The organism is Pseudomonas sp. S2_F07 (genome assembly GCF_054668325.1).
Window position 1 is genome coordinate 1,656,650 of the sequence record NZ_CP162758.1, and the last position, 115,343, is coordinate 1,771,992.

Consider the following 115,343-nt stretch of genomic DNA (forward strand, 5'->3'; position numbering starts at 1 on the left):
CCATCGGTGCCGATGACGCGCAGTTCTGCCTGTCGGAAGTGCGCATCGGCCTGGCGCCGGCGGTGATCAGCCCGTTCGTGGTGCAAGCCATTGGCGAGCGCGCGACCCGTCGCTATGCCTTGACCGCCGAGCGCTTCGGCGGGCAACGGGCCCGGGAAATCGGCTTGTTGTCAGAGAGCTATGCAAGTGCCGAGCTGGAACAGAAAGTCGAACAGTGGATCGACAACCTGCTGCTCAACAGTCCGGCCGCAATGCGCGCCAGCAAGGACCTGTTGCGTGAAGTCGGCGACGGCTCACTGACCCCGGCGTTGCGCCGCTACACCGAAAACGCCATCGCCCGCATCCGCGTCAGCCCCGAAGGCCAGGAAGGCCTGCGCGCCTTCCTGCAAAAACGTCCGCCGAGCTGGCAAGCCGAAACCACCAAGGAGCCCCGTTGATGAGCGCACCTGTCCTCACCACCCTGCTGGTGGCCAACCGTGGCGAAATCGCTTGCCGGGTAATGCGTACCGCCAAGGCCCTGGGCCTGACTACCGTGGCCGTGCACAGCGCAACCGACCGTGACGCCCGGCACAGCCGCGAAGCCGACATTCGGGTCGACCTGGGTGGCAGCAAAGCCGCCGACAGTTATCTGCAGATCGACAAACTGATCGCCGCCGCCAAGGCCAGCGGTGCCCAGGCGATTCACCCCGGCTACGGTTTTTTGTCGGAGAACGCCGGGTTCGCCCGCGCCATCGAAAACGCCGGCCTGATATTCCTCGGCCCGCCCGCCTCGGCCATCGACGCCATGGGCAGCAAGTCTGCCGCCAAAGCCTTGATGGAAACCGCTGGCGTGCCACTGGTGCCCGGTTATCACGGTGAAGCCCAGGACCTGGAAACCTTCCGCGCCGCCTGCGAGCGCATCGGCTACCCGGTGCTGCTCAAGGCCACCGCGGGTGGCGGTGGCAAAGGCATGAAAGTGGTCGAGGACGTCAGCCAACTGGCCGAAGCCCTGGCCTCGGCCCAGCGTGAGGCGCAATCGTCGTTCGGCGATTCGCGGATGCTGGTGGAGAAATACCTGCTCAAGCCGCGTCACGTGGAAATACAGGTGTTCGCCGACCAGCACGGCCACTGCCTGTACCTCAACGAACGTGACTGCTCGATTCAGCGCCGCCACCAGAAAGTCGTCGAAGAAGCCCCGGCGCCAGGCCTGAGCCCGGAGTTGCGCCGGGCCATGGGTGAAGCCGCCGTGCGTTCGGCGCAAGCCATCGGTTATGTCGGTGCCGGCACCGTGGAGTTTTTGCTGGATGCGCGCGGCGAGTTCTTCTTCATGGAGATGAACACCCGCCTGCAAGTCGAACACCCGGTCACCGAAGCCATCACCGGCCTCGATCTGGTGGCCTGGCAGATTCGCGTGGCACGGGGCGAAGCCTTGCCGATGACTCAGGATCAGGTGCCGCTGGTGGGCCACGCGATCGAAGTGCGGCTGTATGCCGAAGACCCCGGCAATGATTTCCTGCCGGCGACCGGTCGCCTGGAACTGTATCGCGAATCAGCCCAGGGGCCGGGGCGCCGAGTGGACAGCGGTGTTGAAGAAGGCGACGAGATCTCGCCGTTCTACGACCCGATGCTCGGCAAGTTGATTGCCTGGGGCGAAGACCGTGAACAGGCACGTTTGCGCCTGCTTGGCATGCTCGATGAATTCGCCATCGGCGGGCTGAAGACCAACATCAATTTCCTGCGGCGCATCATCGGTCACCCGGCATTTGCTGCTGCCGAACTGGATACCGGCTTCATTCCGCGCTATCAGGAGCAGTTGCTGCCGGCCCCTGCGGAACTCAGCGACGATTTCTGGCAGGCCGCCGCCCAGGCGTTTGCCCAGAGCCAGCCGCCTGCCACCCGCGCCGACGACCCGAGTTCGCCATGGGCGGCGGGTAACGGCCTGCGGGCTGGTTTGCCGCGAGAAATCACCCTTCACCTGAGCTGTGAAGGCCAGGACCGGGCCCTGACGCTGGGCGACATCAATGCCCACAACGCTCTGCTCAAGGGCGAGCATCTGCTGACCGAGCAGGCGGGTGTGCGACGTCAACACCGCGCAATACGCCGTGGCGAACAGGTGTATTTGCAGTGGGATGGCGAATTGCGTCGCATCGAGGCTTACGACCCGATCAGCGCCGTCGAGGCCAGCCACAGCCATCAGGGCGGGCTGACCGCCCCCATGAACGGCAGCATCGTCCGTGTCTTGGTGGAGGCCGGGCAATCGGTCGAGGCCGGGGCGCAACTGGTGGTACTGGAAGCGATGAAGATGGAGCACAGCATCCGCGCGCCCCACGCCGGGGTGATCAAGGCGCTGTATTGCCAGGAAGGCGAAATGGTCAGCGAAGGCAGTGCACTGGTCGAACTGGAAGAAGCATGAAATGAAGATCGGTCCTACGCACCGCGAGGACCGATCTGATCAGAACCTGGCTGTTGCCTGAACCACTACGCCGATGATTCGACATTCTTCGGTGTACAAGGCTTTCGGATACGTCGGATTGAGCGGGACCAGATAACGCTGCCCGCCCTCTTCGATGAGCTTGCGGAACGTGGCTTCGGTGCTGTCCGGCCACTGGGCAATGACCAGTTTGCCAGGCTCGGCTTCCACGGCCGGGTCCACCAGGATCAGCATGCCTTCCGGGATGCTCATGCCATTGGGTGCGGTCATCGCATCGCCTGCCACTCTCAACCAGAATGCCGGCCCCCGGGCGTGGTAATCGGACAGTTCAAAGTGTCCTTTTCCGTACGCCGGGACCTCGCCGTCGCGCACTACGGCAGGTTCTCGCCAGTCACTGACCGGGTAGCGAAAGTACGGATTGTACTTCTGTGTCAGGGGAATTTCGTCGTCCGTTGACGCCTGCGGCTCCCGGATCACCAGCGCCACCTCGAGAAACTCAAGGCCCAGCGCCCGCAGCACACGGTTCATGTCGTCGATGCCGGGTTCACGACGTTTATTGAGCCAGTGGCCGATACCGCCCTGGGACATCCCGAGGCGCTCGGCGAGTATCTCTTGAGTGATTTTGAGTTCACTCATCTTGGCCTTGACCAATTCAATCCATTTATCCATGTGCGGCACGATACGTGGGCGACTCCAGCCATCAAAACACAAAATGTAGTATTTAAATTGTCGTCACAAATACAGTTCGTATTAGGATCGATCCACGGATCTGAATCTAACACGGAGCTTGCCATCGCCATGAACCAACCCACCAATGACCGCCCGGACATGCAAATCGACAATACCTTCACCTCGCCCCTGGACTCTGCGGCGGCACAACGCGCGCTGGACTATTACTTGAAACCAGCTATTTCGGAGGAAGTGACCGAGCCGCGCTTTTTTGATGTGAATCGCAATATCAGCGGCGAAGAGGCGCTGGTCCATGCCCTGGACCTGTTGCGCTGTGCTGCCGCCACCGCGTACGAGTCCGCCAGTCACCTGCAAGGTGCAAGCCGCGACCTGGCGTTTTCGACGGTGCACATGATCGACATGGCCAAGGCGATGGTCGATCGATCGCTGGAGAAGTATGAAAACGGTTGAGGCGAGAAGGCGAATCGAGAGGACAGGAAAGAATTTTCCTGTCGCGCAGGTGAAAACGCTTGACCTGCAAACGAGAATGATTATTATTGCATCAACTGATCGCGAGATCAGTCGATGGACCAGGTGACCTTAGGTCGGTCTCCTGGACTATCTCCTCATCAGGCTAATCACGGTTTTTGACCCGGCTTTTTGCCGGGTCTTTTTTTGCCAGTTTTTCCTGGCTTTGGCTTCAGGCTAATGAAGTCTTTGGGTACCGCAAATTCGATGGCGCGGATGATATCAAAAGAATTCCAGTTGGCAAGAGAAGCCCGGCATCATTGGTTCAAACCAGCGACAGATAGCACTTGAGAATCAGTCGCACAGTCTCTAAGCTGCGGCGGCGTCAAGGAGGACGCCCCCACCCTCACACCCCGCAATTCCCCTCGGTTTCACCCCACTCTTGCGTGTAAAGTAGCCACCATAAAAATCATATTCAGGACCCGATTATGGCCGTGGCTAAATCCTCTTTCGACATCAGTGCCAACTTCGACAGCGGCAACATCCAGGTGATCGACGTCAGCGATCCACTCAGGCCCCTGCTGGCGATCCGCCCCGATACCAAAAGCAACCATTTCCAATGGTTCCACTTCAAGGCCAGCGGCCTGCATGTCGGCCAGGAGCACTGGTTTCGCCTGAACAATGCCAGCCAATCCTCCTACAACAAGGCCTGGACCGGCTATCAAGCGGTGGCGTCCTACGATCACATCAACTGGTTCCGCATACCCACCATCTTCGAAGGCGACTGCCTGCGCTTCAGCCTCGAAGCCGAGCAGACCCATGCCTGGTTCGCCTACTTCGAACCCTACAGCCGTGGTCGCCACGACTGGCTGATCGAGCAGGCGCTGACCAAGGCCGGTACCGAACTGCTGGCCACCGGCAAGAGTGTCGAAGGTCGCGACATCCAGTTACTGCGCAAAGGCACCGGCGCCGAAGGCCAGCGCAAAGTGTGGATCATCGCCCAGCAACATCCGGGCGAACACATGGCCGAGTGGTTCATGGAAGGCGTGATTGAACGCCTGGAAAAGCACGACGACCCGGTGCTGAACAAGCTGCTGGCCAGCGCCGACCTGTACCTGGTGCCAAACATGAACCCGGATGGTGCTTTCCACGGTCACCTGCGCACCAACGCCATGGGCCAGGACCTGAACCGCGCCTGGCAGAACGCCAGCCAGGAAATCAGCCCGGAAGTCTTTTTCGTACAGCAGCAGATGGAAAAGTATGGCGTCGATATGTTCCTCGACGTGCACGGTGACGAGGAAATCCCTCACGTGTTCACCGCCGCTTGCGAAGGCAATCCGGGTTACACACCCCGGATCGAAAAACTCGAAGAACACTTCCGCAACCATTTGAAGCACACCACCAAGGACTTCCAGACCAGGCACGGCTACATCCGCGACGAACCGGGCCAGGCCAACATGACACTGGCCTGCAACAGTGTGGGGCAGAAGTACGACTGCCTGTCATTGACCCTGGAAATGCCGTTCAAGGACCACGACGATCATCCGAATCCGTTGACGGGCTGGTCGGGCAAGCGCTCGAAGCAGCTGGGCAAGGATGTACTCACCACCATTGCGGATATGGTCGACACCTTGCGTTGATTGCCCTTTAAGATGAAAAGATCGCAGCCTGCGGCAGCTCCTACATTGGAATGCGTTTCCCTGTAGGAGCTGCCGCAGGCTGCGATCTTTTTTTCCCGGCTATTATCCGCGATCCTTGCCCCGCAACATGCTGTCCAGCACCTCATCACGACGCACCCAGCCGTGAAACAGCGCGGCCGCCAGATGCAGCAACACCGTCAGAAACAACAGATACGCCAGATACCCATGGGCCTTGCGCAAGAACGCAAACACCTGTGCATTGGCCGGCACAATCGATGGCAGCTGCAACGAGCTGCTGAGCATCACTGGCTCGCCCGATGCCGAAATCATCGCCCAGCCCAGCAGCGGCAAGATCAGCATCAACGCATACAACAAGACATGCGAAGCCTTGGCCGCGAGTACTTGCACACCCGGCAGATCCGCCGGCAATGGTGGTTGCGTGGTGGAGAAGCGCACCACCAGCCGCACGATCACCAGCAGCAAGATCGCGACGCCCAGGGGTTTGTGCAGATGAATCAGCCATTCATGCCGCTCGGAGACCGAGGCAACCATGCCCGCGCCGATAAACAGCATGGCGATAATCATCAGCGCCATCAGCCAGTGCAGCAGACGTGCCAATGGAGCGAAGTGGTTGGATTGAGTGCTCATTGCTGGGCCTCCTGTTTGGCGGCGGGCAACTGGCTGACTTCGCTGGTGCGACGCAGGTAGGAATTGGCGTAACCGGCTGAGCGAGCGGCGAGCAATGGGTCGTCGGACCCTTCGATGCCAGCGGGCAATACCAATGGGTCGTAGTTGATGTCTCGGCATTCGCCATTGAGTTGCGGCTGGGTTTTTTCCAGCACCAGGGTGCCCGCGTTCAGCACCTTGCGCCCTTCGGGCCAGGCTTTGCTCGCATCGTTCACTGGATCGCCGGGATTGGCCAGGATGATGTTCAACTGCCAACGCAACGGTCCTGCGGCTATACGCTGAACCAGGTCTTTCTCCAGGAAGTCACTCCCCTGCGGCGCCGTAGCCCCCGGCGCATCTTGAGCCACCGGCACCATGCTCCAGCGCACGGCCTGGCGTTGTCCGGTGGCGCTCACCAGATAAAACGCGTTGACGCTGTTATAGGTCTCCGTGACGTAACTGGCTGACGGCTTGGCGGTCTTGATCCAGGCCAAGAACGGTGCGGCTTCCGGATGCGCACCGAAAAACGCGGGAACCGCGGTCGGGTTCGGCTTGCCGGTAGCCGGGTCCGGCGACTGCGCCTGCTGCAATTGATAGAACGCCTCGGGCGTGCCCACCGGGAACACCGGCATGCTGTTCATCCCGGTGCGCCACTGCTGGCCGTTGGCCTGGGTGAAGCGCAAGGCCATGCTGCGGATCGGCACGGCACTGTCCGGCGCGTAAGGGTTGCCGGCCGGCAAAGCGAAACGCCCGACCACCGGCGTCCGCGCTTCGTTGAACACCTGGGCAGTGGAAAAGCTGCGGGCCTCGCCGCTACTCTCGAAATACCCGATCACGCACACGCCCTTGGAATGGTTGCGACGGAAACCCGGATGCACGCCATTGTTGGTTTCCAGCACGTTGATCAGTTTCTTCGGGGTCAGGCGCTGTGGGTCAAAGGTGCCGTTGACGTAGGCGAAAGCCCCAGCCACGGCGGCAACGACCACGGCAATGCCGGCCAGACGCATCGTCAGGCTCGCCGCACTCAAGGGTGGCCGGATTGGCGGTGATGATCGATCTACCATGAAAGACTCCAGGGCCATCGGCCACAAGTAAGAAGAATCAAGCAGACGAACCCCGCGCAGGTTTATTCCCACGCGCGGTTTTTATTTTTTCTGACGTGGAATAACCTCGAATGCCGGGCGTCTTCCTGGTCCACAGTCCAGCGTAGTGACTAGCCAGAACTTCATGAACGATATCGACGAACAACTCAGAGAAATCATTCCCGGAATGCGGCGGTTTGCCGTGTCATTGACACGCAACACCAGCAGCGCTGACGACCTGGTGCAGGCGAGCCTGGAGCGGGCGCTGTCGAGTTGGGCTGGCAAACGCGCCGAGGGCGACTTGCGCGCCTGGCTGTTCTCGATTCTCTATCGACAGTTTCTCGATGCGCACCGCCGCTCCCGGCGCTATGCGCGCATGCTCGATTTCTTCACCGGGCGTGACGATGCCCAGCCCTCGGTGGAGCGCACCGTGATTGCCCAATCGACCCTCAACGCCTTCGACCGACTGCCCACCGAGCAACGCGCGCTGCTGCTCTGGGTATCGGTGGAAGGCTTGAGTTACAAAGAGGTCGCCGAGATTCTCGACGTCCCCACCGGCACCGTGATGTCCCGCCTGTCTCGGGCTCGCCAGGCCCTGCGCCAACTCAGCGATGGCGAAATCAACCGCCCTTCCCTGCGGAGACTCAAATGATCAGCTTGCCCCCCAGCGAACGAGACCTGCACGCCTACGTCGACCACCAACTGAGCGACGTCGACCGACGCCTGGTGGAGGCTTTTCTGGCCACTGACCCGCAGGTGGCCGCGCAAGTGCGCGCCTGGCAACAGGATGCCCAGACACTGCGCGCAGCCCTGAGCGGTACCTTGCAACAACCCTCGAACCCGGACCTGGATCCGGCGGTGATTCGCCAGCGCCTCAAACGCCAATCCCGTCGGAACCTGGCCAGTGCCGCGCTGTTGCTCATCGCCGTCAGCGTCGGTGGTTTCAGCGGTTGGCAAGCGCGGGAGATGACGCTCGCGAATCCCCAGCTGCCAATGACCGATGCCCTGCAGGCCTATCGCCTGATTGCCCAGCAAGGCCTCCTGCCGGCGGATTACAAAGTCGGCGACGACGGCGACATGCAGGGGTGGCTCGACCGCTACTTCACCCAGGCCAATCGCCTGCCCGACCTCTCTGGTGCCGGGTTCAAGCCGGCCAGCGGACGCTTGCTGAGTACCGAGCAAGGCCCTGCGGCGATGGTGGTCTACGAGAACCAGGACGGGCAGAAAATCAGTTTCTATGTGCGCCCGCCAGGGCCGAAAAACTTCCTGCTGCCCAGGGGCAGTCGCAGTGATGGCGAATTGCAGGCCGAGTACTGGTCGGGAAGTGGCTACAACTATGCGATGGTCAGCCCGGCGGATACGGCGGCGGCGCGGTTGCTCAACCAGACCGCTCAATTCTGATCACACCACCGCTCCCACAGGGTTTGCGGCGTTCCTTTGGAACCCCGTGACGGTGGCCCACCAATGCCGACACCGCTGGAAGCAGATTCCCTGCTCTGGTTACACTATGGCGCCGCAACACAAAGAGCCTGCCCGCACACCAGAGGTGATATCCCAGTGGCCGTTCGCCCGCCCAACCGTTCGCCAATCAAATCGCGCTGGCAAACGTTGCGTCGCCTTCTCGGCAAGGTACCGGCTGCCGGCAGCGGCGCGGCAGGCCAAGTCATCCACGACTACTTTCGCCATCAGGCCCATGCCCAGGGCTACACCCTCAGTCACAGCCAACAGCGGGTGATCGACTGCATGGCCCGGCATGCCTGCCTGCTGATGGGCACTGCGGCCAAACCCCTTCCGGGCCTTTACCTGCATGGTGCCGTGGGGCGCGGCAAAAGCTGGTTGCTCGACGGGTTTTTCCGGGCCATTCCCCTTGCGCGGAAACAACGCCTGCACTTCCATCAGTTTTTCGCTCAACTGCACCAGGGCATGTTCAAGCACCGCGAACAGGCCGACGCCCTGGCGATCACCCTCGATGAACTGCTCAGCAATTGCCAGGTGCTGTGTTTCGACGAGTTCCATGTGCATGACATCGGCGATGCGATGCTCATCACCCGGTTGTTCAAGGCACTGTTCCAGCGCGGCATCCTGTTGCTGGTCACCTCCAATTACCCACCCGAAGGCCTGCTGCCCAATCCGCTGTACCACGCACGCTTCAAACCGGTGATCGACCTGATCAATGCGCGCATGCAGGTGATGGAAGTCGGCGGGCCCCACGACTATCGCAGCCAGGCCCGACACCATGCGCATCAATTGTTCACTCAAGGTCACTACGTCTGGCCGGCGAGCGTGGCGCAACGACAATCGCTGAACCTGCCCATGCGCAATGCCCCGCCTGTTTCGTTGCCGGTGGGTACCCGGCATTTGCGAGCGCATTTGTGCGAAGGGCGCGGCATCGGTTTTACCTTCACCGAGTTGTGCGATCAGCCCACGGCGGTGATGGATTATCTGGAACTGTGCCGCCAGTTCGACCGCTGGATCATCGATGAACTGCCACTGCTGGGCGATTGCACGATTGCCGCCCAGCAGCGGTTTATCAATCTCATCGACGTGCTGTACGACCAGGACAAGCACCTGACGTTGCTCGGGCAGCACTCATTGCGCGAAAGCCTGGGTGGCGATGCCATTGATCTGGCACGCACCCGCAGCCGATTGGGGCAACTGGTCGAAGTCAGCGAACCGGTCTGATCGATGTTTTTTTGTTGCATTGACTGCCCCTTTCGCGAGCGGGCTCGCTCCCATATCTTTCCCGGTATCATGTCGCCCATTTCCAGGGCCCCGCGCCCTCCCTTTGGTTAATGGCGAATCTGTTCATGCACACCCTTGCTCAATTGCGCGCCGGCGAGTTGTCGGGCATCACGCGGCTGGATCTGGCCGAAGGCCTGACCGAGTTTCCCCGGGAGATCTTCGATCTGGCGGATTCGCTGGAAGTGCTCAACCTCAGCGGCAATGCCCTGAGCGCGCTGCCAGAGGATTTGCATCGCCTGACCCGTTTGCGCGTGCTGTTCTGCTCCGATAACCGTTTCACCGAGTTGCCGGCCTGTATTGGCCAATGCGCCGCACTGACGATGATCGGCTTCAAGGCCAACCGCATCGCCCACGTGCCCGCAGCGGCACTGCCACCGCTGCTGCGCTGGCTGATCCTGACCGACAACTGCATCGAGACGCTGCCGAGCGAGTTGGGAGAGCGGCCATACCTGCAAAAACTCATGCTTGCCGGTAACCGCCTGCGGGGGTTGCCGGAGTCGATGCACAATTGTCATCGGCTGGAGCTGATCCGCATAGCCGCCAACCAGTTCACCGACTTGCCACAATGGCTACTGACGCTGCCGAGCCTGACCTGGCTGGCCTATGCCGGTAACCCGCTGGAAACCGAAGCCGATGCCGCCGCCCTCGACGCCACACCGCGCATTGACTGGTCGGCATTGCACCTGGAAAAAAAGCTCGGCGAAGGGGCGTCCGGGGTGATCCATCAGGCCGTCTGGCAACCGGCCGACCAACCGTCCACGCCAGTTGCGGTGAAGCTCTACAAGGGCGAAATGACCAGCGATGGCTCGCCCCTGCACGAGATGAACGCCTGCATCACCGCCGGGTTGCATTCGAACCTGATTCGCGTCGAAGGGCGGATTGTCGATCACCCGCAACAAACCGCCGGGTTGGTCATGCAGTTGATCCCGCCGAGTTTTCGCAACCTCGCCAGCCTGCCGAGCCTGGCGTCGTGCAGCCGCGACATCTACCCCGACGACCTGCGCTTGAGTGCCGCGGTGGCGCTGCGCATTGCCTCGGGCATTGCCTCGGTGGCCGAACACCTGCACGGCCATGGCATCACCCACGGCGATCTCTACGGGCACAATATCCTGTGGAATGAGCAGGGTGACTGCTTGCTGGGGGACTTTGGCGCGGCGTCGTTCCACGAAATTTCCGACAGTCTGGAAAGCCGTGCCTTGCAACGGATCGAAGTGCGGGCGTTCGGGGTGTTGCTGGGGGAATTGCTCGCGCGAATCGACTCGGGGTTGAGCGATGAACTGCGTGGAGTGCTGGAGGATCTGGAGCGGCGTTGCTGTCAGCCGCAAGTGCTGACGCGGCCGGGGTTCAGCGAAGTCGTGCGGCAATTGGAAAGTCTGTGACCGCTGCGCGGTCAATCGCGAGCAAGCCCGCTCCCACAGTTGATCGAGTTGCCCGGCCAGGCGCGATCTAATGTGGGAGCGGGCTTGCTCGCGAAGACGGTGTCACTGGCAAATCAGGTCAACCCGCCAACCCGACAAACATATCCTGCACGTCGTCATGGTTATCGAGGCCTTCGAGGAACGCTTCGACTTCCGCCATCTGCTCATCGCTCAGGCCGGTGACCGGGTTTTTCGGCTGGTAGCCCAGTTTGGCCGACAGCACGGTAAAGCCTTGTTCCGGCAGGGCTTTCTGTACCGCGTCGAGGTCGGTTGGCTCGGTCAGGAACAGGGTTGCACCCTCTTCACCCGGCTCGAAATCCTGTGCACCGGCTTCGATGGCGGCCATCTCCGGATCGGCGTCCGGGGTGTCCGGCGACGCTTCGATCATGCCGACATGGTTGAAGTCCCAGGCCACCGAACCGGAAGCCCCCAGTTGGCCCTTGCGGAACGCCACGCGGATCTCGGCGACGGTGCGGTTGATGTTGTCGGTCACGCACTCAACGATCAACGGTACCTGATGCGGGGCGAACCCTTCATAGGTCACGCGATGGTACTGCACGGTTTCGCCCAGCAGGCCCGCGCCTTTCTTGATGGCGCGATCCAGTGTTTCCTTGGGCATCGAAGCTTTCTTGGCCTGTTCAACCACCAGGCGCAAGTGCGCGTTGGTAGCAATATCAGCGCCGTTACGCGCAGCAATGGTGATTTCCTTTACCAGTTTGCCGAAGATCTTGCCCTTGGCATTAGCTGCCGCTTCTTTGTGTTTAACCTTCCACTGTGCGCCCATTTCTCACTCTCTTATCTGTGGCATCTGTGGCGCCGAGACATCTAATGGCCGACGCTTTGCGCAAGTTTATACGGCCTAAAGTTGGCAATCGACCAAAAAATCCCGACTTGCATCGACATCTTCACCAGCGGTTGTAGGGCGATTCGGAAATGTCGCTTTATCGTGCCCGCAATGCGCCGGGGTTTCGTACGCTTTGCACCCTACTCCACGGCGGTAGCGCGTTCGATGCACAACGACAAGGAAAGTCCCACTACCCTCACGCTTCTCGACGACGACCTGAGCTTCCAGGTGGTCCGGTTCAGTGGTCATGAAGCACTCAACCAACCCTATCGATTCGACATCGAGGTGATCGGGCTGGCACCGGCCCTGAACCTTGAACGATTACTGCACCAACCGGCGTTCCTCGAGTTCGGCCACGATCAAGGCATTCATGGTCTGCTGTACAGCGTCAGTTGTGAATATCGAAGCGGGCAGCGGGTCGCTTACAAACTGGTGCTGGTGCCAAGTGTCCAGGCGCTGGATCAGCAACGGCGCCGACGTATTTTCCAGCGCGCCAGCGTACCCATGATCCTGCGCCAGTTGCTCGATGAACATGGGCTGCCTGCCGGCAGCTATCACTTTGAACTGGCAACCGGACACTATCCCCTGCGACCTTTTTGCATTCAGTACGAAGAAACCGACCTGGCGTTTCTGCAACGGCTGTGCGAAGAAGAAGGCATCCACTATCACTTCGAGCATCAACGCGACGGCCACGTGCTGGTTCTGGCCGATGACAGCCTGAGTTTCCCCCAGGCCCCCCTGCTCATGTCGATGAGCCGCGACGCCCTCGACGAACACCAGGAACCCGTGATCAGCGAACTGTTCCAACGCCATGACGCCCCGCTCTCCCCTGTGCGTCCAGGCGCCAGGAATCCGGGTGCAGCGGACATCAGCGAAGGCGCAGCCAATCACTCGTTCGTCACGGCACGGCATTGTCCCGCTGGCGAACAACAACATCGCGACCAGCTCAGCCGTCGACAACTGGAACGCCTGCGCTGCCGACACCTGCAGGTCCACGGTCAAAGTAACCAGAGGGCATTACGCAGTGGCCGGATCCTGCAGGTGGCCGAGCATCCGCTGGCGAATTTCAATGATCAATGGCTGGTTATCGAAATCCGCCATCAGGGTCGTCATTCATCCATTCTGCTCGATGACACACCCGACATGGCCCCGGGTTACCGCAATCAATTCAGCGCCATCCCCTGGTCGACGGTGTTCAGGCCCGCACTCAAACAACCCAGGCCGAATATCCCCGGGTATCAGCCTGGCCAGGTGTGCGGCCCGATCGGGCGACCGGCGACAGTGGACGAGGATGGCAGGGTTCAGGTGAACCTCTGGCCCGCCACACCATCAGCCGCAGAGGGGTCCGACGGCCTGTGGCTACCACTGGCGCTGACCACCGCCGAGGAATGGATCGATCCGGCCCGTTTGCCCGTGGCTGGCAGCGAAGTACTGGTGGTTTTTCTCGACAGTGACCCGGATCGCCCAGTGCTTTGTACGGCCATGGGCCCTCGGCCACAACCTCACCGCCCTCGCCCGCGCGAGCCTCGTGGCGATACCCGCCTGCTGTTCGACTGGCTGCTCTCCCGCTCGGATCTTGCGCCCTGATGCTCAGCCCTTGTCAGCCTTGCCGGCGGCGGCGGCGAACTTCGCCAGGCGCACGTCCAGATGCCGTGGTCGACGCCCGTGATCCTCCGCGCGTTCCTTGCGGCGGATGGCGTTGCGCACCATCAGCGAGCCGATGTAGCGAATCGGCTCCGGCGGGAAAAACCCCAACGGTCCGTTGACCAGCGGCGAACGGGTCCAGGGGTTGTCCAGGCCCTGGACCATCGACGCCAGAATCTGCCCACCCATATGGCAGGGTCCGACACCGCTGCCGGAATAGCCGAAACCGTAGAACACGTTGCCACTGGCGCTCATCTGCCCGAAAAACGGCAGCCCGGTCACCGAGCGGTCCGACGGACCATTCCAGGTCGCTTCGACCTTGACCTCGGCAAACGCCGGGAAGAAATCCGCCAGGCTGTTCTGCAGCAAACCGGCGTAAGGCGAAGGCTGGTCGAACACTGGCAGCATGCGTCCGCCATAAGCGAAGGTATTGCCGCCCTTGCCCAGCATGATCCGGCCGTCCGGGGTGTTGTGGTAGTAGTGCACGAAGATCCGCGAATCGAGCACCGTGACGCCGCTGGTCAAGCCGATTTCGTCGAGCAAATCCGGCCGTGGTTCGGTGATCAGCATGTCGCTGGAAACGATCGCCACGCTGCGTTCGAACTGCGGGAACGCCCGGGCCATCCAGGCGTTCATCGCCAGCACCACGCGGTCGGCGCGAACAGTGCCACCAGGGGTTTGAATGCCCGCCGGCCTACCTTCCTCCAGCCCGGTCATCGCGGTGTTTTCATGAATCTTCACCCCGAGTTGCAGGGCTACCCGGCGCAAGCCACGCACCAGTTTGCCCGGCTGCACACTGGCCGCTGCCGGAGAAAACCAGCCTTCCAGGTGTTTGATGGAGCCCGCCATGCGCTGCACATCGGCCACCGGCCGCTGGCTGAATGAGTTGATGCCGTTGCGCTCCAGCGCCGCGATCACAGCGTCAGTCGAGCCAATTTGAGCGCGGTTGGTCGCGGTGTAGAGCGTACCGTCGAGACGGTAATCGGCGTCCACCCGATACTGTTCGCAGAAGGCGCCAATGGCATGGATGCTGCGCTCGGACTCCTTGACCAGACGTACGGCTTCTTCAACGCCAAACAAACGCTCAAGGGTGAAATACTTGGCCGACCACGACAACGCACAACCGCCATTGCGTCCACTGGCCCCGGCACCGCAGATGTCCGCTTCGATCAGCAACACGTCCAGCTCGGGGTTCTGCTCCTTGAGCATGATCGCGGTCCACAACCCGGTGTAACCACCGCCGACGATACAGACATCGGCGCGGGTGTCGCCTTCCAGTGGCGGACAGGTTTCGGATGCATCAGCCTTCAAGGCCTGGTCCAGCCAAAAGGGTCTCATGGGGTCAATCTCCGGTCAGTGGCCCACACGCCGGCCTGCCGCAGGTGCAGCAGGCGACGAGGGACAGGATTCAGGTACGCAGGGGTTTGATGGTGATCGCCTGGTTGGGCACGTAGGCGAAATGAGTGCCCAGGCCACCGGGGCGGCTGTTCCAGTGCGGGATCAACACCAGCGCCGAGAACATGGCGCAGCCGGCGAAAACGATGAACACGGTAACGGTGTCGAAGTAGCCCGGCAGCAGCCCGCCGAGAATCGCCCCGACCGAGCCGCAGCCGTTGACGAATCCGGCTGCCGTGGCGCCGGCCTTGGCAGTGCCGAAGTCGATAGCGGCCGCGCCGCTGATCATCGAGTCCGGCCCGTAGAGGGTCAGGCCCATGACGAACAGCAGTGCCACCACCAGCAGCACGCTGCCGGTATGCAGGGCGCCCATGAAAAACGCCAGGGACACCGTCAGCGCCAACAGGCTGATCACGCAGGCCGGCATGCGCCGGGCGCCGAACAGTTTGTCCGAGGCCAGGCCAATCAGGATCGGCCCGAGCAACCCGGCCAGTTCAAACGCGGTCGGTATGATCGCCGCGCCGACCTTGCCCACTGAAGGCATCTGTTCGAAGACGATCACCGGCCCCCACAGCAGAATCGCGTAGCGCGCCGGCTTGAGCATGAAGTACGCCAACCCCAACACCAGCACTGTGCGGTTGCGCAGGATTTCCTTCAAAGGCTCCCACATGCTGATTTTACTTTGCGCGTCAGCCTCTTCGGCGGTCAGCTCGGGTTCCGGCTCCACCGCCGGCAAGCCGACGTCTTCCGGTTTGTTGCGTTGGAAAATAAAAAACAGCACGGCGACCAGCCCAACCACCGCCGCACTGGAAATGAACGCCGCATGCCAGCTGCCGATGAGCGTGTACGCCCACCAACCGGCAAACGGCGAGGCTACCAGACCACCAAAGGCGTAGCAGGAACTCCATAGGCCCAATACCCGTCCGCGTTGCTCGGAGGGAAAGAAGCTGCCGAGGTTCTTGCACAGCCCCGACCAACCGGTGGACTGCGCCAGGCCTTGTATCAGCATGCAGGTAGCGAAAATCGGTAGCGTTGCAAAGTTGCCCATCACCAGCGCCGCAGCGGCGGAAATCACCAACCCGCCGAGCACCACCACCCGCGGCCCGAAGCGGTCGGCCAGGATGCCCCAGGTGAATTGGCCGAAGGCGTAGGCCGTCAGGTAGATGGCGTCGAGGTTGGCCATGGCCATTTTGTCGAGCATGAAGGTCGGGTCTTCGCCAATACCGAGCTTGGCGACCGAGAAGGCTTTGCGGGTGAAGTAGAAGGCGGCGTAGGCGAGCCAGGTGATCGCGAAGATCTGCACGCGCCAACGCTTGATGGTGCCGATGTGCTTGTTCATTGTGGTTCTGACCTCAGGGTGTGAGTGTGCCGGCAGAATTGGAAGAAAACGCCTGTGTTTTTATTGTTGAGCACTGCGATATCGCCCTGTCCCTACGGCGGATACCGGTCAGATGAGTCCTGTAGTTGCACGCACAGGCTCATGGCTCCCGCTGCTGTTCGACTGACCAGTCACCGGGGCTGAGGTGGATAAAAACAATTACTGATTAATAAGTGAAATCGATTTATCGTATTTCAAATATAAGGTCAGCTTGTTACTGGAGATTCCCATGTCGGTGTCCCACGCCCAGCTCAAAGCTTTCCACGCCGTGGCGGTGCATGGAAGCTTCACCAAGGCCGCCGAGCGCTTGTTTCTGACGCAACCGGCGATTTCCGACCAAGTGCGCAAACTCGAAGAGCGCTACGGGGTTTTGCTGTTTCACCGCAACAAGCGCTCGGTGCGCCTGACCGATCTGGGCGAGCGGCTGCTGAGCGTTACCCAGCGGCTTTTCGTGATTGAGGCGGAAGCCCAGGAACTGCTCCAGGACTCCCAGGCCTTGCAGACCGGCAGCCTGATTCTGGCGGTGGATGCACCGGTCCACGTGCTGCCGCAGATCGCCCGATTCTGCGAACGCTACCCCGGGATCAGCGTGAAGATCGAAACCGGCAACACCGATGAGTCGCTGTTCCGACTGTTCAACTATCAGGCCGACCTGGCGTTGCTGGGCCGTGACGTCAGCGATGAACGCCTGATCTCCCTGCCCCTGCGTAACGACCCGATGGTGGCGTTCGTGTCGCGCAATCATCCGTGGGCCGAGCGCGAATCCATCACCCTTGCCGACCTCGACGACACACCGCTGGTGTTGCGGGAAGTCGGTTCGGTGACCCGGCAGACGCTGGAGGAGGAAATGGCCGGTGCCGGGTTCCGCATCCGCCCGGCAATTCAGGTTGAAGGTCGCGAGGCAGCGCGGGAGGCGGTGGTTGTGGGGATTGGGGTGGGGGTGGTGTCGGCTGCCGAGTTTGGCGCGGATTCGCGGGTGTGTGCGTTGCCGATTATCGATTGCAAACGACGGTTGACTGAAACCCTGGTGTGTTTGCGCGAACAGAGTTCGCGGCGGGTGGTGGCGACTTTTCTGGAGATGGTGCGGGAGAGCCTTAACTGACCGCATCCCCCCGTAGGAGCTGCCGAAGGCTGCGATCTTTTGATCTTGTTTTTAAAAGCGAAGATCAAAAGATCGCAGCCTTCGGCAGCTCCTACACCGGTGCCAACCCAAAAAACGCCTGTATCAGTCGCAAATCCCGCCGCCGCTCCATACACCCCATCATGTGCCGATTCACCAGCCCCTCGCCGATGATCGGTACCGCCGCCACCCGTGGATCGTGACTGACCTCCACCGACGACACCACCCCCACACCCAGTTCGGCGGCCACCGCCTCGGTCACCGCTTCGCGACTGTCCAGTTCCAGCAGCACCCGTGGATTGACCTTGGCCTGGGCGCATGCCTCATCGAAGGTGCGCCGGGTAATCGAACTCGGTTCGCGCAGCACCATGATCACCTGATCCAGTTCCTTGAGCTGCACGCCTTTGGTCTTCTGCGCCCAAGGATGCCCATCGGGCACCAGCGCGCAAATCCGTGATTCATTCAGCGCCTGCAGATGCAGGCCCTTGCGCGGCTCGACCTCGGTCAGCACCGCCACGTCGGCATGTTCGGACAGCAGCGCCGCCAGGGTTTCCTGGGCGTTGCCCAGGCGCAGGTTCACCGTGATCCCCGGATAGCGTGCACGCAGGCTGGCGAGCATCGGCATGACCATGTGCGGGCCGTCCGCCGCCACTTCCAGGCGCCCGGTCAGCAATTGCCGGTTGGCTTCGAGCATTACCTGCGCCTCTTCGGCCAAGCCGAACATCGCCCGGGTGATTGCCGCCAGTTTGGTGCCCTCCTCCGTCAGTTCCACGCGGCGGGCGGTGCGGCGCAGCAGGGTGATCTGGTAGTGCTCCTCCAGGGCCTTGATGTGCCCGGTGACGGCCGGCTGGCTGATGAACAGCCGCGCCGCCGCCCGGGTAAAGCTGCCTTCCCGGGCCACGGCATCGAAGGCGCGGAGCTGGAACAGGTTCATGAATAACCCTCACTGATGGTTGGCATAACAACAAACAATTTGATTGATAACACGGCAAATTGCAATTTAGGCACCAACGCTTCATCCCATCGATTGCGAGGACACGAGAATGAGTACTGCCGAACCCATCCTGCTCACCCCCGGCCCGTTGACCACGTCGGCCCGCACCCGTCAGGCAATGATGGTTGACTGGGGATCATGGGATGACCGCTTCAATCAACTGACCGCCAGCCTCTGCGAGCAACTGCTGGCCATCATCAACGGCGCCGCCACCCACCACTGCGTGCCCCTGCAAGGCAGCGGCACCTTCGCGGTCGAGGCGGCGATCGGCACGCTGGTGCCTCGGGACGGCAAGATTCTGGTATTGATCAACGGCGCCTACGGCAAGCGCCTGGCGAAAATCTGCGAAGTGCTGGGGCGCTCGTTCAGCACTTTCGAAACCGCCGAGGACGAACCGACCACCGCCACCGACGTCGACCGCCTGCTTCGTGCCGATCAAGACATTACCCATGTCGCCCTGATTCACTGCGAAACCAGCACCGGCATCCTCAATCCGCTGCCAGAGATCGCCCAGGTCATTGCGCAACACGGTAAGCGCCTGATCATCGACGCCATGAGCTCCTTCGGCGCCCTGCCAGTGGATGCGCAACAAGTGCCGTTCGACGCACTGATCGCCGCCTCGGGCAAATGCCTGGAAGGCGTGCCGGGCATGGGTTTTGTCTTCGCTCGCAAAGAGTCCCTGGCCAACGCCGTCGGTAACTCGCATTCGCTGGCGATGGACCTGCAGGACCAGCACGCCTACATGGCCAAGACCGGCCAGTGGCGCTTTACCCCGCCGACCCATGTGGTCGCGGCGCTGCACGAAGCCCTTCTGCAATACAACGAAGAAGGCGGCTTGCCGGCGCGGCACGAACGCTACGCCGCCAACTGCCAGGCATTGATGGAAGAGATGGGCAGACTGGGGCTGCGCAGCTTCCTGCCGGCGGCTATCCAGGCGCCGATCATCGCCACCTTCCACGCCCCGAAAGATCCACGCTACGCATTCAAGGAGTTCTACGAGCGGGTCAAGGCCAAGGGTTACATCCTCTACCCCGGCAAACTGACCCAGGTCGAAACCTTCCGCGTCGGCTGCATCGGCCATGTCCAGCCAGCCGAAATGCGCGAAGCCGTGGCGGCGATTGCTGAAGTGTTGCGCGAGATGGAAGTGTTAGAGATCTAACCCACACCACATTCCCCTGTGGGAGCGAGCTTGCTCGCGATGGGGCCCGATCAGTCAGCACCTTGGTTGAATGGAAGACCGCCATCGCGAGCAAGCTCGCTCCCACAGTAAAAGCGGCTCTCCAATCGTCAGTTTTCTACAGGAAATTAATTGCCATGAACTACTCCAACCCAAGCAAACTGCAAGCCGCCATCCTCGACTGGGCCGGCACCGTGGTCGACTTCGGCTCCTTCGCCCCGACGCAGATTTTCGTCGAAGCCTTCGCCGAATTCGACGTCCAGGTGTCCATCGAAGAGGCCCGTGGCCCGATGGGCATGGGCAAGTGGGACCACATCCGCACCCTGTGCGATCTGCCGGAGGTTGCCGAGCGCTATCGCAAAGTGTTCGGCCGCACGCCGACCGACGATGACGTGACCGCCATCTACCAACGCTTCATGCCGCTGCAGATCGAAAAAATCGCCGAACACTCGGCGCTGATTCCCGGAGCGCTGGAGACCATCGCCAACCTGCGCCAGCAAGGGATCAAGATCGGCTCCTGCTCCGGCTACCCGAAACAGGTCATGGACAAAGTGGTTGAACTGGCTGCCACCAACGGCTACGTGGCCGATCACGTGGTTGCCACCGATGAAGTCCCGAATGGTCGTCCATGGCCCGCCCAGGCGCTGGCCAACGTCATTGCCCTGGGCATCGACGATGTCGCCGCGTGCGTGAAGATCGATGACACGGTGCCGGGCATTCTCGAGGGGCGCCGCGCCGGCATGTGGACCGTGGCGCTGATCTGCTCGGGCAACGCCCTGGGCCTGGACTACGAAGGTTATCGCGCCTTGGGCTGCGACCAACTGGACGGCGAGCGCAAGCGCATCCACGCAATGTTCGAAGGCTCGCGTCCGCACTACATGATCGATACCATCACCGATCTGCCGCAAGTGATCGCCGACATCAACAAGCGCCTGGCCAACGGCGAAATGCCTCAGTCGAGCTGATAAGTCCCCGCATTGCCCCTGTGGGAGCGAGCCTGCTCCCACAGGTTTCTTCTGTGCATTACCCAAACCAGAGCATCCAGCGACCAATCGCCTCAGGCAAACCCGGTGAAACAGGATTACAGTTAGAGCACACCGTCGGATAAGAGCGGTGGCTTTAAACCGGACCTCTGAGGAACACCGTATGCCGTGGAAAAACTCCGAATCGCGCTACAGCACCGTATCGATCGCGCTGCATTGGTTGATGCTGGTCCTGCTGGTGCTGGTTTACGCCTGTATCGAGTTTCGCGGGCTCTTTCCCAAGGGCAGTGGCGGGCGCACGCTGATCGTCGAAACACACTTCATGCTCGGCCTGACCGTATTCGTTCTGGTCTGGGTGCGATTGTTCGCACGCAGCCTCGGCCCGGCGCCGCAGATCTTCCCGGCCTCGGCGCACTGGCAAACGACGCTGGCCAGGCTGATGCACTGGGCGCTGTACATTTTCATGATCGTCACGCCGATTCTCGGCTGGCTGGTCACCAGCGCCAAAGGCAATCAGGTGATGTTCTACGGTGTCGACCTGCCGATGCTGGTAGCGGAAAACAAGGACCTGGCCAAAGAGCTCCAGGGTTGGCACGAGCTCGGCGGCACTATCGGCTACTGGCTGATCGGCCTGCATGCCGTGGCCGGGCTGTATCACCATTATGTGGTGGGCGATAACACCTTGCTGCGGATGATGCCCAAGCGCGTGAACCGCGACTCCTGAGACCAATGAATTGCAGTGTGGGAGCGAGCCTGCTCGCGATGAGGGTGTTGCATTCGGCGCATTTGTCGACTGACCCACCGCCATCGTCGGAACGCCGCCCGGAGCAAGCTCGCTCCCACATTGGTTTGCGGTGCGTTTCAGGCTTGTGAGTCAAATCCCCGCCGCCCCTGCAAGCCGCCCGTGTGGACAAAGATCAGTCGTGTGCCCCGGGCGAACTTGCCCGCCTCGACTTGTTGCTTGAGGGCCATGAGTGCCTTGCCGGTGTACAGCGGCTCCAATGGAATACTCCCGGCCTGCTCTGTCTTTTCGATAAAGTCGAGCAGCAGCGGATCCACCTTGGCGAAGCCGCCGCGACTTGCATCGATCAGTTCATACCTCGCATTGACTACACCGGCTTCCTGCACGATCCGCTCGACCATCTGCGCCACCCCATGATCGTCAGGCACCGCCAGGGCACCGTACACCGGATGATCCCCCGCTTCGGCCAGTACCAGGCCGGCCAGGGTCGTGCCGGTGCCGCAGGCCAGCCACCAGCCGTCATGGTCGCTCCAGCCCAAGCCCGGCAATTGCGCGCAAACAGTGGCCCGCAACTGCATGCAACCCAAGGCACCAGGCAAACCGCCTCCCCCTTCAGGCACCGGATGCAACCTCGGGTAGCGGGTTTGCCAGGGTTGCCAGAAACCCGCTTCATGCCTTGCCCGATAGCCTGCATACCCCAGCCAGTGCAACTGCATGCCGAACGCCTGCAAGTCCTTGACCGTCGGGGTTTGCTGAGGATGCCCGCGCAACAGGCCGACGGTGGCAAAGCCGAAACGCTTGCCCGCCGCCGCCAACGCGTGGAGGTGATTGGAGTGCGCGCCACCGAGACTGATGATGCCTTCGGCCCCCAGGCGGTCAGCAGTTTTCAGGTGTTCGATGAGCTTGAACCATTTGTTGCCGCTGATCAGCGGGTCGATCTGGTCCAGCCGCAGGACCGCCACTTCGATGCCGGCTCGAGTGAGCCAGTCGAGGTGAAGGGGGTCGAGGGGGGCTTGAAGAAACCAATTGTCTGGAGGAGAAAGCATGATGCCGGATCTATGGAAAGATCCGGCATCTTAACAGCCGACTTGTGCTGTGAACCCGAACGATGTGCGTTACAACTGCGCCGCCAAACGCGAACCCTGATTGATCGCCCGCTTGGCATCCAGCTCTGCCGCGACATCCGCGCCGCCGATCAGGTGCACGCTCTGCCCCGCCGACACCAGGCCGTCATGCAACTCGCGCAGCGGGTCCTGCCCGGCGCAAATCACGATGTTGTCCACTGGCAACAGCTGCGGCTCGCCGGTTTCGCCGATGCGGATGTGCAGGCCTTCGTCGTCGATCTTCAGGTATTCGACGCTGTTGAGCATCTGCACCTGCTTGTTCTTCAGACCGGTGCGATGAATCCAGCCGGTGGTCTTGCCCAGGCCGTCGCCGACCTTGGATTTCTTGCGTTGCAGCAGGTATACCTCGCGGGCCGGCGCATGGGGCGCGGCCTTGATACCGGCGACACCGCCGCGCGCTTCAAGGTGTGTATCGATACCCCATTCTTTCCAGAACGCGGCACGATCCTGACTGGTCGCTACGCCTTCATGGACGAGGAATTCCGAGACGTCAAAACCGATACCACCGGCGCCAATCACCGCGACGCGCTTGCCGACCGGTTTGCGCGCCAGGATCACGTCCAGGTAGCTCAGCACCTTGGCGTTTTCCACCCCCGGAATGGCCGGCAGGCGCGGCGCAATGCCGGTGGCCAGAATGATCTCGTCGTAGCCGCCCTCGACCAGCCCGGCCACATCGACGCGGGTGTTCAGGCACACCTCGACGTTGGTGGTCTGCAACTTGCGGTTGAAGTAGCGAATGGTCTCAAAGAACTCTTCCTTGCCCGGAACACGCTTGGCGATGTTGAACTGACCACCGATTTCGCTGGCCGAATCGAACAGCGTCACTTGATGGCCACGCTCGGCGGCCACGGTCGCGGCGGACAAACCGGCCGGGCCGGCACCGACCACGGCGATTTTCTTCAGTTGCTGCACCGGCAGGTAATTGAGCTCGGTTTCATGGCAGGCACGCGGGTTGACCAGGCAACTGGTCAGCTTGCCGCCGAAGGTGTGGTCGAGGCAGGCCTGGTTGCAACCGATGCAGGTGTTGATTTCATCGGCGCGACCTTCAGCGGCCTTGTTGACGAAATCCGGGTCGGCGAGGAACGGCCGCGCCATGGACACCATGTCGGCATCGCCCTCGGCCAGGATCTGCTCGGCGACTTCAGGGGTGTTGATACGGTTGGTGGTGATCAGCGGAATATTGACCGAACCACGCAGCTTGGCCGTGACCTTGCTGAAGGCCGCGCGCGGCACTTTGGTTGCGATGGTCGGAATCCGCGCTTCGTGCCAGCCGATACCGGTGTTGATGATGGTCGCGCCGGCCTGTTCGATGGCCTTGGCCAACTGCACGATCTCCTCCCAGGTGCTGCCGCCTTCGACCAGGTCGAGCATCGACAGGCGGAAGATGATGATGAAGTTCGGGCCTACCGCTTCACGAACGCGACGAACGATCTCCACCGGCAGACGCATGCGGTTTTCATAGCTGCCACCCCAGCGGTCGGTACGGTGGTTGGTGTGCGCGGCGAGGAACTGGTTAATGAAATAACCTTCGGAACCCATGATTTCCACGCCGTCGTACTCGGCGGTTTGCGCCAGTACCGAGCAGGTGACGAAATCGCTGATCTGCTTCTCGATGCCTTCCTCGTCCAGCTCCTTGGGCTTGAACGGGTTGATCGGCGCCTGGATCGCGCTAGGGGCAACCTGTTTCGGGCTATAGGCATAACGACCGGCATGGAGGATCTGCATGCAGATCTTGCCTCCCGCGTCATGTACGGCACGGGTGACGATACGGTGCTTGAGCGCCTCTTCCTCTGTCGTCAGCTTGGCCGCGCCGGAATACACGCCACCCTCTTCGTTCGGGCCGATACCGCCGGTGACCATCAGGCCGACACCGCCACGGGCACGCTCGGCAAAGTAAGCCGCCATGCGCTCGAAGCCACCCGGTTTCTCTTCCAGGCCCGTGTGCATCGACCCCATCAGGGTGCGATTGCGCAGCGTGGTGAAACCCAGGTCCAGCGGAGCCAGCAGGTGCGGGTATTGAGCGGCGGTCATCGGTAACTCCACATCGAGCGATCACGGAAAGTGCAGGAGCTCTACGGCCCCCGTCAGTCATGTTCGACAGACTAAGAGTCACGCCACCATCCCTCAATGACCGTAACTGACAAATTATTGATCGAAATGAGCAGAAGCTTTGGGCGGCCGGGAATGATTCAAAACAAAAACGACCTTGCGGTGCAGGTCCGGATTGAAACCTGCACCCTGAAGGCCGCCTTTCGGGCTCTGGACAAGTCCGCAAGATTTACGCGAAGAACCGGCTTAGCATGCGCTTGCTACTGCCCGCGCCGGCGCAACGCAGACGTCCTGTTGTTTCGCTCGCTGGGTCAACACCAGCATCGTCAGGAACCCGAGCGCAATCAGTACCGGATAGGCCATCAACAGTTCGGAAAGGGAATACTTCCAGGCCAAGGGACGACCGACACCCAGCATGGCGGCATACATCCAGGACACCGCCGACAACGAACCGCAGGCCAACGCCAGCATTCGTGCACTGAATCGGAGATTGAGCAAGGAGCCTGCCTTTTGCAGGGCCGGCAGTACCAGGCGATGCAACAAGATGCCGTTGTAAGTCAACAACGCCACAATAATGACTTTGGCTTGAAGTTTTGGATTCATGAAGTACTCGACACCTTTTTCCAGGTAATCGATACCGACGACAGCGATGCCCGTTACCCACAGCGCTATTAGTGAAACGATGACAGATCTTTGAAGACTTTCCATGTGAGCATTATCATGCTCAGTTAATACTTTCCGTTTTAAAAGATCCCTGACCATCGCGACATCACTGGTCAACACCAGCCCGATGGCCACACAACACGCCACCAAATGAACATAAATAACCCCCAGACGCAAAAATTCCAGGAATTCCTTATTTTCCAGCAGACTCATAATGGTATTTATCGCCACGGTATTTTCTCCACCTTATTCGAGAGTACGGATCGACTACTTGACAGAATCTTTAATTATTAAAAACTCTGTACGACCTTACTTCTAAAAGATAAGCCAAATCATGGACTCGGCACTCTCAACCTCATTGATTCACCTGGCGAATCAATGACCGGTTGATTTATCGCCTCCCTGAGTTTCAGATAAAAACCCCCAGTGGCATTCACTGCACTTGAGATTCTATTTCCACTTCTTTTTTTCAATCGCGGGGGCAGGTCATGGCTGACGTGCTCAAGGATCAGAGGCCACAGACGCTACAATGTTCATTTTCCGCACAAGCCACCGACAAACGGTGCGTAGCGCAAGTTCGCCTGAAGCGACAGCAATGAGTCAACTTCCCCGCTATTGCCCACAGCAACTGGCCTGCTTGCCTGGATGCACTTCGAGCATTGCATATTGGATCCGCTAGTTGTTATACATCCCATAAGTCTCGCAATAGCGAGTAACTCTCATCCAAGGCAAACTCCAACGACGGACTTCACGGTGATCCAGCCACCCTTTCAGGCAGACAGCAATACAGGATCAACTGAAAGGAGCAGGATATTAATAGCAAATTAGTCGTCAGCGAATGAAACTGCACGCAGTCAAACCCTATCGGATGGCAAGTACCTTGAAACGGCATACCCGCTAATTGTGGTCTCGCTCAAAATCCGAAGTAGATAAATGCCGTAGCGGCCACGACACCCCATGCGACCAACGCCATTACCGTTGAATTTTGCGTTGACCGGGATTTGTCCAGGCGCCGCAAGCCGAACTTCGAAAAGCCGACCTGTTCATAACAGCAATACATGATCGCCCGGTAGGTATATCGCAGGCCCACCAACAGAAACAGGGTAATCAGGCCAAGGACAAGTCCATGCCTGATAGCCGGTTCAACCAATTCCACAAGGTGATCCTGTTCGCAAGCAACGCTATCGACTTCCACAAGGGTTATTTGCCGGTAGTCCGCCGAAGACCGCTTTTGGCCAATCTGGATCACCGCCTGTTGCTCCAGATCCAGCGCCTGATACTTCCAGAGCGTTGATGACCCTTCTCGACAGAACGTAAAAGCAGCAGGACTTGAGATGGCGACAATACAAGCGTCGTTGATATCCAGTTTTTTCAGCGTTTCCGTGGCTGACCTGGTGAAATCCAGGTCGAACACCGGATTAACACCGGTAGCAAAAGCCGCGACCGAAACCAATAGACTGCTCAAGAGGCAGATGGCTGAAATGTTCAAGGCCGGGTTTCCCTTTTTCAATTGATTCTTTGATTTCGCAGTTCGGTTCCAACCTGCCGCCTTGATGAGTTCCAGTACGCTGCTGGCACCCCGATAGCTAATGGGCAATTGAGTGGATGGAGAAAGGGAGGGCATCCATTGCCCTCCCCTCCGTGGTCCACGCTCCCTGCGACAGTCCTTGCCAGGACCTCAAGAGGCCAGAATGAAGTCTGTGGCCGAAACGGTGTTTGGATCACCCACACCTACCAGGGTGATGGAACCCGCACCGAAGTTGAGCAACGTATCCGCACCGAGATCAACGACATTGACACTGCTGCCAAAGGTCGCCGCCGTGATGTTGAGCGCGGCGAAGTTGAGCAGATCCTGGCCTCCCGCCGCGTCGGTATCGAAGCCGAGGATCCGGTCATTGCCGAAGCCCGCGGCGAACACGAAGATATCGTCGCCACTGGCGGCATTCATCGTGTCGTTGCCCGCACCGCCCGCAACACTATCGTTGCCGGCACCACCATCGAGGTTGTCGTTGCCCAGGCCGCCCAACAATGTGTCGTTGCCGCCGGCGCCGTTGAGGGTGTCATTGCCCACCCCACCGGTCATGACGTTGTTCGACGCGTTGCCGGTGCCGACGAAGTTGCCGACTCCGGTGAAGAGCAGGTGCTCGGCATTGGCGCCCAGTGTGTAACTGGCCAGCGAGGTCTGTACGGAGTCCTCACCGCTGCCCGCCAACTCGACAACCGCGTCCGCGGCTGAATCGACGCGGTAGGTATCGTTGCCGATGCCGCCTTCCATCCGGTCAGCCCCCGCATCGCCACTGAGGACGTCATTGCCCAGGCCACCCAGCAAGGTGTCGTTGCCGCCAGCGCCGTTGAGGGTGTCATTACCCACCCCACCGGTCATGGTGTTGTTCGACGCGTTGCCGGTGCCGACGAAATTGCCAACGCCGGTGGAGAGCAGGTGCTCGACATTGATGCCCAGTGTGTAGCTGGCCAATGTCGTCTGCACGGAATCGGCACCTTCACCCGCCACCTCGACCACCAGGTCCCCGGCGGAATCGACGCGGAAGGTATCGTTGCCGGTTCCACCGACCATCCGGTCATTACCCGTGCCGCCCGTGAGGACGTCGTTGCCGGCGCCACCCAGCAAGGTGTCGTTGCCGCCAGCGCCGTTGAGGCTGTCATTACCCGCCCCACCGGTGATGACGTTGTTCAACGCGTTGCCGGTACCGGTGAAGTTGCCGGTTCCGGTGAAGAGCAGATGCTCGACATTGGCGCCCAGCGTGTAACTGGCCAGCGTGGTCTGTACCGAGTCGGCCCCCTCACCCGCCGTCTCGACCACCAGGTCCCCGGCGGAATCGACGCGGTAGGTATCGTTGCCGGCTCCACCGGCCATCCGGTCATTACCCGCACCGCCAGTGAGGACGTCATTGCCCAGGCCACCCAGCAGGTTGTCGTTGCCATCACCGCCGTTGAGGGTGTCATTGCCCACCCCACCGGTGATGACGTTGTTCAACGCGTTGCCGGTGCCGACAAAGTTGCCGACTCCGAGGTAGAGCAGATGCTCGACATTGGCGCCCAGTGTGAAACTGGCCAGCGAGGTCTGTACGGAATCCTCACCTTCACCCGTCAACTCGACCAGCAGGTCGCCGGCTGAATCGACGCGGTAGGTATCGTTGCCGGTTCCGCCCAGCATCAGGTCGTTACCCGCACCGCCATTGAGGAAGTCGTTGCCGGCGTCACCATTGATGAAGTCGTTGCCGTCCCCACCACTCAGATTGTCGTCGCCGACGCCACCAAACAACTGGTCGACACCACCCAGGCCAATGAGCGTATCGTTCCCGCCCAGACCAAACAGCACATCGCTACCCGCGGTACCGATGAGGATGTTTGCCAAGGCATCGCCCGTTTGCACCGCACCCAGCAGTACTACCAGTGCCGTCGCTGCGGAGGTCACTGACTCCAGCGTACCGAAGCCATCGGTGTAGCGCGCGATCACCCGAATTTGCTGGTTGACTTGCGCCGCACCAGGGGTGAACGTCGCGGCGGTCGCGCCGACGATATTGGTGAAGGTAGTCCCGGTACCTTGCTGCCATTGGTAGCTGAATGTGCCCACCCCGTCCAGATCGGCAATCCCTGCCGTCAGCGCGGTCAGCACCTGACCTTGAGTCGGTGTCGTATCGCTGACCAGCAACGCGCCTGTCGGTGCGTCGTTGACATTGCCCACCGGTGCCGTGGCGTCGGACGCAACGCTTTCGGCGGTACCGAAGTCATCCACGTAACTGACCACCACGCGCACCTGATCGCCGACCTGAGCCTGGCCAAGTGTGAACGTACTGGCGGTGGCTCCGGCAATGTCGACGAAGGTAACCCCGTTGGTCTCCTGCCACTGGAAGGTGAACTGCGGATTGCTTAGGCCATCGACGTCGACAATGGTCGACAGGTCGGCGGTCAACACCTGGTTCTGCACCGCAAGCCCGAGGATGCCCGGCCCTGCAGTCGGTGCGGTGTTACCCGCCGAGTCGACGATCTCCAGCGTACTATTGCCATCCTGATACACCGCGCGAACGCGGATGTTCAGACCGGCGACATCATCCGCCACCCGATAGGTGGTGCCCGTCACCCGCGATGCCTCGCCGGCGGCGATAATGGTGATGTCTTCATAGATGCCCGAGCCGGCAATGGTTTCGACCTGCCAGTAGTAAGACACGGGACCGGTAACCACGCCGGTAGGATTGGCCGCACTGACACTGTCCGCGTCGCGTATCGACTGACTGCTGACGCGCAGCAGTTGGCCGGCGACAGGAGTATCTTCGCGCGCACCGGTGGTGGCATCGAGGATCGCCAGACGCCCCACAGGAGCACTGTTCAAGGCGGTGCCAACACCGGAGGCCTGCGCCTGGTCAGCGAACTGCAGACGCTCGATGCCTGTCAGGCGATCGACGCCATCACGCCCGGCCACCAGGTCGGTCACGATGACGGCGTTGCCCTCGACAGCGATGCTGTACTCCGACGCATTACCGGAGAACACCGCGGTGTCGAAGTTGTCAGTGCCGGTCAGGATCTCCCGCACGATGACAAGCTGGCCCGGGTTGTAAGTACCGTTCAACATCGCCTGGACCATCGGCCCCATGCTGTCGAACGTGGCGATTTCCGCGCCAGTGCCATCAGCGTTTGCCCGTACGCTGATGCGCACGTTCAGCCACTTGTCACCGTCGATGATGTCGTCACCACCGCGACCTTCAATGAGATCGCTGCCGCTGCCACCGAGGATGATGTTACCGCCGTCGAAGAACGTCGCTCCGACTGGCAGCAGACCCGCCAGACCATTGATCAGGCTGATGTTGGTCAGCACACTGCCGGTTGCACCCGCGGTGGGTAGCGAGGTCGCATCTTCGCTATCACCGCGCAGGAAGTCACCGTGGGACGAACCCGACAGACCTTCCATGATGTCGAAGCGCACCAGCGCCGAAGCCCCCGAACCTGGCTGCGGTGGCACATCGAAGAAGCGGTCGCTGTAATCGACACTCACACCTTGGGCGAGATCCTTGAAGGTCGCCCAGTCATAGCCCGAGCCGCCGATATAGCGGTCACCCATGCCGAGACTGCCGACCATGATGTCGTCGCCGCCTTCGCCGTTGAACTTATCGTTCTCGTTACCACCGACGAATACATCGTGGCCAATGACCGGGTCGTTGCCCAGCGGATCGAAGTTGTCGCCAGGCGCACCGTCCGAGGTACCCTTCTCGATCCAGTCGTCGCCTTCGTTACCCATGTCCTGTTCGTTGGCTTTGCTGCCCAGGATGAAGTCATTGCCCTGGCCACCAATGGCCTCGGAGGCGTCCTCACCGGTAATGATGAAGTCGCTGCCGAACCCGCCAATGATCAGGTTGACGCCGTTGCCACCGTGCAGCACGTCGTTGCCGTCGCCACCCTGGAGGTTATCGTCGCCGCCGGTGTCGGTGATGATGTCGTCGCCGTCACCACCGCGCAGCTGGTCGTTGCCGTCACCGCCGTCGATACGATCGTTGCCGCCATCACCCCAGACCGTGTCATCGCCTTCACTGGAGATGAGGATGTCTGCGTTGTCCGTGCCACCCAGCACGATGTGCTCGGCACCGTTGTAGCGGATGTAGTTGGTGTCCGCCCCCACGGTCAGCGGGTTGTCGCGGAACACCACCTGCTCGCCGTTCGGGCCGAGCGGGTCGGCGGTGAGCAGGCCTTCGTTGAATTGCCTGCCCTGATCCACTTCCAGATAGAACCCCGGATCCGAGAACACCAGGCCCGGCAAGTGAGTGGCCGAAGTGTTGGCCATGATCAGCTTGGCGAACGAGTTGCTTTCAAGTTCGGCATTCATCGACAGGCCAGAGGTACGCTCCAGGTAGTAGAAGCGATCGCCGTCCTGCAGTTTTTCCAACTGGTTCTCGAACACGAAGTTGAAGGTCGAGCCGAGCATGCCGCCGAACGGGGTTTTCGCTTCGGCCAGGCCACCGATCCAGAGGTCGATGGCATCGACGCCAGTGACCGTCACACCCCTGAGGTCGTCGGCAGTGCCCACCACGCCATCCGTGCCGGCCAGCGTTACGTTGGCATAGGCACCCGTGCTGTTGAGGAAGTCCAGGCGATCAGCCGGTGCACCCACACCACCGAAGACCAGCGCCAGGGCTGCCGCGCGCTTGCCATCCAGTGTGGTCGCCGCCGTGATCGTGTCATGCGTGCCATAGGCCGCGATGAAGTTGATCAACGACTCCGGATGTTTGAGGTACTGCACCAGATCGACCCAACTGGTGTACGGCTTGAGTTGGGTATCACCGGTTTGGCTGTAGATGTCGCGGCGGATCGCATTGAGTGAGGGAATCCCCACGTCGCGGCCACGGGCGATGTTGAGCGCCGGCAGGTCGAGCGGCAGGCCGAGCAGGTTATTGCGCAGCGCCTCGGTGACGAACTCGTCGATTTCGTTACCGGCTTGCCGAGTCACCCCACGTATGATCGCACTGGTTGCGTCCTCAGGTGATACGCCGCTGGCGGCGTACGCCAGAGGGTTGAGGAACGCCGCGATCAAGCCCATTTGCTGATCGGGATTAGCGCTGGCCGGATCGCCTATCACGTTGAAGTCGATGTCGTAGCGATCGACGGTCTCGGTCAGCATCGAGTGGCCAAACCGATATACGGTATGGGCGAACTCGGCGACGATCGAGGCATCGAGGTCGACGTCGTAGACCTGGGTCGGTGCGAAGAACAGGTCGACTCTAGGCTGGATGGTCCGCGCAAACTCCTCGAACACCAGGTGCTGATACTGCATTTCGGTGCCGAACTTGGCCGCCTGGAACAAGCGCTCGCCATTCCACTGCAGCGCATCGAACTCGGCCTGGGTGGTTGGCAATGCGGCCACCGGATTGAGCAGCCACTCGTTGAGGAAGGTCACGTCACCCGAGTCGAGCACGGTGTCCTTGGTCTGCTGGACCAGGCGGTTGTGCTCGGAGTGGAAGATCGCATGCACCGCGGTCAGGCCGATGTTCTCGTTGACCCGGCCGTCGCCGGCGATGTAGTGGGCGTCGAGCAGTTCATTGTCATAGGTCAGGTTGTTGCCGCCCGGGCCTACGGGTTGCGCATTACCGACAGCGGTGTCGGCATCCGCCAGCAGAACCCCGCCGACGATTACCGGTGTTGCATTGTGGGCGATATCGACGAGGAACTGGTGACCGGTGCGCACAGCATTGGTCAGGTCAAGGGGAGCAAGCGGATTGCCTTCGACAAGGACGTCATCCGCCGTGCCACCAAGACCGTCAGCCCCACTCATCACCACCATCGGAAAGCCGTTCGGCCCCTTGATGAAATTGCCATAGGCGTCAGTCGCCAACAGCGGGGCATTATCGACATCGGCATCGGTAAGGTTGATACCCAGGATGTCGCGGGCTTGCGCCTTGACCACCTTCCAGGTCGCCATGCCACCGATTTCGACGTCGTCCGCGGTACCAAACGAGCCATCCGCACCCAGGTCACGGTTGGTGATCAACCGGCCTGTCGCTACGGGGCCGCTGGCGGTAAGTTCATAACCGCGCAGGAACACCTGGTGCGACGGGTGCGAACTGTAGGTCTGGTTCTGGTCCACGAACGGCGTGGTGGAGTTGGTGTGCTCATGGATGTCGTCGGCCGTGCCAAGAATGCCATCCGCCCCTGGCTGGTTGGTTGCACGGGTCAGGACCATGAAGTTGGTCGGGCTACCTGGAACAAAGAGTGGATCATCCGGCTGAAGCGGAATGAAGACGGTACCCGAACCACCTTTGGTGACCAGGTCCAGACCATGATCGAAGAACTGCCCGAAGAAGGTCATCCAGGCGTTGAACGGCGCGGACAATCCCGCATCCGCCGCAGTGTTTTCGAACAGGTACACATCATGGTCATCGGCGGTACCGAACTGACCATCCAGCCCGGGGCTGGCGACAATCTGTACGCCATCCTTGAGCACGTCGTCATTCCCCACGGCGCCGAAGTTGAGCACACCGTCCAGGCCCGGATTGAAAGCCGTGGCATAGGCCGCCGGGTTGTTCGACGTCTGGTCGACGATCAGGTTACTGATGGTGCGCGGCTGCGAGTCAATCACAAGACCGCTGTTCTGCGTATACGACGTTCCCTGTTCCGCCGGATTGAAGACCGGATCGCTTATGCGCGGAAAGAGGTTATCGGCGGCACCAAACTCGGTGTTGTTGTTGCCGTTGAGGTTCATCAGGTTGTTGTTCGACCCGTCGACCGCACGCAGGCCCAGCGGCGCGCGAATATTCGGGATCAGCGAGAGGATGTCCTGACCGGCCGCTTCCGCCTCGGCAATCTTGATCTGGTCAAGAATGAAGTTGAGGTCGGAACGGACCATGTGCAGGCCCGCGCCACCCGCGGTGGCATCGACTACAGGTACCAGCGGCGTTGGCGTGACCGGTGCACCGGCGGCGATGGCAGCCGTCGGCGTGGAGAACAGGATCTCCGTGGTGCCGTGACCGTCCTGATAGATCGCCTTGACCCGCAACGACAACCCGGCAAGGTCAGGAGAGACCTTGAACGCGGTACCGTCGGCGCTTTGGAACGCCAGGTCGCCAGCTGGCAACAGGATGATGTCCTCGAATACGCCGCTGCCTGGAGTGGCTTCGAACTGCCAGATGTAGGACACAGAGGAGTTGGTGATCAACCCCTGCGGATTACCCGCCGCGATATTGTCGGCATCGGTCACCCCGGCCACGCTGACCGTCAGCGTATCGCCCACGGTGAGTTCGCCGCCGTTACCATCCGCGACAGTCGGACTGCCATCCGGTTGGGCATTGAGCCCCGCCACCAGCACTTGCTGGTTATCGGCAAACTGCAGGCGTTCGATATGCAGCAGGGTGTCGATGCCGTCGCGACCCGCTACGGTATCGGCCACTGTCCAGACATCGTCCGTCACATCGGCGGTGCCACGGTCGTCGACAGTCACCGCATATTCGGCCTCGAGGCCGGAGTAAATGGCGGTATCGAAGGCCGCCCCGCCAGTCGAGGTGCCGGGCATGATTTCCCGCACGGCCTTGAGCTGACCAGGGTTGAAGGTGCCATCCAGCATGAGCGGGATCATATCGACCATGCTGTCGAAGGAGGCGATCTCGGGGCCGGTATGGTTGATGTCAGCCGCGTCATAAACGGCAATCCTGACGTTGATCCATTTGTCGCCATCGATCAGGTCATCGCCACCGCGACCTTCGATCAGGTCACTGCCATCACCGCCGAGGATGATGTTGCCGGTGGCAAAACCGGTGACCGGCAAACCGGCATCGGCCAGGAACTGGTCCAGTCCGCGGATCAACGCGACATTGGTCAGCGCACCGCCCGTGGCACCACCGTGGTTGACGATAGTGACTGCATCGACATCATCGCCCTTGAGCACATCGCCGAAACTCGAACCGGACAAGCCTTCGACCTCGGCAAAACGGTCAAGAATCGAGGCAGGTGAGGCACCGACCGGATTGAAGACCCCGGCGTTCTGGTTTGGTGCATTGCCGTGTGGCTGCGCCAGCGCGGCCAGGCTCAGGTCAACGGTCACGCCGATCCTGTCATTCTTGTAGGTCACCCAGTCGAAACCGGACATGCCGTCCATCTTGTCCTGGGCATCGCTGCCGACAAAGATGTCGTCGCCACCCTCGCCGATCATTTCGTCAAAACCGCCACCACCGATGAAGATGTCGTTGCCGATCACATCGTCAGTGAGCAGTGGCGCGAAGTTATCGCCTGGCGCACCGTCCTGGGTGCCCTTCTCGATCCAGTCGTCACCTGCGTTACCGGTAGGTGGCAGGTTGGTCTTGGCACCGAGGATGAAGTCGTCTCCCTGGCCACCGAAGGTGGTGGTGATGTCTTCCGTGGTGACGATGAAGTCCTGGCCATCGCCGCCCAGGATCAGGTTGCCTGCAACCAGCATGCTGCCGGCCACGATCACATCGTTACCGGCATTGCCTTCCAGACGGTTGTCACCGAACGAGTCGGTGATGATGTCATCACCCGCTCCGCCCAGCACCGCATCGTTCCCGGCACCACCTTCGAGGCGATCATTGCCGGCGTCGCCGTAAAGGGTGTCATCGCCGTCACCGGAAATAAGGATGTCATTGCCGGCAGTGCCGCCCAGGACAACATGGTCTTCACCGGTGTAGTGCAGATAATTGGTGTCCGGCCCCACGGTATCGGGGTTGTCGCGAATCACCAGCGACACGACTTCCACACCGTTGATCATGATGCCGCCGGTCGGATCGTCTCGGCCGCCCACGCCAAGGCCGGTGAACTGAGTGGCCTGATCCACCTCGAGGGTGAACGTCGGCGTCAGGAACACGGTGTTCGACAAGTGGGTGACATCGGTGTTGAGCATGATCAGCTTGGCAAAGGAGTTGTTTTCCAACTCGGTGCCGAAGTTCAGGCCCGCGGTACGCGACAGGTAGTAGAAGCGGTCGCCGTTCTGCAACGCCTCCATCTGGGTTTCAAACACGAAGTTGAAGGTCGAGCCGAGCATGCCGCCGAACGGCATTTTCTGCTCGGCGAGGCCACCGACCCAGAAGTCGATGTCGTCGACGCCCGTGACCGTCACACCTGTCACGTCATCGGCAGTACCCAGTACCCCATCCGCACCGGCCGTCGTTACGTTGGCGTAGGCACCGGTGCTGTTGAGGAAGTCCAGGCGGTCAGCCGGCGAACCCACGCCACCCAATACCAGCGCCAGGGCTGCAGCGCGTTTGTCTGCCAGTGTGAGCGCCGCCGTGATCGTGCTATGGGTACCATAGGCCGCGATGAAGTTGACCAGTGACTCGGGGTGCTTGAGGCTGTCTGCCAGGTCAGCCCAACTGATGTACGGCTTGAGTTGGCTGTCTCCGGTTGATTCGTAGAACTCCCGGCGCGCCTCATTCAACGTGGGGATACCCGTGTCGCGACCACGTGCCAGGTTCAGGGCCGGCAAATCGAGCGGCAGACCGAGCAGGTTGTTGCGCAACGCTTCGGTGACGAACTCATCGATCTCGTTACCGACCTGGCGGGTCACACCGCGAATGATTGCCCCTGCCGCCTGATCCGCAGTCAACCCGCTGCTGGCGAACGCCAGCGGGTTTAGGAAGGCCGCGATCAGCCCCATTTGCGAGTCCGGGTTGGTGGGGTCAGTGAGCAGCGGATTGAACGCAGGATCGAAGCGATCGACGGTCTCGGTCAACATCGAGTGACCGAAGCGGTATACCACGTGGGCGAACTCGGCGAGGATGGCCGGGTTGATCGAGGTGTCATAACCGTTGGGCGCAAGGAATCCGTCGATCTGTGGCTGAACGGTCCGCGCGAACTCCTCGAACACCAGGTGCTGGTATTGCATCTCGGTACCGAACTTGGCGGCCTGGAACAGGCGTTCGCCGTCCCATACCAACGCCGCAATCTCGGCAGGTGTAGTCGGTATTGCAGCCACGTCGTCCGCCAGCCACTCATTGAGGAAAACCAGGTCGCCGGAGGCAAGGATGGTGTCCTTCGATTGCTGGACCAGGCGGTTGTGCTCGGAGTGGAACACATGGTGCACGGTGGTCAGGCCAATGTTTTCGTTCACCCGGCCATCGCCGGCAATGTAGTGGGCGTCAAGCAGTTCATTGTCATAGGTCAGGTTATTGCCGAGCCCGTCAACAGGCTGCGCATTGCCGACAGTCGTGTCGGCATCCGCTTGCAGAACCCCGCCGACGACTACCGGCGCGGCGTTGTGGGCGATGTCGTCGAGGAAGGCATGCCCGGTACTCACGGCACTGGCCAGGCTGATAGGAGCGGCCCGGTTGCCTTCGACCAATTGAGTGACGTCGTCCGCTGTCCCGGCGACGCCATCAGCGCCATTACTGATGCGAATCACCACCTGCGGCATGCCGTTAGGCCCGCGGATGAAGTTGCCGTATGCATCGGTTGCCAGCAATGGCACGTTGTGTACGTCAGCGTCAGTCAGGTCAATGCCGAGAATGTCACGGGCCTGCGCCTTGACCACCTTCCAGGTCGCCATGCCGCCGTTTTCGCTGGCGCCATCATCGGCGGTGCCGAACAGGCCATCGGCGCCGAGGTCGCGGTTGGTGATCAAGCGCCCCGTTGCAACAGGTTCGCCTGCCGCATTGAGGACATACTCACGCAGAAACACCTGATGCGACGGGTGCGAGCTGTAGGTCTGGCTCTGGTCGACGAACGGCGAGGTGGTGTTGGTCTGGCCATCATCGGCCGTGCCGACTACGCCGTCCGCGCCGGCGGTACGTACTGCACGTGACAGCACCATGAAGTTGGTCGGGCTGCCCGGTACGAACAACGGATCGTCCGGCTGCAGCGGAACAAACACGACGTCGGTAGCGCTCTTGGTGACCAGGTCGAGACCGTGGTCGAAGAACTGGCCGAAGAAGGTCATCCACGAGTTGAAGCTGGCGGTCAGGCCGACGTCCGGCGAGACGTTGGGCATGAAGAACACGTCCTTGTCATCGGCCGTGCCGAACACGCCATCCAGCCCGGGGCTGGTGACTATCTGTACGCCATCCTTGAGTACGTCGTCATTACCCACCGTGCCGAAGTTGAGCACACCGTCCAGGCCCGGGTCGAACGCCGAGGCGTAGGCCGCCGGGTTGTTGGCGGTCTGATCGACGACCAGGTTACTGATAATCCGTGGCTGCGGGTCGGTCACCGTCCCTGGCGCGGCGTATGCGTCCAGAAACGAGGGATCAAGCAGGCGCGGGAAGGCACCGTCCGCGGCACCAAAATCACTCTGGCCGGTGACCAGGTTGTTGAAACTGCCATCGACGGTACGCAGGCCGAATGGCACCTGGGTGTTGGGAAGCAAATCAATGAGGCTGGCGCCGTCGGCGTTCGCTTCTGCGATAAAGATTTGCTTGAGGATGAACTCCAGGTCCGACTTGCTGAAATTGGCCATTTTGAATTGCCCTCGATATGTCTGGGTAAAGGCACGGGACGAGAAAACCCTCCCGCGCCAAGTCAAGTGCTGGCTTGCGCAGTTTGTTGGTTATGTTTTTTTGCGAGAGCTGGCGTTACCCGGGACCCGGGATTCGCGCCTGGAATTCGCGATATGAATTGCTCGCCGGGCGATCAGGCAGAGCGGATTCGAGCCCTGGGCGGGCCATGGAATCTGGAAGTGAAGGCAAACGTCCTGGAAAGCCCCTTCCCTCTGCAAAAGAACGAAATGATCGACATGATTCTGCTCCTCTCGGGAAAAACACCGCGCCTTGCGCTGCCAAAGCAATGGCAGGCTTCAGGCGGGCGGGCCCCCCGATAACTAAGACTAAAGTTCCATAGCAAATCTTTGTCAATATTACGTCGTTAAAACAGACGACTGGTGGTAGGCATCCCAAGTAGCTGTTTTTAAAAGACATATAGAAAGTTGTGTGCTGGTATAGAGCGAAATGTTATTTCGGACTGTTTAACCGCCACCTACGCTGCTGCATAAGGGAGCAACGCAGCGATTTCGGAAGACTCGCCATCCACAGAGCGACCAGCCTGCGTGTCCAAAAGCTGTTTACAGGGCTACATTTACTGTTAGCTGTTGCGCCTCAGGGGCAATCGGCTTTTCGCAGTGGGAGGATCAACATGCCCAAGCAGTCGAGCATCCGTTCCGAACTGGCCGACGCGCTCTTTCGCATGCGCCGCAGTTTTTATTCGCTGGCAGCGTTCAGCGGCGTCATAAACGTCATGATGTTGACGCCAGCTATTTATATGCTGCAGGTCTACGATCGAGCCCTTGTCAGTCGCAACGTCACGACGCTGGCGATGTTGACGGTTCTGGTGGTGGGTCTGTTCCTGCTGATGTCCACACTGGAGATGGTTCGCACCCGCGTGCTGATCCGGGTCGGCAACTGCCTGGACATGGACCTCAACCGACGCATTTTCACCGCGGCATTCGAGCGCAACCTGAGCCGCGCCGGAGGTAACCCGGCCCAGGCCCTGCAAGACCTCGCCCAGGTTCGTCAGTTCGTCACCGGTAACTCCCTGTTCGCGTTTTTCGATGCACCGTGGACGCCGATCTACCTGCTGGTCGCCTATCTGATTCACCCGATACTCGGACTGATCACGCTGATCGGCTCACTGATTCTGATGGGCCTGGCCTGGCTCACTGAAAAGGCGACGCAGAAGCCGCTGGCCGAAGCCAATCAGGCCTCCCTCTCCTCCGCCCAATATGCCAACAACAACCTGCGCAACGCCGAGGTCATCGAGGCCATGGGCATGCTGCCGTCGATCAGCAAGCGCTGGTTCCAAAGTCATTTGCGCATTCTGGAAATGCAGACCCTGGCCTCCGACCGCGCCGCCTTTATCAGCAGCACCGGGCGCTTCGTGCGGATCACTTTGCAGTCTTTGATCCTCGGCGCCGGCGCGCTGCTGGCGATCGAAGGCAAGATCACCCCGGGGATGATGATTGCCTGCTCGATCCTCACCGGCCGCGCACTGGGTCCGGTGGAACAGGTCATCGCATCGTGGAAACAACTGCTCGGTTGCCGTACGGCCTGGGGCCGGCTCAACGAGATGCTGCACGACTATCCGCGCCGGCCACCGAGCATGTCGCTGCAGCGGCCAATGGGCATGCTGGCGGTAGAGAATGTGTATGCCGGAGCCCCGGGTACCAACAACACGATTCTGCGCGGGGTGAGCTTCAGCCTTGTCCCCGGCGAAAGCCTTGGCATCATCGGCCCATCCGCCTCGGGCAAGTCCACCCTCGCCCGCCTGCTGGTTGGCGTCTGGCCGGCCCAAGCCGGCAAGGTGCGCCTGGACGGCGCAGACATATTCAACTGGAACAAGGGCGAACTTGGCCCCTGGCTCGGCTACCTGCCACAGGACGTGGAGCTGTTCGAGGGCAATATCGCCGACAACATTGCGCGCTTTGGTGAAGTGGACAGCGAAGCAGTGATCCGCGCCGCCAAGATCACTGGTGTACACGAGATGATCCTGCGTTTTCCGCAGGGCTATGACACCCGCCTGGGCACCGATGGCAGCCCGCTATCCGGTGGCCAGAAGCAGCGCATCGCCTTGGCCCGGGCGTTGTATGGCGAGCCCAATCTGATCGTGCTGGACGAGCCGAACGCCAACCTCGACGACGTCGGCGAAAAGGCCTTGGTCGATGCCCTGGCCGAACTCAAGGGCCGTGGCGCCACCGTCATTCTGATTTCTCACCGTCCCAACGTACTCTGCGCCGTCGACAAGGTGCTGATGCTGCGTGACGGCGGCGTGCAGATGCTCGGTACGCGCGATGAAGTATTCGCAGCGCTGCGCAAGGCCAGTGTGATCCCTGCAGGCGCGTCGACTCCGCTGGCCTCCGTCAAAGCACGGGAGTGACCGATCATGCAAATGAGCCAACATACCGACATGATTACAGCCGATTCCAGGAGCATGGTAGACCTGGACGTCGGCAAACCCGCGCGCTGGGGCGTGTGGCTAGTGCTCGCCGGCTTCGGCGGCTTTCTCCTGTGGTCATGGCTGGCGCCGCTGGATGCCGGCGTGGTAGCGACAGGCACGGTCAAGGTCACCAGCAATCGCAAAGCCGTGCAGCATCTGAGCGGCGGCACCGTGGAAGCCATCCTCGTTCGCGAAGGCGATCTAGTGACAAAAGGCCAGGAGGTAGTCCGCCTCGACTCGTTGCGTGCCCTTGCCGAACAGGGAGCGGTCAGCGCCCAGTACATCGTCAGCAAGACGGTGGAAAACCGTCTGGAAGCGGAGCGTGACAACCGCGACGTGGTGAACTTTGATCCTGAACTGCTAAAGCGCTTCAAGGATGACCACCGCCTGGAAGCCGCCATGGACCTGCAACAGCGCCTGCTCGACACCCGGCGCGCCGGTCTCGCGGGTGAGATCAGCATCCTGCAGGAGAACCTGGCGGCGTCGGCCGTGCAGCTCAAGGGCCTGCAGCAAGTCTATAGTGCCCGCGCCTCGCAAATCAGTTTCCTCAACCAGGAACTGCAAGGCACCCGCGTGCTGACCGCCGAAGGCTATGTACCGCGCAACCGCCTGCTTGAGCTGGAGCGCAGCAACGCCGACCTTTCCGCCGGCCAGGCCGAGAACCTCAACAACATCGCCCGGGTGCGTAGCCAGACCACCGAAATCAAGCTGCGCATCCTGCAGCGCCAGCACGATTACCTGAAAGAAGTCGAATCGCAGTTGACGGAAACCGCCAAGGAAAACACCACCCTGGCCGATCGCTTGCGCGCACTTGACTATGAAGTGACCCACACGGTGATTCGGTCACCGATCGATGGCATGGTCCAGGCCTTGAGCATCGCCACCGTCGGCGGGATCATTCAGCCCGGCTTCAAGATCATGGAAATCGTTCCGCTCAACGAACCGTTGCAGGTCGACGCGATGATTCCCGTGCAGGCCATCGACAAGATGGTCCCCGGACTGCCCGTGGACATTTCCTTCCCGGCCTTCAACCATGCCAAGACACCAAACATACCCGGCCGAGTGATGACCATCTCCGCCGACCGCCTGATGGACGAGGAAAGCAAGCAGCCGTTCTATCTGGCCCAGGTGGAAGTCACCCCCGATGGCATGGGCCTGCTTGGCACCAATCACATTCGCCCTGGCATGCCTGCCAGCGTCACCATCAAGACAGGCGAACGCAATATGTTGAGCTATCTTCTTAAACCAATGCTCGAACGTGTGGACAGCTCATTCAAGGAACAATGAAATGGACCGTCATTGCCTGCTCTTCTGCCTGATGGGGTTGGCCTTGCCGGCCGACGCCATGGACCTCAAGCAAGCCTGGGATCTGTTGCAGTTCCAGGGCCCCATCTACCAGGCCTCCGTGCATGAAAAAGAGGCCGGCCAGGAGAACCGCGCCATCGGCAAGGCCGGCCTGTTACCGCAGATCAATGCCTCGGCCTACAACAACAAGGTCAATGGCTCCCAAAGCCAGAACAACATCGACAGAGATCTCCATTACGACTCAAAGGGCGCTAACGTGCGCCTGCGCCAACCACTGTTCAACAAACAGAAAATGGCCGAGTACCGCCAGGGTCAGCAGCGTGCCGACTACAGTAACGCGGTATTCGATGCCAAGAGCCAGGACGCCGCAGTGCGCCTGGCCGAAAGCTATTTCGATGTGCTCCTGGCCAGCGAAACCATCACCCTGGCAAAGTCCAAGCTGAGCGCCTTCGACGAACAACTCGCCTCGGCGAAACGGCGCCTGGAACTGGGGGCCGGCACCGTCACCGACGTCGACGAATCGACCGCTCGCCGCGACCTCGCCGAAGCCGAACTGATCGAAGCACAAGACAACCTGGTCAACGCGCGCCGCAAGCTCGAGGAATACATCGGTGAAACCCCCGAATCGCTGACCACCTTGCGTCCGAGTTTCGATACACCACCGCTGGTACCAGGCAACCTTCAGGACTGGTTGGTCAAAGCCCAGGTCGATAGCCCACTGATCCATGCGCGCCGCTATAGCCGCGACCTCGCCGAAGAGGAGGTCAAGCGTGCCAGTGCCGGCCACTGGCCAACCCTGGATTTCATCGCCGGCTACACCGCGGGTGAGAGCCAATCACTCTCCGAGTTGAATCAACGTAACCACTACGGCTCGATCGGGCTGGAAGTCAATATCCCGCTGTTCAGTGGTGGCGGCGTCAGCGCGCTGACACGCCAGGCCAGCGCCAATAGCGATAAGGCCACGGACGAACTCGACGCCGCACGACAGGAAGTCATCACCGGAACCACCCGTGAGTATCAAGGCATCCTGAGCGGTGCCAAACGCATTCGCGCGCTGGAGAAAGCCGTCGCGTCCAACGAACGCTCACTGGCATCGTCACGCAAGGGCTTCAAGGAAGGCGGCACCAGCACCAACTCGGATGTCCTCAATGCTGAAGAACTGCTCTTCGTCGCACGCCACGATCTGTTCGATGCCAAATTACGCTATTTGATGTCGCGCCTGCGCCTGGCCTCTTCGGTAGGCAGTCTGGGCGACGACGATATCGACCAGATCAACAACTACCTCGGCCCGGAACTGCTGGTCACCAACTGACGCTCACCTGCCGGCCGGTCGCGCAAAATGATGGCTGACCGGCGCCCCTCCTCCCATGATCCCCCACCCAGCCATTCATTGCCCCGTCTGAGCACAGAAAGGCAGCCGCCAGCAAAAAAACAGTCATCGCTGAAAGCTACCCACTAAACCCTTGATTCCCTTTATGCTCGATCCAGCTCCAAATCAAAAGCCACGCCAGGCTCCAGGCTGTAAACTGTCTCCCCATGCGCAAACTTTTGTACCTGACATTTTCCATGGCGTTGCTCGCCGCCCTCACGACCTACGCGATGTGGGCCGCAGACCGGCCGGTGGGTCATTACCTTTCGGACCTGCGGATCAGCCTCGCTGTCGACCAGGGCACGCCTGCGGACCGTGGCAACCTGTTGGGCATCCAGCCCGAACTGTTTCCTACCGACTACCAAAGTCCCGAGCGTTTGCACCGCAAGCTCGCAGCCTATCTGCAGGCAGCCCGGGACCAGGGTTTGCTGAACGGCAAGACCGTCGTCGTGTTGCCGGAGCACGTCGGTACCTGGCTGATGGTCAGCGGTGAAAAGGATGAGCTGTATCAGGCCAGCACCCTCAAAGAGGCCATGAACTGGCTGGCGGTAAGCAATCCCCTGAAGTTCGCCAAGGCGTTGATCAGCGCCGAGGGCGGCAACCGTCTGGACGATGCCCACCTGCGCATGAAAGCCAAGGCAATGGCCAGGGACTACCAGACATTGTTCGGAGGCCTGGCCAGGGAGTTCCACGTGACACTGGTCGCGGGCTCCATCGTGCTGCCCGAACCGAGCATCATCGACGGCACCTTGAGAATCGGCCGCGGCGCGCTGTACAACAGCAGCGTGGTGTTCAACAGCGAAGGCCTGCCGATCGGCCAGCCCCAGCGCCAGATACACCCGTTCTTCGCAGAACAGAACGGGATCAAGGCGAACGGCGAGCACTCGCTCAACGTCGTTGATACCCCCGCAGGAAGGCTGGGCGTATTGATCGGCCACGACAGCTGGTACCCGGAAAACTACCTCAAGCTCAACGACCAAAGCGTACAGCTGGTTGCGGTACCGGCCTTTGTTTCCGGCCGTGGCACTTGGGATCAACCGTGGCGCGGCTACAGGGGTTCGTCGGCGCCGGCGTCGGTCGGCTTGAAACCTGGAGAAGTCAGTGAAGGCCAGGCCTGGCAGCGCCTGACCCTCACGACCCGGATGCCGGCCAGTCAGGCCGTCGCTGGCATGAGCGTGTTCCTTCGGGGTCAGTTCTGGGACCAGGGCAGCGCCGGGCATAGTTTCCTCAGCAGCAACGGCCAGCACTTTGCCGATGGCAACGCCCATGGTGCGCGCTTGCTGAACCTCTGGTTGTAGGCCATGAATCCACAGCCGATGCGCCTCGGCGATCTGTCGGTGGGCTTTGTACATAGCCTGGCCGATGCCGTACGCAGTCACGGTGTCGATCCACAGCCACTGCTCGATCAATACGGTCTAGATGCCGCGCGCCTCAGCGAAGCCGGCGCCCGGCTGTCGATACCGCGCTACATGCGCCTGGGCCACAGTGCCATTCAACTGACCGACAATCCGGCCCTTGGCCTGCGCATGGGTCAGCTCAGTCGCCTGAGCCAGGCCGGCCTCGCTGGCGTCACCGCGGCCCAGGCACCGACGGTACGAGAAGCCGCGCGCTGCCTGATTCGATTCGAAGCCTTGTACGGCTCCAATTATCGCGGTCAATCAAGCTTTCACGAAGACGCCCGGGGCGCCTGGCTGCGGTTCTACTCGATCAGCCCCTATAACGCCTACAACCGCTTTGTGGTGGATTCGATCATCGCCGGCTGGTTACAGCAATTGTCCAGTGTCAGCCCTGCCCCGCTGCGTGCCGAACGTATCGAGATCGAATTCGAGGAGCCCGGCTACCGCCAGGCCTATGACGTGTTGGGCGACTGTCCGATCCAGTTTGGCGGCGAACGCAATCAACTGCGCTTGAGCCTGGCCAGTCTCGCCCAGCGCAACCCCGAGCACTGCCCGAGCACCTGGCGACATTTGCTGCAACTGTGTGAGCGGGAACTGGAACAACTGACACGCACCCGCAGCCTGCGTGAACGCATCATCGCGCTGCTGGGACCCTTGCTCAATGGTGGCCGGGAGCCCGACCTGCAGGAGGTGGCGGCACGCCTGAAGCTGCCCACCTGGACCTTGCGCCGCAAGCTCGCCGATGAAGGCACGCAGTTTCGTGCAATTCTCAACGACACCCGCCGCGACCTGGCCATGACTTACATACGCGACACCGAACTGGCGTTCGGAGAGATCGCCTACCTGCTGGGCTTTGCCTCAGCCGAAGCGTTTCAACGCGCATTCAAACGCTGGAACGGGCAGACACCCGGCGAATTTCGCCGCAGCCATCGCCAATCCGCTTGATGCCTACAACTCGGTAGCGTCTTCCGCCGGCTCCAGTGGGTCAAGTTCAAAAGCCTGGTACTCGAGCAGCTCTTCTTGATAATCGTCCATATTTGAATTCCCCAACCGTCTGAATAAATAACCAATTCCCTGAGCATAATGCGCCCGCATGAAAGAAAAATGACGCGGGCACGACACTCTGTCGCTACTCAATAAAACGTAGCAGCTGGTCAGGAATTTATCATCGGTTTTTTCGCGCAAGGCCGCAGAACAGCGGACCTTGTTGATGAGGGTCAATCTTTGCGCCCGCTACGGGATCGTTACTCGCTGGCCGATCCCGTAACGCGATCGATCACTGGCCAGAGACAGGAATCGCCTGAATCGGCTCGCTCGGCGGTGGTATGTCCGTCGGGTTAGTCGGTGGCGTGATGGTTTCTGCCGAAGGCGCCGGCTCGGCGTTCTGAACCGGGGTAATCGGCGCCGCTTCAGGAGGCGGGGCAACCGGCTCGGAGGCCGCTGGAACCGCTTCTACGGGTGCGGGCGCAGCAGGTTCTACAGCAGGAGTCACTGCCGGGGCCGGTGCCAGCGGTGCCGGTGCTGCCTTGGCTTCAGGCATTCCCAGGTCCGTTTTCGGCTTTTCGGGGATGTGCGCGGCCTTTTTCGCTTCCGGCGGCAGGAACAACTCGACCAGTGCGAAGAAACGCTCGTAGAACTTGGCGGACGATACGGTTTCGCTGGCGACCTTGACCATCGAGTCATCTGAGGAGCCGATCGGCATCGATACCGAGCCCAACACACCCACACCGAGACTGGCGGAGTTGTTGGTCTTCTTCAGCGCATAACGATCCTGCAGGGCATTGGCGAATATGGTCGCGTGGTGCCCTTCGCTGCCGTCATCGGCACAGACCACACTGAAGCTGATCTCCATGTGATTCTCGCCGGTCTGCTGGAAACTCTTGTGACCGCTGACCAGCTTCGGATCATTGCTGGTGATGATGTAACCCTGGCTGAGCAAGGCGCGACGGGCGGCTTCACAGCTCTGGGTATCGCTGACCGGATAGTTTCGGGAAAAGGTACCGGAGTCGTCGAAATTCTCATGCTCATAGATGGCGGCCTTGTTCGATGAACAACCAGCCGCGGTGGCAAACACGGCTGCCAGCCCGACAACCCGCATGGGAAGTGATTTAAACATTGAACATCCTGAGGAAAACGGTTCGGGGCGTATTGTGCAACAGATCGATGCTTAGCGGAGCATCGATCTTGTCTTAAAACGGTTACAGGCTGATTGACCCCGGTTTTGCGCAAAAGTCACCGCGGCAAATGACGTACGGCCAAACAAAAAGACCCCGGCCTTTCGGCCGGGGTCTCATGTACCGCGTTAAACCTGGTCAGGCATCAGTAACGCTTGATCTCCGCCTGGGTTTCCAGCTGCTTGCGGTAAGCCGCGAAGTCTTGCTGGCCGATGCGGGAAGCGAGGTAGCGACGATACTGTGCTTTCTCTTCTTCGGTCGGTGCCGCGGCTTCGTTCACGCCATTGAGGCGCACGATCATCAGGCTGCCATCAGCCAGCGTCACGCTGGTGAAGGTCGGTTTATCCTTGGCCGCAGGCTTCGCCATGCGAAACAGCGCTTGCAGCACCGCAGGGTCGATCCCTTCCTGGGCACGAGTCGCCGCGTCGGTGACTTTCCAGGACTGGCCGTCGATCACCCGATCCAGCGGGGTCGTGCCGTCGCGCAGGCTGGCAATCAGGGCGTCAGCCTTGGTCTTGGCATCGGCGCTGGCGTGCTCCTTGGCCAATTGCACACGGATCGCGGCAGAGACGCTTTCCAGCGGCAATTGCGAAGGCTTCAGGTGCTCCTTGGCACGCAACACGACCACGGTTTCAGGATCCAGCTCGATGGCGGTGCTGTTCGCCCCCTCATCCAGGACTTCCGGGCTGAACGCAGCCGTGATCACCGCACGGTTGGCCGTAATACCCTCACCACCTTCCCGGCCGAACGGCTTGGACGTGTGGACGGTCAGTTTCAAGTCCTGCGCCGGCTGAGCCAGATCAGACGCTTCGAACGAGGCATCCTCCAGCTGCTTGGTCGCCTCGACAAAACGCTGTTCGACCTGCTGGGCCTTCAATTCGCGGGTCAGCTTGTCTTTCAGGCTGGCGAATGTCGGTACCTCAGGCGCTTCCACGCCCAACAGTTTGATCAGGTGGAAACCGAAATCGGTGCGAACCGGCGCGGAAACCTGATCCTTGGTCAACGAATACAGGGCTTTTTCGAACGCAGGGTCGTAGACGCCAGGACCGGCATAACCCAGATCACCGCCGTTGTTCGCCGAACCAGGATCCTGGGAGAATTCCTTGGCCAGCGCCTCGAATTTCTCACCCTTGGCCAGACGGGCCTGGATCTCTTCGATCTTCGCCTTGGCTTGCGCCTCGGTGGTCTTGTCGTTCACTTCAATCAGAATGTGCGCCGCCTGGCGTTGCTCGGACAGGTTCGCGATTTCTTTCTGATAAGCCGCCTGCAGGTCTTCGTCATTGACGCTGACCTGATCGAAGAAGGAAGCCTTCTTCAATTCGAGGTAATCGATGACCACCTGATCCGGCGTCATGAATTCCTTGGCGTGTTCGTCGTAATAGGCCTTGACCTCATCGTCGGTCAGCTTCACCGCCGCCGGGTCGACCTTGATGTTCAGGGAGGCGAAATCGCGGGTCTGTTTTTCCAGACGGGCAAACGCCAGCACCTGTGCATCGGTCACGAAACCGCTACCGGCCAGACCGGCACGCAACTGACCAATCAGCATTTCCTGAGCCATCAGCTGGCGGAATTGCATGCGGGTGTAGCCGAGTTGGCGAATCACCTGGTCGAAACGCTCGGAGCTGAACTTGCCATCCACCTGAAAGTCAGGCGTTTGCAGGATGACCTGATCCAGAGCCGCTTCGGAAAAAGCGAATTTCGAGTTTTCTGCGCCTTGCAGCAGCAGTTTGCGATCGATCAGGCCTTTGAGAGCCGACTCGCGCAGCATTTTTTCATCGAGCAAGGAAGCATCGAAATCCTTGCCCAGTTGTTGCATGAGCTGACGGCGTTGCATATCGACCGCCTGGCTCAGCTCGTTCTGGCTGATTTCTTCGCCATTGACCTTCGCCGCTTCATTCTTGTTCGTCGTGGCCTGAAAAATGGCGTCGAAACCGGTCAAAGCCATCAGTGCAACGATGACCCCGATAATAGTCTTGGCAATCCAGCCTTGTGAATTGTCCCTGATATTCTGCAGCATGCGTCCCCCAGAAACGGTTGAACTTCAAAAATTAGGCAACCGTGGAGCGTGGGTAGAATCCGAATAGAAGAAAGGCGCATCCGAGGATGCGCCTTCTCGTAACTGGCGGAGCGGATCGAGGGGCTCGAACTGGCGACCCTCGGTGTCTTGAACCGGCGACCTGCAGTCAGGACTGCCGCTCCGCTGCCAAGTCAGGCATGACCTGACCCGGATGGGTAAAAACCTGAATCGAACTTAGTTGACAGCTTCTTTCAGTGCTTTACCGGCTTTGAAACCTGGTTTTTTGGCTGCTGCGATTTCCAGCGTCTTACCGGTCTGTGGGTTACGACCAATGCGAGCTGGGCGATCAGTTACGGAGAAGGTACCGAAACCAACCAGAACAACAGAGTCGCCAGCCTTGAGAGCGCCAGTGACGGATTCGATTACAGCGTCCAGCGCACGGCCAGCAGCAGCTTTCGGGATATCAGCGGATGCAGCGATAGCATCAATCAGTTCCGACTTGTTCACTCTAAGTCCCCTTATATCTATTTGAGTATGATTCTAAGTTTTTTTGGTGAAAGCAAAAACGAGTGCTGAATGGCCTACAGACACTTAAGAGCCGCTTTATAACAAGGGCTCTAAAAAGCTGTCAAGAAAGCCCCCCAGGCAAATACGTACTAATGCGTGCTAATTCTTTCCTTAGAATCTGCGTCGCGTTTCTCATCCTTCGCGACTATCTCCGGAGCCACATCCGGCAAGGGCTCCGGCGCGTATTGCAGCGCAATTTGCAGGACCTCGTCAATCCATTTAACCGGTTTAATCTGTAGATCCTGCTTGATATTGTCCGGAATCTCTTTGAGATCGCGCACATTCTCTTCAGGAATGATCACGGTCTTGATTCCGCCACGATGGGCAGCCAGCAGTTTCTCTTTCAAGCCGCCGATGGCCAATACCTGGCCACGCAAGGTGATTTCGCCGGTCATGGCGACATCCGCGCGTACCGGAATGCCGGTCAATGCCGATACCAGGGCCGTGCACATGCCTACACCGGCGCTAGGGCCGTCCTTGGGGGTCGCCCCTTCCGGCATATGGATGTGCGTGTCACGCTTCTCATGGAAGTCCAGGGGGATCCCCAGACTCTTCGCCCGACTGCGAACAACGGTCAAGGCCGCGGTGATCGATTCGACCATCACGTCACCCAGGGAACCGGTCTTGATCAACTGGCCCTTGCCCGGCACGACGGCCGCTTCGATGGTAAGCAGTTCGCCACCCACCTGAGTCCACGCCAGCCCGGTCACCTGACCGATCTGATCCTGCTGTTCGGCCAGGCCATAGCGGAATTTGCGCACGCCCAGGAAGTGCTCCAGCATGTCTGCGGTGACCTTCACCGAAAAGCGTTTTTCCAGCGCATGCTCCTTGACCGCCTTGCGGCAGACCTTGGCAATCTGGCGCTCCAGCCCACGCACACCGGCTTCACGGGTGTAGTAGCGGATGATGTCGCGGATCGCTTCCGCGTCAAACTCCAGCTCGCCTTTCTTCAGGCCGTTGGCCGTAATCTGCTTCGGCGAAAGGTATTTGACGGCGATGTTGATCTTCTCGTCTTCGGTGTAGCCCGGCAGACGGATCACTTCCATCCGGTCCAGCAACGCTGGCGGGATGTTCATCGAGTTCGAGGTGCACAGGAACATCACATCGGACAGGTCGTAATCGACTTCCAGATAGTGATCGTTGAAGTTGTGGTTCTGCTCAGGATCGAGCACTTCCAGCAACGCCGATGCCGGATCGCCACGCATGTCGCTGCCCATCTTGTCGATTTCGTCGAGCAGGAACAGCGGGTTGCGGACACCCACCTTTGTCATCTTTTGAATCAATCTTCCTGGCATCGAACCAATGTAAGTACGGCGATGACCACGAATTTCCGCTTCATCACGCACGCCACCGAGGGCCATGCGCACGAATTTGCGGTTGGTGGCGTGAGCGATCGACTCCGCCAGGGATGTTTTACCCACACCTGGAGGACCGACCAGGCACAACACCGGACCACGGATTTTCTTCACGCGCTTTTGCACGGCGAGGTATTCGAGGATGCGTTCCTTGACCTCTTCCAGGCCATAGTGGTCGGCGTCCAGAATGTCTTCTGCACGCGCCAGGTCCAGGCGCACCTTGCTCTGGGCCTTCCACGGCACTTGAACCAGCCAATCGATGTACGAACGCACCACGGTCGCTTCCGCGGACATCGGCGACATCTGCTTGAGCTTGTTCAGCTCGGCCGTTGCCTTGGCCAGCGCATCTTTCGGCAGGCCGGCGGCGTCGATACGCTTTTTCAGCTCTTCGACTTCGTTGTGACCTTCGTCGCTGTCGCCGAGCTCTTTCTGAATGGCCTTCATCTGCTCATTCAGGTAGTACTCACGCTGACTGCGCTCCATTTGTTTTTTGACGCGGCCACGAATGCGTTTTTCGACTTGCAGCAGATCGATCTCGGCATCCAGCAGCGCCAGGACGTGCTCGACCCGGGCCGACAAGTCGATGATTTCGAGGATTTCCTGCTTCTGTTCGATCTTCAGGGCCATGTGCGCGGCCATGGTGTCTACCAGGCGACCCGGTTCATCGATGCTGTTGAGCGACGACAGGACTTCAGCCGGGACTTTCTTGCCCAACTGCACATATTGCTCGAACTGGGACAGCAGGCTGCGAACGAACACTTCCGACTCGCGTTCCGGCGCTTCAACTTCGTCGATCAGGGAGACTTCGGCACGGCAGTGGCCATCCACTTCGCTGAAGCGCTCGACAGCGCCCCGTTGCTCACCTTCGACCAGAACCTTGACCGTTCCGTCAGGCAGCTTCAGCAACTGCAGAACAGTGGCAATCGTACCCACGCGGTACAGGGCATCTTCACCGGGATCGTCGTCAGCCGGGTTTCTCTGGGCCAGCAGAAGAATCTGCTTGTCACCCGTCATCGCAGCCTCGAGGGCTTCGATGGATTTCTCGCGCCCCACGAACAGCGGGATAACCATGTGCGGATAAACCACGACATCACGCAATGGCAGGAGAGGCAATTCGATGGTTGTCTTCATGATTTCGCCTCTACGGCGGCCGTAAGGCCGTAAACAGATGGAAGTAAGCTTGAAACCAAGATGGGGGCTGCTTTGGAAAAAAACAAGCGGATAAAAGTACGACTTAAAAGATTGCAACCGATGGCAGCGTTTGTGATGGTCCGGACACACCCGGAAAATCAGATTGGCTGTCAGTTCGCCTTCGCTGGCAGGCCAGCTTCCACAAAAGCAAAGGGGCCCGAAGGCCCCTTCTTTATTCAAGCTGCGTGACACTTAAGCGTCTGGCGCGGCCTTGGCGGTCGGCTCACTGTTCTCGTAGATATACAGTGGCTTGGACTTGCCCTCTATCACGCTTTCATCGATCACTACTTTGCTCACCTCGGACTGCGAGGGGATTTCATACATAGTGTCGAGCAATACACCTTCGAGAATCGAACGCAGGCCACGGGCACCGGTTTTACGCTCCAGGGCACGCTTGGCGACCGATTTCAGAGCGTCGGTCCGGAATTCCAGATCCACGCCTTCCATCTCGAACAGCTTGGCATACTGCTTGGTCAGGGCATTTTTCGGCTCGGTGAGGATCTGCATCAGTGCAGCCTCGTCAAGCTCGTCGAGCGTGGCAAGTACCGGCAGACGACCGACGAATTCCGGGATCAGACCGAACTTGACCAGATCGTCAGGCTCGACTTCACGCAGGGATTCACCGACTTTCTTGCCTTCTTCCTTGCTGCGCACTTCTGCGTTGAAACCGATGCCACCCTTGGTGGAACGGTTTTGAATGACCTTCTCAAGACCCGAGAACGCGCCACCGCAGATGAACAGGATGTTACGGGTGTCGACCTGCAGGAATTCCTGCTGCGGATGCTTGCGACCACCTTGCGGTGGAACGGAAGCGACCGTGCCTTCGATCAACTTGAGCAGGGCCTGCTGCACGCCTTCACCGGAAACGTCCCGGGTGATCGACGGGTTGTCAGACTTGCGCGAAATCTTGTCGATTTCATCGATGTAGACAATGCCCATCTGGGCCTTTTCCACGTCGTAATCGCACTTCTGCAACAGCTTCTGAATGATGTTCTCGACATCTTCACCCACATAACCCGCCTCGGTGAGGGTGGTTGCGTCGGCGATGGTGAACGGAACGTTCAGCAAGCGGGCCAGGGTTTCGGCAAGCAGGGTCTTACCCGAGCCTGTCGGGCCGATCAGCAGGATGTTGCTCTTGCCGAGTTCGACGTCGTCATTTTTTTTGTCACGCTGGTTCAGGCGCTTGTAGTGGTTGTACACCGCTACGGCCAGAACCTTTTTCGCACGCTCCTGACCAATCACATACTGATCAAGGATGCCGCTGATTTCTTTAGGCGAAGGCAATTTATGCGCACTGCTTTCGGCCTGTGCTTCCTGCACCTCCTCGCGGATGATGTCATTGCACAGGTCGACGCACTCGTCGCAGATAAAGACCGAGGGGCCGGCAATCAATTTGCGTACTTCATGCTGGCTTTTGCCACAGAAGGAGCAATAGAGCAGCTTGCCGTTGTCCTCGCCGTTGCGGGTGTCAGTCATTCGTTCGATCCAAATCCGATAGGCTTGCAACACAAGATGAAGGCTATTGCGGGCTTTTTCAAGCCCGCAGGTGTCGGACCCGCCGACCAACCTTATTTTGAGCTGCTTATTTTAAGCAGGACGCTGGCTGATCACTTCATCGATCAAACCGTACTCACGCGCGGCGTCTGCACTCATGAAGTTGTCGCGGTTGGTATCGCGCTCGATTTCTTCGAGAGTGCGCCCGCTGTGCTTGGCCATCAGCGTGTTGAGACGCTCGCGAATGAAGAGGATTTCCTTGGCATGGATTTCGATATCCGAGGCCTGGCCCTGGAAACCGCCCAGTGGCTGGTGAATCATCACACGCGAGTTCGGCAGGCAGTAACGCTTGCCTTGTGCACCGGCCGTCAGCAGGAACGCGCCCATGCTGCACGCCTGACCGATACAGGTGGTCGACACGTTGGGTTTGATGAACTGCATGGTGTCGTAGATCGACATGCCTGCAGTCACCGAACCGCCCGGGGAGTTGATATAGAGATGGATGTCCTTGTCCGGGTTTTCCGCTTCAAGGAACAGCAATTGCGCACAGATCAGGTTGGCCATGTAGTCCTCTACCGGACCAACCAGAAAGATCACCCGCTCCTTGAGGAGACGCGAGTAGATGTCGTAGGCGCGCTCGCCACGAGCGGACTGCTCGACAACCATCGGGACCAGGCCGCCTGCGGCCTGGATATCAGAGTTCTGCTGAATATACGAATTACGGAACATGCTCTGCAGTCACTCCCAAATAGTTATGTCTTGAATACGCATAAGCCAGCTCGAAGGCTGGCTTATGGTGTTTGCTTCTTATCGCAAAAGTGATCAGTCGGCTTGTGGTGCTTCTACCGGCTTGACCGCTTCTTCGTAAGAGACCGATTTGTCGGTCACGCTAGCTTTCTGCAGAACAGTATCCACAACTTGCTCTTCCAGCACAACCGAGCGAACTTCGTTCAGTTGCTGGTCGTTCTTGTAGTACCAGGACACAACTTGCTCAGGCTCCTGGTAGGCCGAAGCCATTTCCTGAATCATCTCGCGAACGCGGGTTTCGTCAGGCTTGAGGTCGAATTGCTTGACCACTTCAGCCACGATCAGACCCAGCACTACGCGGCGCTTGGCTTGCTCTTCGAACAGTTCGGCCGGCAGTTGGTCAGGCTTGATGTTGCCGCCGAACTGCTGAACAGCCTGCACGCGCAGACGGTCAACTTCGTTGGACAGCAGGGCCTTTGGCACTTCGATCGGGTTGGTGGCCAGCAGACCGTCCATTACCTGGTTCTTGACCTTGGATTTGATCGCCTGACGCAGCTCACGCTCCATGTTCTTGCGAACTTCGGCGCGGAAGCCTTCCAGACCGGTTTCCTTGATGCCGAATTGAGCGAAGAATTCTTCGGTCAGTTCTGGCAGTTTTGGCTCGGAAACGGTGTTGACGGTCACGGTGAACTCGGCGGCTTTGCCAGCCAGGTCCAGGTTCTGATAGTCCTCTGGGAAAGTCAGGCTCAGAACGCGTTCTTCACCGGCTTTTGCGCCAACCAGGCCATCTTCGAAACCAGGGATCATGCGGCCGGAACCCAGAACCAGCTGGGTACCTTTGGCGGAACCGCCGGCGAACACTTCACCGTCGACCTTGCCGACGAAATCGATGTTCAACTGGTCTTCGTTCTGGGCAGCACGAGCGGCCACTTCGAAACGGGTGTTCTGCTTGCGCAGGATGTCCAGCATCTTGTCCAGATCGGCGTCAGTCACGTCAGCGCTCAGGCGCTCTACGGTGATACCTTCGAAACCGGCAACGGTGAACTCAGGGAACACTTCGAATACGGCTACGTATTCCAGGTCCTTGCCCGCTTCCAGGGATTTTGGCTCGATCGAAGGCTGACCAGCCGGGTTCAGCTTCTGCTCAACCACAGCTTCGTAGAAGGAAGACTGGATCACGTCGCCTACAGCTTCCTGGCGAGCGTCAGCACCGAAACGGCGCTTGATTTCGCTCATTGGCACTTTGCCTGGACGGAAGCCAGCAATCTTGGCCTTTTGGGCGGTCTGCTGCAGACGCTTGTTGACCTGGCTCTCGATGCGCTCAGCCGGCACGGTGACGCTCATGCGGCGCTCAAGAGCAGTAGTATTTTCAACAGAAACTTGCATGGATATTCCTCGTTGCACAGACGTTAGCCGGCCGTTTCCGACCCCAGAATCAAGGGCATGCATTCTAGTGGGTCAAACTCAAGAAGTCACCCTACTGAAAACGGGTAAAAACGCAGCAGGCAATTTATAGGTGCGAATGCACGAATGCACCTCGCCCCGATGGCAAATACAACCAATCACGCCAGGGCTCTGCGCCAACCTTTCCCTATATAGAGAAGGCAGCCAATCATCTCCCTGACAGCCGATCTCGCAAGCAAGGCCGGCGGGCAGGACTGCATCATCGAGAAACATAAATACGACGAAACACCCTGCCCCTGCGACCCGGAACCTGCGGCCACTGAAACAAAAAAGGCGCCAGACTTTTCAATCTGGCGCCTTTCGAAATATGGGGTGGACGATGGGGATCGAACCCACGACAACGGGAGTCACAATCCCGTGCTCTACCAACTGAGCTACGCCCACCATATTGCCTGTTAAAGAAGCCAAACAAACTTCTTTATCAAGCTCCAGCCAGGCCAAATGCCTGAGTGAAGCTTTAATTGGTGCGGATGAAGAGACTCGAACTCTTACGCCTCGCGGCGCTGGAACCTAAATCCAGTGTGTCTACCAATTCCACCACATCCGCGGGTGAAGCTTTTAAAGCAAAGGCGCCAGACTGTTAATCTGGCGCCTTTCGAAATATGGGGTGGACGATGGGGATCGAACCCACGACAACGGGAGTCACAATCCCGTGCTCTACCAACTGAGCTACGCCCACCATATCGCGTTACTTGTGCCAAAGCTGCCTAATGGCGCACCCGGCAGGACTCGAACCTGCGACCATCCGCTTAGAAGGCGGATGCTCTATCCAGCTGAGCTACGGGCGCCTTGTTAGCTGTAACCTTGGAGGACTACAAACTAAGTGCTTTCCAGTCTCGCAGAATCGTAATCCCGCTCAACCTTCCTAACCAGTGCTAGGCTGTGCCCGACAAGTGCGACGAATAGTATAGAGCCACCCGAAGGTCGTCAAATCCTTTTTAAAAAAAATTCATTTAATTAAAGGAGTTAGGGGAATTTGCAGACCAAGCGCCTTTGCCCTCACCGCATGACATGCGAGAATGCGTTCTCTTTTTTTCCCCTCTCGATGGTTAATCACGCGCAATGACTGCACAACTTATCGACGGCAAATCGATCGCCGCCAGCCTGCGCCAGCAGATCGCCCAACGTGTCACCGAGCGTCGCCAGCAAGGCCTGCGCACGCCCGGCCTTGCGGTGATCCTGGTCGGCAGCGATCCTGCCTCTCAGGTTTATGTCTCGCACAAGCGTAAAGACTGTGAAGAGGTCGGCTTTCTATCCCAAGCCTATGACCTGCCTTCGGAAACCACTCAAGAAGCGCTGACCGAGCTGATCGATCGCCTGAACGACGATCCTGCAATCGACGGCGTCCTGCTTCAGCTTCCGCTTCCCGAGCACCTGGACGCCTCCAGGCTGCTGGAACGCATTCGTCCGGATAAAGACGTCGACGGTTTCCATCCTTATAACGTCGGCCGCCTGGCCCAGCGAATCCCGCTGCTGCGCCCATGCACCCCCAAAGGCATCATGACCCTGCTGGAAAGCACTGGTGTCGACCTTTACGGGATGGATGCCGTTGTCGTCGGCGCATCCAATATCGTTGGCCGCCCAATGGCCATGGAATTGCTGCTGGCCGGTTGCACCGTGACGGTCACCCACCGCTTTACCAAGGACCTGGCCGGCCATGTCGGCCGTGCGGACCTGGTCGTCGTCGCTGCCGGCAAGCCGGGCCTGGTCAAGGGTGAATGGATCAAGGAAGGCGCGATCGTGATCGATGTCGGCATCAACCGCCAGGACGATGGCAAGCTGGTCGGTGACGTGATCTACGAAACCGCCCTGCCCCGCGCCGGCTGGATCACTCCGGTACCGGGCGGTGTCGGCCCGATGACCCGAGCCTGCCTGCTGGAAAACACCCTGTACGCTGCTGAAACCCTGCACAGCTGAGTTTCAACGCGCACGCGTTCAGCGTGACAAGGAACCCCGCCCTGGCGGGGTTTTTTTTGCCCGCGAAAAACACCGACCGCCTGCCGGAAAATGACTTTCTTTTCATGTTTCTCAGGACTTTCACCTGTTACTTGATCAACCATCGACAGTTATTCAGCCATACTCCAGAATGTCGCGCTTTTTACGAAATAGCCCGTTACAAAACGGCTTATCAACACCTTACGAGTCTGCCAGCGTGAAAATCCGTCTTTCCATCCTGAGCCTATTTTTTGCAGTTACAGGGACTTTCATCACGCCAATCGCCAGCGCTGGCGAAACCACGGCAGCGCCTCGAGACACCTCGCAACTCAAGCTCGCCTCCGGCAGCTCTTTACTGCTGGATATGCAGACCAACAAAGTCATCTATGCCAGCAATCCGGACGTCGTCGTTCCCATCGCGTCCGTCAGCAAATTGATGACCGGCCTGGTCGTGGTTGAAGCCCGGCAAAACATGGATGAATACATCAACATCAACATCAGCGACACACCGGAAATGAAAGGTGTGTACTCCCGGGTCAAGCTCAAGAGCGAACTGCCGCGCCGGGAAATGCTGCTGATTGCCCTGATGTCATCTGAAAACCGGGCCGCGGCAAGCCTGGCCCACCACTATCCGGGTGGCTATGCCGCGTTCATTGCTGCAATGAACGCCAAGGCCCGGGCCTTGGGCATGACCAATACCCATTTCGTCGAACCGACAGGGCTCTCGCCGCGCAACGTTTCGACAGCTCGCGACTTGAGCAAACTGTTGATCGCCGCGCACAAGTACCCGCTGCTGACCGAACTGAGCACAACCAAGGAAAAGACCGTTTCGTTTCGCAAACCGAACTACAGCCTGGGTTTTCGCAACACCGACCATTTGGTGCGCAAGCAGGACTGGGACATCCAGCTGACAAAAACCGGTTTCACCAACGAAGCAGGTCACTGCCTGGTGCTGGTGACCCGAATGGGTAACCGTCCGGTGGCCTTGGTGATCCTTGACGCCTATGGCAAGTACACCCATTTTGCCGATGCCACGCGCATGCGTAATTGGGTAGAGAGCGGAAAAAGTGCTGACGTGCCTTCCGTCGCCTTGCAGTACAAGGCAGACAAGAACCTCAAGCAGCGCCAGAGCGGCGTGGTTGAAGCGTCGAAGTAACCAAGCGGCAGCGCACGAAAAGCCCCGATCATTCGGGGCTTTTTTTCGCCGGATCTTCAGTCGTTGGGCAGCGGCATCTGGTCGTCATCCGGGATGCCGTCACCAGTACTTGGATCTCTCCAACCCTTCGGCTTTTCAGTGGGCACCACCGTTGGCCGCGCCAGGGGATCGCGCAACGGGCTGTCGGGATCCATCACCGGATCGGTGCTTTGCTCGGGGGTTGTAGGGACAGTTTCCGGACGTTTGTCGTCGAAACTGGAATCGGTAGACATACGCACCTCCATTGGACCTAAGGCTTCAGGTCACCCAGTGGATCATAGGGCTTGGCCGGAGCCTTGGGGTTGTCACCCGGCTTCACGTCCCTCGGTGCCTTGGCAGGCCCGATCGGGTCGACCTGAGGATCGGCAAGGTCCGGGGAGTCGGGATCGAAACCCAGCTCATCACCAGACGAATGTTCAGACGAGTGCGGACCGACGGGCGTTTTGGAATGAGCCATGGGTACCTCCTGATATGGACCCGAAGCAATGTTCCGGGCCCTTAAGATCAGAGGCTGACCATGGGTAATGGTGCCCGGCGGGTGACCAACGGACTTACTGGCTGGCCAAGGCTTTTTTCGCCCTGGCGGCGGCCTGTTCCTGACCGGCCTGGGCCAGATCGTTGGCGGCCTTGAGCCAACGCTGCTGATCGACCTGGGCCGGGATTTGGCTCGGATTCTGGATCAGCACCGCCCAACCACCGGCATCCTTGAACGCCGACTCGAAGGAACTGAAGCTCATCAGTTCGCGGCGGTTCATCCCGGCCCGCACCAGGACCGTCTGCTTCTGGCGGTTGTAGCCGGCCAGAATGGCGTAACGCGGTTCGGCCCACATGGCCGAGCCTTCGGTAAAGCGCACCATCACTGGATAACCGGCGGCAACTTGGGTCAACAGGGCGGCAAGGTTGCTATCGAGGGGGTAAACGACCATCCCGTACTCGCGGGCCAGGTTCTGCATGTTCTGTTGTAACTGGGCTTCGCCTCCCGGCAAATGCAGGGGTTTGTCGAGCAGTCCCGGGGTAATCACGATGCCCTGCTGGGACAGCATGCTGGCCAGCACCTGCGGCCCGCTTTGATACGCATCGCCCCGGTAGAACCGGCCGCTGAGTTCGACTCGTTCCGGCAGGCGCTTGATCTCGGGCGCAACGCTCCCGGCACAGCCCGCCAGGCTTGCCACGCAACCGGCGATCAGCATGGTCGACAAAATTCGAGAAAATACCCGCACCATCATCTCTCTCTTGTTCAGGTTCAGACGCCAGGCAATCCCATTCCCGGCTTGGGCGTCGATCATAGGTCGCCGCGCCGCTACGGTATAGCTCTAAACGGTAGCGGAGTGCATTCGATAGAGCGAACTGGTTGGGGACAGACGACTTTCGGTCAATAGCCTGAAATGCAGCAACGGCTAGACTGTTCACTGAAGAGACGACAGCGAAGCGTGAGTGCCCATAGAAGGGCAAAGAGGAGGCACAGATGAGCCTGACCATGATCATTGTAATGTTGGTTTGCGGCTGGCTGGCGGTAGCTGCCGCCATGCTGTGGGGCGTGCTGCGCATCACTCGCCGCCACCATTATCCTGTCCAGCCGGCTCCTGCGCCGGAAGCGGACAAGACGCCGAACCAACACGCCAACGCTCACTGACCACACCACACCTTTACCCGAGACCAACAAAAACGGCCGCCTGCACTCCTTCGAGTTCAGGCGGCCGTTTCGTTCAGCGTGGGTCAGGCCTCGGTGGCTGCCCGCTTCTCCCTGGACCGACGGGACATCATGTTCAACACCTCGATCGCAGCCGAGAATGCCATGGCCGCATAGACGTAGCCTTTCGGTACATGGGCACCGAAGCCTTCGGCGATCAGTGTCATGCCGATCATGATCAGGAAGCCCAGGGCCAGCATCACCACCGTCGGGTTGTCGTTGATGAACTTGGCCAGCGGATCAGCCGCCAGCAACATCACCAGTACCGACACCACCACCGCGATGACCATGATCGGCAAATGCTCGGTCATGCCGACAGCGGTAATGATGCTGTCGATGGAGAACACCATGTCCAGCATCAGGATCTGACCGATCGCGGCAGCAAAGCCCAGGGTCACGGTCGAGGTCGCCGATTTCGGATCTTCCGGTGCCGGGTCCATGCTGTGATGGATCTCGGTGGTCGCCTTCCACAACAGGAACAGGCCACCGGCAATCAGGATCATGTCTTTCCAGGAGAACGCGTGGTCGAGAATCTCGATCACCGGATTGGTCAACTGGACGATGAACGCAATGGTGCTCAGCAAGCCCAGGCGCAGGATCAACGCCATGCCGATACCGATGCGTCGTGCCCGCTGGCGATTGTGCAAGGGCAGCTTGTTGGTCAGGATCGAGATGAAGATCAGGTTATCGATGCCGAGCACGATCTCCATCACAATCAGGGTGGCAAGGGCGACCCAGGCGGTGGGGCTGGCGGCAAGTTGTAAAAGGTAGTCCATGGGTCAGTCCTGACTCGTTGTAATACGGTTTAGATTTCCTGGGAGGAAGATTCGGTTTTTTCCGATTCTTTTTCCGATGATTCTTTTTTGCTGATCAACCCGCTGGTGGCGTCACTGAGCGCCTGTTCGGCGGCCTTGTGGGTATCGTCAATCGCCTGTTTGGCGCTTTCGGCAGCCTTGCCCATCAATTGTTGCGCGCTTTTCTCGGCCTGGTCGCAACCGGCCAGTACCAGTAAAGACGTAATCAGCAGTGCCGTAGCTTTAAGCTTCATGATGCTTTCCTCGATAGAACAAACGGGACCTAAACGATGGCCCGTTGATAGCGATGCATTCTAGGGAAGCAAACACTTCAGGAAAATTCGTATTTTTAGCGGTTATACTTCGATTTTTACGAAGTGTTGGACGCCATGCTCAACTATCGGCAATTGCATTACTTCTGGGTGGTGGCCAAGACCGGCAGCATCGTGCGCGCCTGTGAGCAGCTCAATCTCACGCCACAAACCATCAGCGGGCAGATTTCATTGCTGGAACAGACCTTTGGCATCGAGTTGTTCCGGCGCGTCGGACGGCAACTGGAACTCACCGAGGCCGGCCGCCAGGCCCTGCCCTACGCCGAACAAATGTTCCAGCTCGGTGGCGAACTGGAACTGATGCTGCGGGCACAACCCAATGAACAGCAGATCCTGTTTCGTGTCGGTGTGGCCGACGTGGTGCCCAAGTCCATCGTCTATCGCCTGATTGCACCGACCATGGAACTGAGCGAACCGCTGCGCATCACTTGTCGCGAAGACAAGCTTGAGCGTTTGCTGGCTGACCTGGCGATCCAGCGCCTGGACCTGGTGATCTCCGACAGCCCGATGCCGTCGCACCTGGACATCAAGGGCTACAGTCAGAAACTCGGTGAGTGCGGGATCAGCTTCTTCGCCACCCCTGAACTGGCGGCGCGTTATGGACACGACTTTCCGCGCAATCTGCACGGTGCGCCGCTGCTGATTCCCGGGCCGGAAACCGTGGTGCGCAGCCGCTTGCAACGCTGGTTCGCCGAGCAGCAGATCCAGCCGCAGATTGTCGGTGAGTTCGACGACAGTGCCCTGATGCAGGCCTTCGGCCAATCCGGCAGCGGGATATTCATCGGCCCGAGCGTGATTGCCGATGAAGTGCAACGCCAATACGGCGTGGAGGTGATTGGCCAGACCGACGCGGTGAGCGAGTCGTTCTATGCCATCTCAGTGGAACGCAAGGTCAAGCACCCCGGCATTGTCGCCATTACCGAAGGTGCCCGACGCGAGCTGTTTACAGCGCTGTGACCTCTTCGCGGGGCTTGAAGGTCATCAGGGCGATGGCCAGCAGGATCGACGCCAGAATGAAAGCGGCGGCGGCGAAGCCAAGGCCTTGCAGACCGACGCTGTCGATCACCCGACCACCGATCATCGCCCCCAGACCGATACCGAGGTTGGCCCCGGCGATGTTCAGCGACGCGGCGAAAGCCGGCGCTTCGGGAGCCGCTTTCATCAGGCGCACATGGCTGACCAGGAACAACGCCGCCTGGGTCACGCCCCAGATGCCCATCGCCGCCGCCAGGCCGAGGGGCGAATGGATGTTCGGCACCAGCGCCACCAGGCCGGCGATCATGAACGCACAGAACATCATCGACGCCATCAACGGGTGACGATCCACCGCACGGCCACCCAGGGAGTTGCCGATCAGCCCGACCGCGCCGAAGCCCATCAGGCACCAGCCGACCACGGTGCCGTTGAAGCCTGCCAGGCGCTCAAGAATGTCCGCCAGATAGGTGTACGCGGTGAACATGCCGCTGAACACAATCACAGACAGCAGCACGTGACCGAGCATCAGCGGGCTGCGCAGGATCTTGAACTGCGAGCGAAAACTCACCTGATGCTGGTGCAGGTTGGTCCTGGGCAGATAGATAAACAGCAGCAACGCCTTGGCAAAGGCGATGACCGCCAGAATCGCGAAGGCACTGCGCCAGCCGAACGCATCGGAAATCAGCGTGCCCACGGGAATGCCGAACACCGTGGCGCAAACGATGCCGAAACCGATCTTGGCAATGGCGCGCCCGGCGTAATCCGGCCCGACGATATCCACCGCCGTTTCGCTGGCCAAGGCCCAGAACACCGGCAGCCCCAGTGCCGGGATCAAACGGGCAAACGCCATCACCCAGATATTCGGCGCCAGCGCTGCGAGCGTGTTGGCCAAGCCAAACATGATCAGCACCGAGATGAACAGCTTGCGCCGCTCGAAGCGGGCGAAATACGCCGTCAGGAACGGCCCGAACGCGGCCACGGTGAAAGCGAACAGGGTCACCAGTAAACCGGCCTGGGGGATGCTGACCTCCAGGTCCCGGGCGATGGCCGGCAATAGGCCGACGATGATGAACTCCGTGGTCAGCACCGTGAAGCCGGCGGCGGACAACAGAAGAATGGGCAACAGCATGCAAAACTCCAGAAAACGAAAACACCAGCGATAGCCCGAAGGCCCACTGGCAGACATGAAAATGAGGATGGCGAATCTTAACAGAGTGTTTTCGGATGCGGTTGCACGAACCTGCAATTCGCGTTGAATGCCAGGGTGGCAGTTCGTCACAGGTCTGAAAGATCGTTCCTGCGCTGTGATAAAGTCCGCGCCCTTTGTGGCGAGGGAGCAAGCTCCCTCGCCACAGGAATCAGCGCTGGCATTAGCGCCGTGTTCCCCTCTCGGTTTCCCGTCTGCGGCCTGCCCTGCTTGTTGCTGCAACTGCGGTGAAACCTCGCACTTATAAAAAATCAGAGATGCCGTTTTATGACTGCTTCATCCCCTTCTCTATTGCAACGCCTTAAACGCTTGAGCCTGGTCACACAGATCGTGATCGGCCTGATCGCCGGTATTGCCCTGGCACTGATTGCCCCCGACCTGGCCAAGTCCACGGCGTTCATCGGCAAAGTGTTTGTCTCGGCACTGAAAGCCGTCGCGCCAATTCTTGTGTTCGTGCTGGTCATGGCGTCGATTGCCAACCACAAGCACGGCCAGGAAACCCATATCCGGCCGATTCTGTTCCTGTATCTGCTGGGCACTTTCGCCGCCGCCGTGGTCGCGGTGGTTGCCAGCATGACGTTCCCTTCGAGCCTGGTGCTGTCGACCCAGGACGTCGCGGTCACTGCGCCAGGCGGGATTGGCGAAGTGCTGCAAAGCCTGTTGCTGAGCGTGGTCGATAATCCGGTCAGCGCCCTGATGAATGCCAACTTCATTGGTATTCTGGCCTGGGCCATCGGCATGGGCATTGCCATCCGCCACGCCGGCGACACCACCCGTGAAGTGCTGGGCGACCTGTCCAACGGCGTGACGGTGATTGTGCGCCTGGTGATCAGCTTCGCCCCGCTGGGCATCTTCGGCCTGGTGGCCTCGACGCTCGCCACCTCCGGTTTCGGCGCCCTGATCGGCTACGCGCACCTGCTGGCCGTACTGCTGGGCTGCATGCTGTTCGTGGCGCTGGTGATGAACCCGCTGATCGTATTCTGGAAACTGCGTCGCAACCCGTACCCACTGGTGCTGACCTGCCTGCGCGAAAGCGGCATCACGGCATTCTTCACCCGTAGCTCGGCGGCGAACATTCCGGTCAACCTGGAGTTGAGCAAGCGCCTGGGCCTGCACGAAGACACCTACTCGGTATCGATCCCGCTGGGCGCGACCATCAATATGGCGGGAGCTGCGATCACCATCACCGTGCTGACCCTGGCGGCCGTGCACACCCTCGGCATCGCCGTGGACATTCCCACCGCGATCCTGCTGAGCGTCGTCGCAGCCATCTGCGCCTGCGGTGCTTCGGGTGTGGCCGGTGGTTCGCTGTTGCTGATTCCACTGGCGTGCAGCCTGTTCGGCATCCCGAGCGAAATCGCCATGCAGGTGGTGGCGGTCGGTTTCATCATCGGCGTGTTGCAGGACTCGGCGGAAACCGCGCTGAACTCCTCCACCGATGTGCTGTTCACCGCGGCGGCTTGCCTGGGTGAAGAGGCAAAAGCAGAGCGATTGGCGTAAAGATCAAAAGATCGCAGCCTGCGGCAGCTCCTACAGGGGGTACGCGTTCCTCTGTAGGAGCTGCCGCAGGCTGCGATCTCTGGCTCCACCAACGAAAAAGCCCGCCAAGGCGCAAACCTTGGCGGGCTTTTTTGTACCTGGACGGTTTAGAACGCGCCCATGTAGTCGCGCTTGCCCACTTCCACGCCGTTGTGGCGCAGCAGTGCGTAAGTGGTGGTGACGTGGAAGAAGAACTGCGGCAGGCCGTAGGTCAGCAGGTAGGACTGACCGCTGAAGCGCTTCTCTTTAGGCGTGCCCGGACGGGTCACGATCTCGATGCCTTCCTTGCCGTTGATCTGCTCCGGCGTGAACTCGCCGATGTAGGCCAGAACCTTGGCGATCAATGCTTGCAGCTCGGCGAAGGTGGTTTCAGTGTCGTCGTACTTCGGCAGTTCGACTTCGGCCAGACGCGAAGAAATGCCTTTGGCGAAATCAACGGCGATCTGCACCTGGCGTACCAGCGGGAACATGTCCGGGAACAGGCGCGCTTGCAGGAAGGCGTTAGGGTCGATGTTTTTTTCGGTGGCGTGGGCTTCGGCCTTTTTCAGCACACCGCTGAGGGCGTTGAGCATTTGCTGGAGAACAGGGATGGAAGCGTCGTACAGGGAAATGGTCATGGCAGTCTCGTGTGATGACAGGAGGGAACGTGGGGCCGATTATAGCCACCCGCGCCCTCCCGAGACCGTTCTTTTTCAGCTGCCGTAAACCTTCGCCGCCGGAACGGCCTGAGTCATCAGCTGCGCAATCGCTTCGCCCATCTCGCCAACCGCCCAGCGGCCCTGGCGATCCAGTTGCGGACCACGGCGCCAGCCGTCGGCGATCGACAACTTGCCGCCCTCGACTTCGAACATCTGCCCGGTCACCCCGGCGGAAGCCTCGGAGCCCAGCCACACCACCAGCGGCGCGACGTTTTCCGGGGCGAAGTAATCGAAGCCTTCTTCAGGCTTTTTCATGGTGTCGGCGAACACTTGCTCGGTCATCCCGGTGCGCGCGGCCGGCGCCAGGGCATTGGCGGTGATCCCGTAGCGGCGCAGTTCAGCCGCCTGCACCAGCGTCAGCGAAGCAATGCCACCCTTGGCCGCCGCATAGTTGGACTGGCCGATGGAGCCCTGCAACCCGGCGCCGGAGCTGGTGTTGATGATCCGCGCATCGACCTTGGCGCCACCCTTGGCCTGCTCGCGCCAGTACTTCACGGCGTGGCTGGAAATGCAGAAGTGGCCCTTCAGATGCACGGCTACCACGGCATCCCAGTCGGCTTCGGTCAGGCTGGCGAACATGCGGTCGCGGCAGATGCCGGCGTTGTTGACCACCACATTCAGGTCGCCAAAGGTTTCGATGGCCTGGCGCACAATCAGGCCCGCCGAGTCGTAGCGGGTGATGTCGTCGCTGTTGGCCACGGCGCTGCCGCCTTGCCCCAGGATTTCGCCGACCACGGCCAGCGCCGCTTCGCGGTTGATGTCGTTGACCACCACTTTCGCGCCTTCGGCGGCGAAAGCCAGCGCGTAGGCGCGGCCCAGGCCACCGCCGGCACCGGTGATGATCACGACGCGGTTTTCACAGATTTTCATATTGCTCATCCTTCAAATTCATCACTCGTTGCCACAATCCCGCTCCCACAGGTTCAGTGGGCATCTTGAAATCACAGGCGTTCGATAATCGTCACGTTGGCCTGACCGCCGCCTTCGCACATGGTCTGCATGCCGTAGCGTCCGCCGCTGCGTTCCAGTTCATGCAGCAAGGTGCACATCAAGCGGGTGCCGGTGGCACCCAATGGATGGCCGAGGGCAATCGCGCCGCCGTTGACGTTGGTCTGTTCGTGGGGATAGCCCGTTTCTTTCAACCAGGCCATGGCCACCGAGGCGAAGGCTTCGTTGATCTCTACGCGGTCGATGTCTTCCAGCTTCATGCCGGCACGCTTGAGTGCGTAAGCGGTAGCCGGGATCGGCGCGGTGAGCATCCAGATCGGGTCTTCGGCGCGCACGCTCAGGTGATGGATGCGAGCCCGTGGTGTCAGGCCGTAACGTTTGAGCGCCGCCTCCGAAACGATCAGCATCGCACTGGCCGCATCACAGGTCTGGCTCGACACCGCGGCGGTCACCCGGTCGCAGCCGAACAGGAACTCCAGCTCGGCCATTTTTTCCAGGCTGGTCTGGCGTGGCGTTTCGTCATGCAGCACACCGGCCAGTGGCACGATCTCGCGATTGAAGCGGCCTTGCTCGATGGCCTGCAAGGCACGTCGATGGGATTCCAGCGAATAGGCTTCAAGCTGCGCCCGGGACAGGTCCCACTTTTCCGCGATCATCTGCGCCGAACGGAACTGCGTCGGCGGTTGCGCGCCATAGCGCCGCACCCAGCCTTCGGAACCGCTGAACGGATCGGTGAAGCCCAAGGGTTCGGCGGCGATCATCGCCGAGGAAATCGGGATCTGGGTCATGGTCTGCACGCCACCGGCGACGACCACATCCTGGGTACCGCTCATCACCGCCTGGGCGGCGAAGTGCACCGCTTGCTGGGACGAACCGCACTGGCGATCGATGGTGGTGCCCGGCACCGCTTGCGACAGGCCGGCCGCCAGCCAACTGGTACGGGCGATGTCACCGGCCAGCGGGCCGATGGTGTCGACACAGCCGAAGATCACGTCGTCGTAATCCTCGTCGGGAATGGCGTTGCGCCCGACCAGCGCACGCAATACGTGGGCGCCCAGGTCGGCGGCGTGGATCTGGCTCAGACCACCCTTGCGCCGCCCGGTGGGCGTGCGCAGGGCGTCGACGATATAAGCTTCAGGCATGGTCTACCTCGGTGAAGAAATTGAAATCTGGTATTGAGAGCGCCGAAAAACCTTGTGGGAGCGAGCTTGCTCGCGATGGCGGAGTGTCAGTCAACATCGATGTTTGGATGTGCCGGCCTCATCGCGAGCAAGCTCGCTCCCACAGGGATGTAGTCACTCTTACTGACGGGTTAGAACGTATTGCCCGCACCCAGCTCCGGGGTGCCGTCAAACAGCGCCGCGCGAATCCGCCCTTTGTGCAGGCCGCGATCACCCCAGACCTTGTCCAGCACCCAGGCGCGCTTCATGAACAGGTGCAAATCCACTTCCCAGGTGTACCCCATGGCACCGTGAGCCTGGATGGTGTTTTTCGCCGCGAGCATGGCCGCTTCTGCGGTCGCCAATTTGGCGTGGGACACGAATACGTCCTGCTCCGGTTGTTGTTCGGCGATGGCATAAGCGGCGCGGTACAGCGGGCCTTTGGCGAACTCGATCTGCACCGCGACGTTGGCCATCAGATGCTTGACCGCCTGGAACGAACCCACCGGTTTGCCGAACTGCTTGCGCTCGAAGGTGTAGTCCACCGCCAGGTCGACCATGCGCTTGGCCAGCCCGAGCAATTGCGCGGCACTGGCGATGGCGCCACGGTTGAAGGCGGCCGCCCACAGTTGCCGCCCTTGCTCACCGTTGGCGACGCAAGTGGCCGGGCTTGGTGTCCACTCGACCTGGAACAGCTGCCGGCTCGGGTCGACCGACTCGTTGCGGGTCAGGCGCACGGCATCACGCTCCAGCGCATGCACTTCGTCGCCATGGGCCAGCAACAGCAGATTGGCGACATGGGCATCGCTGACCAGCGGGTTACCTGGCTCGGAAACCGCGAGACGTGCACGGCCCTCGGCCACTTGCGACAGCCATTTTTGTTTGAGCGACGCGTGTTGCTCATCCAGGGCGGCAAGCAACGGCACGCCGATCAGCATGGTGTCCACCAACGGTTCTGGCAGCCCGGCATAACCGCATTCCTGGGCGATCAGCACGAAGTCCAGCTCATTCATGCCCATGCCGTCCTGCGCCTCGGGCACGGTCAGGGCGGTCAGGCCGAGTTCCACCAGTTGTGCCCAGAGCTGATCACTGCGCCCGTTGTCGCTCTGCCACAGTTCGCGGATGCGTTCCGGGGTGACTTCGTTGATCAGAAAGCTGCGGACGTTGTCCTGAAACAGCAGTTGGTCGCGGCTGAAACTAAAGTCCATGGTCTATTCCTCAGGCTCGCGGCATGCCGAGCATGCGTTCGGCAATGATGTTGCGCTGGATCTCGTTGGTGCCGGCGTAGATCGGACCGGCCTGGGCAAACAGGAAACCCTCCAGCCAATGGCCGACGTCACCGGCGGCCGGTGCATGTGGCAGCAGTTCGCCGCGCAGGCCGAGAATGCTCATGGCGGTGTCGTGCATGCGCTGGTCGAGTTCGGACCAGAAGATCTTGTTGGTCGACGATTCCGGCCCGATCTTGCCGCCCTGCACCAGTTGCGAGGCAGTCATGTAGGTGCTCAGGGTGTAGGCCTCGGCATCGAGCCAGGCACGCATCACCGCTTCACCGATGGCCGGGTCGCGGTCGGCCTGCTCGCGGTTGGCCAGGTACAGCTGCACCAGACGCTTGGCGGTTTCCTGGAAGCGCGCCGGTGAGCGCAGCAACAAACCCCGCTCGAAACCGGCGGTGGACATCGCCACGTGCCAGCCCATGCCTTCGCCACCGAGGGCGTTCTCCACCGGCACCTTGACGTCGTCGAAGAAGATCTCGGCGAAGCCCGGCAAGCCGTTGAGCTGCGGAATCGGCCGCACGGTGATCCCCGGCGTATCCAGCGGCAGCAAAATGAAGGTCAGGCCGTGATGACGCTGGGACTGTGCGTCGGTACGGAAAATACCGAATGCCCAATCGGCCCACACCGCACGGGTCGACCAGGTTTTCTGGCCGTTGATCACGTAGTGGTCGCCCACGCGTTCAGCCTTGGAACGGATCGCCGCCATGTCGGAACCGGCGCCCGGCTCGGACCAGGCCTGGGCCCAGATGTCTTCGCCAGTGGCCATGCGCGGCAGAAAACGCGCCTTTTGCTCCGGGGTGCCGTACTCCATCAGGGTCGGGCCGAGCAGGAAGATACCGTTCTGGTTGACCCGTGCCGGGGCGCCAGAGCGGTAGTATTCCTCTTCGAAAATCAGCCACTCGATCAGGTCGCAACCGCGCCCGCCGAGTTCGGTCGGCCAGGTGACCATGCCCCAACGGCCTTCATTGAGCTTGGTTTCCCACGCCCGGTGCTGGGCAAAGCCAGCCTCGGTGTCGAACGATTGCAGCGGTTCACTCGGTACATTGGCCGCCAGCCAGGTCCGTGCCTCGGCACGAAAGGCCTGCTGGGCCGGGGTATAGGTCAGGTCCATGGATATGCCTTCAGCCGTTGAATCGGGCATCGCGTTTCTCGACGAACGAGTCGCGTGCTTCCTGAGAGTCCAGTGAGCGGTAGGCTTCGAGGGTGAAGCCCTGCTCCCAGCGGTATTTGTCTTCCAGATTGCCGTCTTCGATGCCGCTCAGCGCTTCCTTGGCCAGGCTGATCATGCCGGGGCTCTTGGCGGCGATGGTGCGGGCGATCTGCAACGCGGCGTCGCGCAAGTCTTCGCGCTTGACCACCCGCTCCACCGCACCCAGGCGGTAGGCTTCGGCGGCGTCGATCGCCTCGCCGGTGAAGTACATGTGGCGGACTTTCTGCACCGGGAACAGGCGCTGCAAATGCGCACCGCCGCCCATGGCCCCGCGATCCACTTCCGGCACGCCAAAGGTGGCGCACTCGGACGCGACGATGATGTCGGCGGCGCCGCAAATGCCGATGCCGCCGCCCAGCACGAAACCGTGCACGGCAACGATCACCGGTTTCGGGTTGCGGTGGATGGCCTTGAAGCTGTCGTAGTTGCCCTTGTTCACCGCGACGATCAGGTTGCCGTCGGCGGCCAGTTCCTTGATATCGACCCCGGCGCAGAAGCCGCGACCTTCGGCACGGATCACGATCACCCGCACGTCGCTGTCGCGGCCCAGGCCCTCGATCTCGCTGGCGATATCGGCCCAGCCCTGGCAGTTGAAGGCATTGACCGGTGGTCGGTTGAAGACCAGTTCGGCAATGCCGCTATCAATACTCACGCTAAATGGTTTCATGCCTTTCCCCTTCACGACACACGGCGGCACAGCTCGCCCAGGCGCGCTTCGGCGTCGCGGACGATCTGTTCAATCAATTGGGCGCAGCTGGGCAAGCTGTCGATGGATGCAGCGATTTGTCCGGCAGGCAACACGCCCTCGGCCGGACGCCCGTCGACCATGGCTTTCTGGATCACCATCGGCGCGTTAGCGGCCATGATGCTTTGCGCGGCGGTCAGTTCACCGGCACCGCGCATTTTCAAGGCACTGCTCAGCAACTGGGTCAGGCTCATGCCCGTGTGGCGGCGGTAGGCCAGGCCACTTTGCAACGCCAGCAACAGGCGCTTGAGACCACCGCTGTTTTCCAGCTGGTTGAGCAATTCGTTGCGGATCATCCGTTGCGGCATGCCGTCGATGGCGCGGCTGATGATGATGGCCGCCGGGTCCTTGACCGCCAGGTACCGCGCCAGGGTCGCCTGGGGCACCGGGCTGTCGGCGCACATCAAAAAGCGTGTGCCCATGGCGATGCCTTCGGCACCGTAGGCCAGGGCCGACACCAGGCCCCTGCCGTCCTTGAAACCACCGGCCGCCACCACGGGCACCGACACGGCATTGACCACCTGATCAAGCAGCATCGAAGTAGGAACGGAACCGGTATGCCCGCCGCCCTCGCCGCCCTGTACAGTCACCGCATCGGCGCCCATTTCCACGGCTTTCTGCGCATGCTTGAGCGCGCCCACCGTGGGAATGCACACCACCCCGGCATCCTTCAGGCGGCTGATCATGTGCTTGCCCGGCGAACGGCTGTAGCTGACCGCCCGGACTTTGTGGCGCAATACCAGCTCGACGATCTCGCCGGCATTGGCCTGGTACATGTGGAAGTTCACGCCGAACGGCTGGTCGGTCAGGCGCCGGGTTTCGATAATCGCCGCTTCCATCTGCTGCGGTTCGATGGTCGCCCCGGCGAGAAAACCAAAGCCGCCAGCATTGCCCGTGGCCGCCACCAGTTTTGGGTCGGCGACCCAGCCCATGGCGGTCTGGATGATCGGGTAGCGGCAACCGAGCAGTTCAGTCAAACGAGTATTCAACGAGATCGCCATGCTCACGCCTCGCCCGTTTTGCGCTGGGAACTGGCCATGGCCTTGGCGTCGTAGCCGCCGAGGCGGTCGCCGGACACCAGCTCATTGTGGGCATGGGCGAAGTGATGCAGGCCGAACACCATGTCCATGGTCGCGCGCTTGCCCATCAGGTCTTCAGCGTTGTTCACCGCTTGCTTGCTCAGTTGCAGGCCCAGGCGCGGCATCTGGGCGATGCGCCCCGCGATATCGAGGGTTTGTTGCTCCAACTCATCGCGAGCCACCACCCGATTGAGCATGCCCATCTGATAGGCACGCGGCGCCGGCATGCGCTCGCCGAGGAACAGGAACTCCTTGGCGATGCGCGGATTGAGTTCATGCACGTGGGCGAAATACTCGACTCCGGGAATGCCCATGCGCACCACCGGATCGGCGAAATACGCATCCTCGCTGGCGACGATCAGGTCACAGACCCAGGCCAGCATCAAACCACCGGCAATGCACGCGCCCTGGACCATGGCGATGGTCGGCTTGGGCATCTCGCGCCAGCGACGGCACATGCCCAGATAGACTTCCTGCTCACGGGCATAGAGAAACTCACCGCCCGGTTTGTTCACATGGTCGTACCACAGGCTGGCGCGGTCGAAGGTTTTGTCGACGTCGCGGCCCGGGGTGCCGATGTCATGCCCGGCGGAGAAATGCTTGCCGGCGCCGCGCAGCACAATGACCTTCACTTCATCGTCATCGCAGGCCCGGCGAAACGCCGCGTCCAGCGCATAGGTCATCTGCGAGTTCTGCGCATTGTGGAACTCGGGGCGGTTCATGGTGACCAGGGCCACCGCGTCGCGCACCTCGTACAGCACCACCTCGGCCTGATTGTTATCGTTATGTTCAGCCATCACTTTTCTCCGCAACGCGTTGCTCAGCGTTGGCCTGGCGGGTTGTCTTTGAGTTGCAGGGCGCGCAGGTTGTGCGGATCCAGGCGCTGGATCAGCTGCAACTGCTCGGCCGTCGGTGCCTCCGTGGTCGGGCAAGCGTCCGGCACGTGCAGCTCGAAGCCGGTGTTGTCCTGGACTTGCGCCGCCGTCACGCCGGGGTGCAGCGAACGGATGCGCATCTGCCGCTGCGGGCCCTGGAAATCCAGGACGCAGAGGTCGGTGATGATCAGGCGGATATCTATGTCGTCCAGCGACCAGCCCCGCGCCAGGCGGGCCGGGTTGTAGCCGACCGAGGCGACCATATCGACCTCGCCTTCGACGAACACTCGGCGGTTATGGCTCGGCACGCAAAACGAGTTGGCGTGGCTGATCGAGTTGCCGGGGAAACCGCGCACGCCGAGCATCTGCGCCTTGGGTTTGGCGTAGTCACCGATGCAGGAAATGTTGGCTTGACCGTAACGGTCGATCTGGGTCGGGCCGACCAGCGCATGGCGCTTGCCGCCCCAGACGTTGTCGAAAATCCGCGAGAAACCCATCCAGCTGTCGCGCTTGGGTTCATAGCCTTTGCGCGCGCCCAACGGCACCGGTTCGGCGACCATGTAGGCTTCGGAATCGGTCATCAGCAGGTTCGGGTTGCTGGTCAACATGGCCAGCGAAGCGGCCAGACGCGGGATCACGCCGATGCCGGAGGCCAATACTTCGCCGTCTTCGCGCCAGGCTTCGGAGGCCGCGCAGATCATCAACTCAGCGAGGCTGAAATCAGTAGTGCTCATCGAAAGGCTCCTTAGAAAATCGGCAATGGCAGTTCACGGATCGCAGCCAGGCCGCCGACCTTTTCCAGATACTGTTCGTGGGTGCAGTCGACGTAGTCGCGCACATAACCTTCCCAGCCATCGGCCGCCTGGACCGTGGCGTTGTAGGCTTTGAAGTGCGCAACATCGAAACCGTACAGCGGCGCGCACGACGACGGATGCGCCCCGCCCGGCACGTGGGCCACGGCGGTGGTCAGGTTGCGTTCCCAGAACACTTGATGGGCATGGGCGCTGTCCTGATGGAAATACTCGCTGTCGACCAGCTCATCGCAGGTCACGTAGCTGTGGGTCGCGGCCCGCACGAACAGGTCGTCCATGTAGTGATCCGGACCGCTGATCTGACACACGCCGCGTGCATCGGCGCGGTCGACATGCACCAGCGCCGCATCGAGCTTGAGCGCCGGCATGGCGACCCAGTCCTTGCCATCGGCATAGGGCGAGGCGATCAACTTGATCTGACGGTTGTGGCGCAGCACATCGGTGCCCAGGCCCACGGCGGTCGGAATGAACGGCACATTCATCGCTGCGGCGCGCAGGCCAAGCAGCAACATGCCTTCATCGATCTCCATCACTTCCAGCGCCGCTTCCTGGCGCGCCTTGCGGAAGTACGGCTCCAGTGGAATGAAATCCAGGGACACGAAGGCGAACACCAGCTTCTTGATCTTGCCGGCCGCGCAGAGCATGCCGACGTCCGCGCCACCATATGCAACAACAGTCAGCTCCTTGAGGTCCGAGCGCAGAATCTCGCGCACCAGCGCCATCGGCTTGCGGCGCGGGCCCCAGCCACCGATACCGATGGTCATGCCGTCACGCAGTTGGCCGACGATCTCGGCGGTGCTCATTTGCTTGTCCATCGTCTTGTTCCTCATTGGCGACCGACACTGAAGTCGTGGCCCCAGTGGCTGACCACGGTGCTTTCGAACGGTGTGTGGCGGTCCCAGTCGACCACCAGGCCATCGCAGCCGTATTCCAGGTCAAACCCGGACGGGGTCTTGATGTAGAAAGAAATCATCTGGTCGTTGGTGTGCTGGCCGAGGGTGGCCGACAGCTTCACGCCGTTGGCATGAACGCGATCCAGGGCGCGGCCGACTTCGTCCAGCGCGTTGACCTCGACCATCATGTGCACGCAGCCGTGGGGCATCGGGCACTCGAAAATCGCCAGCGAGTGGTGGCGGCCGTTGTTGCAGTGCAGGAAGTGAATACGCTTTTGCGGTTCGGCCGGGTCCGGGGTGAAGCGGACTTTCATCAGGTCCGACAGGCCGAAACCCATCACCTGCTCGTAGAAGTCGCGGCAGCGTTCGAAGGCCGGGGCTGGCAGTACGACGTGGCCCATGCCGAGGTCGTTGGTGACAAAACCTTTGACGCCCACCGGCGAGACGAAACGGGCGAAATCCTGCAACGGGCCCCAGAAAATTTCGTGGCGATTGCCATCCGGGTCGCTGAAGTGCACCAGTTCCTGGACCTTGCGCAGTTCCGCTTCGGCGGCGGTGCCACGGATCACTTGCACGTCGGCCTGCTGCAACTCGCTGACCGCCTGTTCCAGCGCCGCCTTGCCGGCCACCTCCCAACCGCAGGCACCGAAACCGTTCTCGGCGTTCTTCTGCACGAGGATGCGGTAATGACGCTCGTCCATTTTCAGGTACAGACGCTCATCATCGCCGCTGACCATCATGCCCAACACCTGGCTTGCGTAGTGGCGCCATTGCGCCAGGTCGCTGGACAGCAGGGTGACGTAACCCAGACCACGGATATCCATGGATGCACTCCTCGTTTTTCTCAGGCCGTGCCGCCCTTCGGCTGGTGCCGGGGGAGACTTTATGTAGGGGCTATTCAAACGGGTTCGGGGAGGGGCAACATCGTCCAATGGGACTAGCGGAAAACAGGCAGAACGCAATCCCTGTAGGAGCTGCCGCAGGCTGCGATCTTTTGATTTTGTTTTTCAGATCAAGATCAAAAGATCGCAGCCTTCGGCAGCTCCTACTGGTGGATCGCTACTCTCGCGGATCGATTTGATCGAGCACGCGGTTCGCGGTGATCTCAGCCAGCATGACGTTATTGGAAATACCCAGCAGCGCATTACGGTCACCGCCCTCCAGATGATCCACCAGTTGATGCACCATCACATCGACCGAGGCCAGGGTCTCGACCAGATAGACCACCAGGGTTTCGGTCGTGGCTCCGGGGTCGACGCTGAACAGCGTGCTGATGGTTCGAGGGGTGGCTTTGATGTCGGCTGTCGAGGGGAAGTGGTAAGCGAGGGCACGCTCGGCGGCCTCGTTGAGTTTTTTTGAATCGGGTTCGTATGGGGATACTGGATCGGTGTCCGGCGGGTTTGGTGTGACTTTGAACATATCTCAGGTTCCTAATGATGTGCCAACCTCCTGCTGCTAAACGAAGAGGGTGGCAGCTGCACGCAGGTTAGCAGACCGGGGAACCTAAGAAGCCGGCGCGCCCAAGGGCGCCCTGCGTACAGCCACCATCAAAATACAGGCACAAAACCTGACTGATAGAAGCGTCGTACGACTTAGGTTATACCCGAGCTGCTAAACCCGATCACTGATGAGCAGTGACGCGAATCAAGTTACCGAGGGGCTCCAAGGCGCACAAGCCGGCGGATTCTGGCGTACCTGTAGGCAACGACGCAAGGCGCTGTAGCTTTCAAGACGTTAATCCGACAGGCATTAAACAACCCTCACTAACACCTTTGTAGGAGCTGCCGAAGGCTGCGATCTTTTGATTTTGTTTTTCCAGATCAAGATCAAAAGATCGCAGCCTTCGGCAGCTCCTACGGGGGATGGTCTGAAATATCTGAGGCATAAAAAAACGGGCCTTGGGGACCCGTTGGAAAAGTTGGCCTGACGTCCGTGCCTGGCCTGAAATGCGATCAACTGTGGGAGCGAGCTTGCTCGCGATGGGGCCATACCAGTCAACATCGATGCTGAATGTAAGACCGCTATAGCGAGCAAGCTCGCTCCCACAGGGGGGATGCGGTGTTCACGCCTTTAGCGTCAACTTTCAACCCTTACGAAAATGCGGAATCACCTTCTCGCCAATGTTCTTCAAGGTCTCCAGCTGTGCCCACTGCGGCACGGTGCCCATCTGGCAGATGAACAGGATTTCGTCGGCGCCGGCATCGATCAGGCGCTGCACGTAGCCGATGCAATCCTCGACGGTGCCGTAGGCGTGGTTCGGGTTCATCATGGCCATGGTCGGGTCGGAGAAGTCGACGCTGACTTCTTCCGAGGCGAAGCGCGACTTGATCACGCTCTGGCCGTTGCCATCGACGTAGGTGTCGTCTTTCCACTTCTCCGGGTCCGGACGCTCGCCACCGCCGTACCAGTAGCCCAGGGATTCCATGAAGTAGCGCTGGCCACGGATACCGATACGGCGCGCTTCTGCGTTGTCGTCCAGCACGATGGCCGGGCACAGCGCGGCAATGTGGCGATTAGGACGGAAACCGACCTGCTTCTTCTCATCGCGGTTGTCGTAGGCCGTGTGATACACCTCGACTTTCTTGGCGATTTCTTCCGGGCCACCGAAGCCCAGCACCAGCGCGCCCATGCCACGACCACCGGCATTCTTCAGCGACTCGGTGTTGGTGCACGCCAGGTACATCGGCGGGTGCGGATCCTGGTACGGCTTTGGATGGATCGGGCGCTTGGGGATCTGCACGAAGTCGCCGTTGTGCTCGATCTCGTCCTGCACGAACATTTTCGGGATCAGGTACATCATCTCGTCGATCTGCGGCTGCAAGGTCGCCAGGTCGTAGCCGAAGGTGCCGGCTTCCTGCTGGGTGCCGCCCTTACCCACGCCAAAGTGCACACGGCCCTTGGACAGCAGGTCGAGGGTGGCGATGCGCTCGGCGACTTTCACCGGGTGGTTCATCGCCGGCGGCAGGCAGACCACGCCGTGGCCGATGCCGATGCGCTCGGTTTTACCGGCCACGAAAGCCAGCATGGTTTCCGGCGCGGACATGTGCGAGTAGTTGCTCAGCGCGGTGTGTTCCACGCACCAGAAGGTGTCGAAACCGAGCTTGTCGGCGAGCACGGCCTGTTCGACGGTGTCCTCGAAAATCTTGCGGTCGCCTTCGCGGCTGGAGTCCACCGTCTGGGCTTCGTAAATCAGGGAAAATTTCATGGTTGATCCTTGTGCTTATTTGGATGCGCAGTCGGCGCCGTAGACCATCGCCTTACCGCCAATGCTCGTGCATCGGCGGGGCGCTCGAATCACGCAAACGGACTAGCCGATTTGCAGGGAAGCGTCAGAGGAAAAAGTCGTTGCTGTCCTGGCCCATGCTCACGCCGCCAAGGTTCCAGGCGTACTTGGCCGGGCTGTTGGCAACGTGGGCGCGACCGGTGTGAATGTCTCGGAACGCACGGTTGATCGGATGGCTGCGGAAGATCGTCGAAGCACCGCTGTTGAACATCAGGTCGCCAACGGCCTTGGCGCACTTGTCGGCCACCAGCGCCGAGTCGTAACGCATCTTCACCCGCTCGGGCATGCTCAACGGCTCGCCCTTCTGCGCGCGCTCGAGCATCAGGGCGAAGTTGCGATGCAGCACGGTCTTGCACTCATCGACGCAGACCATCGCATTGGCCAGCGACGATTGCGCGGCCGGGTCCTGGACCATCTTGCGACCGTCATTGACTCCGACCCGGGCACGGTTGTGCTCGACAAACTGATCCACCGCGCCTTGCAGGGCACCGATGGCCGAGGACGAAACAGCACGCACGAATATCTGCCCGAACGGCAAGCGGAACAGGGGCGCAGTGTTCACCTCGTTGCCCGGACTGTTCTGCATGAAACCGTCGAACGCGCGATGAGTGCGGTACTCGGGAACGAAAGCGTTCTCGACCAGAATGTCGTGGGAACCGGTGGCCTCCAGGCCCATGACGTTCCAGTTGTCGAGAATCTGGTAGTCGCTGCGCGGCACCAGGAACGTCCGATAATCCGGCGCCCCGCCCGCCTCTGCCGGCGGCACCAGCGCACCGAGGAACGCCCACTCGCAATGCTTGCTGCCGGAAGAAAAGCCCCAGCGGCCGCTCAACTTGAAGCCACCGTCGACCCGCTCGACCTTGCCCACCGGCATATAGGAAGACGAGATCAGCACACTGGAATCGCTACCCCAGACTTCCTGCGCGGCGCGGTCGTCGAACAGCGCCAGTTGCCAGTTGTGGATCGCCACCACGCCAAGTACCCAGGCCGAGGACATGCAGCCTTCGGCAAGGGTCATCTGTACGTCGAAGAAATCCTTGGGCTCCAGCTCATAGCCTTCCCAACGGGACGGTTGCAGGATGCGAAAGAACCCGGCGTCGTGGAAATCTTTCAGGGTTTCTTCAGGCAACTGGCCTGCTTGCGCGGCATTCAGGGCGCGCTCACGCAGGATCGGCACCAACTCGCGGGCACGTTGGCTCAGACGCTGGCGAATCAGGTCTTGGTTGAGCATTTTTATTGTTCTCCTTTGTTCACCCCGTCCGCCGGGGCGCGCGTGCAACGGGGCGGGTGTAGCGCCCCTACACTGGCATTCAAACAATGCGCAAAGCGGCGGGCATCCCTCAAACGGACCATGTGGGATTGGGGAAAAGTTTTTTGGAGGTGAATCTGAAAGAGGAGTGTTGGCTGGCAGGCCGTCTTCGCGGGCAGGCCCACATTGAGTCCCCTGTTTTACTCGGGACTTGTGGCCACTGAAGATCCCTGTGGGAGCGAGCTTGGTCCGGGCGGCGTTCCGACGATGGCTTTGTGTCAGGCGACGAGTGTTTTGTGGGTGTACATATCCATTGCTGCGGTCACGGCCGCTTAGGGTTCCGCCCTTACGGCGGGTCACTTTGGAAAAGCCCCAAAGTAACCAAAGGGCTCTTGCCCCTGACATTCGGTGCCTCGCTGTGGCTCGGCATCCCCTCGCTCCGGTCCTGCTCCGTGGGCCCGCCGCCATCGGCCATCCATGGCCGGGGGCGGCTAACCCGGCATCCATGCCGGGTTGCCCACTGCGCAGAACCTCCACTCGGCCTCACGAGGGGGCGTACACCGCAACAGCGCCCGAGGCGGCCTACCGGCCGGCCTGTTCGCGGGCTTCGTTCGTCTGGGAGGTACCTGGTCGGCTGGCAGGCCGCTATCGTCGGAACGCCGCCCGGACCAAGCTCGCTCCCACAGAAAAGCAAAAGCAGAGCGGCGTACACCCACGCTTCTCACCACTCATCAGGCCGAGCGTTAGCTCGCCTGCAGCTCTTGATCTTGATCCACCCGCCCCCTCGGCAGGCTGAGTGGAGGTGTTCATCCGGGGATGGGCGCGCAGCGCCGTTCGACGCAGTCGAACTCATTGCATGTAGGTCGAAGCGAAGCCGACCGGAGGGCAATGCCCCCGGATGAATACCGCAGCGAAGGAACCCCGAGCCTCAGCGAGGGGCCGTACGTAAGGGGCGAGACTTTTTGGTTCCTTTTGTGTCGTTTGACAAAAGGGACTCGCCGTAAGGGCGAAACCGCCAGCCGCCGTTACCGAAGAAACGGATATCTACACAACCCAAACCACCAGCCTGGTCGGCCCAGAGGCCGCCAAGGCCTAGTCCCCTCGGACGATGCCCCAGACAAGAGCCAGAGCAAGAATCCATCGCACTCCCCAACCAACAAAAAGGCCCAGTGCGATGAACGACGTCAATCTCAAAGCCGACATGCTCCAGGCCATGCGCCGCCTGGCCAAGTCAGTCACCATTATCAGCACCAGCAACGGCTCCGAACGCTTCGCCATGGCCGCCACCGCGGTCGACTCCCTGAGCACCGAGCCGCCATCACTGCTGATCTGCGTCAACAAGACCGCCTCGCCCCACGCCGCACTGGCGACCGGTGCCGACTTCTGCGTCAACATCCTCGGCGTCGAACAACAAGACCTGGCCAACCTGTGCAGCGGCGCGATCAAGGGCGAAGCGCGCTTCGACCGTGGCAACTGGCTGACCAGCCCCGGCGGCATTCCTTACCTGGGTGACGCACAGTCGGCGATCCTCTGCCGCCAGGACGGCCACTTCAGCTACGGCACCCACACCGTGTTCATCGGGCGCATCCTGCAGATCCACACCACTGATGCCATCACCCCGCTGGTCTACCTCGACGGCAGCTACACCACCACCGCCAAACCCGCACCTTCTCTCGCTGTTGCTGGCTGAGGCCCGAACATGGACAGCCTGAACCGGTTGACGGCGTTGCGAGTGAACAGCGCCGACCAGTTGCCATGGGATGACCGTTGCGACTTGCTGATCGTCGGGTTTGGCGGTGCCGGCGCCTGTGCCGCCATCGAAGCCAGCACTCGCGGCTTGTCGGTACTCGCACTGGATCGCTTCGAAGGCGGCGGCGCAACGGCGCTGAGCGGTGGCGTGGTCTATGCCGGCGGTGGCACGCCGTATCAGCGTCAGGCTGGCTATGAAGACACCAGCGAAGCCATGTTCAACTACCTGCGCAAGGAAGTCGGCGACGCCGTCAGCCTCGAAACCTTGAAGGGTTTCTGCGAAGGCAGCCGCGAGCAACTGGCCTGGCTGGAGCGACAGGGCGCGGCGTTCGAAGCCAGCGTGCCGCCGCATAAAACCTCGTACCCGAGTGACCAGTACTACCTCTATTACTCCGGCAACGAAGCCGTGCCGGCCTATGCCGCCAGCGCCAAGCCGGCGCCCCGTGGCCACCGCACCAAAGGCCCGGGCATGTCCGGCGCCAGCCTGTTCGCCCCGCTCAAGGCCAGCGCCTTGCGTCACGGCGCGCGCCTGCGCAGCCAGTGCGAAGTGCGGCGACTGGTGCTCGACCTCGACGACAAGGTCCTCGGTGTCGAAGCCTGGCAGTTGCCGTCGGGTAGCCGCGCCGCCAGACAACATGCCCGTCTGTCGCGCTGGGCCGCCGCCATTCATATGTACGCTCCGGCGTTGGCCGACCGCTTGCGCGCCCGTCAGCGCCGCATCGAACAGACCAGCGCCATTCGCCAATTGATTCGCGCCGAACAGGCGGTGTTGCTGAGCAGCGGTGGTTTTATCTTCAATCGCGATCTGGTTCGCCAACACGCGCCGCAGTACCTGGCCGGTCTGCCGCTAGGCGCCACCGGGTGTAATGGCAGCGGCATCGCCCTGGGCCAAAGCGCCGGTGGCAGCGTGGCGCGAATGGAAAAGGTCAGCGCCTGGCGCTTCATCAATCCACCACTGGCCTGGGCTCGCGGACTGATCGTCAATGCTCGCGGGCAACGTTACGCCAACGAAGAGATCTACGGCGCGACCCTCGGCCACGCCATGGTCGAGGAACAGGACGGCCGCGCCATTCTGATTCTCAATCGGGCGCTGGTTCGAGAAGCACTCAGTCAGGTCGGCCCCGGCAAAGTGTGGAATTTCCAGCGCCTGCCAGTGCTGCTCAACCTGTTGTTCAACGCCAAGCGCAGCACCAGTCTGGCCGGGTTGGCCAAACGCTGCAGCCTGCCGCCGGAACTGCTGCGCCAGAGCGTCGAACGCTATTCCCGCGCGGCACGGGGTGAGGTCGCCGACGAGTTCGGCAAATCCGCCGCGATGCTCGCCAACCTCGAACAAGGCCCGTGGTACGCCCTCGACCTGTCCTTCGACAGCAAACTTTTCCCCTGCCCGGTCATCACCCTGGGCGGGCTGAAGGTCTGCGAGGACAGCGGTCGGGTACTGGACCACACCGGCCAGCCAATAAACGGTCTCTACAGCGCCGGCCGCAATGCGGTCGGGGTCGCGTCCAACCTGTACGTCTCCGGCCTGTCCCTGGCCGACTGTATTTATTCCGGTCGCCGGGCTGCCGCCCACGTGGCCGACCAATTCGCACTTCAAACCGCACGATCAGGAGAACAACAATGCAACGTGTAGAAGGCAAAGTCTGCATCATCACCGGCGCCGCCAGCGGCATCGGTCGCGAAGACGCCCTGCTGCTGGCCCGCGAAGGCGCCAAAGTGGTACTGACCGACCTCAACGAAGAAGCCGGTCGCCAGGTGGCCGCGGAAATCGGCGCCAATGCGCTGTTCATCCGCCACGACATCGCCAGCGAAAGCGATTGGCAGCACGTCGTTAAAACCACCGTCGAACACTTCGGCCGTCTCGACGTGCTGGTCAACAACGCCGCGATCCTGGCCCTGGGCAGCATCGAAGACACCACCCTGGAACTGTGGCAGAAGGTGCAGAAGATCAACGGTGAAGGCTACTTCCTCGGCTGCAAATACGCCATCCAGGCGATGAAGGAAACCGGTGGCGGCTCGATCATCAACATGTCGTCGGTGGCCGCGTTGGGTGCAATGCCGATGTTCTGCGCTTACTCGGCGTCTAAAGGCGCGGTGGCGGCGATGACCCGTTCCATTGCCCTGCACTGCAAGCAGCAGGGCTACCGCATCCGCTGCAACAGCGTGCACCCCGATGGCGTGAACACGCCGATGACCCAGGCCCTGGCCGGTGGTCAGCCAATCCCGCAGGAAGCGCTGGACCAGGACCCGATGAACCGCATGGCCGCTCCGCGGGACATTGCCAACGTGGTGCTGTTCCTCGCCGCCGACGAGTCACGGTTCGTCAACGGTGCCGAGATCCGCGTCGACAATGCGCAACTGATCAGCGGGCTCTGAGGCCGAGGTGAACATGGGCACGCAACAGCAGAACCTGACCCCGGCCGAACACACGACGGCAAGCGTCTCATTGCAAGTGTGCGCGGTGATCGACGAGACCGCCGATGCGCGCTCGCTGGTGCTGGACGTACCGCCAACCCTGCGTGAGCGCTTTCGCTACAAACCGGGCCAGTTCCTGAGTTTTCGCGTGCCCTTGGCCGGCAAACTGTTGACCCGCTGCTACTCCATGGCCAGCTCGCCCCTCGCGGACGCGCTGCCCAAGGTCACGGTGAAACGGGTCGACGGTGGCCGGGTGTCGAACTGGATGAACGAAGTGCAGGTCGGCGACTGGCTGGAAGTGCTGCCACCGGCCGGGCATTTCTGTCTGGACCCGCAGGCTGACACCGAAAAGCCCCTGGTCCTGTTCGGGGGCGGTTCGGGCATCACCCCGGTGTTTTCCATTCTCAAATCGGTGCTGCACAGCAGCCGGCGGCCGATCAAGTTGATCTACGCCAACCGCGATGAGGCGTCGGTGATTTTCAAGGACGAGCTGTGCCGGTTGATCAAGGCGCATCCTGATCAACTGCACGTGGTGCACGTCCTCGATTCGGTGCAGGGTTTCCTGACGGACCATCAGGTCCGTCATCTGCTACGCGGATCGGCCGGTGGCGACTACTTCATCTGCGGGCCGGGACCGTTCATGGACACCGTGGAGCGCACGCTGCTGGCACTGGGCGAAGCGGCCGAGCGGATCCATGTCGAACGTTTCGTCTCGCCACCGGACCCCGACGAGCTGCTGGCCGAAGAAGCTGTGGCACGGGCTGCAGCCATGGATTCGCAGTGCGAAGCGCTGATCGTCGAACTCGATGGCCAGCAACACGAGATTGCCTGCCAGCCCGGCGACACCCTGCTGCAAAGTTGCAAGGCGGCGGGCCTGGACGTGCCGTCGTCCTGTGAAGAGGGTTTTGCGGGGCGTGCATGTGCGTGGTCAAGGAAGGCGAAATCCAATTGGCGCGCAACGACGTGTTGAGCGCCAAGGAACTGACCGATGGCTGGACACTGGCCTGCCAGAGCCGACCTACCGGTGCCCGGGTACGCCTGAAATTCCCCGATTGAGGCTACACCTGCCCCTGTAGGAGCTGCCGCAGGCTGCGATCTTTTGATTTTTCAGAAGCAAGATCAAAAGATCGCAGCCTGCGGCAGCTCCTACAGGGGACGTGCGTTCATTTGCGATCAGGCCGATTGAGGCGCTCTGTCGCCATAGTCTCAACGGACGATCATGTCCGGCCCGGTCTGCGGTTAGACTCGGCCCAAGCATTAGCCCACAACAATAAAAGAGGTGCAGTTATGGCTCGTTTGCAGAATAAGGTCGCGGTGGTCACCGGCGGCGCTTCGGGGATCGGTCTGGCCTGTGTGCGCCGTTTCGCCGATGAAGGCGCGCAAGTGATCGGACTGGACATCGGCAGCGCACCGGCTGACTTTCCCGGCCTGTTCATGACCCTGGACGTGCGCGACGAAGCGCAGGTGCAGCAGGTCATGCAAGAAGTCATCAGCCGCTTCGGGCGCATCGACGTACTGGTCAACGCCGCCGGCGTCGCCGACCAGGGCAGCGTGACCCAGACCACCACCGCCGCCTGGCAACGGGTGATGGACATCAACCTGACCGGCAGCATGCTCACCAGCAAATACGCGCTGGCGTCGATGGTTGAACAACGCAATGGCTCGATCATCAACGTCGGATCGATATTCGGCCTGCAAGGCTGCGACGGCAACGTCGCCTATAACGTGTCCAAGGGCGGCATCAACCAGCTGACCCGCTCGATGGCCATCGACTACGGCTACGCCAACATTCGCGTCAACGGTTTGTGCCCGGGCCTGATCGAAACGCCGATGACCAGCATGGTCCGTGACAATGACGCGTTCCACGCGTTTTTCGCTTCGCAACACATGCTCAGCCGCTCCGGGCAACCGGAAGAAGTGGCCAACGTCGCGCTGTTCCTGGCCTCGGACGAAGCGTCCTTTGTCAGCGGCCAGATGATCGCCGTGGACGGTGGTTTCTCCGCCGGTCGCCGTTTCGCCCCGCCCGCCCAGTAATTCGTTATCCGGCCGGGCGCCCTGCCCGGCCTACTCCCTTTTTCGCAACTGTCTTCTAACCGGGGAGGCCCCATGCCGCCTGTCGCCACCGCACTGACCATCGCTCAACTGTTCGCCAACGCTGCCCAGGCCTACGGCGACCGCCCGGCCATCGAGGACGCGGGCCACGTCATCAGCTATCGACAACTGGACCAACTGCGCCGCCAGGCTGCCCGCGCACTGCTGGCCCTCGACGTACAGGTCGGGGACCGCGTGGCGATCTGGGCGCCCAACGTGTGGGAATGGATCGTCGCCGCCGGCGCCCTGCAAAGTGTCGGCGCCGCTCTGGTGCCACTCAACACCCGAATGAAGGGTAGTGAGGCCGGCTACATCCTGCGCGAAAGCGGCACCTGCGTGCTGTTTGCCATCGGCGAATTCCTTGGCGCGGACTACCCCGGCATGCTGGCGTCGGAAGACCTGCCTGAGCTGCGCCACATTGTCAGCCTGAGCAGTGCCAATCCGGGCACCCTGGCTTGGGAACGGTTTATGGATCTGGCGGCCGACGTGCCACACCTGGCCTTGCGCACCCGCGAGCAGAGCGTTGGCCCACAGGCCTTGTCCGACGTGCTGTTCACCTCGGGCACCACCGGCAAACCCAAAGGCGTAATGACCAGCCACGGCCAGAACCTGCGCATCGTGCGCGACTGGAGCGATATCGTCGGCTTGCGCGAGAGCGATCGCTACCTGATCGTCAATCCGTTCTTCCACTCCTTCGGCTACAAGGCCGGTTGGCTGGCCGCCTTGATGCGTGGCTGCACCCTCCTGCCGCAGCAAGTGTTCGACGTGCAGGCCGTGCTCGAATGCGTGCAGCGCGAACGCATCACCGTGTTGCCCGGGCCGCCGACGTTGTATCAATCGTTGCTGGCCCATCCGCAACGCAGTGCCTTCGACCTGAGTTCCTTGCGCGTGGCGGTGACCGGGGCAGCGGCGATCCCGGTAGAGATGATCCACCGCATGCGCGACGAACTGGGCTTCGCGACCATCGTCACCGCCTATGGACTGACGGAAGTCTGCGGTTTCGCCACGATCTGCCGCGCCGGCGACTCCGCGGAACGGGTCGCCAACACCAGTGGCCGGGCGATGCCGGGGGTAGAAGTACGCTGTGTCGGCAACAACGGTCGCAGCCAGCCGGCGAACATTCCCGGTGAAGTGCAGATTCGCGGCTACAACCTGATGCAGGGTTATCTGAACAACCCCGAAGCCAGCCAGGAGATTCTCGACGCCGACGGCTGGCTGCACACCGGTGACATCGGCATGCTCGACGAACAGGGTTACCTGCGCATCACCGACCGCCTCAAGGACATGTTCATCACCGGCGGCTTCAATGTGTACCCGGCGGAGATCGAACAGTGCCTGCTGACCTATCCGGGTGTGGCCCAGGCAGCGGTGATCGGTATTCCTGACGAGCGCATGGGTGAAGTGGCGATGGCGTTCCTGCTGCCTGCTCCCGGGATGGAAATCGAACAGGTGCGGTTCCTCGCCTGGTGCCGTGAGCAGATGGCCAACTACAAGGTACCGCGCCGGGTGCAGGTGCTGCAGAGCATGCCGATCAATGCGGCGGGCAAAGTGACCAAGAATGTGTTGCGCGAGTGGGCACTTCAGCCAGTCAATTAAGACCGGGGCCTCAAAAAAGATCGCAGCCTTCGGCAGCTCCTACTGGTGTACACCGATCCCTGTAGGAGCTGCCGAAGGCTGCGATCTTTTGCTTGTTTCAGACCACCCGCGCTGGATGCTGCTGGCGCGGGTCGCCGAGCATGGCGCGATGGGATGGTGGCTGGCGGCCTTCGGCTTCGCTGATGCCGTAGCCAGGGGCGATTTCGGCGGTGATCAGGGTCTGCCCGGACAACGCCATCAATTGCGGATCATTGAGCAAGGCATGAATCACCCGCCCGTTGAATTGCGGGGTTTCGGCGTGGGCCAGGAATGCCTGGTACTGCTCTCCATGCTGCTCGCCGGCAATCTTCGTGCGTTCGGTCAGTTGCGGGCCGAGCCACAGCGACAACGCCGCCACGCCCTGCCCCTCAAAATCGATGGCCATGTCCGCTGCCAGCTTGTCGACCCCGGCCTTTTGCGCGCCGTACGCCGGGCCATGCATGTAGCAGCCGGCGCCGAATGACGAGGTAAAGCAGATCAGCCCCTGGGCACTTTTCAGCAACAACGGCGCGGCGTAGAAACTGGCGATGTAGGCCGAACGCAGACCGACGTCGAGAATGCGCACCAGGTCCAGCGGCTTGGCCCAGAACGGCCCTGGCTCGATCAACCGGTCATGGATGAACGCGGCGTTGTTCACCAGCAAATCCAGATGTCCGCACTCATTTTCCACGCGGCTAAACAGCGCCTGAACCTGCGCGTCATCGGCGTGATCACAGACCACCGCGATACCGCGCCCACCGGCGGCGGTGATCGCCGCGGCGGTGTCCGCAAGCGAACCGCGCAAGGCATGCCCGTACAAATTCGATCCGCCCTGCGCCGGGGCACGACCGGTGACATACACCGTCATGCCCGCCGCCCCGAGGGCCAGGGCAATGCCCTGCCCGACTCCGCGACTGGCACCGGTCACTACGGCGATCCGTGGATGCTGGTTGTTCATTCGACACTCCCGAACAAGGTTTTCGCCGAAGCGGTTTCGCTCTGGCGCTTGATGTGATTGGCGGCCAGGTAACCGAAGGTCATGGCCGGGCCGATGGTCGAACCGGCACCCGGATAGGTGCGGCCCATCATCGAGGCTGCGCTGTTGCCGATGGCGTACAGGCCGTTGATCGGTTCGCCGTCTTCATGCAACACGCGGGCGTGCACGTCGGTCAGCAGGCCACCCTTGGTACCGATGTCGCCGGCGTCGATGCGCACGGCGTAGAACGGCCCTTTGAGCAACGGCGCCAGGCACGGATTGGGTTGCACGTTCGGGTCGCCGTAGTAGCGGTCGAACAGCGATTCGCCCTTGTGGAAATCCTCGTCGACGCCCTGCACGGCCATGCCGTTGAAACGCTGCACGGTGCGCATCAGCCCCCCAGCGTCGACGCCGATTTTCGTCGCCAGTTCTTCCAGGCTCGACGCCTTGTGGAAGTAATCACGCAAATGCTCGGGCAACTGCCAATCACGCTGGGCATAGCCCGGCAACAAGGCGCCACACGGGTATTTGCGGCGGAACTCGGCGTCGAACACCATCCAGCACGGCACGCTCGCGGCGCCTTCGCGGTTGTTGGCGTACATCGCGTAAACGATATCGGTATAGGGCGCGGCTTCGTTGACGAAACGCTCCCCCGCCGCGTTGACCATCACGCACCCCGGAAGAGTGCGTTCAACGAACAGCGCACGCTGTTTTTCTTCACCCTTGACGTAGGTGGTCGGCGCCCACCAGCTGTGCTCCATCAACGCGGTCCGCGCACCAAGGGCCTGGCCGGCGCGGATGCCGTCGCCGGTATTGTTGGGCGGCGTGGCACTCCAGTTCGCCCGGGACGGCTGCGGCAGGTACTGCTCGCGCATCGCCTGGTTCCGCTCGAAACCACCGGCGGCGATGATCACCCCATAGCGTGCCTTGACGTTGAGCAACTGACCGTTGCGATTGACCCGCGCCCCACCAACCCGGTCACCGACCAGCAGCAACTCTTCCAGCGCACAGTTGAGCCACAGCGACTTGCCGCGATCCTGCAACGAACAGCGCAAGGCACCGATCAAGGCATTGCCCAAGGTCAGGAAACGATCGCGGCGGGACAAGCGCCGGCCTTCGCGGTCCTTCCAATAACGCCACATCACCCGCAGGGTCAGGCGCAACCAGCCGGGGCCACGGCACAGCAGCACTTGCGCCTCTTTCATGGTCATCGCCATGCGCCCCATCATCAGGGTGCCAGGGGACGGTGCGCGCATGCGCAAGAATTCTTCTCCGAGTTCGGCGGCATCGAACGGTTGTGGATCCATCGAGCGATAGCCCGGTTTTCCGCCCTCGACTTCCGGGTAGTAATCGGCATAGCGCGGTTGCGCCTCGAAGCGCACGCGGGTGTGTTGTTCCAGGTACTCGACCATCTCCCGGCCATGCTCGACATAGGCTTCGATGCGCCCGTCGTCGATCTCGCCATGGGTCACCGCGCGGATGTAGGCAATCGCTTCGGCCGCCGAATCACTGCCGCCGATCGCATTGATCCGGTGATTGTTGGGGATCCAGATGCCGCCGCCGGACACCGCCGAGGTGCCGCCGTACTCGCCGCTCTTTTCGATCAGCAGCGCATTGAGGCCCAGGTCGTGGGCGCGCAGCGCAGCGGTCATGCCTCCGGCCCCAGAGCCAATCACCAACACATCACAGCACTCGTCCCATTTGATCCCGGCAGCGTTCATGCGATCACCCTTGTTCAGCGCCCATCAGGCAGAAACCGCCACCGCCGGATCTTCGCCCGGTGCAGTCGGTCTCGGGATTGTTCGCCGCGCGCGCCGGGTGTTCATCGTCCGATAAGACTAAGGCCAGGCCTGCTGCCACCCCGTACAAATCGCTTAGTCCGCTTGGACGATGTTGCGCGCAATTGGTGACTCCATAGTCGCCCACAGCACCAATCCCCCCCTGAAATGCAGGTCGGGCAGGTCTGACCTGGGCCATGAGGACGACATGATAAAAACAATAATCGCCCCACCAACACAGCACACTCGCACACAGCTTGTTCTATTGATGCTGGCTGGCGGACTTAGCGCTCACGTTAACGCCATGAGCTTTCAGCCAAGCGAAGACTTGAGCATCGACTGGGACACTACACTGACGTACAGCCTCGCCTGGCGGACCGAGGCTCGCGATCACAAACTGACCGCGAACGCTAACGGCAACGATGGCGATAACGCGTTCGACAAAGGCAGCCTGATCAACAACCGCAGCGGCTTTCTCACCGAAGCCAACATCAAGTGGCAAGACGACTACGGCGTGTTCGTGCGGGCGACGGGCTTCTACGACAACGTCTACGATCAGGACAACGACAACACCACCGGCACTTCCAACTGCTTCGCCGGCGGCCATTGCAGCAAGCCTGACCGCTTCTCCCAGGACACCATCGACCAGCACCGCAATGAACTGCGCATGCTCGATTACTACGCCTATGGCACATGGGACCTGAGCGGCCATGCCTTCAACGCGCGCCTGGGTAACCAGGTGGTGAGCTGGGGTGAGAGCCTGTTCTATCCGGGCATTTCCGCGGCCCAGAGCCCGGTGGACGCGACCAAGGCGACCACCCCGGGCGTCGAGGTCAAGGAAATCCTGCTGCCGGTCGGCCAACTGTTCACCCAGTTCGCCCTGACCGAAAGCCTGGGTATCCAGGCCTACTACCAATACAAGTGGGAAAAGACCGAGCTGTTCGGCGTGGGTAGCTACTTCTCCACCACCGACTTCATCGACGAGGGCGGCTTCAACGACGCCTCCGGTTTTGTCACCCGTCTGAAGGACGACAAACCGAGCGACAGTGGCCAGTACGGTCTGGCCTTCACCTACGCCGCCGAGTCGCTGAAAAACACCGAGTTCGGCATCTACTACTCGCGTTATCACGACAAGACCCCATCACTGGACTTCGCATCGACCCTGGGCCGCTATCAGGTGCGCTACTTCGACAACATCGACCTGTTCGGCGCGAGCTTCGCCACCGTGCTGGGCGACGTCAGTTGGGCCGGTGAAGTCAGCTACCGCGACGGTACGCCGGTGATGGTCAACAACGGTTTCTCCAGCCCCGTGCGCGGCAAGACAATACAAGCGCAAACGTCGATGATCTACGTGCTTGGCCCGACGTCCTTCGCCGACAACACCAGCCTGACCGGCGAGGTGGTCTACAACACCGTGGTCAGCAACGACAAGTCGCAGCCAGTGACCCTGGCCCCTGGCTTCGCGCTGCCGGGAACCGACAGCCTGGTCTATGACCGCGATGCCTGGGGCTACACGGTACAAGCGAACTTTGACTACAACAACGTGTTCAGCGGATGGGACATGACGGTGCCTGTCACCTTCAGCGCCGCCGCCCACGGCGACAGCTCGATGGTCGGCTCGATCAACGCCGGCCAGAACGATAACCGCGCCAGCATCGGCAGTTCGTGGCGCTACCTCGGCAACTTCACCGTCGAGGCCCGCTACAACGCCTACCTCGGCAACGCCAACAACAGCCCGTTGGCCGACCGCGACAACGTCGCGCTCAACTTCAAGTACCGGTTCTGATTCCCCTGTCGGAGGAGCACAGCATGTCCAGATTCACCCAAACCTTATTGAGCACGGCATTGACCGTCGGTCTGCTCGGCAGTGGCCTGGCTTACGCCAAGGTCAGCCCCGAGGAAGCCGCCCGCCTTGGCCAGGACCTGACCCCGATGGGCGCCGAAAAGGCCGGCAACGCCGACGGCAGCATCCCGGCCTGGACCGGCAAATGGCGCGGTCTGCCACCGGGTCTCACGTTCGGTGGTGCAGGCACGCCGTACCCGGACCCCTATGCGTCTGAAAAACCCTTGTTCACCATCACCGCGCAGAACATGGACCAGTACGCCGCCAACCTGACCGACGGCCAGAAAGCTTTGTTCAAGCGCTACCCGGACTCTTTCAAGATGCCGGTGTACCCGAGCCATCGCGACTTCCGTGTCGATCAGCTCACCGAAGACGACATCAAGAAAAACGCCCTGAACGCGGAGCTCTCCAACGACGGCAACGACACCAGCAATGCCTTCGGTGCCTCGCCTTTCCCGATTCCGAAGAACGGCAACGAACTGATCCTCAACCACACCATGTCAGGGCGGTCCTTCACCGAAGAGGCCGTCTACCAACAGGCAGTGATCTATCCCGACAAAAATCGGGTGACGGAGAAGGTCGACTACAAGATCTTTTCGGTGTGGGCCGACCCCAAAAAGACCCTGGACACATCCGGTGGCATCCTCACGCACTTTTTGCTCACCACCTTGGAACCCGTGCGCAAGAAGGGTGAGATCGTCGTCGGTCACGAGTTCATCAATGCCACCGCCGAACCACGGCAAGCCTGGCAATACTCCCCGGGTCAACGCCGCGTGCGCCGCGCGCCGACCGTCGGCTACGACTCGCCTAGCGGTGCGGGCGGCTTCCGGGTCTATGATGAAGATCGCTTGTTCAACGGCGCCCCGGATCGCTACAACTGGTCCATCGTCGGTAAAAAAGAGATCTACATTCCGTACAACAACTACAAGATCGACCAACCTGACGTAAACATCGAACAGATCCTGTCCACCACCGGTCACATCAACCCGGATATCATGCGCTACGAGAAACACCGCGTGTGGATCGTGCAGGCCACGCTCAAGCCAAACGCACGGCATCTCTATGCCAAGCGTGTGCTCTATCTGGACGAGGATAGCTGGCAGGCCGCCCTGGCAGACAACTACGACAGCCGTGGACAACTGTGGCGCACAAACATGCAAACCTCGATCTACGCCTATCACATCGAGCGTTTCCACTCCCGTCTGGGCATCTACCACGACCTGATCGCAGGCTCCTACCTGGTTGACCGCATGCTGGTCGATCAAAAGCCTGCCAAGCTCAATGCCAGCAATTTCGTCGACGAAGAATTCACCCCCGGCAACCTGCGCAAGCTCGGCACCCGCTAAACCTCGCCGCCCCGGCCGACGCGTTCAGCCGGGGCGGCGACGGCATCGTGCGTGCCAAACTGGTCGCGCCACCAACCCCGACGGCAGAACAGCAAAACCGATGCCTATCAGCTGTGGCAAGAATTCCGTGATCACGGTAACTGATGGCAGAATGACGACGCCTGGTGAGGCGCGGGAGACCCTGGGCGGTTCAAGCCCTGATCAGACAAGGCGTAGTGCGACGGCGCTCGTTCTTATAACAAGAAAAATTCTGGAGATACTCGATGCGTTGTTACCGTCAATGGCTCGTCCTGTGTCTCGGGCTCTTCGCAGCGTCCATTCGCGCACAGGAAACCCCACCTGTGCCTCACCCCGAGTACCAGGTAAGTGCACCAAAAGGTGCGCCCAATGTGGTGATCGTGATGCTCGACGATGTTGGCTTCGGCGCATCGTCAACTTTTGGCGGGCCCGGCCAGACACCGGTGCTCGACACACTGGCGCATGAAGGGCTGCGTTACAACAGCTTTCATACCACCTCGATTTGCTCACCGACGCGCGCGTCACTACTGACCGGTCGCAACCCGCATGCGGTCGGGATCGGCACGGTAGAGAACGTGCCTGACGATCGCCCGGGTTACAGCGGCTTCCACACCAAGGATACTGCGACCATAGCGGAAATCCTGCGCCAGAATGGCTACAACACTGCCGCCTTTGGCAAATGGCATCAGACGCCCGACTGGGAAGTTTCGCCGAGCGGCCCCTTCGACCGATGGCCGACTGGTGAGGGTTTCGAACGTTTCTACGGCTTCATGGGCGGAGAAACCGATCAATATGATCCGTCGCTTTACGACGGTACGACGCCGATCATGCGGCCGCCAGGCAGCAACTATCACCTGACCGAAGATCTCGCCAACCACGCGATCGAATGGTTGCGCGTACAGCACTCGGTCACGCCGAACAAGCCGGTGTTCCTGTACTTCGCGCCGGGCGCGACCCATGCTCCGCTGCAGGCACCGAAGGAGTGGATCGAAAAGTATCGTGGCCAGTTTGACCAGGGGTGGGACAAGCTGCGCGAGGAGACCTTCGCCCGGCAGAAAAAGCTTGGCATCATCCCGGCTGACACCGTACTCACGTCACGAGACCCACGGATGCCAGCATGGGACACGCTGACACCGGATCAGAAGCGCATCGCTTCGCGATTGATGGAGGTTTACGCCGGCTTCCTGGAACATACCGACGTCCAGGTCGGCAAGTTGATCGATACACTCAAGGCCAATGGCCAGTTCGACAACACGATGTTCATCTACATCGTCGGCGACAATGGAGCGAGCACCGAAGGTGGTTTGCTCGGCAGCGCGAACTATTTCGGCCCCATACAAGGATTGCCGGAAAGCGACGCGAGCAAACTCGCGCAGCTGGATAAACTCGGCGGACCTGGCACGCACGCGCACTATCCGGCTGGCTGGGCGTGGGCGATGGACACACCGTTCCAATGGACGAAGACCGTTGCATCGCATCTCGGCGGCACGCGCAACCCGATGGTGATCACATGGCCGAAGGGAATCATGGATCGCGGCGGATTGCGCAGCCAGTTCAGCCACGTCAACGATATTGTGCCGACCATCCTGAACGCGGCGCATATCAAAGAGCCAACCACGGTCAATGGCATCGCGCAGAAGCCCATGGATGGGACGAGCTTGATCTACAGCTTTGCTGACGCGAAAGCGCCCGAGCGCCACACCACTCAGTACTTCGAGGTCTTCGGGAACCGCGCAATCTACCATGACGGCTGGATCGCATCGGCGTTTCATCGCAGGCTCCCCTGGTCAACCATCAGTGGTTTCACAACGAAGAAGTTCGAGGAAGATCAATGGGAGCTGTACGACCTGAAAAAAGACTATTCGCAAGGCAATGATCTGGCACAGCAAGAGCCGGCACGACTCGCTGCGTTGAAGGATCTGTTCATGCAGGAGGCAGGGCGTAACCAGGTGCTTCCGCTCGCCGACCTCGCCATGTCGGGCTCCAAAGGACTTCCCGCGCTCCACGAAGGTCGCACTCGCATGACTTTCCACGAAGGTGCCGTCGGCATTCCTGAATCGGCGCTGCCCAAGACATACAACCGTTCATGGAGTGTGACTGGAATCGTCGACGTCGGCGCGCAAGCGCACGGAGTGGTTGCGACGGTGGGCGGCAACAGTGCCGGATGGTCGCTCTATCTCGACGCCGAACAGCATCCGATGTTCACTTACCGCCTTTTCGATCTGAAGACGGTGACGTTCCGCGGGGCCGAGCCACTCAAACCTGGCCGTCACGAACTTCGTTTCGATTTCGACTACGACGGCGGAGGTTACGCCAAGGGCGCAGCGATCCAATTGCTGGTCGATGGCGTATTGATCGGCAAGGACCATTTACCCGCAAGCCCGCCGGCTTTCTTCACGATCGAAGAAACCTTTGACGTCGGGATCGACCACGGCTCCTGCGCAGGTGACTATCCCGAGGAATCCGCGCCCGGCTATACCTTTACAGGAGGTCGGATCGAGGAGGTATCAATCGAACTGCGGTAGGTCGCAAGGGAGTTCAGGGCATTAGCCTCGTCGACTCATGCTGTGCACGCTCTTCCCGACCCAGGCTTGTTGAGGCGTGGGATTATGCCCGGGTCGATCTCGGTGCTGCTGCCGTCGAGTTTCGACAGGCCCGGTCAGCGAATAAAATGCCAAATAAAATTAAGCCTTAAATTCGAGGATCATTGCTTGTCGACCGCCAAGAACCTGTTCCTGGGGCTGTGCTCCTTGCTGCTGCTCAACCTCCCGGTGCATGCACAGGAGGCCGCATCGCCGCACTTGGCGAAAGACCCCGCCGGCTATGCCGACGCCGCCAGTTGCCTCGGTTGTCATGCCAAGCAGGCCAGGGACTGGAAAAATTCCGATCACGACTGGGCGATGCGTGAGGCGACTCCAGCCAATATGCTGGGCAATTTCAAGGATGCGCGGTTCAAGGATGGCGGTGTGCAGGCGAAGTTTTTCCGCCGCGGCGAGAAGTTCTTCGTCAACATCGAAGGCGCGGATGGCAAACCGGCGGACTTCCTTATTCGCTACACCTTTGGCTACAAACCGCTGCAGCAGTACCTGGTGGAGTTTCCCGGTGGCCGCCTGCAGAGCCTGACCATTGCCTGGGATACACGACCGAAGGCCGAAGGTGGACAGCGCTGGTTCTCGCTTTACCCTGGTCAGCGTTTTGCGCCGAATGACCCATTGCACTGGACCGGGCGCTACCAGAATTGGAATGCAATGTGCGCGGATTGCCATTCGAGCAACCTGCTGAAGAATTACGACGATAAAACCGACAGCTTCTCCACCACTTGGCACGAGCCAAACGTCGGCTGCCAGGGGTGCCACGGCCCGGCACAGAAACACGTCGAATGGGCCGAAAAAGCCAAGGACAACCCCGAGAGCGAAGCCAGGGATGTGGGCCTGCCGGTGGATTTCAAGGCGCTCGGCAGCCAGGGTCTGATGGAGCAATGCGCCTACTGTCACAGTCGCCGGCAGAGCCTGGGCATCGGCCAGCAGCCGGGTAAGCCGCTGCTTGATGCGGCGTTGCCAGCCACTCTACGGCCCGATCTCTACCATGCCGATGGGCAGATCCAGGGCGAGGTGTACGTCTATGGCTCTTTCGCCCAGAGCAAAATGTACGCCGCAGGGGTGACCTGTACAGATTGCCACGATCCGCACACCGCCAAGGTCAAGATCGAAGGCAACGACCTCTGTCAGCAGTGTCACACCCAGGCGCCACCTGCGCGTTTCCCCAGCTTGCAGGCGAAGAACTACGACAGTCCCGAGCATCATCACCACGCGGCGGGCTCTGCCGGCGCGCAGTGCGTCAATTGTCATATGCCGGAGCAGACCTACATGGTCGTTGACCCGCGTCGCGACCATAGCCTGCGCCTGCCGCGCCCGGATCTGGCCGCCGGGACCGGCAGCCCGGATGCCTGCACTGCATGCCATAAGGACAAGGAGCCGGCGTGGGCGGCCAAGTCCATCGAAGGCTGGTTCGGCAAGCCACAGCGGCCGCCGCACTACGGCGAAACGCTGCATGGCGCCCGCCAGGGTAGCGCCGATGCGTTGCCGCAACTGGCGGCAGTGATTGGCGACTTGGGCAAGCCGGCGATCGTCCGCGCTACCGCTGCCGAACAACTGGCGGCGCTGGGCGAGCCGGCCTTGCCGAGCTTGACTCAGGCGCTCAAAGACCAGAGTCCGCTGGTGCGTGCCTACGCGATTCCTGCCTTTACCGAGCTGGCGCCAGTGGAGCGGGTCAAGCGTCTGCTGCCGTTGCTGGACGACCCGCAACGCGCGGTGCGCGACGAGGCACTGCGTGCGCTGGCGGGTATTCCCCTGATTGCCCTGCCCAAAGAGCGGCGCGAAGGCTTCACCGCGGCCCTCGACGACTACGAGCGGCGCCTGCGCGGTAATGCCGACCTGCCCGGCAGCCGCCTCAATCTGGCCGTGCTGCTGGAGCGCAAGGCTCTGCAGTTGGAAGCGCTGGAGCAGTACCGCCAGGCGCTCAAACTTGATCCCTATTTCTCGCCGGCGCGGATCAACCTGGTGACGCTGGCAAACGGCGTCTTGCGCCAGGACGAAGCCGAGCAGGTCCTGCGCGAGGGCGTGGCACTCAACGAGATGCCAGCGAGCGATCGGGGCAACCTGGCGTACATGCTGGCGCTGTTGCTGGTCGAGCGCGGTAAGGCCGAGGAAGGTTTGCAGTGGATGGAGCAGGCCGCTATCGCCTTGCCCGACAACTCGCGGATTCGCTACAACCAGGGGCTGCTCCTGCTACAAATGCGGCGCCGCGATGCTGCGCGCACGGCGCTGGAAGCCGGTCTGGCGCAATCCCCGCAAGATCCCGATCTGCTTTACGCGCTGATTTATCAGCACGGTACGGGCGGCCAGCGCGAACAGGCGGTGCAGTACCTCCGGCGCCTGGAGCAGGCCGCGCCTGGCGATCCGCGCCTGGCGCAGCTCAAGCGACAGATGGGCTTGCATTAGCCTGGCGTTGCACCCGTAGGTGGTGCAAGCCCTGCCCGGAATGCCAGGGTCGCAGGGTGGAATCGAGGAGCAACCCGATATCGCTTAGTCCAGTTGGACGATGTTGCATTGCAAGCGTGACTCCATAGTCGCCCCAGCTTCACTTCCCACCCCTGAACTGCAGGTCGGGCCGGCCTGACCGCTGCGCATGCTCGATTACTACGCCTATGGCACCTGGGACGTGAGTGGTCACGCCCTCAACGCGCGCCTGGGCAACCAGGTGGTGAGCCGGGATGAGAGCCTGTTCTATCCGGGTATTTGCGCGGCCCAGAGCCCATTGGCCGACCGCGACAACGTCGCGCTCAGCTTCAAGAACCGGTTCTGATTCCCCTGTCGGAGGAGCACAGCATGTCCAGATTCACCCAAACCTTATTGAGCACGGCATTGACCGTGGCTCTGCTCGGCAGTGGCCTGGCTTACGCCAAGGTCAGCCCCGAGGAAGCCGCCCGCCTGGGCCAGGACCTGACCCCGATAGGCGCCGAAAAGGCCGGCAACGCTGACGGCAGCATCCCGGCCTGGTCCGGCAAATGGCGCGGTCTGCCACCGGGTCTAAAGTACGCCGGCCCCGGCACCCCGTATCCGGACCCGTACGCCGCGGAAAAACCACTGTTCGTGATCGATTCGAAGAACATGGACAAGTACGCCGACAACCTGACCGATGGCCAGAAAGCGTTGCTCAAGCGTTACCCTGATACCTTCAAGATCCCGGTGTACCCGAGCCACCGCGACTTCCGCCTCGATCAGCGCATGGAAGACCTGATCAAGAAAAACGCCGTCACTGCCGAACTCGACAATGACAACAACGACACGAAAAACGCCTGGGGTGCTTCTCCGTTCCCGATCCCGAAGAACGGCAGCGAGTTGATGTTCAACCATACCTTGCAGTCGCGCGCCAACACTGAAGAGGCCAACTACGGCCAGGCGGTGGTGTACGCCAACAAGGAAAAGGTGCTCGAAGAGGTCAACTACAAGATCTTCTCGATCTGGTCCAGTCCGGACAAATCCCTGGAGACGGCCAACGGCATCCTCACCAACTTCCTGATCACCACGCTGGAACCGGTGCGCAAGAAAGGCGAAATCGTCGTCGGCCACGAGTTCATCAACCCGACCTCCTCCCCGCGCCAGGCCTGGCAGTACAGCCCCGGTCAGCGCCGGGTGCGTCGCGCGCCGACCGTAGGCTACGACTCGCCGACCGGCGCGGGAGGTTTTCGCGTGTACGACGAAGACCGTTTGTTCAACGGTGCACCGGACCGCTACAACTGGACCATCGTCGGCAAAAAAGAAATCTACATTCCTTATCACAACTACAAGATCGATGATCCGAGCGTGAGCACCGATCAGATTCTGGCCACCACCGGTCATATCGATCCGCAGTACATGCGCTATGAAAAACACCGCGTCTGGGTGCTGCAAGCCACCCTCAAGGAAGGTGCCCGCCACGTGTACGCCAAGCGTGTGATGTACCTGGACGAGGACACTTGGGCCGCGACCCTGGCCGACAACTACGACAGCCGTGGCCAGTTGTGGCGCACCAACATGCAGACCTCGATCTACGCCTACGAAATGCAGCGCTACCACGCTCGCCTCGGGATCTATCACGACCTGATTGCCGGCTCGTATCTGGTTGACCGGATGCTGATCGATCAGAAACCGGCGAAGCTCAACGCCACCGCCTTCACCGAAGACGAATTCACCCCTGGCAACCTGCGCAAACTCGGCACCCGCTAAAACCTCAGTGCCCCGACCGACTCATTCGGTCGGGGCGTTATGCTTTTCCAATTCTGTAGATTTCACGGAAGACTGCTCATGAATAAACTCCTCACCGGCGTCATCGCAATGGCCAGCGTTGGCCTGTCGATGCACGCCAATGCCCTGAACATCCTGCTGACCAACGACGACGGTTGCCGCGCACCCGGTATCGATGCGATGTACCGCGCCCTGACCGCCGCCGGGCACAAGGTCACCCTGGTCGGCCCATTGAACGACAGCAGCGGCATCAGCGCCGCCAGCGTGGTCGTGCCCGGCCAGGCCCTGGCGGTGACCGAACTGGCGCCGGGCAAATTTTGCGTCGGGCCGCCGGAGGGCTACACCCCGCCTGCCGGCAAGACCTCTGCCATCGGCACGCCAGTGGATGCGGTCAACGTCGGCCTCGATGTGATCCTCAAGGATTCGCCGCCAGACCTGGTGGTATCCGGCACCAACTTCGGCGAAAACGTCGGCCCGTTGACGCAGATGTCCGGCACCCTGAACGCTGCGGTACGCGCGATGTTCAAAGGTGTTCCGGCAGTAGCGGTGTCAACGGCCATCGACATGGACCTGATCATCCGCGACCAGCAGGCCGGCTACCGCAAAACCCTTGGCGCCATGGACGACACGGCGCGGTTTGCCGTGAAGGTCATTGAACAGGCGAGCCTGGCCGGTACCGAAGCTAAACAGGCCTGCACCAAGAACAAACATCAGTGTGATTTGAACGTGCTCGGCCTGCCGGGTATCAGCGGCTTGAACCTCAACTACCCGCCCCTGAAACCCGAAGAAGTCAAAGGCGTGAGCTTTGCCCCGATCGGCAACTGGGATCGGGTGAACTTCACCTCACAGCGCGGCGCCGACGGCGTGGTCCACGTCAACCTGGCCCCACCGTCGACACCAACCGACGCCCAGCAAAAGGCCGATGCCTATCAACTGTGGCAAGGCCACGCGGTGATCACCGTGATCGACGGCAACATGACCGCGCCGCAGGCGATGCAAGATCAGGCGAAGAAGATGTTGCGCGGGATCAAGCCTTAAGCCAATGCAGATGGGGTGTACGCAACTTCTGTGAACCACCCAAATCACTGTGGGAGCGAGCTTGCTCGCGATGAGGCCAGCACATTCAAAATAGATGTCGACTGACACTCCGCCATCGCGAGCAAGCTCGCTCCCACAGGGTTAGCGGGTGTACGCAATATCTGCGAACAACCAAATTCACTGTGGGAGCGAGCTTGCTCGCGATTGAGGCAACACGGTTCCAGATCAAACCCAGATCGCATCCCACAACGGATAGTCACCAAGCTTCTCAACCAACCCAGCCCGCAACGGGTTGGCGACGACATATCGAGCAAGCTTCACCAGGTCTTCATCCCGCCGCAGTGCCCGATCGTGATAGCCCTGCTGCCAAAGACTGCCTTTACGTCCGACGGACATGTTCACGGCCCGCGTACTCAATGATTTGGTTTTTTGCATCAGCTGACTGAGTGAGCACTGCTGCAACTCGATCAACCAATGAAAATGATCGGGCATGACAACCCAGGCTAACGAGTTCGCCCAATATTGTTCCTGTGCATATTGAAATTGCTTGACGACCAGCCTGCCCAGACCGAAATCCTTGAAAACCGGTTCTCGGTCCAGCGTGTTGCTCGTCAGCAGGTAAATCCTGTTGGGTTCAGGATAGCGGCCTGTGCGCAGGCGATGTGAGGCGGGTAAATCCGGCATTCCTTTGCCCTCTCCATGGTGAATTCAGGAGGAAGGCTAGACCGGTGGATGCTTGAGCGTTGGGTCAGCTTTTGACTGGATGTGACCAATCGATAGCTATCGCGAGCAAGCTCGCTCCCACAATGATTTCGGCTGCTCGCAGATATTGCATACACCCATTAACCCTGTGGGAGCGAGCTTGCTCGCGATGGGGCCGGCCCATTCAACATCAATGTCGCCTGACAGACCGCCATCGCGAGCAAGCTCGCTCCCACAGGTTTGTGTTTGCTTCAGTTTGCCGGTTGAAACGGCACGAACTCCGTCACTTCCAGATCAAACCCGGAAACAGCGGTGTACGGCACCGGCGAGCTCATCAGGCGCATTTTGCGCACGTTCTGGTCGCGCAGGATCTGCGCGCCGATGCCCAGGGTCCGTTGCGGAAACTGTGGTGCCCGGTGCTTGCCTCCACTGCGCTGACGCAGTTGTTCGAGCACGCCCTCGGCGGATTCCTTTTGCGCCAGCAGCACCAGCACACCGCTACCGGCCGCCGCGATACCGGCCAGCGAACGCTCCAGGGTCCACTGTTGCGGCCCGCCTGCGCTTTCACACCCCAGTACGTCACGCAACGTCTCGATGCTTTGCACCCGCACCAGCACCGGTTGCGTGCTGTCGATCCGGCCCTTGACCAACGCCATGTGCAACGAGCCCTGGTAGGTGTCCTGATAGGTGGTCACCTGGAACTCGCCGTGGCGGGTTTGCAACGGATATTCGCCGCCGCGTTCGATCGTGCCTTCATGCAGGATGCGATAGTGAATCAGGTCGGCAATGGTGCCGATCCGCAAGCCATGGCGTTGGGCGAAGTCATGTAGCTCGGCACCACGGGCCAGTTCGCCGTCCTCGTTGAGGATGCCCACCAGGGTTGCCGCCGGTTGCAGCCCCGCCAGTCGCGTCAGGTCGCAAGCGGCCTCGACATGGCCGGCCCGCTGCATCACGCCACCGGGCAAGGCTTGCACCGGGAAGATATGCCCCGGTTGCACCAGGTCCGTCGGAACGCTGGCCGGGTCGACCGCCACCTGGATCGACCGCGCCCGGTCCGCTGCCGAGATGCCCGTGGACACTCCGGTGGCGGCTTCGATCGAGCGGGTAAAACCCACGCCATGTTGCGCCCGGGAGTTGGGCACCATCAGGTCCAGGCCCAGTGCGCGGCAGCGCTGCTCGGTCAGGGCCAGGCAAATCAGCCCGCGTGCCTGCACCGCCATGAAGGTGACAGCCTCGGCCCCGGCCTGTTCGGCGGCCATCAGCAACGAGCCTTCGCCGTTGTGTTCATCGTCGGTGATCACCACCATCCGACCGGCTCCGATGGCCTCGATCAGTTGCGGCACCGTGTTGAAAGCCAGGTCGTTCATTTGAGTGCCCCGCGCAGGTCGGTCGCCGCATCGGACAAAGCCTGTGCCGCCCCTTCGACGAATGCCGCCATGCTGATAAAGCCGTGGATCATGCCGTCACAACGCTGTACGCGCACAGGTACGCCGGCCTCGCGCAAGCACTCGGCCATTGCCTCGCCTTCATCGCGCAACGGATCGAATTCGGCGGTAATCAGGGTCGTTGGCGGCAATCCCGCCAGGCTCTCGGCGCGCAACGGCGAGGCCAATGGGTCCTCCGCCTGCCCGACGTCTTGCAGGTACTGCTGCCAGAACCAGCGCATCATCCCGGCGGAAAGCAGATAGCTCTGGGCAAAGTCTTCGAAGGACTGACTGTCGCAACCGGCGTCAGTGACCGGATAAAACAGGCACTGATAACTGATCTTCGGCCCCTGGCGTCGTGCCGCCAACTGACTGACCGCCAGCGCCAGATTGCCCCCGGCGCTGTCCCCGGCCACAGCCAGCCTGCTGCCATCGACGCGCAGTTCAGCCGCGTGTTCGACCAGCCAGCAGGTGGCCGCATAACAATCGAGCGGTGCAGCCGGGAACTTGCTTTCCGGCGCCAGTCGGTAGGCGACTGACACCACCACCGCCTCGGTCTGGCGGGCCAGCGAGCGGCAGAGATTGTCGTGGGTATCGAGGTTGCCCATGACAAATCCGCCGCCATGGAAAAACACCAGCAATGGCAGGTCGCTCTCTTCCGATGGCCGGTACAGCCGTGCGTCCAGTTCACCGTCCGCGCCGGCCACCCGCAGGTCGCACACCTCGCTCATCGGTTCGCCGGGGATGGCCGGCAGCAGGTTGTCGGAGAACTGCCGGTACTGAGCGGCATCGATATGACTGAAATCGGGCTCCGGGATGTCGCGAAACTGCTGGAGTACTCCAGCGATCTGCTTATCGAGCGGCATGGGCATCGTCCTCTACGTCAGTCATTTGAAACTGCGGATTGGTTTCTCCCAGGATGCTTTGCAGACGGCGTTCAAGGGCCGGTTTGAAACTCTTGTGGGGCAGGATCCAGAAACGCTTTTGCGCGACGGCGGCGAACACTTGCGCGGCCAGTTCCGCCGGGGTCATGCCCTGGCGAACGGTGCTGTCGAGCAGTTGACTGAAGTCGGACCCGGCGGTGCCCACTTCCTGGTTCGACGCCATGATTTCACTGGCCACCGGCCCCGGACACAGCACCGACACCGACACCGGCGCACCGATCATGGCGAGTTCGTAATGCAGGGTTTCCGAGAGCGCGACCACCGCCTGCTTGGTCACGTTGTACGGCGCCATCAGCGGGCTGCTGACCAGCCCTGCAAGGGATGCCGTGTTGATCACATGGGCTGCCCGGCCCTGACTGAGCAGCAGCGGCACAAAGCTGCGAATGCCGTTGATCACGCCGTTGAGGTTGACGTCGAGCATGCGCTGCCATTGCGCCTCGGTGATTTCCCAGCTGAAGCCGGTTTGCATCACCCCGGCGTTGTTGAACAGCAGGTCGACCCCGCCAAAGTGCTCGACAGCCCGGTCACGCAAGCGCTCGACCTGCGTTACATCACCGACATCGGTGACGCAGGCAATCGCCTGCACACCGCTGGATTTCAATTCCTCGCACAGGGCTTGCAGGCCCGCCGCATCCCGATCCGCCAGCACCAGGCGCATGCCCAGCGACGCCGCGTGTTCGGCCAGGCCACGGCCAATACCACTGGCGGCCCCGGTAATCACCGCTACCGGCCCTTGTTCATTACTCATCGCCAACTCCTGCCATGGGTCTAATGGCGCCAGTAGAGCGGGCCTACTTAAAGCAGCCATCGTCCATTCAGACGATGCCCGCTTTTACAGGGGCGGCAGAATCCGTTACATGCGCCAAACCCGTGATCCCTTGGGAGAATAATAAGATGAGTACCCTGCACCGCATCGAAGCCAAACTGCTGGAAGACCGCTACGCCCGTGGCTGGCATTGCCTGGGCCTGGCCGCGCAATACCGCGACGGCAAGGCCCACCGCCTGGAGGTGTTCGGCACCCGTCTGGTGGCGTTCCAGGGTGAAGACGGCGATCTGCATATTCTTGATGGCTACTGCCCGCACATGGGCGCCGACCTGAGCACCGGTTGCGTTGAAGGCAACTCGATCCGCTGCCCCTTCCACGCCTGGCGCTGGGGCGCCGATGGCGTGTGCGATGACATCCCTTATGCCAAGCGCATCCCGCCACGGGCCAGGATCAAGAGCTGGCCGATCATGGAAGAGAACCAACTGCTGTTCGTCTGGAACGACCCCGAAGGCAACCCGCCGCTGCCGGAACAACGCATTCCGCGCATCGACGCCTGCTACAGCGACGAATGGGCGGAGTGGGAAGTCGCCGAACTGCAGATTGGCACCAACTGCCGCGAACTGATCGACAACATCGCCGACATGGCGCACTTCGGCACCGTCCATGGCGCGCCGGTCGACGAGTTCATCAACATTTTCCAGGGCCACCTGGCCACCCAGATCATGCGCGCCCGCAGTGAGCGCCTGTCCGGCGATAGCGTGCTGACCACCGAAGCCACCTATTTCGGCCCGGCCTATCAGATCACCGAAATGAACGGCGCCATGAACGGCCAGCCAATCCATTCGATCCTGCTCAACTGTCACGTGCCGATTGACCTCGACAGCTTCACCCTGCGCTATGGCGTGCTGGTGAAGAAGATCCCGGGGCTCAGCGAAGAGCAGAACCAGGCAATGGCCAAGGCCTACGTGGCGCAAGCGCAGGCAGCCTTCTACGAAGACGTGGCCATCTGGCACAGCAAGACCCGCGTCGACAACCCGCTGCTGTGTGACGGCGACGGTCCGGTCTATCAGTTGCGCCGTTGGTACGAGCAGTTCTACACCGACGTCCAGGCGCTGTCGGCGGACGTTGCCGAACACAAGAAGTTTGTCGTGCGCGCCAGCGAACGGGTCTGACATCAGCGGCTTTTCTCCCGCCCCGGGCCTGAGCGGCAGCCGCCGGTCAGGCCCTGAGCCCGAGCGTTGCAAGGAGTCGATACCGGCGCTTATTCTCGGCCACCGCCAACGCTAATAATAAAAACGGTTTTTCCCCATGCAGCAGAGCCTCAGCCTCGATACGTTCAGTGATTTGCTCGGCAACCTCTATCAGGGGCCGCTGGAAACCATTCCCTGGGCGACTTTTCTCAACCAGCTCAATGTGCATCTGAACAGCAAGTACGTGACCTTCATCCTGCGTCCGCCCAGCGCCCATGTGGATGGCCTGATGGTCAACACCACCGGTACCTCGACCGAGGCGACCGCGTCGTATAACAAGCACTTTTTCAGCCTCGATCCGTTTGTCGACCTGCCCAACCGCCAGGTCGTGACCCTCGCCGAGTTCGTCTCCAACGACGACTGGCAGAACTCCGAGTTCTACAAGAACTTCCTTGAACCGGTGGACGTGTTCCACATCCTCGGTGCCGACATCAACACTGTCGACGGCGCCCAGTGCCGCATTCGCATCAGTCGCGGGCGTGACGACAAGCCTTTCGGCAATGAAGAAAAGGCCATGCTCACGCATTTCATCCCGCACCTGGAACGCTCGATCAAGATCCACATGCAACTCAACCGTATCGAAGCCGAGCGCAACCTGTACGCCGGCGCGGTGAACCAGATGGCGGTCGGCACGATCATCCTCGACGAGTCCGGCAAGGTGCTGCAGACCAACCAGGTTGCCGACCGGCTGATCCAGGAAAAGGACGGCATCAAACTGGTCAACGATGGCCTGCAGGTCGGTACCGCCCGGGACACCCAGGAGTTCCGCCGACTGGTCAAGCAGTCGCTGCTGTCGCAAAAGAGCGGCAATCCATCAGTGGTTGAGGCCCTGCGCGTACAGCGACCGTCCGGCAAAGCGGATCTGGGGATCATCGTGCGCTCGGTGCCCTTGAGCGACTGGAGCGAAGGCAAGCAGTGCCCCACCGTGGTGATTTTCATCAGCGACCCGGAGCAGCAGTCCACCGCGCCCCAGGATATAGTCCGCGCACTGTTCGACTTCACCCCGGCGGAAACCCAGCTTGCCATGTTATTGGCGAACGGCTTGACCCTCGATGAAGCCTCGGAAGAGCTGGGCATCAGCCGCAACACCTCCCGGGCGCACCTGCGCTCGACCTTCTCCAAGACCGGCGTGACCCGCCAGACCATGCTGGTGCGCCTGATCCTGCGCAGCGTGGCGACCCTCGGCTGACCCTCATTGCTGCCCTCGTCCGCTCGGACGATGGCGGCTCCCGTTGTACAGCGCACAGTGTCTTTATCCCAAACAGGGGACTGCCCCATGCGCAACTGCCCAACCATCCTCAAGACTGAACTGCTGGCGCAAAGCGGCCACTTTCAGATCGAAGCCCTGCACCTGCAATTCAGCAACGGCCAGCAGCGGGTCTACGAACGCCTGCGCGGCACCGGTTATCGCTCGGTGATGCTGGTGGCGATGCCCGATCCTGCGCATGTGCTGCTGGTGCGTGAATACGCGGTCGGTGTGGAAAAAACCATCCTCGGCCTGCCCAAGGGTGGCGCCGAGCCCGACGAAGACTATCTGCAGGCGGCGCAGCGCGAGCTCAGCGAAGAAGTCGGCATGCGCGCCGCCCGCCTCACCGAGTTGGGCGAGCTGACACTGGCACCGGGGCATTTGTGCCATCGCTACCGGGTGGTACTGGCCGAACAACTGAGCCCCTGCCAACTGCAAGGTGACGAACCCGAACCCCTGGAATGCCTGCGTGTACCCCTGGCACAGATTCCCGAACTGGTGGCCCGTGGCGACCTGCATGAAGCCCGGGCGATTGCGGCGCTGTTCATGGCCATGGGCGCCATAGCACGCCGTGGCTGATGCTCAATTTTTTGTAGGAGCTGCCGCAGGCTGCGATCTCTTGACCTTGCTCTAAAAATCAAAAGATCGCAGCCTCGTTGCACTCGGCAGCTCCTACAGGGGATTTTGGCCAGGCACAGATCCCTAGTCCATTCGGACGAAGCCGCTCGCCCTCCACCGCCATAACCTGTCTCTACAACAATAAAACCGTGTCGAGACCCATCATGCGCAAATCTACTTGTGCTCTGTTCATCATCCTCTGTGCGGGTGCTTCCACCAGTCTGTGCCAGCTGTTCAAGAACGAAGCCTACCGACCGACCACCGCCTACTTCAGCTGTTCGAGCACGGCGATCAATTGCTATCCGCCCGTGGTGCGCAATCTGCTGCCTTGAACACGGTTTCCACCGGCCATAAAAAAACCACCGAATCATCGGTGGTTTTTTCGTTGCCGCAATAATCAGGTCGGCAGTACACCCCTGGCCCGCGACAGGGTCAGCGCCAGGTCTTCGATCATGTCTTCCTGACCACCTACGGTTCCGCGCCGCCCCAGTTCCACCAGCAGCTCGCGAGCAGCAATCCCGTACTTCTGCTCGGCGCGCTTGGCGAACAACAGGAACGAGCTGTAGACCCCGGCGTAACCCAGCGTCAGTGCGTCGCGGTCGAGGCGGATCGGCTGGTCCATCATCGGCACCACCAGGTCTTCGGCCACGTCCATGATCTTGTACAGATCCACGCCGCTATTGACGCCCATCCGCTCCAGCACCGCGACGAACACTTCCAGCGGCGTATTGCCCGCCCCCGCGCCAAGGCCCGCGACCGAGCCGTCGATGCGCGCGGCACCGGCCTCGATGGCGGCCAGGGAGTTAGCGATGGCCATGCCCATGTTGTGATGGCCGTGGAAACCGACTTCGGTCCCGGCGTTCAGGCCGGCACGCAGGGCCCCGATTTTTTGTGTGACTTCATCGGGCAGCATGTAGCCGGCCGAGTCGGTGCAGTAGATGCAGTTGGCACCGTAGCTCTCCATCAGGCGCGCCTGCTCCAGCAACTTCTCCGGGCTGACCATGTGCGCCATCATCAGGAAGCCGACGGTGTCCAGGCCCATCTTCGCCGACATGCCGATGTGCTGGCCGGACACGTCCGCCTCGGTGCAGTGGGTGGCGACACGAATGGTCGACACGCCGTGTTCATGGGCCATCTTCAGGTGATCGAGGGTACCGATCCCCGGCAGCAACAGGGCCGAGACCTTGGCCTGTTTCATCTGCGGGATCACCGCGGAGAAATACTCCTCGTCGCTGTGAGCCGGGAAGCCATAGTTCAGCGACGCACCGCCCAGGCCATCGCCGTGGGTGATTTCGATCAGCGGCACACCGGCCGCATCGAGACCGGTGGCCACCGAAACCATTTGCTCAATACTGATCTGGTGCTGTTTGGCGTGCATGCCGTCGCGCAGGCTCATGTCGTGCAGACGGACGCTCTTACCTTGCAAATTCATCGGGATTCTCCACTCAACGGACGGGCAGTTGCAGGGTGCCCTTGTGGGCTTCTTCGGCGAACATCTCGGCCGTGCGCAATCCGGCGGCGGTCATGATGTCGAGGTTGCCGGCGGACTTGGGCAGGAAATCGCCGAGGCCTTCGACCTCGATGAAAATCGACACCTTTCGCCCATCGAACACCGGCCCGTTAATCAGCTTGTAGCCGGGCACATAGCGCTGCACTTCGCGGACCATCTCCAGCACCGAGGTGCGGATCGCGTCCTGGTTCGGTTCGTCATCGGTCAGGCAGTGTATGGTGTCGCGCATCATCAACGGCGGCTCGGCCGGGTTGATCACGATGATCGCCTTGCCGCGTCGGGCGCCGCCGATCTTCTCCACCGCACCGGCCGTGGTGCGGGTGAACTCGTCGATGTTCTGCCGCGTGCCCGGGCCGACCGAACCGGAAGAGACCGTCGCGACGATTTCGCCGTAGCTCACCGGCTGCACCCGCGACACCGCCGCCACCATCGGGATGGTCGCCTGACCACCGCAGGTGACCATGTTGACGTTCATCGCCAGGCTCGACGCGTGCTCCTTGAGGTTGACCGGCGGCACGCAGTACGGGCCGATGGCTGCTGGCGTGAGGTCGATCATGATCACGCCCAGTTCATTGAGCTTGCGGCTGTTCTCCGCATGCACGTAGGCCGAGGTGGCATCGAAGGCGATGCGAATGTCATCGTCGAGGACGTGGGGCAGCAAGCCGTCGACACCGCCGGCGGTGGTTTTGATGCCCATTTCCCGAGCACGTTTCAGGCCCTCGGATTCAGGGTCGACACCCACCATCCACACCGGCTCGATCCATTGCGATCGGCACATTTTCATCAGCAGATCGGTGCCGATATTGCCCGGGCCGATAATGGCCGCTCTGAGTTTTTTGCTCATTAGGTTAAAACTCCAAAAGTCAGGCGCAGAAAGACACCCGGGCACTGCCCAGGCCATCAATGGTCAGTTCAAAACGGTCACCGGCACGGGCTGGTTCCAGCGGTACCAGAGAACCGGACAGGATGATTTCCCCGGCCTTGAACGGAATGCCGAAGGCACCCAGGGTGTTGGCCAGCCAGGCCACGGCGGTCAGCGGATTGCCTTGCACCGCCGAACCCAGGCCTTCGCTCAGGGGCTCACCGTTCTTGAACACGCGCATGCGCAAATTCGGCAGGTCCAGCTCGCGCGGGTCGACCTTGCTGTCGCCCAGCACGAATACGCCGCAGGAGGCGTTGTCAGCGACCGTGTCCTGGATGCGGATGCGCCAGTCATGTATCCGCGAGTCGACGATCTCGAAGCACGGCATCACATACTCGGTGGCGGCCAGCACCTCGGCTTCGGTGATGCCGGGGCCGATCAGATCATGCTTGAGCTTGAAGGCGATCTCGCCCTCGGCACGGGGCTGGATCAGTTTGTTGGCGGACAGGGAAATTTGCGCGTCGTCATCGAATGACATCTGCCGCGTGATGAAGCCGAAATCCGGCTGATGCACGTTGAGCATTTGCTGCACCGCCGCCGAGGTCACGCCGATTTTCTTGCCGACGATCTGGTCACCGGCCGCCACCCGACGCTCTATCGCGTACAGGGAAATGTGATAGGCGTCTTCGATGCTGATCGACGGCCAACGCTCGGTCAGCGGCGCCAGGGTGGAGCCGCTGAGCAGCGCCTGATAAAGCTCTTCGCCGAACTCACGGCGCAATTGCACGCTCATCCGCGGGCCTCCTGAAGAAACGCCAGGCACTGGCGGTTGAACAAGTCACGGTGCTCGACCTGGACCCAATGCCCGCACTCGCTGAGCATCATGAAACGGATGCCGGTGCAGTTTTCAAGCATGGTCTGGGCACCGGAGGACGGGCAGAACTTGTCGTTCATGCCCCAGAAACCGAGGATCGGGCACTGCAATTCACCCAGGCGCGACGTCATGTTCGGCACCTGCATGGTCGACAGCACACACACCGGTTGCTGTTGCACCACCGCCACCCGTTCGTTGACCGTTTCGTCGCTGATCAGGCTTTCATCGAACAGTTGCAGGGCCAGCAGGCGACGCATGCCCGCCGCGTCGTTCAGCTCACCTTTGGCGAAGGCCGCACCCATTTTCTGGATGCCTTCCATCTGCAGGTAATACTGTTCCTTTTCCATCAGGCCACCGGGCGCCATCAGCACCAGACGGCTGACACGCTGCGGTTGGTCGAGGGCCAGTTTGATCGCGATCGCGCCGCCCAATGAGTTGCCGATGAGCGCGCAACGCTGGATATCCAGGGCGTCGAGCAAGCCGCTCAGGGCCGCGACGAAGAAGTCCAGGGTGTAAAGGGTGTCAGGCTTGTCCGAAGCGCCGTAGCCCGGCAGATCCGGGACGATCACCCGGTAACCGGCCTCGGCGAACACCGGGTAGTTCTGCTTGAAGTTGCTGTGACCGCTGGCGCCCGGCCCGCTGCCATGGATGAAAATCACCGGCTCGCCGTTGCCGGTGTCTTGCCCGCCGATATCTTTATAGTGCAGCTGCAAACCATCCGGCAGCGTAACGAAGTGCCCTTGCGCTGAAGCGCCCATAAGGTGTCCTCCCGGCCTGTTGTTGTAGCGGGATTATTCCGAGGGGCCGGGTGGTCAACATCGTCCGACAAGACTACCTAGTCCCTTTGGACGTTGGCCTGCACAAGGCTGCGGACCTAGCATCGACGGCATTCCCGAGCGACAAAAAGAGAACTCCCATGCTTGATCCGATGGACTTTCGCGGCAAAGTGGTACTGGTCACCGGCGGTGGTAAAGGTGTCGGACGCGGCATTACTCAGCGCTTTCTGGACTGTGGCGCCGAAGTGGTGATTTGCGGTCGCGAAGCCCCGCCAACCCTGCCTGCCAGTGCCGGGCGTGAGGCGCTGTTCGTGCCCTGCGACCTGCGCGACGTCGAACAGTCCGGGCGCTTGATCGCACAAATCGTCGAGCGTTTCGGTCGCCTCGATGTGCTGGTCAACAACGCCGGGGGTTCGCCGAGTGCCGACGCGGCCACCGCCTCGCCGCGTTTCAGCGAGGCAATCATCCGTTTGAACCTGATCGCACCGCTGAACCTGTGCCAGCAGGCCAACGAGGTGATGCAGGCCCAGGCCGACGGCGGTGCGATCATCAACATCTGCAGCGTCAGCGCCACCCGCCCTTCCCCCGGCACCGCCGCCTATGGCGCGGCCAAGGCCGGACTGCTGAACCTGACCACCTCGCTGGCGGTGGAATGGGCACCGAAGGTGCGGGTCAATGCGGTCACCGCCGGGCTGATTCTCACCGAGCAGGCGGCCATGCATTATGGTGACGACGCGGGCATTGCCCGGGTGGCGGCGACCATTCCATTGCAACGACTGGCGACCCCGGAAGACATTGGCGACACCTGCCTGTACCTGGCCTCGAAGCTGGCCCGTTACGTCAGCGGCGCGGACATCGCGGTGCATGGCGCGGGCGAACGCCCGGCGTTTCTCGACGCGGCTCAATCCTGAAGTGATCGCAGCCTTCGGCAGCTCCTACAATTGAACCTCAATCTCTGTAGGAGCTGTCGAGTAAAACGAGGCTGCGATCTTTCAAGCATTCAAATAACAAGAGGAATTCCGACATGCCCGCAATCGCCAGCCACAGTGTTTTGCTCGATCTCCCACCTCAAGCCGTCTGGGCCAAACTGCGCGACCTGAGCCTCGCCCCGCACTACGTGCCGGGACTGACCGGTTGCCAGTTTCATCCAGGCGCAACGGAAGGCCTCGGCACCAGTCGCCGGGTGTTGCGCAAGGGCGGTCAGTATCTGGATGAAAGCGTGGTGCAGTGGCAGGAAGGCACGGGGTTCGTGTTGCGGTTGCACAAGGGCGGCAATGACTCGCCCTTTCCTTTTCGCCAGGCGAGTTTCAGTTATGCCTTGCAAGCCGATGGCAACGCGACCCGCATCACCCTGCAAATGAATTACAGCCTGCGCGGTGGCAGGCTGTTTGAAAGGTTGCTGGCCAAGTCCTTCAACAAGGTCGTGCAGCAGATTGCCGAGAACCTCAAGGCTTACTACGAAACCGGCCGAACGCAGAATCCGGATATGGCTGTCAGCGCATCCAACATTGATGTCGCCTGACATGCCGCCATCGCGAGCACGCTCGCTCCCACAGGGGATTGGGGATACTCGCAATGCCGGCGTCACCACCAAAAACTGTGGGAGCGAGCTTGCTCGCGATGAGGCCGGCACATCCAACATTGATGTTACCTGACATGCCGCCATCGCGAGCACGCTCGCTCCCACAGGGGATTGGGGATACTCGCAATGCCGGCGTCACCACCAAAAACTGTGGGAGCGAGCTTGCTCGCGATGAGGCCGGCACATTCAACATTGATGTTGCCTGACATGCCGCCTTCGTCGGATCGCCGCCCGGACCAAGCCCGCTCCCACAGGTTCAGTGGCTGTACGCAAAATCAGCGAACCACCCAAATCAACTGTGGGAGCGAGCTTGCTCGCGATGAGGCCGGCACATTCAACATTGATGTTGCCTGACATGCCGCCATCGCGAGCAGGCTCGCTCCCACAGGGGCCACCTCGGGAGTGAGCCGCCTTCAGGAACGCGCCACTTCCGAGTGAGCGGTAAAACGGGTGGCGACGATCTTCCATTGGCCGGCGATACGCTGGTAACGGTCCTGATAGAACCCACCCAATTGCCGCGTCGCCCCGCTCTCACCATCCAGGTTGAAATACCACAGGGCCCAACGGCCCTGGGCCTGATCCTCGCTCAGCACTTCGATTTCCGGGTTGGCGCCGTGATGCAGGTCGATCACCCGCTCATGGCAAGCCAGTTCGCGGTACAGCGCGACAAAACTGTCGCGCTCGCGGAAGATTCCCAACGGCCCATAATCGATCAGCACTGCACCTTCGGCAAAGCAGTCGGCAATCACCTCGACCTGCTTGAGGTCGCAGGCGTTGAGATAGCGATGCTTGAGCTGGCGGATATCCTCCAGCGCTTCCAGGCGGGCGATCCGCTGTTCCAGATTCATGCTGCACCTCGCGCGGTGACGTTAACTTCACTCCAGTAGGCTTTCATCGAGCGGATCTTACCGTCGGCGTCGAACTCCATCACATCGATCACATGCAGCGAGCACGGTTGCTCGCCCCACTCCATGTCGACCCGGAACGGCATCGCGCCGCAACCGTTGAGTGTCGCGCGCACCGGGCCGGTGCGGGTTGCGGAGACTTTCATCGCACCCAGTCCTTCACGGTAAAAACGCGCGATGGCGTCGATGCCCTGCAACGGCGTCTGGCCGACCGGGTCTTCAACGGTGGCGTCTTTGGCGTAGAGCGCGAGGATGCCCTCGATGTCGCTGGCATCCACCAGTTCCACATAGCGAGCCATGGTCGCCTGGATATGTTGTGCGCTGATCATTCAGACCACCTCGAACAGAGCAGCAGCGCCCATGCCGCCACCGATGCACATGCTCACCACCACGTAACGCAAGCCGCGACGCTGGCCTTCGACCAACGCGTGACCAACCATCCGCGCACCGGACATGCCAAACGGATGGCCGATGGAGATCGCCCCGCCGTTGACGTTCAGGCGCTCGGCCGGAATGCCCAGGGTGTCGCGGCAGTACAGCACCTGACAGGCGAACGCTTCGTTCAACTCCCAGAGGCCGATGTGGTCCATGGTCAGGCCGTGGCGCTTGAGCAGCTTGGGGATGGCGTACACCGGGCCGATGCCCATCTCGTCGGAATTGCAGCCGGCGACAGCCATGCCGCGA

General features: G+C 60.9%; 95 protein-coding genes, 4 tRNA genes and 1 pseudogene (2 of these 100 running past the window's edge). 43 read left to right on the plus strand and 57 right to left on the minus strand.

The window, feature by feature from the left end; genetic code table 11:
- Together AB4O40_RS07475 and AB4O40_RS07480 are read left to right on the plus strand one after the other, a co-directional pair.
- On the plus strand, nt 1–437 hold the 3' portion of the coding sequence (locus tag AB4O40_RS07475) for a gamma-carboxygeranoyl-CoA hydratase (protein WP_056724063.1). The gene continues 376 nt to the left of window position 1, outside the view; the window shows 437 of its 813 coding nt (coding positions 377–813); its start codon lies beyond the left edge, outside the window; it ends in the stop codon at nt 435–437.
- Complete coding sequence (locus tag AB4O40_RS07480) at nt 437–2,392, plus strand: acetyl/propionyl/methylcrotonyl-CoA carboxylase subunit alpha (protein WP_056724061.1); 1,956 nt, start codon at nt 437–439, stop codon at nt 2,390–2,392. The genes AB4O40_RS07475 and AB4O40_RS07480 overlap by 1 nt, the downstream gene beginning before the upstream one ends.
- A gap of 39 nt (nt 2,393–2,431) precedes the next feature.
- Here the strand turns inward: AB4O40_RS07480 and AB4O40_RS07485 are convergent, their stop codons facing one another.
- Nucleotides 2,432–3,079, minus strand: coding sequence for a LexA family protein (locus AB4O40_RS07485; RefSeq protein ID WP_056724059.1), 648 nt, complete (start codon nt 3,077–3,079; stop codon nt 2,432–2,434).
- 129 nt (nt 3,080–3,208) lie between these two features.
- On the opposite strand from AB4O40_RS07485, the gene AB4O40_RS07490 reads away from it, so the two are divergent.
- Both AB4O40_RS07490 and AB4O40_RS07495 read left to right on the plus strand, forming a co-directional pair.
- On the plus strand, nt 3,209–3,550 hold the full coding sequence (locus tag AB4O40_RS07490; protein ID WP_056724057.1) for a DUF6124 family protein: 342 nt from the start codon (nt 3,209–3,211) through the stop codon (nt 3,548–3,550).
- Between the two features lie 485 nt (nt 3,551–4,035).
- A complete protein-coding gene (locus AB4O40_RS07495; RefSeq protein ID WP_460055196.1) occupies nt 4,036–5,187 on the plus strand; it encodes a M14 family metallopeptidase in 1,152 nt (383 codons plus the stop codon).
- A gap of 102 nt (nt 5,188–5,289) precedes the next feature.
- On the opposite strand, the gene AB4O40_RS07500 is transcribed toward AB4O40_RS07495, so the two are convergent.
- Together AB4O40_RS07500 and AB4O40_RS07505 are read right to left on the minus strand one after the other, a co-directional pair.
- On the minus strand, nt 5,290–5,835 hold the full coding sequence (locus tag AB4O40_RS07500; protein ID WP_056724053.1) for a cytochrome b: 546 nt from the start codon (nt 5,833–5,835) through the stop codon (nt 5,290–5,292).
- Nucleotides 5,832–6,917 carry a catalase family peroxidase gene (locus tag AB4O40_RS07505; RefSeq protein ID WP_409078854.1) on the minus strand — a complete coding sequence of 362 codons (1,086 nt, stop codon included), beginning with the start codon at nt 6,915–6,917 and terminating at the stop codon, nt 5,832–5,834. Before AB4O40_RS07505 ends, AB4O40_RS07500 begins: the two co-directional genes overlap by 4 nt.
- Before the next feature lie 163 nt (nt 6,918–7,080).
- On the opposite strand from AB4O40_RS07505, the gene AB4O40_RS07510 reads away from it, so the two are divergent.
- The 4 genes from AB4O40_RS07510 (at nt 7,081) to AB4O40_RS07525 (ending at nt 11,056) form a co-directional block, all read left to right on the plus strand.
- Nucleotides 7,081–7,587 (plus strand): sigma-70 family RNA polymerase sigma factor, encoded by a 507-nt coding sequence (locus AB4O40_RS07510; RefSeq protein ID WP_056724050.1) that lies wholly within the window; start codon nt 7,081–7,083, stop codon nt 7,585–7,587.
- Entirely contained in the window at nt 7,584–8,336 is a 753-nt protein-coding gene (locus AB4O40_RS07515) for an anti-sigma factor family protein (RefSeq protein WP_460055191.1), read from the plus strand. The genes AB4O40_RS07510 and AB4O40_RS07515 overlap by 4 nt, the downstream gene beginning before the upstream one ends.
- Before the next feature lie 156 nt (nt 8,337–8,492).
- On the plus strand, nt 8,493–9,617 hold the full coding sequence (gene zapE / locus AB4O40_RS07520) for a cell division protein ZapE (protein ID WP_056724046.1): 1,125 nt from the start codon (nt 8,493–8,495) through the stop codon (nt 9,615–9,617).
- Nucleotides 9,618–9,742: 125 nt separating this feature from the next.
- Entirely contained in the window at nt 9,743–11,056 is a 1,314-nt protein-coding gene (locus AB4O40_RS07525; RefSeq protein WP_460055187.1) for a leucine-rich repeat-containing protein kinase family protein, read from the plus strand.
- Between the two features lie 118 nt (nt 11,057–11,174).
- Here the strand turns inward: AB4O40_RS07525 and AB4O40_RS07530 are convergent, their stop codons facing one another.
- Entirely contained in the window at nt 11,175–11,879 is a 705-nt protein-coding gene (locus AB4O40_RS07530; RefSeq protein ID WP_056724042.1) for a YebC/PmpR family DNA-binding transcriptional regulator, read from the minus strand.
- A 225-nt stretch (nt 11,880–12,104) separates the two neighbouring features.
- Between AB4O40_RS07530 and AB4O40_RS07535 the strand changes: the two genes are divergently transcribed.
- Complete coding sequence (locus AB4O40_RS07535) at nt 12,105–13,526, plus strand: type VI secretion system Vgr family protein (protein WP_460058152.1); 1,422 nt, start codon at nt 12,105–12,107, stop codon at nt 13,524–13,526.
- 3 nt (nt 13,527–13,529) lie between these two features.
- Here AB4O40_RS07535 and AB4O40_RS07540 read toward each other — a convergent pair whose 3' ends face one another.
- Together AB4O40_RS07540 and AB4O40_RS07545 are read right to left on the minus strand one after the other, a co-directional pair.
- On the minus strand, nt 13,530–14,921 hold the full coding sequence (locus AB4O40_RS07540; RefSeq protein WP_056724038.1) for an FAD-dependent oxidoreductase: 1,392 nt from the start codon (nt 14,919–14,921) through the stop codon (nt 13,530–13,532).
- Nucleotides 14,922–14,991: 70 nt separating this feature from the next.
- Nucleotides 14,992–16,317, minus strand: coding sequence for an MFS transporter (locus AB4O40_RS07545; protein WP_056724036.1), 1,326 nt, complete (start codon nt 16,315–16,317; stop codon nt 14,992–14,994).
- A gap of 268 nt (nt 16,318–16,585) precedes the next feature.
- Here AB4O40_RS07545 and AB4O40_RS07550 point away from each other — a divergent pair, with 268 nt between their 5' ends.
- On the plus strand, nt 16,586–17,458 hold the full coding sequence (locus AB4O40_RS07550; RefSeq protein ID WP_056724034.1) for a LysR family transcriptional regulator: 873 nt from the start codon (nt 16,586–16,588) through the stop codon (nt 17,456–17,458).
- A gap of 91 nt (nt 17,459–17,549) precedes the next feature.
- On the opposite strand, the gene AB4O40_RS07555 is transcribed toward AB4O40_RS07550, so the two are convergent.
- Entirely contained in the window at nt 17,550–18,410 is an 861-nt protein-coding gene (locus AB4O40_RS07555; RefSeq protein ID WP_223541570.1) for a LysR substrate-binding domain-containing protein, read from the minus strand.
- A gap of 109 nt (nt 18,411–18,519) precedes the next feature.
- On the opposite strand from AB4O40_RS07555, the gene AB4O40_RS07560 reads away from it, so the two are divergent.
- From AB4O40_RS07560 to AB4O40_RS07570, 3 genes are all read left to right on the plus strand, one after another.
- Complete coding sequence (locus tag AB4O40_RS07560) at nt 18,520–19,629, plus strand: 2-aminoethylphosphonate--pyruvate transaminase (RefSeq protein WP_056724030.1); 1,110 nt, start codon at nt 18,520–18,522, stop codon at nt 19,627–19,629.
- A 155-nt stretch (nt 19,630–19,784) separates the two neighbouring features.
- On the plus strand, nt 19,785–20,612 hold the full coding sequence (phnX, locus tag AB4O40_RS07565) for a phosphonoacetaldehyde hydrolase (protein ID WP_056724028.1): 828 nt from the start codon (nt 19,785–19,787) through the stop codon (nt 20,610–20,612).
- A gap of 181 nt (nt 20,613–20,793) precedes the next feature.
- Complete coding sequence (locus tag AB4O40_RS07570) at nt 20,794–21,354, plus strand: cytochrome b (RefSeq protein WP_056724026.1); 561 nt, start codon at nt 20,794–20,796, stop codon at nt 21,352–21,354.
- Nucleotides 21,355–21,491: 137 nt separating this feature from the next.
- Here AB4O40_RS07570 and AB4O40_RS07575 read toward each other — a convergent pair whose 3' ends face one another.
- The 5 genes from AB4O40_RS07575 to AB4O40_RS07595 all read right to left on the minus strand — a co-directional run bounded on the left by AB4O40_RS07575 (nt 21,492) and on the right by AB4O40_RS07595 (nt 38,109).
- Complete coding sequence (locus tag AB4O40_RS07575; protein WP_056724024.1) at nt 21,492–22,418, minus strand: 1-aminocyclopropane-1-carboxylate deaminase/D-cysteine desulfhydrase; 927 nt, start codon at nt 22,416–22,418, stop codon at nt 21,492–21,494.
- A 69-nt stretch (nt 22,419–22,487) separates the two neighbouring features.
- On the minus strand, nt 22,488–24,527 hold the full coding sequence (locus AB4O40_RS07580; RefSeq protein WP_056724021.1) for an oxidoreductase: 2,040 nt from the start codon (nt 24,525–24,527) through the stop codon (nt 22,488–22,490).
- A 264-nt stretch (nt 24,528–24,791) separates the two neighbouring features.
- On the minus strand, nt 24,792–25,439 hold the full coding sequence (locus AB4O40_RS07585; RefSeq protein WP_223541573.1) for a hypothetical protein: 648 nt from the start codon (nt 25,437–25,439) through the stop codon (nt 24,792–24,794).
- 682 nt (nt 25,440–26,121) lie between these two features.
- Nucleotides 26,122–26,832 (minus strand): hypothetical protein, encoded by a 711-nt coding sequence (locus tag AB4O40_RS07590; protein WP_156385755.1) that lies wholly within the window; start codon nt 26,830–26,832, stop codon nt 26,122–26,124.
- Between the two features lie 54 nt (nt 26,833–26,886).
- Complete coding sequence (locus AB4O40_RS07595) at nt 26,887–38,109, minus strand: peroxidase family protein (RefSeq protein ID WP_460055177.1); 11,223 nt, start codon at nt 38,107–38,109, stop codon at nt 26,887–26,889.
- Between the two features lie 153 nt (nt 38,110–38,262).
- Here AB4O40_RS07595 and AB4O40_RS07600 point away from each other — a divergent pair, with 153 nt between their 5' ends.
- The 6 genes from AB4O40_RS07600 to AB4O40_RS07625 all read left to right on the plus strand — a co-directional run bounded on the left by AB4O40_RS07600 (nt 38,263) and on the right by AB4O40_RS07625 (nt 45,593).
- A complete protein-coding gene (locus AB4O40_RS07600; RefSeq protein ID WP_056722315.1) occupies nt 38,263–38,469 on the plus strand; it encodes a hypothetical protein in 207 nt (68 codons plus the stop codon).
- Between the two features lie 311 nt (nt 38,470–38,780).
- On the plus strand, nt 38,781–40,517 hold the full coding sequence (locus AB4O40_RS07605; protein ID WP_056722316.1) for a type I secretion system permease/ATPase: 1,737 nt from the start codon (nt 38,781–38,783) through the stop codon (nt 40,515–40,517).
- Between the two features lie 6 nt (nt 40,518–40,523).
- Complete coding sequence (locus tag AB4O40_RS07610) at nt 40,524–41,864, plus strand: HlyD family type I secretion periplasmic adaptor subunit (RefSeq protein ID WP_056722318.1); 1,341 nt, start codon at nt 40,524–40,526, stop codon at nt 41,862–41,864.
- Nucleotide 41,865: 1 nt separating this feature from the next.
- Complete coding sequence (locus AB4O40_RS07615; protein WP_056722321.1) at nt 41,866–43,194, plus strand: TolC family outer membrane protein; 1,329 nt, start codon at nt 41,866–41,868, stop codon at nt 43,192–43,194.
- A gap of 224 nt (nt 43,195–43,418) precedes the next feature.
- Nucleotides 43,419–44,549: a nitrilase-related carbon-nitrogen hydrolase gene (locus AB4O40_RS07620; RefSeq protein WP_409078858.1), complete on the plus strand. Its 1,131-nt coding sequence runs from the start codon at nt 43,419–43,421 to the stop codon at nt 44,547–44,549.
- 3 nt (nt 44,550–44,552) lie between these two features.
- Complete coding sequence (locus AB4O40_RS07625) at nt 44,553–45,593, plus strand: AraC family transcriptional regulator (RefSeq protein WP_056722325.1); 1,041 nt, start codon at nt 44,553–44,555, stop codon at nt 45,591–45,593.
- A 3-nt stretch (nt 45,594–45,596) separates the two neighbouring features.
- Here the strand turns inward: AB4O40_RS07625 and AB4O40_RS07630 are convergent, their stop codons facing one another.
- The 12 genes from AB4O40_RS07630 to AB4O40_RS07685 form a co-directional block, all read right to left on the minus strand.
- On the minus strand, nt 45,597–45,869 hold the full coding sequence (locus AB4O40_RS07630) for a hypothetical protein (RefSeq protein WP_156385718.1): 273 nt from the start codon (nt 45,867–45,869) through the stop codon (nt 45,597–45,599).
- 55 nt (nt 45,870–45,924) lie between these two features.
- Nucleotides 45,925–46,764: a DUF2242 domain-containing protein gene (locus AB4O40_RS07635; protein ID WP_056722327.1), complete on the minus strand. Its 840-nt coding sequence runs from the start codon at nt 46,762–46,764 to the stop codon at nt 45,925–45,927.
- A gap of 203 nt (nt 46,765–46,967) precedes the next feature.
- Nucleotides 46,968–48,839: a SurA N-terminal domain-containing protein gene (locus AB4O40_RS07640; RefSeq protein ID WP_460055171.1), complete on the minus strand. Its 1,872-nt coding sequence runs from the start codon at nt 48,837–48,839 to the stop codon at nt 46,968–46,970.
- A 234-nt stretch (nt 48,840–49,073) separates the two neighbouring features.
- The gene (locus tag AB4O40_RS07645) at nt 49,074–49,346 is read right to left on the minus strand and encodes an HU family DNA-binding protein (RefSeq protein ID WP_002552737.1); all 273 of its coding nucleotides are present in this window, start codon (nt 49,344–49,346) and stop codon (nt 49,074–49,076) included.
- A 149-nt stretch (nt 49,347–49,495) separates the two neighbouring features.
- A complete protein-coding gene (gene lon / locus AB4O40_RS07650; protein WP_056722330.1) occupies nt 49,496–51,892 on the minus strand; it encodes an endopeptidase La in 2,397 nt (798 codons plus the stop codon).
- A gap of 252 nt (nt 51,893–52,144) precedes the next feature.
- Nucleotides 52,145–53,428, minus strand: coding sequence for an ATP-dependent Clp protease ATP-binding subunit ClpX (clpX, locus tag AB4O40_RS07655; RefSeq protein WP_008048848.1), 1,284 nt, complete (start codon nt 53,426–53,428; stop codon nt 52,145–52,147).
- 111 nt (nt 53,429–53,539) lie between these two features.
- Complete coding sequence (clpP, locus tag AB4O40_RS07660; protein ID WP_015094302.1) at nt 53,540–54,175, minus strand: ATP-dependent Clp endopeptidase proteolytic subunit ClpP; 636 nt, start codon at nt 54,173–54,175, stop codon at nt 53,540–53,542.
- A gap of 93 nt (nt 54,176–54,268) precedes the next feature.
- Nucleotides 54,269–55,579 (minus strand): trigger factor, encoded by a 1,311-nt coding sequence (tig, locus tag AB4O40_RS07665; protein WP_056722332.1) that lies wholly within the window; start codon nt 55,577–55,579, stop codon nt 54,269–54,271.
- 386 nt (nt 55,580–55,965) lie between these two features.
- Nucleotides 55,966–56,041 (minus strand) — tRNA-His (locus tag AB4O40_RS07670).
- 78 nt (nt 56,042–56,119) lie between these two features.
- Nucleotides 56,120–56,204 (minus strand) — tRNA-Leu (locus tag AB4O40_RS07675).
- A gap of 56 nt (nt 56,205–56,260) precedes the next feature.
- Nucleotides 56,261–56,336, minus strand: a tRNA-His gene (locus tag AB4O40_RS07680).
- 32 nt (nt 56,337–56,368) lie between these two features.
- Nucleotides 56,369–56,445, minus strand: a tRNA-Arg gene (locus tag AB4O40_RS07685).
- 274 nt (nt 56,446–56,719) lie between these two features.
- Here AB4O40_RS07685 and folD point away from each other — a divergent pair.
- On the plus strand, nt 56,720–57,574 hold the full coding sequence (gene folD, locus AB4O40_RS07690; RefSeq protein ID WP_046043051.1) for a bifunctional methylenetetrahydrofolate dehydrogenase/methenyltetrahydrofolate cyclohydrolase FolD: 855 nt from the start codon (nt 56,720–56,722) through the stop codon (nt 57,572–57,574).
- 235 nt (nt 57,575–57,809) lie between these two features.
- The gene (gene pbpG / locus AB4O40_RS07695; protein WP_056722336.1) at nt 57,810–58,748 is read left to right on the plus strand and encodes a D-alanyl-D-alanine endopeptidase; all 939 of its coding nucleotides are present in this window, start codon (nt 57,810–57,812) and stop codon (nt 58,746–58,748) included.
- 56 nt (nt 58,749–58,804) lie between these two features.
- Here pbpG and AB4O40_RS07700 read toward each other — a convergent pair whose 3' ends face one another.
- From AB4O40_RS07700 to AB4O40_RS07710, 3 genes are all read right to left on the minus strand, one after another.
- The gene (locus tag AB4O40_RS07700; protein ID WP_007977127.1) at nt 58,805–59,020 is read right to left on the minus strand and encodes a hypothetical protein; all 216 of its coding nucleotides are present in this window, start codon (nt 59,018–59,020) and stop codon (nt 58,805–58,807) included.
- A 17-nt stretch (nt 59,021–59,037) separates the two neighbouring features.
- Nucleotides 59,038–59,244, minus strand: a complete 207-nt coding sequence (locus AB4O40_RS07705) for a DUF6021 family protein (RefSeq protein WP_056722339.1) — start codon at nt 59,242–59,244, stop codon at nt 59,038–59,040.
- A 94-nt stretch (nt 59,245–59,338) separates the two neighbouring features.
- On the minus strand, nt 59,339–60,073 hold the full coding sequence (locus AB4O40_RS07710) for a peptidase C39 family protein (RefSeq protein ID WP_056722341.1): 735 nt from the start codon (nt 60,071–60,073) through the stop codon (nt 59,339–59,341).
- A 179-nt stretch (nt 60,074–60,252) separates the two neighbouring features.
- On the opposite strand from AB4O40_RS07710, the gene AB4O40_RS07715 reads away from it, so the two are divergent.
- On the plus strand, nt 60,253–60,420 hold the full coding sequence (locus tag AB4O40_RS07715; protein ID WP_177336458.1) for a hypothetical protein: 168 nt from the start codon (nt 60,253–60,255) through the stop codon (nt 60,418–60,420).
- Nucleotides 60,421–60,503: 83 nt separating this feature from the next.
- Here AB4O40_RS07715 and AB4O40_RS07720 read toward each other — a convergent pair whose 3' ends face one another.
- Nucleotides 60,504–61,253, minus strand: a complete 750-nt coding sequence (locus tag AB4O40_RS07720) for a TerC family protein (protein ID WP_460055163.1) — start codon at nt 61,251–61,253, stop codon at nt 60,504–60,506.
- A 29-nt stretch (nt 61,254–61,282) separates the two neighbouring features.
- Entirely contained in the window at nt 61,283–61,525 is a 243-nt protein-coding gene (locus tag AB4O40_RS07725; RefSeq protein WP_008048837.1) for a hypothetical protein, read from the minus strand.
- A gap of 135 nt (nt 61,526–61,660) precedes the next feature.
- On the opposite strand from AB4O40_RS07725, the gene nhaR reads away from it, so the two are divergent.
- A complete protein-coding gene (nhaR, locus tag AB4O40_RS07730) occupies nt 61,661–62,560 on the plus strand; it encodes a transcriptional activator NhaR (protein WP_056722345.1) in 900 nt (299 codons plus the stop codon).
- Here nhaR and AB4O40_RS07735 read toward each other — a convergent pair.
- On the minus strand, nt 62,547–63,707 hold the full coding sequence (locus AB4O40_RS07735; RefSeq protein WP_008048831.1) for an MFS transporter: 1,161 nt from the start codon (nt 63,705–63,707) through the stop codon (nt 62,547–62,549). The two genes, nhaR and AB4O40_RS07735, sit on opposite strands and share 14 nt — an antisense overlap.
- Nucleotides 63,708–64,052: 345 nt before the next feature.
- On the opposite strand from AB4O40_RS07735, the gene sstT reads away from it, so the two are divergent.
- The gene (gene sstT, locus AB4O40_RS07740; protein WP_046043062.1) at nt 64,053–65,285 is read left to right on the plus strand and encodes a serine/threonine transporter SstT; all 1,233 of its coding nucleotides are present in this window, start codon (nt 64,053–64,055) and stop codon (nt 65,283–65,285) included.
- A 146-nt stretch (nt 65,286–65,431) separates the two neighbouring features.
- On the opposite strand, the gene AB4O40_RS07745 is transcribed toward sstT, so the two are convergent.
- The 14 genes from AB4O40_RS07745 to AB4O40_RS07810 all read right to left on the minus strand — a co-directional run bounded on the left by AB4O40_RS07745 (nt 65,432) and on the right by AB4O40_RS07810 (nt 79,532).
- Entirely contained in the window at nt 65,432–65,941 is a 510-nt protein-coding gene (locus tag AB4O40_RS07745; protein ID WP_056722346.1) for a DUF1993 domain-containing protein, read from the minus strand.
- Nucleotides 65,942–66,016: 75 nt separating this feature from the next.
- Nucleotides 66,017–66,892 carry an SDR family oxidoreductase gene (locus AB4O40_RS07750; RefSeq protein ID WP_056722348.1) on the minus strand — a complete coding sequence of 292 codons (876 nt, stop codon included), beginning with the start codon at nt 66,890–66,892 and terminating at the stop codon, nt 66,017–66,019.
- 71 nt (nt 66,893–66,963) lie between these two features.
- Nucleotides 66,964–68,112 (minus strand): acetyl-CoA C-acetyltransferase, encoded by a 1,149-nt coding sequence (locus AB4O40_RS07755; protein ID WP_056722350.1) that lies wholly within the window; start codon nt 68,110–68,112, stop codon nt 66,964–66,966.
- 170 nt (nt 68,113–68,282) lie between these two features.
- Nucleotides 68,283–69,338 (minus strand): acyl-CoA dehydrogenase family protein, encoded by a 1,056-nt coding sequence (locus AB4O40_RS07760; RefSeq protein WP_056722352.1) that lies wholly within the window; start codon nt 69,336–69,338, stop codon nt 68,283–68,285.
- A gap of 10 nt (nt 69,339–69,348) precedes the next feature.
- On the minus strand, nt 69,349–70,515 hold the full coding sequence (locus tag AB4O40_RS07765) for an acyl-CoA dehydrogenase family protein (RefSeq protein ID WP_056722354.1): 1,167 nt from the start codon (nt 70,513–70,515) through the stop codon (nt 69,349–69,351).
- A 10-nt stretch (nt 70,516–70,525) separates the two neighbouring features.
- Nucleotides 70,526–71,281, minus strand: coding sequence for an enoyl-CoA hydratase family protein (locus AB4O40_RS07770; protein WP_223541580.1), 756 nt, complete (start codon nt 71,279–71,281; stop codon nt 70,526–70,528).
- Nucleotides 71,282–71,292: 11 nt separating this feature from the next.
- Nucleotides 71,293–72,360 (minus strand): NAD(P)H-dependent flavin oxidoreductase, encoded by a 1,068-nt coding sequence (locus AB4O40_RS07775; RefSeq protein ID WP_056722357.1) that lies wholly within the window; start codon nt 72,358–72,360, stop codon nt 71,293–71,295.
- Nucleotides 72,361–72,362: 2 nt separating this feature from the next.
- Nucleotides 72,363–73,235: an enoyl-CoA hydratase gene (locus tag AB4O40_RS07780; protein WP_056722359.1), complete on the minus strand. Its 873-nt coding sequence runs from the start codon at nt 73,233–73,235 to the stop codon at nt 72,363–72,365.
- A 23-nt stretch (nt 73,236–73,258) separates the two neighbouring features.
- The gene (locus tag AB4O40_RS07785; RefSeq protein WP_056722361.1) at nt 73,259–74,047 is read right to left on the minus strand and encodes a CoA-transferase subunit beta; all 789 of its coding nucleotides are present in this window, start codon (nt 74,045–74,047) and stop codon (nt 73,259–73,261) included.
- 11 nt (nt 74,048–74,058) lie between these two features.
- Nucleotides 74,059–74,940 (minus strand): CoA transferase subunit A, encoded by an 882-nt coding sequence (locus tag AB4O40_RS07790; protein ID WP_223541584.1) that lies wholly within the window; start codon nt 74,938–74,940, stop codon nt 74,059–74,061.
- Nucleotides 74,941–74,951: 11 nt separating this feature from the next.
- Nucleotides 74,952–75,842, minus strand: a complete 891-nt coding sequence (locus AB4O40_RS07795; protein WP_056722365.1) for a VOC family protein — start codon at nt 75,840–75,842, stop codon at nt 74,952–74,954.
- A gap of 235 nt (nt 75,843–76,077) precedes the next feature.
- Nucleotides 76,078–76,437 carry a DUF6124 family protein gene (locus tag AB4O40_RS07800; RefSeq protein ID WP_460055152.1) on the minus strand — a complete coding sequence of 120 codons (360 nt, stop codon included), beginning with the start codon at nt 76,435–76,437 and terminating at the stop codon, nt 76,078–76,080.
- Nucleotides 76,438–77,101: 664 nt separating this feature from the next.
- Nucleotides 77,102–78,223 carry an LLM class flavin-dependent oxidoreductase gene (locus AB4O40_RS07805; RefSeq protein WP_056722369.1) on the minus strand — a complete coding sequence of 374 codons (1,122 nt, stop codon included), beginning with the start codon at nt 78,221–78,223 and terminating at the stop codon, nt 77,102–77,104.
- A gap of 124 nt (nt 78,224–78,347) precedes the next feature.
- The gene (locus tag AB4O40_RS07810; protein WP_460055147.1) at nt 78,348–79,532 is read right to left on the minus strand and encodes an acyl-CoA dehydrogenase family protein; all 1,185 of its coding nucleotides are present in this window, start codon (nt 79,530–79,532) and stop codon (nt 78,348–78,350) included.
- A 1,192-nt stretch (nt 79,533–80,724) separates the two neighbouring features.
- Here AB4O40_RS07810 and AB4O40_RS07815 point away from each other — a divergent pair.
- The 6 genes and pseudogenes from AB4O40_RS07815 (at nt 80,725) to AB4O40_RS07840 (ending at nt 87,398) form a co-directional block, all read left to right on the plus strand.
- Nucleotides 80,725–81,240 (plus strand): flavin reductase family protein, encoded by a 516-nt coding sequence (locus AB4O40_RS07815; RefSeq protein WP_056722372.1) that lies wholly within the window; start codon nt 80,725–80,727, stop codon nt 81,238–81,240.
- 9 nt (nt 81,241–81,249) lie between these two features.
- The gene (locus AB4O40_RS07820; protein WP_460055144.1) at nt 81,250–82,929 is read left to right on the plus strand and encodes an FAD-binding protein; all 1,680 of its coding nucleotides are present in this window, start codon (nt 81,250–81,252) and stop codon (nt 82,927–82,929) included.
- On the plus strand, nt 82,917–83,672 hold the full coding sequence (locus AB4O40_RS07825) for a glucose 1-dehydrogenase (protein ID WP_056722377.1): 756 nt from the start codon (nt 82,917–82,919) through the stop codon (nt 83,670–83,672). The genes AB4O40_RS07820 and AB4O40_RS07825 overlap by 13 nt, the downstream gene beginning before the upstream one ends.
- Before the next feature lie 13 nt (nt 83,673–83,685).
- Nucleotides 83,686–84,767: pseudogene (locus tag AB4O40_RS07830) on the plus strand (2Fe-2S iron-sulfur cluster-binding protein).
- Between the two features lie 231 nt (nt 84,768–84,998).
- Nucleotides 84,999–85,745 carry an SDR family NAD(P)-dependent oxidoreductase gene (locus tag AB4O40_RS07835; RefSeq protein WP_223541588.1) on the plus strand — a complete coding sequence of 249 codons (747 nt, stop codon included), beginning with the start codon at nt 84,999–85,001 and terminating at the stop codon, nt 85,743–85,745.
- Nucleotides 85,746–85,817: 72 nt separating this feature from the next.
- Nucleotides 85,818–87,398, plus strand: coding sequence for a FadD3 family acyl-CoA ligase (locus AB4O40_RS07840; RefSeq protein WP_460055140.1), 1,581 nt, complete (start codon nt 85,818–85,820; stop codon nt 87,396–87,398).
- Between the two features lie 97 nt (nt 87,399–87,495).
- Here AB4O40_RS07840 and AB4O40_RS07845 read toward each other — a convergent pair whose 3' ends face one another.
- Together AB4O40_RS07845 and AB4O40_RS07850 are read right to left on the minus strand one after the other, a co-directional pair.
- Complete coding sequence (locus tag AB4O40_RS07845) at nt 87,496–88,374, minus strand: SDR family NAD(P)-dependent oxidoreductase (protein WP_056722385.1); 879 nt, start codon at nt 88,372–88,374, stop codon at nt 87,496–87,498.
- Nucleotides 88,371–90,113, minus strand: coding sequence for an FAD-binding protein (locus AB4O40_RS07850; protein WP_460055137.1), 1,743 nt, complete (start codon nt 90,111–90,113; stop codon nt 88,371–88,373). The genes AB4O40_RS07845 and AB4O40_RS07850 overlap by 4 nt, the downstream gene beginning before the upstream one ends.
- A 361-nt stretch (nt 90,114–90,474) precedes the next feature.
- On the opposite strand from AB4O40_RS07850, the gene AB4O40_RS07855 reads away from it, so the two are divergent.
- From AB4O40_RS07855 to surE, 7 genes are all read left to right on the plus strand, one after another.
- Nucleotides 90,475–91,956 carry a DUF1302 family protein gene (locus AB4O40_RS07855; protein WP_223541589.1) on the plus strand — a complete coding sequence of 494 codons (1,482 nt, stop codon included), beginning with the start codon at nt 90,475–90,477 and terminating at the stop codon, nt 91,954–91,956.
- A 23-nt stretch (nt 91,957–91,979) separates the two neighbouring features.
- On the plus strand, nt 91,980–93,359 hold the full coding sequence (locus AB4O40_RS07860; RefSeq protein ID WP_056722390.1) for a DUF1329 domain-containing protein: 1,380 nt from the start codon (nt 91,980–91,982) through the stop codon (nt 93,357–93,359).
- A 263-nt stretch (nt 93,360–93,622) separates the two neighbouring features.
- On the plus strand, nt 93,623–95,902 hold the full coding sequence (locus AB4O40_RS07865) for an arylsulfatase (RefSeq protein WP_409078872.1): 2,280 nt from the start codon (nt 93,623–93,625) through the stop codon (nt 95,900–95,902).
- Nucleotides 95,903–96,088: 186 nt separating this feature from the next.
- Nucleotides 96,089–98,377, plus strand: coding sequence for a HEAT repeat domain-containing protein (locus AB4O40_RS07870; protein WP_460160141.1), 2,289 nt, complete (start codon nt 96,089–96,091; stop codon nt 98,375–98,377).
- A 187-nt stretch (nt 98,378–98,564) separates the two neighbouring features.
- Nucleotides 98,565–98,741 (plus strand): DUF1302 family protein, encoded by a 177-nt coding sequence (locus tag AB4O40_RS07875; protein WP_409078874.1) that lies wholly within the window; start codon nt 98,565–98,567, stop codon nt 98,739–98,741.
- A 23-nt stretch (nt 98,742–98,764) separates the two neighbouring features.
- The gene (locus AB4O40_RS07880) at nt 98,765–100,144 is read left to right on the plus strand and encodes a DUF1329 domain-containing protein (protein ID WP_056722397.1); all 1,380 of its coding nucleotides are present in this window, start codon (nt 98,765–98,767) and stop codon (nt 100,142–100,144) included.
- A gap of 78 nt (nt 100,145–100,222) precedes the next feature.
- Nucleotides 100,223–101,200 (plus strand): 5'/3'-nucleotidase SurE, encoded by a 978-nt coding sequence (gene surE, locus AB4O40_RS07885; RefSeq protein ID WP_056722398.1) that lies wholly within the window; start codon nt 100,223–100,225, stop codon nt 101,198–101,200.
- Between the two features lie 225 nt (nt 101,201–101,425).
- Here surE and AB4O40_RS07890 read toward each other — a convergent pair whose 3' ends face one another.
- The 4 genes from AB4O40_RS07890 to AB4O40_RS07905 all read right to left on the minus strand — a co-directional run bounded on the left by AB4O40_RS07890 (nt 101,426) and on the right by AB4O40_RS07905 (nt 105,018).
- The gene (locus tag AB4O40_RS07890; RefSeq protein WP_150753069.1) at nt 101,426–101,884 is read right to left on the minus strand and encodes an REP-associated tyrosine transposase; all 459 of its coding nucleotides are present in this window, start codon (nt 101,882–101,884) and stop codon (nt 101,426–101,428) included.
- Between the two features lie 269 nt (nt 101,885–102,153).
- On the minus strand, nt 102,154–103,269 hold the full coding sequence (locus AB4O40_RS07895) for a 3,4-dihydroxy-2-butanone-4-phosphate synthase (protein WP_056722402.1): 1,116 nt from the start codon (nt 103,267–103,269) through the stop codon (nt 102,154–102,156).
- Entirely contained in the window at nt 103,266–104,192 is a 927-nt protein-coding gene (locus tag AB4O40_RS07900; RefSeq protein ID WP_460055124.1) for an alpha/beta hydrolase, read from the minus strand. The genes AB4O40_RS07895 and AB4O40_RS07900 overlap by 4 nt, the downstream gene beginning before the upstream one ends.
- Nucleotides 104,179–105,018, minus strand: a complete 840-nt coding sequence (locus AB4O40_RS07905) for an SDR family NAD(P)-dependent oxidoreductase (protein ID WP_056722406.1) — start codon at nt 105,016–105,018, stop codon at nt 104,179–104,181. Before AB4O40_RS07905 ends, AB4O40_RS07900 begins: the two co-directional genes overlap by 14 nt.
- A 146-nt stretch (nt 105,019–105,164) precedes the next feature.
- On the opposite strand from AB4O40_RS07905, the gene AB4O40_RS07910 reads away from it, so the two are divergent.
- The 4 genes from AB4O40_RS07910 to AB4O40_RS07925 all read left to right on the plus strand — a co-directional run bounded on the left by AB4O40_RS07910 (nt 105,165) and on the right by AB4O40_RS07925 (nt 108,482).
- Entirely contained in the window at nt 105,165–106,208 is a 1,044-nt protein-coding gene (locus tag AB4O40_RS07910) for a Rieske 2Fe-2S domain-containing protein (RefSeq protein WP_056722408.1), read from the plus strand.
- A gap of 136 nt (nt 106,209–106,344) precedes the next feature.
- Nucleotides 106,345–107,475 (plus strand): helix-turn-helix transcriptional regulator, encoded by a 1,131-nt coding sequence (locus AB4O40_RS07915; RefSeq protein ID WP_056722410.1) that lies wholly within the window; start codon nt 106,345–106,347, stop codon nt 107,473–107,475.
- A gap of 87 nt (nt 107,476–107,562) precedes the next feature.
- Entirely contained in the window at nt 107,563–108,111 is a 549-nt protein-coding gene (gene nudE, locus AB4O40_RS07920) for an ADP compounds hydrolase NudE (RefSeq protein ID WP_056722412.1), read from the plus strand.
- A gap of 203 nt (nt 108,112–108,314) precedes the next feature.
- Complete coding sequence (locus AB4O40_RS07925) at nt 108,315–108,482, plus strand: hypothetical protein (RefSeq protein ID WP_177336459.1); 168 nt, start codon at nt 108,315–108,317, stop codon at nt 108,480–108,482.
- 65 nt (nt 108,483–108,547) lie between these two features.
- On the opposite strand, the gene dmpG is transcribed toward AB4O40_RS07925, so the two are convergent.
- The 4 genes from dmpG to AB4O40_RS07945 are packed head-to-tail and all read right to left on the minus strand — an operon-like array spanning nt 108,548 to nt 112,154.
- Nucleotides 108,548–109,582 carry a 4-hydroxy-2-oxovalerate aldolase gene (gene dmpG, locus AB4O40_RS07930; protein ID WP_056722414.1) on the minus strand — a complete coding sequence of 345 codons (1,035 nt, stop codon included), beginning with the start codon at nt 109,580–109,582 and terminating at the stop codon, nt 108,548–108,550.
- Between the two features lie 13 nt (nt 109,583–109,595).
- On the minus strand, nt 109,596–110,504 hold the full coding sequence (locus AB4O40_RS07935; protein WP_056722416.1) for an acetaldehyde dehydrogenase (acetylating): 909 nt from the start codon (nt 110,502–110,504) through the stop codon (nt 109,596–109,598).
- Between the two features lie 19 nt (nt 110,505–110,523).
- Complete coding sequence (locus tag AB4O40_RS07940) at nt 110,524–111,315, minus strand: fumarylacetoacetate hydrolase family protein (protein ID WP_223541596.1); 792 nt, start codon at nt 111,313–111,315, stop codon at nt 110,524–110,526.
- Nucleotides 111,312–112,154 (minus strand): alpha/beta fold hydrolase, encoded by an 843-nt coding sequence (locus AB4O40_RS07945; RefSeq protein WP_223541597.1) that lies wholly within the window; start codon nt 112,152–112,154, stop codon nt 111,312–111,314. Before AB4O40_RS07945 ends, AB4O40_RS07940 begins: the two co-directional genes overlap by 4 nt.
- 158 nt (nt 112,155–112,312) lie before the next feature.
- Here AB4O40_RS07945 and AB4O40_RS07950 point away from each other — a divergent pair, with 158 nt between their 5' ends.
- Entirely contained in the window at nt 112,313–113,083 is a 771-nt protein-coding gene (locus tag AB4O40_RS07950) for an SDR family oxidoreductase (protein WP_056722422.1), read from the plus strand.
- Between the two features lie 113 nt (nt 113,084–113,196).
- Nucleotides 113,197–113,694 carry an SRPBCC family protein gene (locus AB4O40_RS07955; protein WP_056722424.1) on the plus strand — a complete coding sequence of 166 codons (498 nt, stop codon included), beginning with the start codon at nt 113,197–113,199 and terminating at the stop codon, nt 113,692–113,694.
- A 473-nt stretch (nt 113,695–114,167) separates the two neighbouring features.
- On the opposite strand, the gene AB4O40_RS07960 is transcribed toward AB4O40_RS07955, so the two are convergent.
- The 3 genes in view from AB4O40_RS07960 to AB4O40_RS07970 are tightly spaced (each overlapping or abutting the next) and all read right to left on the minus strand, a layout consistent with a single transcriptional unit that may run on beyond the window.
- Nucleotides 114,168–114,602 (minus strand): nuclear transport factor 2 family protein, encoded by a 435-nt coding sequence (locus AB4O40_RS07960; RefSeq protein ID WP_056722426.1) that lies wholly within the window; start codon nt 114,600–114,602, stop codon nt 114,168–114,170.
- Nucleotides 114,599–114,988 (minus strand): steroid Delta-isomerase, encoded by a 390-nt coding sequence (locus tag AB4O40_RS07965; RefSeq protein WP_460055115.1) that lies wholly within the window; start codon nt 114,986–114,988, stop codon nt 114,599–114,601. Before AB4O40_RS07965 ends, AB4O40_RS07960 begins: the two co-directional genes overlap by 4 nt.
- A protein-coding gene (locus tag AB4O40_RS07970; RefSeq protein WP_056722430.1) for an acetyl-CoA C-acyltransferase crosses the window boundary here: on the minus strand, nt 114,989–115,343 show its 3' end. The gene runs 848 nt beyond the window's last position; 355 of the gene's 1,203 nt are visible here — the last part of the coding sequence; the start codon falls outside the window, past its right edge; the stop codon is at nt 114,989–114,991.

Excerpts from the sequence above, each read along its gene's own strand:
- AB4O40_RS07910 (WP_056722408.1), top strand. The coding sequence starts at position 105,165 with ATGAGTACCCTGCACCGCATCGAAGCCAAACTGCTGGAAGACCGCTAC.
- AB4O40_RS07500 (WP_056724053.1), bottom strand. The coding sequence starts at position 5,835 with ATGAGCACTCAATCCAACCACTTCGCTCCATTGGCACGTCTGCTGCAC.
- AB4O40_RS07745 (WP_056722346.1), bottom strand. The coding sequence starts at position 65,941 with ATGACCATTTCCCTGTACGACGCTTCCATCCCTGTTCTCCAGCAAATG.
- AB4O40_RS07955 (WP_056722424.1), top strand. The coding sequence starts at position 113,197 with ATGCCCGCAATCGCCAGCCACAGTGTTTTGCTCGATCTCCCACCTCAA.
- AB4O40_RS07845 (WP_056722385.1), bottom strand. The coding sequence starts at position 88,374 with ATGAACAACCAGCATCCACGGATCGCCGTAGTGACCGGTGCCAGTCGC.
- AB4O40_RS07880 (WP_056722397.1), top strand. The coding sequence starts at position 98,765 with ATGTCCAGATTCACCCAAACCTTATTGAGCACGGCATTGACCGTGGCT.
- AB4O40_RS07710 (WP_056722341.1), bottom strand. The coding sequence starts at position 60,073 with ATGATCGACGCCCAAGCCGGGAATGGGATTGCCTGGCGTCTGAACCTG.
- AB4O40_RS07490 (WP_056724057.1), top strand. The coding sequence starts at position 3,209 with ATGAACCAACCCACCAATGACCGCCCGGACATGCAAATCGACAATACC.
- AB4O40_RS07925 (WP_177336459.1), top strand. The coding sequence starts at position 108,315 with ATGCGCAAATCTACTTGTGCTCTGTTCATCATCCTCTGTGCGGGTGCT.
- dmpG (WP_056722414.1), bottom strand. The coding sequence starts at position 109,582 with ATGAATTTGCAAGGTAAGAGCGTCCGTCTGCACGACATGAGCCTGCGC.
- lon (WP_056722330.1), bottom strand. The coding sequence starts at position 51,892 with ATGAAGACAACCATCGAATTGCCTCTCCTGCCATTGCGTGATGTCGTG.
- AB4O40_RS07780 (WP_056722359.1), bottom strand. The coding sequence starts at position 73,235 with ATGGCTGAACATAACGATAACAATCAGGCCGAGGTGGTGCTGTACGAG.
- AB4O40_RS07700 (WP_007977127.1), bottom strand. The coding sequence starts at position 59,020 with ATGTCTACCGATTCCAGTTTCGACGACAAACGTCCGGAAACTGTCCCT.
- AB4O40_RS07495 (WP_460055196.1), top strand. The coding sequence starts at position 4,036 with ATGGCCGTGGCTAAATCCTCTTTCGACATCAGTGCCAACTTCGACAGC.
- AB4O40_RS07790 (WP_223541584.1), bottom strand. The coding sequence starts at position 74,940 with ATGGACAAGCAAATGAGCACCGCCGAGATCGTCGGCCAACTGCGTGAC.
- phnX (WP_056724028.1), top strand. The coding sequence starts at position 19,785 with ATGAACTACTCCAACCCAAGCAAACTGCAAGCCGCCATCCTCGACTGG.
- AB4O40_RS07820 (WP_460055144.1), top strand. The coding sequence starts at position 81,250 with ATGGACAGCCTGAACCGGTTGACGGCGTTGCGAGTGAACAGCGCCGAC.
- AB4O40_RS07595 (WP_460055177.1), bottom strand. The coding sequence starts at position 38,109 with ATGGCCAATTTCAGCAAGTCGGACCTGGAGTTCATCCTCAAGCAAATC.
- AB4O40_RS07805 (WP_056722369.1), bottom strand. The coding sequence starts at position 78,223 with ATGAAATTTTCCCTGATTTACGAAGCCCAGACGGTGGACTCCAGCCGC.
- AB4O40_RS07785 (WP_056722361.1), bottom strand. The coding sequence starts at position 74,047 with ATGAGCACTACTGATTTCAGCCTCGCTGAGTTGATGATCTGCGCGGCC.
- clpX (WP_008048848.1), bottom strand. The coding sequence starts at position 53,428 with ATGACTGACACCCGCAACGGCGAGGACAACGGCAAGCTGCTCTATTGC.
- tig (WP_056722332.1), bottom strand. The coding sequence starts at position 55,579 with ATGCAAGTTTCTGTTGAAAATACTACTGCTCTTGAGCGCCGCATGAGC.
- AB4O40_RS07735 (WP_008048831.1), bottom strand. The coding sequence starts at position 63,707 with ATGCTGTTGCCCATTCTTCTGTTGTCCGCCGCCGGCTTCACGGTGCTG.
- AB4O40_RS07795 (WP_056722365.1), bottom strand. The coding sequence starts at position 75,842 with ATGGATATCCGTGGTCTGGGTTACGTCACCCTGCTGTCCAGCGACCTG.
- AB4O40_RS07865 (WP_409078872.1), top strand. The coding sequence starts at position 93,623 with ATGCGTTGTTACCGTCAATGGCTCGTCCTGTGTCTCGGGCTCTTCGCA.
- AB4O40_RS07640 (WP_460055171.1), bottom strand. The coding sequence starts at position 48,839 with ATGCTGCAGAATATCAGGGACAATTCACAAGGCTGGATTGCCAAGACT.
- AB4O40_RS07825 (WP_056722377.1), top strand. The coding sequence starts at position 82,917 with ATGCAACGTGTAGAAGGCAAAGTCTGCATCATCACCGGCGCCGCCAGC.
- AB4O40_RS07600 (WP_056722315.1), top strand. The coding sequence starts at position 38,263 with ATGAATTGCTCGCCGGGCGATCAGGCAGAGCGGATTCGAGCCCTGGGC.
- AB4O40_RS07750 (WP_056722348.1), bottom strand. The coding sequence starts at position 66,892 with ATGAAAATCTGTGAAAACCGCGTCGTGATCATCACCGGTGCCGGCGGT.
- AB4O40_RS07570 (WP_056724026.1), top strand. The coding sequence starts at position 20,794 with ATGCCGTGGAAAAACTCCGAATCGCGCTACAGCACCGTATCGATCGCG.
- AB4O40_RS07765 (WP_056722354.1), bottom strand. The coding sequence starts at position 70,515 with ATGGACCTGACCTATACCCCGGCCCAGCAGGCCTTTCGTGCCGAGGCA.
- AB4O40_RS07890 (WP_150753069.1), bottom strand. The coding sequence starts at position 101,884 with ATGCCGGATTTACCCGCCTCACATCGCCTGCGCACAGGCCGCTATCCT.
- AB4O40_RS07965 (WP_460055115.1), bottom strand. The coding sequence starts at position 114,988 with ATGATCAGCGCACAACATATCCAGGCGACCATGGCTCGCTATGTGGAA.
- surE (WP_056722398.1), top strand. The coding sequence starts at position 100,223 with ATGAATAAACTCCTCACCGGCGTCATCGCAATGGCCAGCGTTGGCCTG.
- AB4O40_RS07915 (WP_056722410.1), top strand. The coding sequence starts at position 106,345 with ATGCAGCAGAGCCTCAGCCTCGATACGTTCAGTGATTTGCTCGGCAAC.
- AB4O40_RS07705 (WP_056722339.1), bottom strand. The coding sequence starts at position 59,244 with ATGGCTCATTCCAAAACGCCCGTCGGTCCGCACTCGTCTGAACATTCG.
- AB4O40_RS07505 (WP_409078854.1), bottom strand. The coding sequence starts at position 6,917 with ATGGTAGATCGATCATCACCGCCAATCCGGCCACCCTTGAGTGCGGCG.
- sstT (WP_046043062.1), top strand. The coding sequence starts at position 64,053 with ATGACTGCTTCATCCCCTTCTCTATTGCAACGCCTTAAACGCTTGAGC.
- AB4O40_RS07840 (WP_460055140.1), top strand. The coding sequence starts at position 85,818 with ATGCCGCCTGTCGCCACCGCACTGACCATCGCTCAACTGTTCGCCAAC.
- AB4O40_RS07815 (WP_056722372.1), top strand. The coding sequence starts at position 80,725 with ATGAACGACGTCAATCTCAAAGCCGACATGCTCCAGGCCATGCGCCGC.
- AB4O40_RS07935 (WP_056722416.1), bottom strand. The coding sequence starts at position 110,504 with ATGAGCAAAAAACTCAGAGCGGCCATTATCGGCCCGGGCAATATCGGC.
- AB4O40_RS07875 (WP_409078874.1), top strand. The coding sequence starts at position 98,565 with ATGCTCGATTACTACGCCTATGGCACCTGGGACGTGAGTGGTCACGCC.
- AB4O40_RS07800 (WP_460055152.1), bottom strand. The coding sequence starts at position 76,437 with ATGTTCAAAGTCACACCAAACCCGCCGGACACCGATCCAGTATCCCCA.
- AB4O40_RS07905 (WP_056722406.1), bottom strand. The coding sequence starts at position 105,018 with ATGAGTAATGAACAAGGGCCGGTAGCGGTGATTACCGGGGCCGCCAGT.
- AB4O40_RS07725 (WP_008048837.1), bottom strand. The coding sequence starts at position 61,525 with ATGAAGCTTAAAGCTACGGCACTGCTGATTACGTCTTTACTGGTACTG.
- AB4O40_RS07900 (WP_460055124.1), bottom strand. The coding sequence starts at position 104,192 with ATGCCGCTCGATAAGCAGATCGCTGGAGTACTCCAGCAGTTTCGCGAC.
- AB4O40_RS07940 (WP_223541596.1), bottom strand. The coding sequence starts at position 111,315 with ATGAGCGTGCAATTGCGCCGTGAGTTCGGCGAAGAGCTTTATCAGGCG.
- AB4O40_RS07770 (WP_223541580.1), bottom strand. The coding sequence starts at position 71,281 with ATGAAACCATTTAGCGTGAGTATTGATAGCGGCATTGCCGAACTGGTC.
- AB4O40_RS07535 (WP_460058152.1), top strand. The coding sequence starts at position 12,105 with ATGCACAACGACAAGGAAAGTCCCACTACCCTCACGCTTCTCGACGAC.
- AB4O40_RS07575 (WP_056724024.1), bottom strand. The coding sequence starts at position 22,418 with ATGCTTTCTCCTCCAGACAATTGGTTTCTTCAAGCCCCCCTCGACCCC.
- AB4O40_RS07895 (WP_056722402.1), bottom strand. The coding sequence starts at position 103,269 with ATGAACGACCTGGCTTTCAACACGGTGCCGCAACTGATCGAGGCCATC.
- AB4O40_RS07590 (WP_156385755.1), bottom strand. The coding sequence starts at position 26,832 with ATGCCCTCCCTTTCTCCATCCACTCAATTGCCCATTAGCTATCGGGGT.
- AB4O40_RS07810 (WP_460055147.1), bottom strand. The coding sequence starts at position 79,532 with ATGCTCAACCAAGACCTGATTCGCCAGCGTCTGAGCCAACGTGCCCGC.
- AB4O40_RS07615 (WP_056722321.1), top strand. The coding sequence starts at position 41,866 with ATGGACCGTCATTGCCTGCTCTTCTGCCTGATGGGGTTGGCCTTGCCG.
- AB4O40_RS07960 (WP_056722426.1), bottom strand. The coding sequence starts at position 114,602 with ATGAATCTGGAACAGCGGATCGCCCGCCTGGAAGCGCTGGAGGATATC.
- AB4O40_RS07555 (WP_223541570.1), bottom strand. The coding sequence starts at position 18,410 with ATGAACCTGTTCCAGCTCCGCGCCTTCGATGCCGTGGCCCGGGAAGGC.
- AB4O40_RS07580 (WP_056724021.1), bottom strand. The coding sequence starts at position 24,527 with ATGACCGCCGCTCAATACCCGCACCTGCTGGCTCCGCTGGACCTGGGT.
- AB4O40_RS07625 (WP_056722325.1), top strand. The coding sequence starts at position 44,553 with ATGAATCCACAGCCGATGCGCCTCGGCGATCTGTCGGTGGGCTTTGTA.
- AB4O40_RS07530 (WP_056724042.1), bottom strand. The coding sequence starts at position 11,879 with ATGGGCGCACAGTGGAAGGTTAAACACAAAGAAGCGGCAGCTAATGCC.
- AB4O40_RS07485 (WP_056724059.1), bottom strand. The coding sequence starts at position 3,079 with ATGGATAAATGGATTGAATTGGTCAAGGCCAAGATGAGTGAACTCAAA.
- AB4O40_RS07635 (WP_056722327.1), bottom strand. The coding sequence starts at position 46,764 with ATGTTTAAATCACTTCCCATGCGGGTTGTCGGGCTGGCAGCCGTGTTT.
- AB4O40_RS07950 (WP_056722422.1), top strand. The coding sequence starts at position 112,313 with ATGCTTGATCCGATGGACTTTCGCGGCAAAGTGGTACTGGTCACCGGC.
- AB4O40_RS07610 (WP_056722318.1), top strand. The coding sequence starts at position 40,524 with ATGCAAATGAGCCAACATACCGACATGATTACAGCCGATTCCAGGAGC.
- AB4O40_RS07620 (WP_409078858.1), top strand. The coding sequence starts at position 43,419 with ATGCGCAAACTTTTGTACCTGACATTTTCCATGGCGTTGCTCGCCGCC.
- AB4O40_RS07715 (WP_177336458.1), top strand. The coding sequence starts at position 60,253 with ATGAGCCTGACCATGATCATTGTAATGTTGGTTTGCGGCTGGCTGGCG.
- clpP (WP_015094302.1), bottom strand. The coding sequence starts at position 54,175 with ATGTTCCGTAATTCGTATATTCAGCAGAACTCTGATATCCAGGCCGCA.
- AB4O40_RS07855 (WP_223541589.1), top strand. The coding sequence starts at position 90,475 with ATGAGCTTTCAGCCAAGCGAAGACTTGAGCATCGACTGGGACACTACA.
- nhaR (WP_056722345.1), top strand. The coding sequence starts at position 61,661 with ATGCTCAACTATCGGCAATTGCATTACTTCTGGGTGGTGGCCAAGACC.
- AB4O40_RS07860 (WP_056722390.1), top strand. The coding sequence starts at position 91,980 with ATGTCCAGATTCACCCAAACCTTATTGAGCACGGCATTGACCGTCGGT.
- AB4O40_RS07775 (WP_056722357.1), bottom strand. The coding sequence starts at position 72,360 with ATGGCGATCTCGTTGAATACTCGTTTGACTGAACTGCTCGGTTGCCGC.
- folD (WP_046043051.1), top strand. The coding sequence starts at position 56,720 with ATGACTGCACAACTTATCGACGGCAAATCGATCGCCGCCAGCCTGCGC.
- AB4O40_RS07850 (WP_460055137.1), bottom strand. The coding sequence starts at position 90,113 with ATGAACGCTGCCGGGATCAAATGGGACGAGTGCTGTGATGTGTTGGTG.
- AB4O40_RS07540 (WP_056724038.1), bottom strand. The coding sequence starts at position 14,921 with ATGAGACCCTTTTGGCTGGACCAGGCCTTGAAGGCTGATGCATCCGAA.
- AB4O40_RS07525 (WP_460055187.1), top strand. The coding sequence starts at position 9,743 with ATGCACACCCTTGCTCAATTGCGCGCCGGCGAGTTGTCGGGCATCACG.
- AB4O40_RS07515 (WP_460055191.1), top strand. The coding sequence starts at position 7,584 with ATGATCAGCTTGCCCCCCAGCGAACGAGACCTGCACGCCTACGTCGAC.
- AB4O40_RS07550 (WP_056724034.1), top strand. The coding sequence starts at position 16,586 with ATGTCGGTGTCCCACGCCCAGCTCAAAGCTTTCCACGCCGTGGCGGTG.
- AB4O40_RS07760 (WP_056722352.1), bottom strand. The coding sequence starts at position 69,338 with ATGGACTTTAGTTTCAGCCGCGACCAACTGCTGTTTCAGGACAACGTC.
- AB4O40_RS07560 (WP_056724030.1), top strand. The coding sequence starts at position 18,520 with ATGAGTACTGCCGAACCCATCCTGCTCACCCCCGGCCCGTTGACCACG.
- AB4O40_RS07605 (WP_056722316.1), top strand. The coding sequence starts at position 38,781 with ATGCCCAAGCAGTCGAGCATCCGTTCCGAACTGGCCGACGCGCTCTTT.
- AB4O40_RS07510 (WP_056724050.1), top strand. The coding sequence starts at position 7,081 with ATGAACGATATCGACGAACAACTCAGAGAAATCATTCCCGGAATGCGG.
- nudE (WP_056722412.1), top strand. The coding sequence starts at position 107,563 with ATGCGCAACTGCCCAACCATCCTCAAGACTGAACTGCTGGCGCAAAGC.
- AB4O40_RS07755 (WP_056722350.1), bottom strand. The coding sequence starts at position 68,112 with ATGCCTGAAGCTTATATCGTCGACGCCCTGCGCACGCCCACCGGGCGG.
- AB4O40_RS07945 (WP_223541597.1), bottom strand. The coding sequence starts at position 112,154 with ATGGGCGCTTCAGCGCAAGGGCACTTCGTTACGCTGCCGGATGGTTTG.
- AB4O40_RS07545 (WP_056724036.1), bottom strand. The coding sequence starts at position 16,317 with ATGAACAAGCACATCGGCACCATCAAGCGTTGGCGCGTGCAGATCTTC.
- AB4O40_RS07720 (WP_460055163.1), bottom strand. The coding sequence starts at position 61,253 with ATGGACTACCTTTTACAACTTGCCGCCAGCCCCACCGCCTGGGTCGCC.
- AB4O40_RS07480 (WP_056724061.1), top strand. The coding sequence starts at position 437 with ATGAGCGCACCTGTCCTCACCACCCTGCTGGTGGCCAACCGTGGCGAA.
- AB4O40_RS07835 (WP_223541588.1), top strand. The coding sequence starts at position 84,999 with ATGGCTCGTTTGCAGAATAAGGTCGCGGTGGTCACCGGCGGCGCTTCG.